Here is a 113,904-nt window from a genome sequence, read left to right on the forward strand (position 1 = left end):
GACACAAGAAGCGCGTCTCTGGCGGGAGGCTAATGCATGTCGCCCAAAAGTGTGCGGCGGTTTTGGGACAACGACATGCATAGAAACAAAGTGCCAACGAGGATTATCCATCGATGAATGTGGCCCAGAACATTGTCGCCGGCCTCGACCGGATACTGACCATGGAATTGGTGCGCGTCACCGAACGCGCCGCGGTCGCGGCCGCCAGATTGCGCGGACGCGGCGACGAGAAAGCCGCCGATCAGGTCGCGGTCGACGCCATGCGCCAGGAGCTTAATCGTCTCGCCATCAACGGCACGGTGGTGATCGGCGAGGGCGAGCGCGACGAGGCGCCGATGCTCTATATCGGCGAGGAGGTCGGTACAGGCAAAGGCCCGGCTGTCGACATCGCGCTCGATCCGCTCGAAGGCACGACGATCTGCGCCAAGAACCTGCCCAATGCGTTGGCCGTCATCGCCATTGCCGAAAAAGGCAGCCTTCTGTTCGCGCCGGACGTCTATATGGACAAGATCGCCATCGGCCCGGGCTATGCCGATGGCATCATCGACATCGATGCCTCGCCGGCCGAAAATATTGCCAGCCTGGCCAGGGCCAAGGGCGTTCCGGTGGCAGAGATCACCGCCTGTATCCTCGACCGGCCGCGCCATGGCGCCTTGATCGAAGCCGTGCGGGCGACAGGCGCCGCGATCCGGCTGATCGGCGACGGTGATGTCGCCGGCGTCATCCACACCACCGACCCGGACGAAACCGGCATCGACATCTATCTCGGCACCGGCGGTGCGCCGGAGGGCGTGCTGGCGGCGGCGGCCTTGCGCTGCACCGGCGGCCAGATGCAGGGCAGGCTGATCCTTGACACGCCGGAAAAGCTGGCGCGCGCGGCGAAGATGGGGATCTCCAACCCGAAACGGATCTACCACACGCAAGACATGGCACGCGGCGACGTGCTGTTTGCCGCGACCGGCGTCACCGACGGCAATATGCTGGCCGGCGTCAAGTTCGGCCGCAATTTCATCACCACGCACACGATCGTGCTGCGCTCGTCGTCGCGAACCGTGCGCGAAATCAAGGCCAGGCACCAGGATCTGGAAAAGTTTTGATTTCGACTCAGTTAGCCGTTGCATATTGTGCGCAATGACAAATTGCAGACGGCGCGTCACGTGACGGGGGAAAGACGCTTTTTCCTAGATGTCAGGCAGTCGGCCACCGGCGTTTCCTGGGAACACCGACTGACCGAGCGTCAGGACATGGCTGCGCTCGCCATCGCGCAAGGTTATGGCGTGCCCGACATCGTGGCACGCGTGCTGGCCGGGCGCGGCGTCACTGCCGAGCAGACCGAGCGGTTCCTGGATCCGACCATCCGCAACCTGCTGCCCGACCCGGCATCGCTGACCGACATGGACAAGGCGGCCTCTCGCATCGCCCAGGCGGTGACGGCAAGGGAAAAGGTGGCGATCTTTGGCGACTACGATGTCGACGGCGCCGCCTCATCGGCGCTGCTCAAGCGCTTTTTCGCACATTTCTCGGTGCCGTCGGAGATCTACATACCGGACCGCATCTTCGAGGGTTACGGCCCCAATCCGGAAGCGATGCGCGAACTCGTCTCGCGCGGCGCGACGCTGATCGTCACCGTCGATTGCGGCACCAACAGTGCTGCTTCCATCGACGCGGCGAAGGCCGCCGGCGCCGACGTCGTGGTGCTCGATCACCATCAGGTCGGCGGGCCGTTGCCGGCGGCGGCTGCGGTCGTCAATCCTAATCGCGAGGACGATCTTTCCGGGCAAGGCCATCTTTGCGCCGCCGGCGTCGTCTTCCTATGCCTGGTACAGACGGCGAAGATCCTGCGCAGCCGGCTGCCGGATGCCGCAGCGCCCGACCTGCTTGGCCTGCTCGACCTGGTGGCGCTGGGCACCGTCTGCGACGTGGTGCCGCTCACCGGCATCAACCGGGCCTTCGTGGTCAAGGGGCTACAGGTGGCGCGGCAGCAGAGGAACGAAGGGCTGGCGGCACTGGCGCGGGTCTCGCGTATCGGCGAGCCGATCAGCACTTTCCATCTGGCCTTTCTGATCGGTCCGCGCATCAACGCCGGCGGGCGCATCGGCGACGCAGCACTTGGCAGCCGCCTGCTTGCAACCGACGACCCGGTCGAGGCCCGCACCATCGCCGAGACGCTCGACCGGCTCAACCAGGAGCGGCAGTCGATGGAGCAGGAGATGCTGGCCGCGGCGCGCTCAGAGGCCGACGCCGAGCTTGCCGGCGGCAATGGTCCGGCCATCGTGGTCACAGCCAGCAGCAACTGGCATCCGGGCATTGTCGGCCTGCTTGCCTCGCGGCTCAAGGACCATGCAAGACGGCCGGCTTTTGCCATCGCCTTCAACGCCAATGGCGTCGGTACGGGGTCAGGCCGTTCGGTGTCGGGCTTCGACCTCGGCCGGCTGGTGCGCGAGGCTGCCGATGCCGGGCTGATCGTCAAGGGCGGCGGCCACGGAATGGCGGCAGGCATCACCGTCGAGCGGGCGAAGCTCGGCGCGCTCCGGGCTTTTTTCGAAGAGCGCGCTGCGGTGGATGTGTTCCGGCTGCAAGGCGAGGAGAGCCTGGCGATCGACGGCGCGCTTGCCGCCGAGGGCGCGACGCTTGCGCTGCTCGATGCGCTTGAGCGGGCAGGGCCGTTCGGCGCCGGGCATGTCGCGCCGGTGTTCGCGCTGCCGCGTCACCGGCTGGTTGATGCGCGGGCGGTCGGCACCAACCATATCCGCGCCGACCTGCAGTCGGAAAGCGGCGGCCGCATCCAGGCGATCGCCTTTCGCGCCGTCGATACTGCGCTTGGCGAATTCCTGTTCAAGAACAGGGGCAAACCGGTGCACGTCGCCGGCTCATTGTCGGGCAATCACTGGAACGGCAACCGCACGGTGCAGTTTCGTATCGTCGACGCGGCGCTTGCCTGAGAGTTCGCTGACCGCTCGGCCTAAGCGAGGACGGTCTGCAGCCGGGTCAGTTCGCCGATTTGCGCCATCGTTGCCTGGTAGCCGATACGGATCGCTTCGTCGGCGCGGTGGAATTCGGTCAGGCCGATATGGCTGAGCTTCGGCTGCAGCGACATGTCCGGCGGGTCGCCGGCCAGCCTGGCGCGCGAAATGCGGTCCTGGATGATGTTGAAGGCTTCGACCATGACGCCGGTGATGCCGAGCCGCGTCTCGCGCGACTGACGTTCGGGATCGGCGTGGCCACCCCTTGGCGCGTCTCTCTCGACGATCAGCTCGCCTGCGCTGTGCTTGATCACTGCGGCGCGGCCGAACAGATCGTAGTGAAGGTTCACTGCAACCACGAGCGGCTGCTCGTAGGCACGGCAGACCGAGACCGGCACCGGATTGACCAGTGCGCCGTCGACCAGCACGCGCCCGTTGCAGGCGACCGGCTCGAACACGCCGGGCAGCGCGTAGGAGGCGCGCATGGCGGTACTCAACGAGCCGCTCGACAGCCAGATTTCATGGCCGGTGCGGATTTCGGCAGCGACGCAGACGAACGGTTTTGGCAGGTCCTCGAAGCGGATGCCGGCTATGTGCTCGCGCAGCCGTGCATCGAGCTTCATGCCACCGAACAGGCCGCTGCCGCGTAGATTGAGGTCGAGAAGGCCAAAAATGCGCCGCCTGGTCAGGCTGCGCGCGAATTCTTCCAGCTCGTCAAGTTTGCCGGCAACATAGCAGCCGCCGACCAGCGCGCCGATCGAGGTGCCGGCGATCATCGACACTTCGATGCCGGCTTCGTCAAGCGCGCGCAGCACGCCGATATGCGCCCAGCCGCGCGCACAGCCGCCGCCCAATGCCAGCGAGATCCCTGTTTTACCTGGAGATTTGGTTTCGGATGCGCCTGCGGCCGAGGAGAGGCCATTGGCCTCCCGAACGTCAGGTCTGTTGCGCAATGACGCCCAGTCGAGCATCACAATCTCCCTTGTCCCACGGTCATCCTACAGGCGGGCCGTATCGAAATCATGAATATACGTGGCTGAAGTGCTGCGAATGGTTCATACTGATGGTGTTTTGGGCTTTCGATACGTTTTTTCCGCATCGAACAGCGGCTTGCTGCCGTCGTTGGCAAGCGTCCCTTTGCCATCGCTCAGCCCCACCGTCCGATAAAAGCATGAACGTCGGCCGGTGTGACAAGTTGCTTCGTGACCCAGCACTTTGACGCGCAACCATATCGCGTCCTGGTCACAATCTGTGAGCATCTCGACGACCTGCTGGACATTGCCCGAGGTTTCGCCCTTCTTCCACAGCGCGTTGCGCGAACGCGACCAGTAGTGCGCGATGCCGGTCTCGAGTGTCAGCGCCAGCGCCTCGGCATTCATATGCGCGACCATCAGCAGCATGCCGTTTTCGGCATCGGTGACGACGACAGTGACGAGGCCGCCGGCATCGAAGCGCGGTGAAAGGACGGTGCCTTCCTCGAGTGCCTTCTTGTCAGATGGAGCTTTCGGGAATTCCAATGCCGACATTCGCCGGTCCCTATTTAGCGAGGGCGGCGCGGGTCTGATCAGTTCCGCCGCCGCGCACCATGGTGACGAAGCGGACCTGCTCTTCAGGTGTATCCTTGAAGACGCCGGTGAAGGTCGAGGTCAGCGTGGTGGAGCCCTGTTTGCGGATGCCGCGCATGGCCATGCACATATGCTCGGCCTCGAGCATGACGGCGACGCCGCGCGGATTGAGCACGTCCTGGATGACGCCGGCAATCTGCGCAGTCATCGCTTCCTGGGTCTGCAGGCGGTGGGCAAAGATGTCGACGACGCGCGCGATCTTGGACAGGCCGACAACCTTGCCGTCAGGCAGATAGCCGACATGCGCCTTGCCGATGATCGGCACCATGTGATGCTCGCAATGCGAGTGGAACGTGATGTCCTTGACTATGACGAGGTCGTCATAGCCGGCGACTTCCTCGAAGGTGCGGCCAAGCTCCTCGGCCGGGCACATATCGTAGCCGTTGAACATTTCGCGGAACGCCTTGGTGACGCGCTTCGGCGTGTCGATCAGGCCCTCGCGCTCAGGATTGTCGCCGGTCCAGCGCAACAAGGTGCGCACCGCGGCTTCGACTTCGGCCTCACTCGGCCGGTCGGTGACCGGCTTTTCCATATAGGCCGACTGCGGCATGAGTTTCTTGATAACGGCGTCCATAAAGGCGTCTCCCGTAGTTCCTCTCTCAGGAGGAACGAGTTGAACGGACCACGACCTTTCGGGTGTTAGAAACTCGCCCGGTTTCCAGCCCGTAAGTGGCGTGAACAGATTTGGGCAGGACGAGACTTGCGGTCGCCTTGTCGATACCCGACTACGACCATTATATATGTTCGTGCCGAGCGAAAGGAAGACGCCAGAGCGGCAATCGCTGTTCGCTGGGCGGCGACGGATTGGAAAAATATGATCGACGATGTCTACAATGCGAAAATTCTGGGTTTTGCCGGAAATATCGCACGGATCGGTCGGCTCGACCGGCCCGACGCAACCGCACGAGCACATTCCAAGCTGTGCGGCTCGACAGTGACCGTCGATCTGAAGATGGATGACGGCGTCGTCAGCGATTTCGCGCATGACGTGAAGGCCTGTGCGCTTGGCCAGGCGTCGTCTTCGATCATGGCGCAGCATGTCGTCGGCGCCAGCGCGGAAGAACTGCGCAGCGTGCGCGAGACGATGCTAAAAATGCTGAAGGAAAATGGCCCGCCGCCCGAAGGCCGCTTCGCCGACCTGAAATACCTGGAACCGGTGCGCGACTACAAGGCGCGCCACGCCTCGACCATGCTGACCTTCGACGCGGTGGTCGATGCGATCGGCCAGATCGAGAAGAAGCGGGCGGAACAGGCGGCCTAAACCTCGGCAAGAAAACGCCGGCTTTCGGCGAATTCCGCCCGGACCCAGTCGGCAAAAGCCCTGGCAGGCTCGGAAAGGTCATTCAGTCTTCTGGCCACCAGCCAATAGGCGCCGGACGCAACGTCGATGTCGAAAGGCTTGACCAGCGCGCCGGACGCAAGTTCTTCGCCGATCTGCAAAAGATCGCCCAGTGCGACACCATGTCCAAGCAAGGCTGCCTGTTTCGAAAGCGAGGCATCCGCCAGCATCGGTCCACGCGCAGGCACGGCTTCAGGGGTCACGCCGGCCGCTTCGAACCAGCGCGTCCAAGCCTGACGGTTTTCTTCGTGCAGCAATGTATAGCGACCAAGGTCGATCGGTTTTTCCAGAGCTGGCCCGGACGCAAGAAGCGCCGGCGACAGAACCGGTGAATCGACGACCGAGGCAAGCTGTTCGGCTTCGCTGCGTGGCCATGAAGTGGCGTGTGCACTGAAGCGTAGAGCAAGTTCAGGCTGATCGCTGCGGAACTCTATCAACCTCGGGTCGACCTCAAGGGAAACGTCGATATCGGGTCGCAACTGGCGAAATCGGTTGAGCCGCGGCACCAGCCATACGGATGCAAGCGACGGCTCGACGCTGACACGGACCACGGACTGCGTCGGGGCCGCCGTCAATTCCGAAAGCAGCCTGTCGATGCCCCCGAAACTTCTGACCAACTGGTCGAGCAGCCGCCGGCCGGTGTCGGTCAATTCGACGCGGCGATGATGGCGGAAGAACAAAGGTTGGCGCAGGAATGTTTCGAGCTCGCGGATCTGGCGGCTGATCGCCGCCTGCGAAACATAAAGCTCCTCGGCCGCACGGCTGAAGCTCAGGTGACGACCGGCTGCTTCGAAGCTTCTAAGAGCCGTCAGGGGGAGGCGTCCGCGCTTCATTCGCATAACTCAGAGTTATCTGACGTCGACGTTATACTCGTTTGAAGAGCAAGGCCAGCGGCGCTCTAATCGGTGCTCAAAGGAGTGCTGCCATGATCCAGTTTCTCAACATCCTGAGCGATGTCGTGCGGATCGCGACATTTCAATGGCATGACGAGAAACCGCATGGCGACTGGTGCGAGGGGAGGCCGCCGACCAGCGTCGCCGCATGTCGGAAGCCGACGCCCGACCGGTACCCGGTTCGCCGTTCGAGGCAGTGACGGGATTGCCGGAACGGCATTGCGTTCCCGGCCCGATGCGCACATCTATCCTGAAGGGAATCGCGACGCGGAGACTGTGGTGGTCGGCCAACATCGGCATGCGCACGGCGCCAGGCCGATTCGACAAGGACGCAACTGGCCCGGCCCGTGGCGCAAGACGCCGGGCCGCGTCTTCGGCACGTCGCTCGTCCGGCTCTACCAGCTGACGCTGTCCGGCTTTGTGGGCAATTCCTGCCGGCATCTGCCGACCTGTTCCGAATACGCGCACGAAGCGATCGCCCGGCATGGACTATGGGCCGGCGGCTGGATGGGATTCTTTCGCGTGCTGCGCTGCGGGCCGTTAGGGACGCATGGCATCGACCGCGTGCCCGAAACCCTGGCTGAGCGCTATGTCTGGTTTGCGCCGTGGCGGTACTGGCGGATCGGGAAAAAACGTGGCGACCTAGACAGTTGACCGCAACTGTTCGTTACACAACCGCACCGCTGTTTACGATCTGGTAGGGTTAACCGCAGCTTGCGCGGACATAGCGCATTTAAGACAAAATCGAGACAAGACGCCTCGCTAAGCCGCTCCTGATACCCTTCAGGAGAGATTGCCAAATGCGCCGGATAGATCGTCTTCCCTTCGTTTTCGCCGTGGTTCTCTATGTCCTGGCGTGGCTGTTGGGCTTTCCGATCCGTGCGCAATCGGCGCCTCTCGGGGACGTCGAATGCACGCTGATCGTCGACGCCGCGAGCGGCGAGACGCTGTACCGGCAAGGGGTTTGCGATCAGCGCGTCAGCCCCGCCTCGACATTCAAGATTCCGCTGGCGCTGATCGGCTATGACGCCGGAATCCTGGGCGACGAGCATACACCGAATTGGGAGTACAAAGCGGAGTTCAACGCGCCGAAACGGGACCGCAAGACCGTCGACCCGACGATCTGGGAAAGGGATTCGGTCCTTTGGTTCTCACGCGAGATCACGCGCCGGCTCGGCAGCAAACAGTTTGCCGGCTATGTGTCCAGATTGGACTATGGCAACACCGACGTCTCCGGCAATTCCGGCAAGAATGACGGCCTCACCCATTCCTGGGTGAATTCTTCGCTCGAGATATCGCCGGTCGAGCAGGTCGATTTCCTGCGCAAGCTGCTGGCGCGGAATCTGCCGGTCTCGGACAAGGCCCATGCGATGACCAATGCGATTGTCCCGACCTTCCGGGCGGGCGGCTGGACGGTGCAGGGCAAGACCGGGACGACCAGGCTTGGCGACGATGCCGACAAGCGCTCGCTTGGCTGGTTTGTTGGCTGGGCGCAGAAGCATGCTCGCAAGATCGTCTTTGCCTGCCTCGTAGTCGATACGAAACGTTCCGACACGCCGAAGGGGCTCAAGACGCGGGCGATGTTCCTGAAAGAGCTGTCGAATCTCCTCGGGTGACCTAAATCCGGCTTTACGGCGCCGAAAACTGCCCATAAAAGACCGCTCGCCGCCGGACGCATCCGGCTCTTACTTGATGTAAGTCGCAACCCCAAAATCGCTACGCAGTTTTGGGCGACGTGCATTTTACCACCCGCGCTCGTTTGCGGGACTGGATAGGAGAATTTAATGCTGAATTCCGTTTCCCTGACATTTCCCGATGGCTCCGTCCGCGACTACGACGCGGCGATGACCGGCGCCGGCCTGGCGGAATCGATCTCGAAGTCGCTGGCCAAGAAGGCCGTTGCCTACAGCATCGACGGCACGTTGCGCGACCTTTCCGACCCGATCGGCAAATCAGGCAAGCTCGAAATCATCACCCGCGAGGATCCGCGTGCGCTGGAGCTCATCCGCCATGATGCCGCGCACGTGCTGGCCGAAGCCGTGCAGGAACTTTGGCCGGGAACGCAGGTGACCATCGGGCCGGTGATCGAGAACGGATTCTACTACGACTTCGCCCGCAACGAGCCGTTCACGCCCGACGATTTCCCGGTGATCGAGAAGAAGATGCGCGAGATCATTGCGCGCAACAAGCCGTTCACCAAAGAGGTGTGGTCGCGTGAAAAGGCGAAAAGGATCTTTGCCGACAAGGGCGAGCGCTACAAGCTCGAGCTGATCGACGCCATCGCCGAGGATCAGGATCTCAAGATCTATGCGCAGGGCGACTGGTTCGACCTTTGCCGCGGTCCGCACATGGCCTCGACCGGCCAGATCGGCAACGCCTTCAAGCTGATGAAGGTCGCCGGCGCCTATTGGCGCGGCGATAGCAACAACCCGATGCTGACGCGCATCTACGGCACGGCCTGGGCCGACGAGGCGCAGCTCGAAGCCTATCAGACGATGCTGGAGGAAGCCGAGAAGCGCGACCACAGGAAGCTCGGCCGTGAGATGGACCTGTTCCATTTCCAGGAGGAGGGCCCCGGGGTCGTGTTCTGGCACGCCAAGGGCTGGAGGATGTTCCAGAACCTGGTCAATTACATGCGCCGCCGCCTGGACGAGCAGGGCTACCAGGAGGTCAACGCGCCGCAGGTGCTCGACAAGAGCCTGTGGGAGACCTCAGGCCACTGGGGCTGGTACCGGGACAACATGTTCAAGGTGACGGTCGCCGGCGACGACACCGACGACGACCGGGTGTTTGCGCTGAAGCCGATGAACTGCCCCGGCCACGTCCAAATCTTCAAACACGGGCTGAAGTCCTACCGCGATCTGCCGGTAAAACTTGCGGAATTCGGCAATGTGCATCGCTATGAGCCGTCCGGCGCACTGCACGGGCTGATGCGGGTGCGCGGCTTTACCCAGGACGATGCCCACATCTTCTGCACCGAGGAACAGCTCGCCGACGAGTGCATCAAGATCAACGACCTGATCCTGTCGACCTATGCCGATTTCGGCTTCGACGAAATCACGGTCAAGCTGGCGACCCGCCCCGAAAAACGGGTCGGCACCGACGCGATGTGGGATCACGCCGAGGGCGTGCTGCAGGACGTGCTCGACAAGATCGCGGCGCGGTCGGGCAACCGGATCAAGACGGGCGTAAATCCGGGCGAGGGCACGTTCTACGGGCCGAAGTTCGAATATGTGCTGAAGGACGCCATCGGCCGCGACTGGCAATGCGGCACCACGCAGGTCGACTTCAACCTGCCGGAACGGTTCGGCGCCTTCTACATCGGCTCCGATTCGGAAAAGAAGCAGCCGGTGATGGTGCATCGCGCCATCTGCGGTTCGATGGAGCGTTTTCTCGGCATCCTGATCGAGAATTATTCCGGCCATTTCCCGCTCTGGTTCGCGCCGCTGCAGGTGGTGGTGGCGACGATCACTTCCGATGCCGACGATTACGCGCGAAAAGTCGTTGCGCAGCTGAAGGCGGCCGGGCTGATCGCCGAAACCGACCTGCGCAACGAGAAGATCAACTACAAGGTCCGCGAGCACAGCCTTGCCAAGGTGCCGGTCATCGTCGTTTGCGGCAAGCGCGAGGCTGAGGAAGAAACGGTCAATGTCCGCCGTCTCGGGTCGCGCGACCAGGAATCGCTTGGCCTCGCGGCCGCCGTGAAACTGCTTTCCGACGAGGCGGTGACACCCGACCGCAAGCGCCGCGCGGCCTGAGCCGGCCAATCAGCAACGAAATGGCGGTGGATCGCTCCACCGCCATTTTCATATGCTTGTCACGCCAATTGTGTAGCGAGCCCCATGCTCAAGCTGAAGATGCGCGAAAGACCGTTTCCCGAGCTCTCCTATGCCGGTCCGCATCAGCCGGCGCTGACGCGCTGGTTCATCCACTCGGTCGAAGGCCTGTCGGGACGTGATCGCTTCGCCGCACTCTATGATTTCTGGCGCCGGCAAGTGGTGCCGAACGGAGAGCGCGTGTTCAGCCGCATGCTGGAGCTGATCGACGTCCGGGTGCGGACCGCCGGTCAATGGCCGCCGGCAAACCTGCCCGACACGCCGCTGGTGATTGTTGCCAACCATCCGTTCGGCATCGGCGACGGTATTGCCGTGCTGTCGCTGGCGGAGCAGCTCGGCCGACCGTTCCGCGTCATGATCCACAGGGATCTGCTCAAGATCCGCGAGATGGAGCCCTATTCGCTGCCGATCGACTTTTCCGAGACCAAGGACGCGCTGAAGAACAACATGGCGGTCCGCCATGAAGCGGTGCGGCTGCTCAAGGAGGGCGTCACCATCGTCGTCTTTCCGGCGGGAGGTGTCGCCACCGCGCCGAAGGGGTTTGGCCGGGCACGCGATCTGCCGTGGAAGGTGTTTCCGGCCCGTCTCGTTCAGGACGCAAAGGCGTCGGTCATCCCATTGCATTTTTCGGGCCAGAACGGCCGGCTGTTCCATCTGGTCAGCGGACCGATGAACATGGCCGAACGCTACGGGCGTGTGGCGAAATTCGTCGGCAAGGCCTCGCTGACACTGCGCACATCGCTGCTCATCCGTGAATTTGCGCGGCTCTCCGGCAAATCGATCGACGTGCGCGTCGGCGACGTGCTGGGGTGGGACGAACTGGAGCCGCTGCGAGACCGCAAGGCCTTGCTCGACCGCCTTCAGCGCGGCGTCTTCGATCTGGCGCCGGCCGAGACGACTGGCCGCGTGCCGTTGCTGGCGCGACGCATGCGCAAAGCAGCCTAGAGGGGGCGCGGCTTAGTCGGCGCCTTCCTCGGAATCGATGGCCGAAGCTTCGGTTGCCAGGACTTCGATGTCCTGATTGTGTCCGGCCACCACCGTAAAATCCTTCTGGTAGATGCGGTCGCGGTTTTTGGCGATGATGGTGTAGTCGCCCTCGGCCAGCACCATCGAGGCAAAGGCGCCGACGGTCTCCTTGATCGGGTCGCCGGACTCGTTCAGCAGCGACCAGGAGGTGTCGGCGATCGCCTCGCCGCCCGGCTCGCGCACCAGCTTCATGGTCATCTCGGCGGCACGATGCTCGACCGTCGCTTCGGTCAGCTTGCCGGCCTCGACGCGGATGTCGGAGCGGATGACCGCGTTCACAGCGCCATAGGTCGAAACAACGTGGTAGGTGCCGGCATTGAGCCGCACGACGCTGTTCGGCTCGACATCGGGTATGATCAGCGCGCGATCGCCATCGGCCGCGGCGTGGCTCTCATAAATCGAGAAGCGCAGCTTCTTCGGCGGTATGCGCACCCCTCCCGACAGCACGGCATCAAGCTTGAGGCCGCCGGCATCGAGCACGAGGCTCTCACGCTTGGCTTCCTTGCCGACGGTGATGCGCTTGGTGGCGCCGGCCCGCCCGTAGGAGGCATGGACCAGATAGGAACCCGGCTCGAGCTGGAATACGGCGGTGCCGCCATGAGCGGAGGCGACCATCGGCAGCTTGCCGTCGCTGGCCGATTCGGGCTTGAAGACGCGCCAGACGATGCCGCGCGTGATGTCGGCACCCTTGTCGGTCAATTGCGCCGACAGCGTGATCGCCCCGCTGCTGCCCAATGCCAGCGATGTCTCGCTTTTCGGAGGCGCATAGCCCGAAATTCCGGGAAGTTTCAGATCACTGAGGCCGTCTACATTCTGGGCGGCGGCAAGCGAAACCGGCACCATCAACAGTGCGGCAGCGAGCCATATCAGGAAAAGACGCAATGTCCCCTCAAACATGCCTTGCGTTGAAGCCCAATGCGGTGGCAATTTCAAGGCTTAAGAGTCCGGTCGGCTTCCTGCTAGAGGGCTCTTTGTCCGGCGCGTCGCGCCAATGCCCCGAGCCGCCCGATATCCCGATGGCGCGCTTCAGCTCAAATTCCAGGAGACTTGCGCCCATGGCGTCGCCGATCATCGATTTTCTGCTGACCCGAAATTCCGCGCCGATCCCGGATTTGAAAGAGCCGGCACCGGGCGATGCGGAGATCGCGACCATGATCGCCGCCGCCTCGCGGGTGCCGGATCATGGCCGGCTGGAGCCCTGGCGTTTCATCCTCTATCGCGGCGAGGCTCGCGTCGAGATCGGCAAGGAGTTGGCAGCACTTGCCGAACAGCGCGAAGGGCCGTTGCCGGAAGGCCGCCGCAACCAGGAATTGGCACGCTTTTCGCGGGCGCCTCTGGTCATCGGCGTGATCTCGATCCCCAGGGAAAATCCAAAGATCCCGCAATGGGAGATGTTCTTGTCCGGCGGCATGGCTGCGATGAACCTGCTGCTTGCCGCCAATGCGCTGGGCTACGGTACCAACATGATCAGCAACTGGTATTCCGACGTGCCAGAGGGCAGGGCGATCCTCGGTCTGGCGCCGCATGAGCGGGTCGTCGGTTTTGTCCATATCGGCTCCTATCAGGGGCCAGCGCCGGAGCGGCCACGGCCCGATCCGGCAAAGCTCTACGCCGACTATTCGGGGCCGTGGGTGGGATAATTTTCGACCCGGAACCAGACCCTAAGCGTCAAGCCCCGCTGCCCTGGCTCGCGCCAGGAGCCGCTCGGCGAGCTTGAGATGCGGCCGGTCGTACATCTTGCCGTCGATGCCGACGACGCCGGGGTTTCCCGCCGCCTTGAATGCCTCGACGATCGCCAGCGAATTTTTCACCGCTTGCGCCGAAGGCGTGAAGGCGGCGTTGATGACCGGCACCTGCGCCGGATGGATCGCCATCTTGCCGGTGAAGCCGTCGCTCTCGGCCTCGGCGCATTCGGCCTCGAAGCCGGCCATGTCGCGAAAATCCGGAAAGACGGTGTCGATCGCCGCGACTTCCGCGGCATTCGCCGCAAGCAGGGTCATGGTGCGGGCGAAGCGGAATACATCCGTGTAGCGGCCATTCGCGTCGCGCGTCGAGCGCGCGCCGATTGCCGCCGACAGATCTTCCGCGCCCCAGGTGACGCCGACAAGCCGCGCGCTTGCCTTGGCGTAGGTCACGGCGGCCAGAACGCCGGCGGCCGTTTCTGTGATGATCGGCAGGATCTTTATCGCGCCGTCCGGCAGGCCGCTTTCAGCTTCGTGCACCCTGAGCTTGGCCGAGAGATGCTGGACATCCAGTCCGCTGTTCGACTTAGGCAGCATGATGCCGTCGGGCTTCACTGGCACGAGCGCCGCCAGATCGTCGTCGGTCAGTCCGGTCGAAAGGTCATTGACGCGCACATAGATCGCGGAGTTGGTTCGGTGCCTGTGCCCGGCGAGGAAACGCGCCGCTGTGTCGCGCGCCAGCCCCTTGTTTTGCGAGGCAATCGAGTCCTCGAGATCGACGATGACCATGTCGGCGCCCGCGCCAAAGCCCTTCTCCAGCTTCTTTTCCGAATCGCCGGGAACGAAGAGCAGGGAACGCATCGGCTATGCCTTTTTCATCATCATGGCTTGCCTCGTGCATCTGGCAACCAGCACGTCGTTCTGGTTATAAGCGCGGTGCTCGAACTCGACGATACCGCGGTCCTGTTTCGACCTGGAATCGCGCACCGAAACCACCGTGGTCTCGACGCGAATCGTGTCGCCATGGAAGACGGGGTGCGGAAACACCGTCTCCTTCATGCCGAGATTAGCGATGGTGGTGCCGACGGTGATGTCGTTGACCGAGATGCCGATCATCAGGCCAAGCGTGAACAGCGAATTGACCAGGGGCTTGCCCCATTCGCTCTTGGCGGCGAAGTCGAAATCGATGTGCAGCGGTTGCGGGTTCAGCGTCATCACCGAAAACAGCATGTTGTCGCTTTCGGTCACGGTCTTGCGCAGCGTGTGCTTGAACACATGGCCGACAACGAACTCCTCAAGGTAAAGGCCGGCCATGGTCTGTCTCCTCCACTGCTTAAGGGTTGATAGGCGTTGCATACCGGGCCCGCAAGCCAGTTAACGAACATGGTGAACCGTTCGTAAACCATTTGTGCCTACGGTCTCGACAGGCGCCAGAAGCGTTCTGGCAAAGGGCGTAAGCAGGCGACATGGTCGTTTCGCATTTCCTGAAATGGATCCACACGGCAAAGGTGTCGGAGCGTGCTGCGGCGGCAAGCGCGCTGGCTCGCGCCTATGTCGACTCGGACCTGCCTTTCGAGGACCGCTGCGCTGCCGAGGCGGCGCTGACGTTGCTGCTCGATGACGCATCGTCGAAGGTGCGGCTGGCGATCGCCGACGCGCTTTCCATGAGCCATCATGCGCCGCCGCAGATCGTCAGCGCGCTGGCTTCGGACCAGCCCGAGGTGGCCGCTTTGGTACTGGCGCGCTCGCCGCTGCTTACCGATTCCGACCTGATTGATCGGGTTGCCGGCGGCCAGAAAGCGACGCAGAAGGTGATCGCCGACCGGCCGCGCGTCTCGATGTCGGTTGCGGCGGCGATCGCCGAGGTCGGTGAGCCGGAAGCCTGCACCACGCTGCTCGCCAATAGCGGCGCCGACATCGCATCCGTCAGCTTTCGCCGCATGGCCGAGCGTCACGGCCATCTGCCTCTGGTGCGCGAGGCGCTGATCGCCGACATCCGGCTGCCCGCCGACTGCCGGCATATGCTGCTGGTCAAGCTAGGGGAGATGCTCAAGGGGTCGCCATTGGTGCTGGCGCTGATGGGCGCCGCCAGGGCCGAGCGCATCACGCGCGATGCTTGCGTCAAGGCTTCGGTGACACTGATCGAAGGCACGCGGGCGGAGGAACATACCGCACTTGTCGAACATCTGCGCCTGCGCGGCGACCTGACCGCAAGCTTCGTCATCCGCACCATCGCGCACGGCAAGGTCGACTTCTTTGGTTCGGCGCTGGTCGCGCTCAGCCAGCAGCCCGAGCAACGGGTGAGGGCGCTGCTGGCCAGCGGGCATGACATAGCGTTGCAGGCACTGTTCCGCAGCGCCGGGCTTGCCGCCGCCACCCACGCCATCATCCTGCGCGCGCTGAAGGTCTGGCGTGAGGTCGCCAATGGCAAACGCCTCGCCGGCGTCCAGGAAGTCAGCTGGCTGATGCTGAAGGAATTGGGCGGACAGTCCGCCGAAGGCGATCTCGCCAGGCTGGTCAAATCGATCCATCTCGATGCGCTGCGCGAGAACGCACGCGGGCACGCGCTGGCGATCGCGGCTGCTTAAAGCAATTCCAGGAAAAGCGTGAAACGGTTTTCCGACTTGCGTCAAAAAATAAAAAACTGAGCGGTTCGGCGTTTCCGTGAAACGCTGAACCGTTCCAGGCGTCATCCTTCGCGAAAAATCCGGAAAAGTCTTGCGCACAGTGACAGCCGCCGTCCGCGGCTCGCCTAGCAGAAGACGCTCAGATATCCAGCACTTCCGTCGCGGCGAATTCCGCGCGTTCCTGGATGAAGCGGAAGCGGGCCTCGGGCTTGGTGCCCATCAATGCGTCGACCGCATCCTTGGTCGCCGCCTCGGCGTCGATGACGTCCACCCTGAGCAGCGTGCGCTTTCTCGGGTCCATGGTGGTTTCTTTGAGCTGGGCGGCCATCATTTCGCCCAGCCCCTTGAAGCGGCCGATTTCGACTTTGCCGCGCCCGGTGAATTCGGTGCGCAGAAGTTCGTCCTTGTGCGCATCGTCGCGGGCATAGGCGACCTTGCCGCCTTGCCGGATCGAGTAGAGCGGCGGCACCGCCAGATAGAGATGGCCGCCGCGGACCAGGCTCGGCATCTCCTGGTAGAAGAAGGTGATCAGCAGCGAAGCGATATGGGCGCCATCGACGTCGGCGTCGGTCATGATGATGACCCGGTCGTAACGCAGGTCCTCGTCGCGGTATCTCGAGCGCGTGCCGCAGCCCAAGGCCTGGATCAGGTCGGATATCTGCTGGTTGCCGGCCAGCTTGTCGTTACCGGCGCTGGCGACGTTGAGGATCTTGCCGCGGAGCGGCAGCACCGCCTGGCTGGCGCGGTCGCGCGCCTGCTTTGCCGAACCGCCAGCCGAATCGCCCTCGACGATGAACAGCTCGGCGCCGGCCGCTGCATTCTGCGTGCAATCGGCGAGCTTGCCGGGCAGGCGCAGCCTGCGCACGGCGCTCTTGCGCGACACTTCCTTTTCCTGGCGGCGGCGCACCCGCTCGTCGGCACGCGCGATCACCCATTCGAGCAGTTTCGAAGCTTCCTGCGGATTGTCGGCCAGCCAATGGTCGAACGGGTCGCGGATGGCGCTTTCGACGATGCGGATCGCCTCGATCGTCGCCAGCCTGTCCTTGGTCTGGCCGACGAATTCCGGTTCGCGGATGAACACCGACAGCATGCCCACCGCCGAGATCATCACATCCTCGGATGTGACGATCGAAGCGCGCTTGTTGCCGACCAGGTCGGCATAAGCGCGCAAGCCGCGCGTCAGAACGTTGCGGAAGCCGGCCTCGTGCGTGCCGCCTTCAGCTGTCGGAATGGTGTTGCAATAGGAATTTATAAAACCGTCGCCGCCGAACCAGGTCACCGCCCATTCGAGCGAGCCGTGACCGCCCTGCTTCTCGCTCTTGCCGGCGAACATTTCACGGGTCACCTGGAATTCGTCGCCGAGCGAGGCTTTCAGATAGTCCTTGAGGCCGCCCGGAAAATGGAATTCTGCCTTGGCCGGCGTCGTGTCCTTTTCCTTGATCAGCGAGGGATCGCAGGTCCAGCGGATTTCGACACCGCCGAACAGATAGGCTTTTGACCGCGCCATGCGGTAGAGCCGCGCCGGCTCGAACGCAGCACCCTTGCCGAAAATCTGCTCGTCTGGATGGAAGCGGATCTTCGTGCCGCGCCGGTTGTGCACCTCGCCGAGCTGCTCCAGGCCGGTCACCGGAACGCCTCGCGAGAAGCGCTGGCGATAGAGCTTGCGCCCAATCGCAACCTCGACCTCGAGATGGTCGGACAGCGCGTTGACCACGGAAACGCCGACACCGTGCAGGCCTCCCGAGGTCTCGTAGACCTTGCTGTCGAACTTGCCGCCTGAATGCAGCGTGGTCATGATGAGTTCGAGCGCCGGCTTCTTGAATTTCGGGTGCGGATCGACCGGAATGCCGCGGCCGTTGTCGGTTACAGACAGGTATCCGTCGGCGGAAAGCTCGACATCGATGAAGGTAGCATGGCCGGCGACCGCCTCGTCCATCGAATTGTCGATGACCTCGGCGAACAGATGGTGCATCGCCTTGTCGTCGGTGCCGCCAATGTACATGCCCGGGCGGCGGCGCACCGGCTCCAGCCCCTCCAGCACCTCGATATCGGCGGCACTATAGCTCTCGCTGGCATCGCGGGGCGCCGGCCGCTTCGCCGCCTGCACCAGCGGGTCGGCCGGGCGCGCGGCGCGAGCCGGTTGCGGCTGCTTGCCCAAATTGCCGAAAAGATCGTTATTGTCGTCCATGCCGGTCCTGGATTCCGATGCTGCGAATCACCACCCGATACTGCCACGCTTTTTGCGGGCAGGCGACGGAGGTTCCTGTTACGTTCGAGGATAGAGCCTCTTACTGCAAAACCATTCGACAACCAAGCGGCGGAAATGGGGTCGAAGCTTGGAGCATCGACGCTTTGTAAACCTTGTCCGAAGGTTACGCCGCAAGATTGGCTGAAAAACGATATCCGCGGACTGTCGCTGACCTAGAATGCAGCGAAACCCTCAAGAGGCTGTCGCTTAAGCATGTTGGATTACAGTTCGCTCCTGCTCGCAGCGGCGCTGTCGGGCACGTGCCTCAGCATCACCATGTTTGCGATCTGGTTCACCGCGCCACAGGCACGCTTTGTGCTGACGGTGGCGTGCGGCATTCTCGTGCTCGTCGCCCATGTGGTCTTGTTTTGGCATTACACAAGAGATCCAAGCCCCTGGCTTTGCCAGATCGTGCTTGCTCTTCTCAGCCTCGGCTTCCTGATTATCTGCCTGTCGGCCATGCAATATCTCAGCATGCGCGACTATAGGCGCGCCATCTTGCCGACCTTGGCTGCGATGGCTGTTTGCGCGGGCGCGACGTATCTCGGGTTTGATGGTGTCGGCTTCATTGTCACCTACGCGACGGTAACGGCGCTACTCTCGCTTATCGGGGCGATGTTCTGGATTGAGGGTGGTCATGATCGCCGGATATTGCTGGTCGTATCGTTCCTGAGCGGCGTCTGTGCGCTGTCGTTCGGACTTTGCGGCGCGGTCCTGCTGGTCAAGGGCCAGTGGGTGCTCGGCGTAGCACCGGACAATTGGGCCGAGCGGGTGAATTCCGTCGTAGCCGTCGCCTGCATGACCGGGCTTGGCGCATTAACGCTCTCCCTGCACCATTTGCAGGCGCAGATCGAATTGAAGGCCGAGACGATGACCGATCCATTGACCGGGCTGATGAACCGGCGGGCGTTAACGGCACTCTACGGCGAGCGGGTCTTCGGTCCGTTTATGTCCGTCGCCATGTTCGACCTCGACCATTTCAAAAGGACGAACGACGTATTCGGTCATCCGGTCGGCGACCAGGTCCTGCGCCGCTTTGCCGCCGTCATCAGGAAATACGCCAGAACCGGCGTCGACGCCTTCCGGCTGGGCGGCGAGGAATTCGTGCTCGTCATGTCGCGGATGACGGAAGAAAAGGCCTATGACATTGCGAGCAAGATCAGCGTCGCCTTCGGTACGGAAGTCGTGGCCACCCAGCTTGGTCCGTTGCGAAGCACAGTCAGCGGCGGCATCGGCTTTGGTGGGACGAGCGGCACCGGTCTCGATGATGTGCTGGCCGAAGCCGACGCCGCGCTCTATGCGGCAAAGCGCGCCGGGCGAAATCGCGTCATCGCCCGGGACAGGGCGAGCAAGGCCGACGGGCCGGCCTTGCGTTCTGCCTGATTGAGGCTTCTATCTTCTTGTTAGACCATGATCTTGTCCGAAAACCGGATTCCACTCTTCGGGATCATGGTCTACTCCGCCGCACCCAGATATTCCGACAGCGGCGGGCAGGAGCAGACCAGGTTGCGGTCGCCAGCGACGTTGTCGATGCGTGACACCGGTGGCCAGTATTTTGCCGCCGTATCGGCATCGCCGGCGGGGTAGGCCGCTTCCAGGCGCGAATAGGGATGGGTCCACTGGCCGGCCAACGCCTCGGCGGCGGTATGTGGCGCATTGACCAGAGGATTGTCGGCCAAGGGCCATTCGCCCTTCGCCACCTTGGCTGCCTCGCCGGCTATGGCGATCATGGCTTCGCAGAAACGATCCAGCTCGCGCTTGGGCTCGGATTCGGTCGGCTCGACCATCAGCGTGCCGGCCACCGGGAACGACATGGTCGGCGCGTGGAAGCCATAGTCGATCAGCCGCTTGGCGATATCGTCGACGCTGATGCCGGCGCTGTCCTTGAGCACGCGGGTGTCGAGGATGCATTCATGCGCAACGCGTCCGTTGCGCCCCTTGTAAAGCAGGGGGAAATGCTCGCCAAGCCGCGTCGCCACGTAGTTGGCGGAGATGATCGCCGTCTCGGTCGCCTGCTTCAGGCCGGAAGCGCCCATCATGCGGATATACATCCAGGTGATCGGCAGGATCGAGGCGCTGCCGAACGGTGCCGCCGCCACGGCATGGGCCGAGCCTTCGGTGACGTGTCCGGGCAGATATGGCTTCAGATGCGCCTTGACGCCGATCGGGCCGACGCCGGGGCCGCCGCCGCCATGTGGAATGCAGAAGGTCTTGTGCAGGTTCATGTGGCAGACATCGGCACCGATATCGCCGGGACGGGCGAGGCCGACCAGAGCGTTGAGATTGGCGCCGTCGAAATAGACCTGGCCGCCATGGCTGTGGACGAGCGCACAGAGGTCGCGGGCGCCTTCCTCGAAAACACCATGCGTCGAAGGATAGGTGAACATCAGCGCCGCGAGGTCTTTTGCATGCTCGGCCGCCTTGGCCTGCAAGTCTTCCATGTCGATATTGCCGTCCTCGGTGCAGCGCACGACGACGACACTCATGCCGGCCATGGCCGCACTTGCCGGATTGGTGCCATGCGCCGAGGACGGGATCAGGCAGACGGTGCGATGGCCTTCGCCACGCGACAAATGATAGCCGCGAATGGCGAGCAGCCCTGCATATTCGCCCTGGCTGCCGGCATTGGGCTGCAGGGTCACCGCGTCGAAGCCGGTGATCTCCGCCAGCCAGCCTTCCAGCTCGTCGATCATGGCGCGATAGCCTACCGAATGGCTCGCCGGGGCAAAGGGATGCAGGTTGGCGACATCGGGCCAGCTTACCGGCATCATTTCGGCGGCGGCGTTGAGCTTCATGGTGCAGGAGCCGAGCGGGATCATGGCGCGGTCGAGCGCCAGGTCCTTGTCGGACAGCCGGCGCAAGAAGCGCATCATGTCGGTTTCCGAGTGGTTTTCGCGGAAGACGGGCTGGGTGAGGAACTCCTTGCCGCGCGGTTTTCCTGGCATGGAACTGCCGGCGGCAACGCCGGCCTTGGCGCCGAAAAGTGCTGCGATCGCCTCCAGATCGGCCTCGGTGGAGGTCTCGTCAAAGCTGATGCCGACATGGTCGGCGTCGATGACACGCAGCAGCCGGCCGGTCTTCTCGGCGGCGGCGGCAAGTGCGGCGGCTCTGCCCTTCAGTTCCACGGTCACCGTGTCGAAGCGGCTTCCGCCGAGCACCGAAACGCCTGCTGCCTTGAGGCCGGCAGCCAGGCGGTTGGCCAGCGTGTGGACGCGGCCGGCAATCGCCTGCAGCCCGGCAGGGCCATGCCAGATCGCATAGGCCGTCGCCATGTTGGCGAGCAGCGCCTGTGCGGTGCAGATGTTGGAGGTCGCCTTGTCGCGGCGGATATGCTGCTCGCGTGTCTGCAAGGCCAGGCGATATCCGGGACGGCCCTTGCTGTCCGTCGACTGGCCAACGAGCCGGCCGGGCATCAGCCGCGTCAGCCTGTCGGACACGGCGCAATAGGCGGCGTGCGGCCCGCCAAAGCCCATCGGCACGCCAAAACGCTGCATCGGGCCGACGGCGATGTCGGCGCCAAGCCTGGCTGGCGCGTCGGTCAGCGTCAGGCCCAACGGATCGGCAATGAAGACGACCAGCGCGCCGGCAGCGCGGGCCTTGTCGATCGCTGCCTTGTGATTGCCATAGACGCCGAATGTATCGGGCCAGGAGACCAGCAGGGCGGCGGTGTTGTCGTCGATCACCTCGCCGTCGACCTCGATGCCGAGCGGTTCGGCGCGGGTGCGAACGACGTCCAGCGTCTGCGGGTGCGGCGTGCCGGCCAGTGCCACCTTGGTGCGCTTGTCGCGATGATGGCGCAGCCCAATGCCGACCGCTTCGGCCACCGCCGTCGCCTCGTCGAGCAGCGAGGCCGACGCCACCGGCAAGCCGGTCAGCTCGGTGACCAGCGTCTGGAAGTTGAACAGCATTTCCAGCCGGCCCTGGCTGATCTCGGCTTGGTAAGGCGTGTAAGCCGTATACCAGGCCGGGTTCTCGAACAGGTTGCGCTGGATCACCGGCGGCACGTGGACGCCATGATAGCCGGTACCGATGAAGCTCTTCAGCACCGTGTTCTTTGCCATCGTCGCCGCGAGCTCGGTCAGCGCTTCCGCTTCGCTTGCAGCGGCGGGCAAGGCCAATGGACGGTCGAGCCGGATCGACTTCGGCACTGCCTGGCTGATCAGCGTCTCGACCGAGGGAACGCCGATCGTGGCCAGCATGGCTCTGACGTCTTGGAGGCCCGGGCCGATATGGCGAGCCGAGAAGGGGTAGGGTGCTGCGGTCATCTTGCTGGTCCTGCTATCAACCAATATGGGCTTTGTAAGCGGCTTCATCGAGGAGGCCGTCGAGCTGGCTCTCATTGGCCAGCTTCATCTTCCACAGCCAGCCGTCGCCGGTTGCCGCCGAATTGACGAGCGAAGGATCGGCCGACAGCGCGGTGTTGGCTTCGGTGATCTCGCCGTCGACCGGTGCGTAGACGTCCGATGCCGCCTTGACCGATTCGACCACCACGGCCGTATCGCCCTTGGCCAGCTTTTTCCCTGGCTCAGGCAGTTCGACGAAGACGAGGTCACCGAGCTGCTGCTGCGCGTAATCGGTGATGCCGACGGTGGCGATGCCGCCCTCGACGCGAAGCCATTCGTGATCTTCGGTGAAATAGGTCTTTGCCATTGAAATCATCCTTTGCGGTAGCGATGGGGCGTGAAGGGCAAGGGGTGGATGTCGACCGGGATTTTCGTCCCGCGGACATCGGCGAACAGTCTTGTGCCGGGCTTGGCAAGCGGCGTCCGGACGTAGCCCATTGCCACCGGATGACCGGCCGAGGGGCCGAAGCCGCCTGAGGTGACATGGCCGGCAGGGTTGCCGTCGGCGTCGAAAAGGGCAGCACCGGCGCGCACCGGCTGGCGGCCGTCCGGCTTCAGGCCGACGCGTTTTTGCGCCGGGCCGCGCTCCAGGATGGCGCGCAATGCATCGGCGCCGATGAACGCGCCAGAGGCGCGAACCTCCTTGGGGATGGCCCACATCAGCCCGGCGCTGGCCGGATCGATCTCCGGCGTGATGTCCAGCCCGTGCAGGCACAGTCCTGCTTCGAGCCGCAGGCTGTCGCGGGCGGCAAGGCCGATCCACATCACTCGCTCGTCCTCGAGCAACCTGGTGACGAGGGTTCGCGCGTCCGCTTCCGGCAGGCCGATCTCGAAACCGTCTTCGCCGGTATAGCCCGACCGGCTCATGAACCAGTTTTCGCGCGGCTCGATGCCGTGCATGAACACCAGCGAACCGGTCTCGATGCCGGCGCGGGAAAGGGCAGCCCATGCCTCGGGGCCCTGGATGGCCAGGAAGACGCGGTCGAGTGCGTCCACCTTCACGTCGAAATCCTCGGCAAGTTCACGCAGATGCTTTTCGTCGGCGGCGGCGTTGCCGGCATTGGCGACCATCATGAAGCGCTCGACGCCGAGCCTGGTGACGATCAGATCGTCGAGTATTCCGGCGGCCTCATTGAGGAAGAACGTGTATTTGGAGTGGGAAACCTGAAGCGCGCCGGCATCGAACGGGCAGGCGCGGTTCAGAAGCGCTGCTGCGCCCGGGCCGCTGATTTCGAACAGCTTCATGTGCGAGATGTCGAACAGGCCGGCATGCTCGCGGCTGTGAAGATGCTCCTTCATCACGCCGGCCGGATAGGTCAGCGGCATCGACCAGCCGGCGAAGGCGCCGAAGCGCGCACCGGCTGCCATGTGCAGATCTTCGAGGGGAAGGTGTTTGGTGTCGTCGCCCGTCATGTCATCTCCAGAGTCGCACGCAAGCGGTCGCGAATGGCGACCAGTCCGTGCCCCTCTGTCTGAAGCCTGAGAGACTCGCGCCCCGTAACTCTGTCGGCAGCGCTTACACCTTCGGCGCGGGGGCAAGCCCCGACTTTCCAGAGTGTCTTTCCCGTCTACGGTTCTTTTGCCTGAGAGATTTCGGGCGATTTCCCCTTCGGCGGCAGCTCTCGCTGCTCTCTCCCGCAAACAGGTAGGACTCGGTTAAGAGCCCTCGACTCGTCATCCATAGCCCGTGGACGACACCTTGTCACCTGCCAGCGACATTTTTACTGGCAGTCTTCTGCTGGCCTTCTTTACAGGCAAGCCTTCGCTAACCACGCCGCTTGCCGGTTTCTCAAGACCTTGCTGATATGCCGGATAAGGGCCGGCAATTGCCGGCGGCGGGCGGGGAACAAAATGGGCGAATTGATCATGAGCGCGCCAGTGGCCGGGCTGACCTCGAAAAATCGGATCACGGCGGAAGACGTGGTCATGCTGCGCGGCGAAGTGTTCGGCGACGGCGTGGTAACGCGCGGCGAGGCCGAGGCGCTGTTTGCGCTCGACGCGACGGCGAGGGACAAATGCGCGGAATGGCTCGAGTTTTTCGTCGAGGCCGTCACCGACTTCATCGTCCACCAGGAACAGCCGGCCGGCTATGTTTCCCAGGACAATGCCGACTGGCTGATCCGGGCGATTTCGCGCGACGGCATGGTTGACAGCCGAACCGAACTCGAGCTGCTAGTGCACGTGCTGGAAGTTGCCAAATCATCGCCGAGCACGCTTTCCGGCTATGCGCTGGAGCAGGTCGCTCATGCGGTCGTGGATGGCAAGGGGCCGCTGACGACCGGCGGCAGGCTTATCCCTGGGTCGATAGCCAAGGCTGAGGTCGAGCTGTTGCGCCGCATCCTTTACGCCTATGGCGGCGATGGCAACATCGCCATCAGCCGCGCCGAGGCCGAGGTGCTGTTCAAGATCAACGAGCGGACAGTGGCGGGCGACAATGATCCGTCGTGGAACGATCTGTTCGTCAAGGCGATCGCCAATTTCGTCATGTGTTCGGCCGGCTACGAAGCGCCGGTGCGCGATGTGGCGCTGCGCCGGGATGCTTTTTTCGAGCAGGCCGATCCGGAGATCGGCGGTTTCTTCAGCCGCATGGTGTCGGGTGGCCTGTCCGGCATTATGGAGGCCTATCGTTCACCGGGCGACGTCGAGGCCGAATGGGAATCGAGGAACAACGCAGCCGAGGCTCTGGCCCGCCGCGCCGAGACGGTCGATGCCGGCGAGGCGAAATGGCTAGCTGAACACATCGGCGACCGGCCGCTGCAGGAGAACGAGCGTGCGTTGCTGACGCTGATCAAGCACGCCTCGCCGGAAATCCACCCGGCGCTCAAGCCGCTGATCGACAAGGTCGCATAACAGGTCGCCAACCTATTGCTTGGCAGGTTCCGGCTTGGCGCCGGTGTCGAACCGCGACATCCATTTGAAGCTGCCGAACCAGTAGCGGCGCACGCCGCCTATGGTGCCGTCAGCGGTACGCGCGCCGATCCAGTTGTTGACGTATTGGATGAGGCGGACATCGTCCGGCCGCATGGCAAACGCCTCCGGCGTCCGCAACAGCGGACCGCCCACCATTTTCAATTTCGCGTCATAGAGCCTGGCGGCCATTTGCGGCGTTGGCGATGTGGCGACCATCGCCTGTGCGTCGCCGCCGATGATCGCGGCGAAAACATCTGAGGTATTGTCGAAAGACAGGATGGTCGCCTTAGGAAAAGCTTCCTTCGCGGCGGCTTCATCGGTGGAATTGGACAACACGGCGATCTTGTATCCCGGCGCCGCTACTGCCTTTCCCGGCCTTTTCCCAAGGCTGGCGATCGTCGCAACCATGCGGATATCGGCGGTACCGGTCTGGTTGGAGAACACCACCTCGCGTGCGCGTTCCGGCGTGCTGGCGTAGCCCGCCGCGATCATGTCGAAATCACCCTTGAGCAGTCGTGTCTTGAGGTCGTTCCAATGCACCTCGACCAGCTTCAGGTCGACGCCGAGATCAGACGCCAGCGCATTGGTCAGGTCGACATCATAGCCGGCGAACTTCCCGTCGGCCTTCTTGAGGATCCATGGCGGGTTGAGCGCCACGCCGACCGTCAGTGTCTTCTGGTCGATGATGCGCTTGAGGCTGTCATCCGCCCGGGCTGGCAGCAGCGACAAAGCCAACCAGGCAGAAAGGGCAAGTATAGTTGTGGCGATCATCTTAGCGCGCATTAATATAACCTCGCTGAGCCCGTCCGGTTGTCAGATTTACACAGAGGTGCCATTCTGTCGATAGCGGACCCTGATGGAGAGTTGCGATGTCGGCACGGATGGCGGTTAGCAGTTCGATGATGTTCCTGGTTTGCATCCTGGGCAACCCGGCGAAGCTTTCGTTGCTGCCGGCGGCAGCGCAGGCTGCGGGGGCAAAACGCATGGTCTGCTCCAGCGCCGATTACCGCTATTCCTATTGCGGGATCGATACGCGACGTGGCGTGCAGTTGACCTCCAGGCTTTCGAAGGCGCGTTGCGTATATGGTAGAAGCTGGGGCTATGACGGCGGCGGCATCTGGGTCGACAATGGTTGCTCGGCCGAATTCGCAGTCGCCGGCCCCAACCGCAATCCCTCTGCTGGCGACGTCGCTGCAGCCATTATCGTCGGCGGCGTGGTAGGCGCCATTCTCGACAACGGCAATTCGCACCGCCATCATTCCGACAATTACTATCCGAAGCCGCGCCCGCGCCGTTACGACCAATCGATCGATCCGACGCCGCAATTCGACAATCAGGGCAATCCCAACTTCGATACCCACGGCAACTACCAAGGACCGCACGGGCTGGGGAAGCTTGTTACCCCTGACGACAATCCTGATCTGAATCCGGCCCTGCGCAGCGACGGCGACGACAGCGACGACGACAGTTAGCTGAGGCTTAGGTCAGGTTTCGGTCAGATGCCGCCGTACCAGTCGTAGCCATTGTCCTCCCAATAGCCGCCTCTGCCGCCGCCGAGATTGGCAAAGCCGTCGACCAGCTCGATCTTGGTGAGATATTTCGGCATTTTGTAGCCGAGCTGGCGCTCGACGCGGACGCGTAGCGGCGCGCCGTTCTCGACCGGCAACGGCTTGCCGTTGACCCCATAGGCAAGGATCGTTTGCGGATGACGGGCATCGATCAGGTCGATCGAGCCGTAATATTTGATATCGCCGGCAAGGCTGCGGTCGATCGTATCGAGGCAGTGGAACATGACGTAGCGCGCCTGCGGCTTGACCACCGCCTGGTCGAGCACCAGCGACAGTGGCGTGCCGGTCCATTTGGCAATGCAGCTCCAGCCCTCGACGCAGTCGTGGCGGGTGATCTGGGTGCGGCTCGGCATGTTCATCAGCTGCTCGCGGCTCAGCGACAGCGGTTTTTCGACGAGGCCGGAAACCTCCAGCCGCCAGTCGGCGAAATCGTTGGCGAGCAGGCCCTTGTAGAAATCGTCGTCGGGCGCGGTGACGCCGTTCGGCCGCTGCGGCTGGCGAATGTCGGCCTCGGTGAACTCCGGCGCCAGCGCGTCACGGCCGGCAAGCAGCCGCTGCGCCCGCCAGGTCAGGCCATTGGCGCTTTCGAGGAAGCTGCGCAGGCCGTCGCCGACGCCAAGCTGGCTGTCGAAGGCGTCGCAGCCCGAAAGCATGATGCCGGAAAGGCCGAGGCTGGCCGAGGTCAGGAATTTTCTTCGGCTTGTCTGTAGCTTGGGGCTGATCTCGAATTTCGCCATGTCAGGCGCTCCTCTCGGGTGCTTTGTCGCCATGCGCCGGCGGGTCGGTTCGGTACCAGCCGGTGATGATCGAACGCAGCTCGTTGATCGGGCCGGCGGCGAGGATCATCAGGATGTGGATGATGAAGAAGGCGACGAGCAGCAGCATCACCGTGAAATGAATGGTGCGCGCCGTCTGCCGGCCGCCGAGCAGGTCGTTCAGGAATGGCAGTACCGAGTTCATGCTCGGCGACATGGCCAGGCCGGTGACGATCATCAGCGGCAGCAGCACGAACAGCACGCCGCCATAAGCCATCTTCTGCAGCGTGTTGTATTCGCGCCTGTGGTGGAACCGGAACCTGGCGTGGTCGACAATGTCTCGCGGCAGCCGCCTGATATCATCGAGGCGCGGGGCAAGATCGCGCCGCAAATGGCCGTTGATCAGACTGGCGACCAGCCAGACCAGCAGCGTGGTGGTCAGCACCCAGGCGAAAAAGAAATGAACGACGCGCGCGGTGCCGAGATCGTAGTAGGAAGGGATCGTCGCCCAGGACGGGAAGGCGCGGGAGGTCTGCTGGCCGGCCGGACCCGACCAGCCGAGCACGCCGGTGGTATCGAAGCGCTTGCCGAAGATGTCGGTGTAGCCGCGCGGGCCAGTCACCGTGTTTTCGGCGCCAATGGCGAAGATGGTGTTGTTGTAGCCAAAGCCCGACTCCTTGCCGATGTAGAGCTGTGGGCGGGCGTTAAATATTTGCAGACCGGAAAGCAGCATGAAGAACAGCGCGATCGCCCACAGCCAATGCGTCAGCCGCGTCCAGCGCGACTGCCGATAGATCAGCGTCGCATCGCTCGGCGCGGCGGTATCTGCTTCGGCGGCTTGGTTTCTGGCAAGCGATTCCATCTGTTGTTCCCTCCGGCCGCACGTTCGCCGCGGCCTGTCAGATCTCTTCTCCTCCCAATACGTCGCCAGCTTAAGCGATGTTTCACCCGATCCCGGATTTATTACGGACTGCCGAGGCTGACTGCGAGGTTGACCGCGGCTGCCACGATCACCGTGTTGAAGAAGAACGACAGGATCGAATGCACAAGCACGACACGGCGCATTTGCGAGGTTGTGATGTTGGTGTCGGCAGTTTGCGCCGTCATGCCGATCACTGTCGCAAAATAGAGGAAATCCGAGCCTTCCGGCCGTTTGCCGCCCGGGAAGTCGAGGCCGCCGACCGGAATTTTCTTTTTGGTGTCGCCATCCATCGCGTCGCCGTCCAACCAATAGAGATGTGCGTAGTGAAGTGCCGCCATCGCATGGATGGTCAACCAGCCAAGCGGGATAGACAACAACGCCACCGTAAGCTCGACGGGATCCGCGCTCTTCTCCCTGTTGATCAATTGAAACAACGAGATGATGGCAATTGCGACCACAACCAGCGTGACCGCGAAGATGGCCAGCACCGGCAGGTCCGTGTCGCCTGCATTCTTGCGCAGATAGCTGCCAGTAAGCCGCGGCATGTGAGCGACGACAAGACAGAGATAGGCGGCAAAGAACACATTGGCGCCGATCGAATAGGCAAGCGGCGCACGCCAGATCAGCGCTGCGGCGAAGGCTGCCACGCCGATGCAGGCCGACAGCGCGAACGGCGTGTGGCGTTGCATGGGCATCTTGGTGGGGGTACCGGTCGTCATGGTTTCAGTCCGCTGAGGCGGATTTCAGCGCTCGCCGCAAGATGCGGTCAAGTTCGCCGAGAAACCGCGAGCGATCCTGCGGCGCGAAGCTCGAATTGTAGCCCTTGCTTTCGCCGGTCTCGCGCAGGTGCTGCTTGAGGTCGCGCATCGCCACCGCCATGCCGATCGTCTCCGGCGTAAACGGGCGCCCGGTCGGGCCGAGTACATGGGCGCCAAGTGCCACCGCGCGCGCGGCAAGCGGGATGTCGGCGGTCACCACGATGTCGTTGGGCCGGGCATTTTCGACGATCCAGTCGTCGGCGGCGTCGGCGCTCTTGGAGACGACGACATTGCGGATCATCGGATCGCGCGATGGACGCAAGCCGCCATTGGAGACGAAGGTGACGACGATGCCGTGCCGCTCGGCAACCTTTTCGACCTCGGCCTTCACCGGGCAGGCATCGGCATCGACGAGAATAGCGGGTGTGGGCATCGTTGTTCCAAATGTGAAAGAGCCGGGCGACGTCGCCCGGCTCGATCGATGATAGTCGAGCGGCTACTAGGCCGGCAACGCGCCAGATCTCTTCGCCGTCCAGGTGGCGATATAGTCCATCAAACCTGGATTGAGGCAGTCATAAGGCTCGAGCCCGATCGACTTCAGCTGTGACCTTATGCCGTCCATACGGCTCGGATCGACACCGGATTCGATGATCGACGAGACGAAGGCGGTGAAGCCCGGAGGCGACCAGCCGTCCTCCTGGAAGCGCTCCGGATGGATGAAGGACAGCCCCTTGAAAGCGTGGTCGCGCTCGACCGGGCCGTGCATGTGGACGCCGCAGCCCGTGCAGGCATGGCGCAGGATCAGCGCGCCCGGATCGACCACCTTCAGCTTGTCGCCGTTTTCGGTGACCGTCACGTCGGTTGTACCGGCCACCGCCACGACCGAGAACAATGCGCCTTCCGGCTTCCAGCATTTGGTGCAGCCGCAGGCATGGTTGTGGGCGATCTGGCCCTTGACCTTCACCTTGACCGGATTGCTGGTGCAGGCGCAGACCAGCGTCCCGCCGGCAAAGTCGGCCTTTTCCCTGGGCAGTCCATTGTCGATTTTCGGATGCAGTTTTTCCGGCATTTTTGTCTCCTCCCTTGTTGAACATGTGCATTTTCGGCCGCTGGCTGATTGGCCGGCGGCTTTCTCCTCCTCCTCAGTAAACTACCACGCTCCTGATCGACTTGCCTTCGTGCATGAGGTCGAACCCCTTGTTGATGTCCTCGAGCTTCAGCGTATGGGTGATCATCGGATCGATCTCGATCTTGCCGTCCATGTACCAGTCGACGATTTTTGGCACATCGGTGCGGCCGCGCGCGCCGCCGAAGGCGGTGCCCATCCAGGTGCGGCCGGTAACCAGCTGGAACGGCCGCGTCGAGATCTCCTGGCCGGCGCCGGCAACGCCGATGATGACCGACTTGCCCCAGCCACGGTGGGACGATTCAAGCGCCTGCCGCATGACTTTCGTATTGCCGGTGCAGTCGAACGTGTAGTCGGCGCCGCCGATCTGGTCGGCGCCGCGCTTGGTCATGTTAACGAGATGAGCCGCGATATCGCCGTCGACCTCCTTCGGATTGACGAAATGCGTCATGCCGAATTTCTCGCCCCAGGCCTTCTTGTCGTTGTTCAGGTCGACGCCGATGATCATGTCGGCGCCGGCAAGGCGCAGGCCCTGGATGACGTTGAGGCCAATGCCGCCGAGGCCGAAGACGACAGCGGTCGCGCCTTGCTCGACCTTGGCCGTGTTGATCACCGCGCCGATGCCGGTGGTGACGCCGCAGCCGATGTAGCAGATCTTGTCGAAGGGGGCGTCGGCATTGACCTTGGCCACCGCGATCTCGGGCAGCACGGTGAAGTTGGAGAAGGTCGAGCAGCCCATGTAGTGGAACAGCTTGTCCTTGCCGATCGAGAAGCGCGACGTGCCGTCAGGCATCAAGCCTTGACCCTGCGTGGCACGGATGGCGGTGCAGAGGTTGGTCTTGCGCGACAGGCAGGACGGGCACTGCCGGCATTCCGGCGTATAAAGCGGGATGACATGGTCGCCCTTCTTGACCGAGGTGACGCCCTTGCCGACGTCGACGACGATGCCGGCGCCCTCATGGCCGAGGATCGCCGGAAACAGGCCTTCCGGGTCGGCGCCCGACAGTGTGAACTCGTCGGTGTGGCAGATGCCGGTTGCCTTGATCTCGACCAGCACCTCGCCATCACGGGGACCTTCGAGGTCGACCTCCATGATCTCCAGCGGCTTTCCGGCGGCGACGGCGACAGCGGCGCGCGTTTTCATCAGGCAATCCTCCCATGGCAGTCTGCAATCCAGGTTAGATTTAACTTACCACTCAGCTCTGCGCTATGCACGAAGCGACGTTCTGATCCCGGATTTTCGTCAGAGCTCGCCGATTTGCGTCCGGGATAGGCTCCGACTTTGCCTTGACCGGCCCCCTGAAGCCCATAAAACGGGAAGCCCGGAAAAGAAGGGCAGCCGAGGGACGAGGCCTGCATGTTCACAAAGATCCTGATCGCCAACCGTGGCGAGATCGCCTGCCGTGTGATCAAGACGGCGCGCAAGATGGGCATCGCCACCGTCGCGGTCTATTCCGACGCCGACCGCGATGCCGTGCATGCCGAAATGGCTGACGAGGCGGTGCATATCGGCCCTTCTCCCGCCGCGCAAAGCTATCTGGCCCCGGAAAAGATCATCGCCGCCTGCAAGGCGACAGGGGCCGAGGCCGTGCATCCCGGCTACGGTTTCCTGTCCGAGCGGGCATCCTTCTGCGAGGCGCTGGAGCAGGAAGGCATCGTCTTCATCGGCCCGAAGCCCAAGGCCATCAAGGCAATGGGCGACAAGATCGAATCGAAGAAGTTCGCCAACGCGGCCAAGGTTTCGACGGTGCCCGGCTGGCTTGGCGTCATCGAAAACGTCGCCCATGCCGAAAAGATCGCCGGCGAAATCGGCTATCCCGTGATGATCAAGGCCTCGGCCGGCGGCGGCGGCAAGGGCATGCGCATCGCCTGGAGCAAGGCCGAGGTGCGCGACGGCTTCGACCGGGCGCGCTCGGAAGCCAAAAGCTCGTTCGGCGATGACCGCGTCTTCATCGAGAAGTTCATCGTCGATCCGCGCCATATCGAAATCCAGGTGCTTGCCGACGCGCATGGCAACACGCTCTATCTCGGCGAGCGCGAATGCTCGATCCAGCGCCGCAACCAGAAGGTCGTAGAGGAGGCGCCGTCGCCGTTCCTCGATCCCAAGACCCGCAAAGCCATGGGCGAGCAGTCTGTGGCGCTGGCCAAGGCGGTCGACTACCAGAGCGCCGGCACGGTCGAATTCATCGTCGATAGCGACAAGAACTTCTATTTCCTGGAAATGAATACGCGCTTGCAGGTCGAGCATCCGGTGACGGAACTGGTCACCGGCATCGACCTGGTCGAGCAGATGATCCGCGTGGCGGCCGGCGAAAAGCTCGCCATCAAACAGGGCGACATCAAGCTGAACGGCTGGGCGGTGGAAAGCCGCCTCTATGCCGAAGACCCGTATCGCAACTTTCTGCCGTCGATTGGCCGGTTGACGAGATACCGGCCGCCGGAAGAGGGGCAATTTGGCGAAATAGTCATCCGCAACGATACTGGCGTCACCGAAGGCTCGGAAATCTCGATGTTCTATGATCCGATGGTCGCCAAGCTGTGCACCTGGGCGCCGACACGGCTTGCGGCAATAGATGCGATGTCGGAAGCGCTGGACAGGTTCGTTGTCGACGGCATCGAGCACAACATACCGTTCCTGGCGGCGCTGATGCAGCATCCGCGCTGGCGGGAAGGGCTGATATCGACCGCTTTCATCGCCGAGGAATACCCAGACGGCTTCGCGCCGATCGTGCCAGACGCCGAGGAGAAAGCGGTGCTGGCCGCGATCGCCACCGCGGTCGAACTGCTGCGCCGCGACCGGCTCGACCGGCTGGGCGGGCGGCTGGCGCCGCATTCCGGCGCCTTGAAACGCGATTGGGCGGTGAAGATCGGCCGGGATTATCTTTCGGTCGCCATCGTCGAAGGCATGATTTCCATTCCGATGGAGCTCGACCTCACAATCGACGGCGACAAGGCACTGAGGGTGACCTCCGACTGGCGGCCGGGCGATCCCATCTGGCGCGGCAAGGTCGGCGGCCGCAAAGTCGCGGCGCAGGTCAGGCCGGTGCTGAACGGGTTCCGCATCGCCTGGAAAGGCATGTCGGTGACAGTCCGCGCCATGCTGCCGCGCACCGCCGAGCTCGAAAGGCTGATGCCGGAAAAAGTGGCGCCGGATACCTCGAAGATGCTGCTTTGCCCGATGCCCGGCCTCGTCGTATCGATCGCCGTTGCCGAGGGGCAGGAGGTCAAGGTCGGCGAGACGCTGGCCGTGGTCGAGGCGATGAAGATGGAAAACGTGCTGCGCGCCGAGCGCGATCTCATCGTCTCGAAGCTCAACGCCAAGCCCGGCGACAGCCTTGCCGTCGACGCGGTGATCATGGAATTCGCGTGAGGCTGAAACCCGCCCTCGACGCCCTTCAGAAGTTGGCGGGACAGCGCCCCCCTCTGTCCTGCCGGACATCTCCCCCTCCAGGGGGGAGATTGGCAGCCTCGGCGCCTCGCTCGCTCCTGCAACGTTGGAAATTGGCGAAAGCCGAGATGATGGCCAATCTCCCCCCTCGTGGGGGAGATGTCCGGCAGGACAGAGGGGGGCGCGAAGGAACGCGACCTTGCAATTGGTTGGGCACGCTCAGTGGAGGAGGGACAAGGCGAGGCCGCGAGGAATTCGCATTTTCCCCGTCGCGCCGTATTTTGTTCTTGCTTTGTGCCGGCAGCTATGCTACTAATTTGGGTATGGTGCTAATTGGCTCCAACCCGCCCGCCAAGGCGGGTTTTTGTTTTCGGGCTTCGACTGACGTGGTGGTTGCTGCGGATTTAGCTCGGCTCCTCGTGCCACGGCTCAACCTCGCAAAAGGCGTCAATCCAGGCATGAAAACTTGGCGCAACCTCATCAACGGTTCCAAAGTCGTGATCGAAGAACCAAATTGCCCGCATATCGGCGCTTTCACCGCCAAGCTGGTCTGCATTGAAGCAGAACTTGTTTCCTAACGAATCGCTCGCGATAGCTACAAGCTGGTCAGGCATCCCGATTTCACGCCAGCCAAGCGTTTCCTCGACTATCTCCTTCGGAGAATAGAAGTTAGCAAGATCATGCAGATCCAGTTTACGCTCGACGATCGCGTTTAAAAGCGCGATCGTGGGCCGAGGCAACCCGACGTCAAGTACTGCCTTTCGATAGTCTTCGGGAAAGTGGGCGCCTAGCTGCTGCTCAGCAGCACCCAAATCCTCCTCGGAGACTGAGTCAGGGGGATATGCAGGGGTGGTCCACTTCTCAACGAATCGCGAAAGTGACATGCGCGCTACCTTACAACACGGAATAGGCTAAGCAGCTTGGGAACGCATGGCAACGCCAGCTTTCCCCAAGCCATCTCGGTGGACTCCGGTTTATCGGTTCTCGGCCTGATCACTACCGCTGGACTCGTGTTACCCGGTGCCGGACAATATATCTTCATCGACTGAGTCCTTGTGAGGCGGCGCGAAAAAACCATGGCGGATGAGAGACTTCCACGCGATCCCTTGCTGCGCGAGGCCTATGCAAAGGCGTCGCGGGCGGAGCAGGCGGCGCGTCGGTTCATTCATCTGCGCGTGCATTCGGCCTATTCGCTGCTCGAAGGTGCCTTGCAACTCGGCAAGATCGTCGGCCATGCCGTGCAGGATGAATGCCCGGCAATAGCCGTCACCGATACCAACAATCTGTTCGGCGCGCTGGAATTCGCCCAGAAAGCCGGGAAGGACGGCATCCAGCCGATCATCGGCTGCCAGATCGACCTCGCCTTTTCCGGCGAGGCGAGCGACAGCCAGCGCGACCGCAGGCGGCAAGGACCGGAGATGCGGCCCGTCGTACTGATCGCCGCAACCGAGGCCGGTTACAGCAATCTGGTCAGGCTGGTCAGCCGCGTCTACCTCGAGACACCGCCCGGCGAAGCGGTGCATCTGACGACCGAGATGCTGCAGGGCCACTCCGACGGTCTGATCTGCCTTACGGGCGGGCCGCGAGGCCCGATCGGCAATGCCTTGAAAGAGGACCGCCGCGAACTCGCCGAGACCCGGCTCCTGGCGCTCAAGGGCCTGTTCGGCGACCGGCTCTATGTCGAGCTGGAGCGCGTGTCCGGCTACGACCGCACGATCGAGCAGTCGTCGGTCGACCTCGCCTACCGCCACGATCTGCCGCTGGTTGCCACCAACGAGGCGTTTTTCTTTTCTCGTGAAGACTATGAGGCGCATGACGCGCTGATCGCCATCGCCGAAGGCTCCGTGGTTGCGGCCGACAATCGCCGCCGCCTTTCACCCGACCACTTCCTGCGAAGCCAGGCCGATATGGCGAGGCTGTTCGCCGACCTGCCGGAAGCAATCGACAACACCGTCGAGATCGCGCTGCGCTGCTCCTACTATCCGAAGACCCGCAACCCGATCCTGCCGCGCTTTGCCGGCCGCGATGTCGCCGACGCCGACGCAGCGGTTAAAGCGGAGGCGCAGGAGCTTGCCCGGCAGGCGCATGAAGGGCTGGACGCGCGGCTGGCGGCGCATGGGCTCACACCCGGCTACACGGCCGACCAGTATCGCGAGAGGCTGGATTTCGAGCTCGGGGTCATCGAGAAGATGAAATATCCCGGCTATTTCCTGATCGTTGCCGACTTCATCAAATGGGCCAAGGCGCAAGGCATTCCGGTCGGGCCGGGCCGCGGTTCGGGCGCCGGCTCGCTGGTTGCGTATTCGACGACTATCACCGACATCGATCCGCTGCGCTTTTCGCTGCTGTTCGAGCGCTTTCTCAATCCCGACCGCGTGTCGATGCCCGACTTCGACATCGACTTCTGCCAGGACAGGCGCGAGGAGGTCATCCGCTACGTCCAGCAGAAATACGGCCGCGACCAGGTCGGCCAGATCATCACCTTCGGCACGCTGCAGGCGCGCGCGGTGCTGCGCGACGTAGGCCGTGTGCTGCAGATGCCTTATGGTCAGGTCGATAAACTGAGCAAGATGGTGCCGTCGAACCCGGCCAATCCAGTCAAGCTCGCCGACGCCATCGCCAACGAGCCGCGCTTTGCCGAAGAGGCCGAGCGGGAGCCGATCGTGCAAACGCTGCTCGACACGGCGCAGAAACTGGAAGGTCTCTACCGCCACGCCTCGACGCACGCCGCCGGTATCGTCATCGGCGACCGGCCGCTGTGGGAACTGGTGCCGATGTACCGCGATCCGCGCTCGGACATGCCGGTCACACAGTTCAACATGAAGTATGTCGAGCAGGCCGGGCTGGTGAAATTCGACTTCCTTGGGCTGAAGACGCTGACCGTGCTGGACAGGGCGGTCAAGCTGATCCGCCGCCGCGGCATCGAGATCGATCTCGCCCACATTCCGCTCGACGACCCGGAAACCTACGCCATGCTGTCGCGCGGCGAGGTGGTCGGCGTGTTCCAAGTGGAAAGTGCCGGCATGCGCAAGGCGCTGATCGGCATGCGGCCCGACTGTATCGAGGACATCATCGCGCTGGTCGCGCTCTACCGGCCGGGGCCGATGGAGAACATCCCGACCTACAACGCCAGAAAGCACGGCGAGGAGGAGATGGCGTCGATCCACCCGAAGATCGACCATCTCGTCAAGGAGACGCAAGGCGTCATCGTCTACCAGGAACAGGTGATGCAGATCGCGCAGGAGCTTTCCGGCTATTCGCTAGGCGAAGCCGATCTGCTGCGCCGCGCCATGGGCAAGAAAATCCGCGCCGAGATGGACAAGCAGCGCGAGCGCTTTGTTTCCGGTGCGGTCGAGCGTGGCGTCGGCAAGCCGCAAGCCGACTTCATTTTCGACCTGCTGGCAAAGTTCGCCGACTATGGTTTCAACAAATCGCATGCTGCCGCCTATGCCGTCGTGTCGTACCAGACCGCCTATCTGAAGGCGCATTACCCGGTCGAATTCCTGGCCGCATCGATGACGCTCGACATGGGCAATACGGACAAGCTCGCCGATTTCCGCCAGGATGCGCTGCGTCTCGGCATCGAAGTGGTGGCGCCATCGGTGATGACGTCGTTCCGGGATTTCGAGGTCGGCGAGAACCGCATCTTCTATTCGCTGGCCGCGCTCAAGGGCGTCGGCGACGCGGCGGTCGAGCACATCGTCGCCACGCGCGGCGAAAAGCCGTTCAAGAGCCTCGCCGATTTCTGCGAAAGGGTAGATCCGAAGATCGTCGGCAAGCGCGTCTTCGAAAGCCTGATCATGGCTGGCGCGCTCGACTGCTTCGGCCACGACCGCGCGGCGATGATGGCCGGCGTCGAGCGGATGATGGGGCTGGCATCGCTGGCGCAGCAGAATGCCGTCACCGGCCAGCATGACATTTTTGGCGCTTCGCTTGGCGCACAGTCGCGGGCACTCAACCTGCCGGCGACCGACCCCTGGCTCGCCGCCGATCGCCTGCATCGCGAATTCCAGGTGGTTGGATTCTATCTCTCGGCGCATCCGCTCGACGAATACAAGGCGGCGCTGCAGAAAATGCGGGTGCAGACCTGGGGCGAGTTTTCGGCCGCCGTCAAACGCGGTGCTGCCGCCGGCCGGCTCGCCGGTACCGTCACCACCAAGCAGGAACGCAAGACGCGCACCGGCAACAAGATGGGCGTCGTGCAGTTTTCCGACACGTCGGGCCAGTATGAAGCGGTGCTGTTTTCGGAGGGGCTGGCACAATACCGCGACCTGCTCGAACCCGGCCGCTCGGTGGTGATCACCGTTTCGGCCGAGGACAGGCCGGAAGGCGTCAATCTGCGCATCCAGACCGTGCAGTCGCTGGAGGACGAGGCAAGCCGCATCCAGAAAGCGCTGCGCATCTTCGTCAGAAATGACGCACCGGCATCGACAATCCAATCGCAACTTGGGCAGCGTGGCGACAGTCAGGTGAGCATCATCGTCATCAAGGAAGGCGGCGAGGGCGAGGTCGAGATTGAGTTGCCCAACCGCTACCGCGTCTCGCCGCAGATCGCGTCGGCGATGCGCGCTGTGCCAGGCGTGGTGGAAGTGGAGCTGGTGTAGCCGGCTGCCCGGCTGGCAACACTGGACGGCTGGTGGCCCAAACGTTATCGCAGTCGCCATGAATGCAATAGACAAGAGTGGAGCGCAGGATTCTTCAGCCTTGGCGCGGCTCCGCGACATGCTGCGCAAGCTATATCACGGGCGCACAGCGGCGGCGTTCCGGTTTCAGCTTGCGGCTGTTGTCATCGACCTCGCCATCATTGCCTTTTTTATTGCCACGCCGGTGATACAGAAGTCGTCCTCGTTCCTCTGGCTGGACTACTCCGTGGCAGCACTCGTCGCCGCCGACATGATTGCCCGGCTGCTTGCCTCCAACGACATGCTGCGCCTGATGAAACAGCCGGCGTCGTGGATCGATGCCTTCATCCTGCTGACTCTGCTGATGCCTACGGCGCTGGCCAATCTCGGTTTTTTGCGCATCCTGCGGCTGTGGTCGCTGTCGCGTAGCGGCGCGCTGTGGCGATTTCTCGAGATGCGCGGCTTCAGGCGATGGCGCGAGGCGAGCCGCGCGGTCATCAATTTCCTGACGTTCCTCTTTGTCATCACCGGCTTCGTCTACACCTTCTTCTTCCGCACCGTGGGCGGTCTCGAGGGCTATGTCGATGCGCTGTATTTCACCGTCGCCACAGTTACCACGACCGGCTTCGGTGACATCGTCCTGCCCGGCGTGGCCGGCAAGCTCACCGCGATCGCCACCATGATCATCGGCATATCGCTGTTCGTCAGGCTTGCGCAGGCGCTCTTCCGTCCCACCAAGGTGTTCTTTCCTTGCCCGCAATGCGGGCTGCAGCGGCACGAGCCCGACGCCGTCCATTGCAAGGCCTGTGGGCACGTTCTGAACATACCCGACGATGGCGATTGAATTGCAGGGCTACGATGCTGCCACCTCAGCCGGTTTGGCGGCTTTTTTCTGCAGATTGAGCAGATTGCCGAGCAGGATCAGCAGGGCGCCGCCGGCGGTGAAGGCGTCGATCTGCTCGTGATAAAGCAGCCATCCGATCACCGCCGACAGCGGTACGCGCAAAAAGTCCATTGGCGAGATGACCGTCGCATCGGCATAGACAAGTGCGCGGGCCATGCAGAAATGCGACGACATGCCGGTAAACGCGATCAGCAGGATCCACGGCCAGAGCTCGAGCGGCGGGTTGCGCCATTCGTACAGCGCCGGGACGAGGCCAAGCACCGACTGGATGATCAGCATCCAGAAGATGATGCGCACGACGCTGTCCGTCCGCGTCAGCGACTTGACGAGGACCACCGAGACGCCGAAGCAGACCGCGGCTCCCAGCACGATAACCTGCCCCGGATTGACCGCGCCGACGCCCGGACGCACGATGATCACCACGCCGATCAGCCCCAGCACGATTGCCGCAAGCCGTGGCCGGGAGAGCCTTTCGCCGAGGAAAACGACCGCCAGCAGGGCGGTCCAGATCGGCGTGGTGAATTCGATCGAGATCAGCACCGCAAGCGGGATCAGCGTCAGGGCGTAAAGCCAGGCAGCCTGGCCGGTATAGTGGACGACGTTGCGGGCGATATGGGCCAGCGGACGCCCGGTGCGCATCGCCGCAAAACCGCCTGACATCATGACCAGCGGCAGCAGGATGAAAAAGCCGATCACCGAGCGCAGCTCGAGCACCTGGAAGACGTTGAGCTCTGCCGTCGTGGCCCGGCCGGCGACCGACATCGCCAGGAACGAGGCGATCGACAGCGCCATCCAGAACGCGGCCTTGGGGATCGAGGGTGCGGGTACCATGCGCGCTATGTCGCAAGCCGGCGCTTTCATCGCAACCGCTAGCCGATGCATTTGACTGGGCCAGCCGTGAAGCGTTGCAAACAGTGATGTTGAAGTCGGAACCCGCCGCTGAGGGAAGCGTTGGTCCCTCAGTGTTTGCGTGCTGTGCTTGGATACCAACGAGGAGCGGTCCGATGAAATCACTCGCACGATTTGTACTTGCCGGCTGCCTGGCGGCCGGGGCCGGCGCAGCGCATGCCGACGATCCGGATTTTCTTCGCTCATTCCAGGGGAGTTTCGCCGGCAAAGGCATCGTCAAGGTCACCACCGATGCGCCGACGGTGAATGTCTCCTGTCACTTCAATTCCGACGCGACGTCGAACTCATTGTCGCTCGACGGCAGCTGCCGCGGTCTTATTTTGGTAACGCGCGACATCAGCGCGGACCTCAGGTCCAGCGGGACGAAATACAGCGGCACCTATGTCGGATCGCGCACCGGGCCGGCGCAATTGAGCGGCAGCCGAAAAGGCAACGCAATCAATCTCGGCATCCGCTGGGCCAAGGAGGTCAATGGCGATCGCAAGGCGCAAATGACGGTCGAGAAGAATGGCGAGGACGGCATGCGGCTGACCGTTATCGACGTCGACCCGAAAACCGGCGAGCGCGTGATTACCAGCCGGATCGATCTGCGGCGCACTTAGCACTATCACTCCTCGATCGGTTCGGGCGGGTGCGCATCACGGCCCTTGCCGAAGGTATAGCCGGTTTCCACCGCCCTGCGGCCGAACTTGCCGCGCAGCGTGTCGATGGCGCCTTCGGCCATGGCGCGCTTGCGTGACTTGACGTCGACCAGGTCGGGCGGGTCCGCCCGGTCATCGTCGGAGAGATCGCTGACGCCAATGCCGAGCAGCCGGTATTTCGTGCCATCCGCTTCCTTGTGTAGCAGCTCGAGCCCGGTCTGAAAGATGCGGTCGGCCAGCCGGGTCGGATCGCCGAGCTGGCGATTGCGCGTGCGGATCTTGAAATCCTGGGTCTTCAGCTTGAGGACGACGGTGCGTCCGGCAATGCCGGATTTTTTCAGCCGGGCCGAGACTTTCTCCGCCAGCGCCCTCAGCACCGAAACCAGTTCCTCGACGGAGGCGATGTCGGTGTCGAAAGTGGTTTCCGCCGAGACGCTTTTCGCGTCCTGGTCGGGAACGACGCGGCGGTCGTCCTCGCCGCGCGAAAGCCGGTAGAGCCGGTCGCCCATGACGCCATAGCGGCGCATCAGGTCGCCGCGTTCCATGCGCTGCAGCTGGCCGATGGTGCGGATGCCGTCGCGCTCGAGCGTGGCGGCAAAGGCCTTGCCGACGCCCCAGATCAGCGTCACCGGCTGCTCGGCCAGGAAGCCGATAGCCTCGGCCTCGCCGATCACCGAAAAGCCGCGCGGCTTGCGGAAGTCCGAGGCCACCTTGGCCAGGAACTTGCAATAGGACAGGCCTGCCGAAACGGTGATGCCGATCTCCTTTTCGACGCTGAGAGCGAAGCGCGCCAGCACCACCGCAGGCGGCAGGCCATGCAGGCGCTCGGTGCCGGCGAGGTCGAGGAAGGCCTCATCGATCGAGAGCGGCTCGACCAGCGGCGTCAGCGCCTGCATCATGGCGCGCACCTCGCGGCCGACGCGGACGTATTTTTCCATGTCCGGCGGGAGGACCACCGCGTCCGGGCAGGCTTCGAGCGCCTTGAACATCGGCATTGCCGAGCGCACGCCATGGATGCGGGCGATATAGCAGGCGGTGGAGACGACGCCGCGCTTGCCGCCGCCGATGATCAACGGCCGGTCCTTCAATGCCGGGTTGTCGCGCTTTTCGACCGCCGCGTAGAACGCGTCGCAATCGATATGGGCAAGGCGCAGCCGGTAAAGCTCGGGATGGCGCGCAAGCCGCGGACTGCCGCAGCGCTCGCAACGGCGTGCCTCGCTGCGCTGAAAATTCAGGCAGTCGCGGCAAAAACCGTGTTCGGGATTGTTGACAGGGGCCGCCATCGCTGCGAACATAAAGAGAACAAATGCAATGGTACGTCAGGACGGACGCCACGACAAGGCGGTGGGCCGGGAGAGAGCTCATGAATACGACCATAGCGCCGCTAGTGCCCGAGCTTTGGGCGGATTTCGAAGATCTTTTCGGTAAGCAAGGCGCCTGCTACGGCTGCTGGTGCACACATTTCCGGCTGTCGCCGGCAGCGCGCCGCGCGAGCGACCGGGAGCGCAACAAGGATCATATCAAGGCGCGGATCGAGGCCGGGCCGCCGCCCGGCCTGCTGGCCTTCGAGGACGGCCGGGCAGTCGGCTGGATGCAGATCGGCCCGCGCGCCGACGTGCCCGAATGGAACAACCAGGGCAGGGGGTCGGCGCCGCTCGACCCCGCCGATGCCACCGATCCCGGCGTCTGGGCGATCTCCTGCTTTTTCATCCGCGCCAAGGCACGCGGCAGGGGCCTGTCGCACCGCCTGGTCACAGGCGGCATCGACTTCGCACGGGAAAATGGTGCCCGGCTGATCGAGGCCTGCCCGATCGATCTATCGAAGGATTCGCGCTCGATCGGGCTGTTCGTCGGCTCGTCGCGGGTCTTCGAAAAGGCCGGGTTCCAGCGATTGGTCGAGCGCAAGCCGGGCCGGCCGCTGGTGCGGCTGGTGCTTTAGGCAATGCCGCGGGCGACATCGATCCGTCCGGCTCGCCTTGCGGTTGTGATGGTAATTCCCTACCAGTGATAGAAACGGTTTGACGGCCGCGAATAAGTGAGGATCGACATGAAGCGCGTTTTGCCACTTGTTTTACTGCTTGCCTGCAGCGGACCGGCCTTCGGCCAAGCGGTCGACAGGCAAGGGGCGAAGCAGCTTTCCGACGATCTGGCGCGCTATATCGGAAAGAAGCTGTTCGATATCGGGTTCGTGAAAATTTCAGTCGACGGCGATGCCTACAAGCTCGCATTCGACTTCAAGCCAGTCACGGATTTGATGGCAAAGCCGCAAGCCTTCAAGTTCGACATCACGCCTTACTTCATCTTGGTCAAGCCGCGCAAAGATGGACACTGGGACGTTTCGGCGGACGTGTCCCCGAAGGGGTCTATCGATTTCGTTGGCCCTGAGGGGGCGCAGCACATCGACTTCTCCGTGTCGGACAACAAGTTCACCGGAGTTTATGACCCCGACCTGGCCGCTTTCGCGAGCGCAACCGGTTCGATGGCTGGCATGACGATGACCACCCGAGAGCCCAAGCAGCAGGCGGATGTCACGGTCGGTCCTGGCACTGCCGTAATAGTTTCGACCAAATCCGCAAACGGCGGCGTCGATTTCACGGTGACGGAAAAAATAACGAACTTCGCCGAAACGATCAAAGTCAACGATCCCAAAAGTGGGTTGAGTTTTCCGGCTGCTGTAAAAGCGCCTGAACTTTCTGTGGATGCGGCCGGCAAGGGTTTGCGGACAAAGCCGCTGCTCGACCTGCTTGCTTTCATCGTGGCGACTGATGATGCAGCCAAATTCAAGGCGGATGGGGCGGAGTTCAAATCGCTTCTGACGGCAGCACTGCCGTTGTGGGAGCGGATCGACGGCACCTACGGCTTCAAGGACCTTGTGGTGGAGAGTCCGGTCGGCAAGTTCGGTGCGACGCAACTGAATACCGCTGTCGGCATGGACGGCATCGCCAAGGAAGGCAAGATCAACTACGCGTTCAAGGTTTCCGGCCTGACAATACCGCAGCAGGTGCTGCCCAGCTGGAGCGTTGCGTTGCTGCCGACGGATATCGACCTCAACTTCGGCGGCGCCAACATCGATCTGGACAGCATGGCGAAGAAAACCATCGAAACCCTTGATTTCAGCAAGGATCCACCGCTGCCGGCAGATTTCGGCAACCAGATCTCCGCCGATTTCCTGGCCAAGACGCCAAAGGCCATTCTCGGACACAGCACGATCAAGAACGGCAACATCGAGATTGCGATGGAAGGCGAGATGACCTTCCCCGGCAAGAAGCCGCGTGCGGACGTGACAATCGACATCACCGGCTACGACAAGATCGTGGAGACCTTGCAGACGGCGGCGAAGACGGACCCGCAGGCCGCGCAGTATTTTACCGGCGCGCTGGCGATCAAAGGGTTTGGCAAGACGCTGCCGGACGGCCGGCTTGAATGGGTGATCAACACCAAAGCCGACGGTTCGGTGACGGTCAACGGCGCCATGCTGAAGCCGGCCGACCCCGTTGGGACGGACAACAGTGGGGAAGAGGCAACGCCATAAAGCACCAGCAGTGGCCCATCGTCTGCGGAAGGCTCTTCGATCTGCCCGCAGTCTCGGCATCGTGGCTTATGTCGAATGCTCATGATTGTCGTCGCCGAGCGGCAGTGCCCGCAACGCCTTGCCCACTGCGGCCGGCGGCGTGCCGGTTTCCTCCGAAAAACGCATCAGCGTCGGCTCGTGGGCGAGGATGAACTGCAGCACGCCGGCCAGGAAACCCGGCTCGCCGGCCGCCCGGCGGATGGAATGGGCCTCGATGCCGGTGATCGCCAGGAAGCGGGGCAGAAGTTCCGGATCGGCGGCGACGAAGCCCAACGCCTTTACGGCAATGGTTTCGGCTTCCTCGCGCATTGACGCTGCGTTTGCCATCGCTACTTTTCCTTCGTGGGCGGAATCGTTCTGTTTTCGCAGTAGTGGCAAGTGTTTCCGGCAGCAAGCTCGCCGACCTGGAATCCGACCGCTTTTCCGGCGGCCGGTTTCCGTTTCGTCAATCATATTGCCGTATAGTGGGAACAGGTTTGGTGCGTGCCGACAAGGGGCGCATGACGGCACCCTTCGAGTGGAAGGCCAGCCGGGACGGGAAATCGATGCCTAAAAAGGTTATGATCGTCGAGGACAACGAGCTCAACATGAAGCTCTTTCGCGACCTGATCGAAGCGAGCGGCTACGAGACGGTGCGTACACGCAACGGCCTGGAAGCGCTGGATCTGGCGCGGCAGCACAGGCCGGACCTCATCCTGATGGACATCCAGCTGCCCGAAGTGTCCGGCCTCGAGGTGACCAAATGGTTGAAGGAGGACGATGATCTCCACGTCATCCCGGTCATCGCCGTCACCGCCTTCGCGATGAAGGGCGACGAGGAGCGCATTCGCCAGGGCGGCTGCGAGGCATATATTTCCAAGCCGATCTCGGTGCCGCGTTTCATCGAAACCATCAAATCCTACCTGGGCGATGCCTGATGTATCTTTCCAGCCGAGCCGGAGCTTTGTGAAATGACCGCGCGGATCCTCGTCGTCGACGACATCCCAGCAAATGTCAGGCTGCTGGAGGTTCGGCTGCTCGCCGAATATTTCGAGGTTCTGACCGCCACCAACGGGCCGGATGCGATCGAGATCTGCGAGAACGGCAAGGTCGACGTCGTGCTGCTCGACGTGATGATGCCCGATATGGACGGGTTCGAGGTTTGCCGGCGGCTGAAGGGTGACCCGGCGACATCGCACATCCCGGTCGTGATGATCACCGCGCTCGATCAGGTTTCGGACCGGGTGCGAGGCCTCGAGGCCGGCGCCGACGATTTTTTGACCAAGCCGGTCAACGATCTGCAGCTGATGACGCGCGTCAAGAGCCTGGTCAGGCTGAAGTCGCTGACCGACGAGCTGCGGCTGCGTGCCTCGACGACGCGCAATATCGGCATCGAGGAGCTTTTGAGCCGCAACTTCGCGGCCGACGATGCGGTGCCAAAGGTGCTGCTGGTCGACGAGCGCAAATCCTCCTTCGAGCGCATCCAGAAGATGCTGCGCGGCAGTGCCGATCTCGACGTCGCCACCGATCCGCATGCCGGTTTCTTTCAGGCTGCCGAGTTGCCCTACGAATGCGTGATGATTTCGACGGCCTTCGCCGATTTCGACCCGCTGAGGCTCTGCTCGCAATTGCGCTCGCTCGATCGCACCCGTTTCCTGCCAATCATCCTTCTGGCGGACGAGGGCGAGGAGGGGCGCATCATCCGCGGCCTCGAACTCGGCATCAACGACTATCTGATGCGGCCGATCGACCAGCAGGAGCTGACCGCGCGGCTGCGCACGCAGGTGCGCCGCAAGCGCTACAACGACCAGCTTCGCGCCAGCGTCACCCAGACCATCGAGATGGCGGTGACCGATGCCCTGACCGGCCTGCACAACCGCCGCTATCTCGACAGCCATCTGCAGACGCTGTTCGACCGCGCCGTGGCACGGCGCCGGCCGCTGTCGGTGATGATCACCGATCTGGACCGCTTCAAGACCATCAACGATACGCATGGCCATGACGGCGGCGACGACGTGCTGCGCGAATTCGCGCGGCGGCTGCGCAAGAATGTGCGCGGCATCGACCTGGCCTGCCGCTTCGGTGGCGAGGAGTTCGTGGTGGTGATGCCGGACACGGACGGCGCGGTAGCCGAAAAGGTAGCCGAGCGCATTCGCGCCGAAATCGCCCAACTGCCGTTTGCCGTTGGCAGCGAGGGCAAAGCGATCGAAGTCACCGTCAGCGTCGGCGTGTCGTCGGTGCTGAAAGGGGTGGATACGGTCGCTGCGCTGATGAAACGCGCCGACCTCGCGCTCTACGAGGCCAAGAGCGGCGGCCGCAATCGCGTCGTCGCCAAGGCGGCATAGCCCGGACACCAATTAGCCAGTCAACGCGACAAGGTTACGAATTTACCTTAATCCAAGCGATTTGCGAGGCTTGGTTAAGAAACTGTTGATTTTCATAAGTTGGTGCGCAAATGTGCAGCCCTTAGACGTAACCGGCACGAGGCTAGATCGCCGGTTCGACCCGAAGAATACCCCATGATGCTCAGGTCCGCCGCATCTCCTGGGTCCGTGGGGTCGGCCGGCCGGCGCTGGCACATAGTGGCCTCCTCGTACCGCTGCCAAACGCCGGCCGGCCCCCAATTTCAAAACACATCAGGACTCTGTGTCAGCATCCAGAAAATGCTGGCTTTTTGCCGTGACAGGTAGGCCGCCTTTTGATCAGCACGCTGGGGGCGGTACGCATGTGCCTGCAGCCGATTGACAGAGCCTGTCTTCTATGCAGAATTGGTTGGACCATTGAGCCATTTTTGGTGACCCGTTGGCATGACCGAATTCGGCCTTTCGCCCATACAGGCAACTGCTCGCGACGACGCGGTGCTCAAGGCCCTGGCCGGCTTTGTGATGCGGGAAGCCCTCGGGCCCGGCCAGAGACTGCCGACCGAACGCATCCTTGCCGAGCGCCTCAAGGTGAGCCGCAACACCGTGCGCGAGGCGCTGACGCGCTGGGAAGGGCTCGGCCTGGTCGAGCGGCGGCAAGGCAGCGGCACTTATCTCAAGGGAGTGGTGTCGCTGGACATGCTGCACATGCCGCTGACGCTGGCCGGCGGCAATGATTTCACCAGCCTGATGCAGACGCTGGAAATCCGCCGCGCGCTGGAGGCGGAAGCAGCCGCCCTTTGCGCCGTTCGCGCCGGCCAGGCAAATCTCGTCGAGATCGGGCGCAAGCTCGACATTATGGAGCAGGCCTTCCACACGCGCGCCGGCATGTCGGCGGAGGAGGACTGGGAATTCCACCAGTCGATCTACCGCGCTTCCGGCAATCCGCTGTTCGAGCAGATCATCGCCGCCATGCACGAGCTGTTCCACCGTTTCTGGGAACATCCGCTCGGCGTGCGCGACTTCGGCCACGCCAGCTTCCCTTATCACCGCACCATCTTCGAACGCATCGCCGCGCACGATCCGGAGGGAGCCCGGGCCGAGGCGCTGAAGCTGATCGCCACCGTCGAGGACGATCTGAAACGCGGTGCGGCCAAACTCAAACTCTCAGGCCAGAAATGAACGACCATCCCGCCGGTTTCGAAAACGACTATCTCGCCGAGGCTGCGACGCTTCTCGCCCATGATGAGCCTTTTCCCGGCGGTGCGGTGGTCCCGCCGATCTACCAGACTTCGCTCTTCACCTTCGCCAATTATGCCGAGATGGCCGACACATTCGCCGGCAGGCGACGCCAGCCGATCTATTCGCGCGGTGACAACCCGACGGTGATGGAGTTCGAGGCGCGTGTCGCCGCCCTCGAAGGCGCGCAAGCCGCGCGCGGCTTTTCCAGCGGCATGGCAGCGATCAGCGCCACGGTGCTTGCTTTCGTCAGTGCCGGCGAGCGAATGGTCGTCGTGCGCAACTGCTACGGCGATGCCTACCGGCTGTTCGAACGGCTGTTGCCTCGGCTCAACATCAAGGTCGACTATGTCGACGGTTCCGATCCGGACGCGGTCGCCGCAGCACTTCCCGGCGCCAAGCTGCTCTACCTGGAAAGCCCGACGTCGATGATGTTCGAGCTCCAGGACATAACGCAGCTGGCACGGCTGGCCAAAGAGCAGGGCATCGTCACCTCGATCGACAATTCCTGGGCGACGCCAGTGTTCCAGAAGCCGATTTCACATGGCGTCGACCTGGTGCTGCATTCCGCCTCGAAATATCTTGGCGGCCACAGCGACACAGTCGCCGGCGTGGTGGCCGGTTCGGCTGCCCATATCCGACACATCAACGAGCAGACCTATTCCTATCTCGGCGGCAAGCTTTCGCCTTTCGAGGCGTGGCTGTTGCTGCGCGGGCTGCGCACATTACCGTTGCGGTTGCCGCATCACATGAAGAGCGGGCTGACCATCGCCGAGCGACTGAAGGCGCATGGCCATGTCGAGCGGGTCAACCACCCGGCCTATTCCAACCATCCAGGCAAGGCGACGCTTGCCGGCTATGCCGGGCTGTTCTCATTCGAAGTGACGGAAGACGTCGACATCCCGGCTTTCGTCGATGCGCTGAAACTCTTTCGCATCGGCGTCAGCTGGGGCGGCCATGAGAGCCTGGTCGTTCCGGCAAAGGCCTCGCTCGAGCAGACGCCGGGCCTGAATTCGATGGCGCGCTTCGGCGTCAGCCCGCGAACCATCCGCTTCAGTGTCGGATTGGAAAGTGTCGAAGACCTGTGGGCCGACGTTGCCCAGGCCTTCGACCGAGCAAAAAGATAAAAGGAGCCGTTCAAAATGGGAGTGCTGAACATGAAAAAACTGAGCATCCTTCTTGGTGCCGTCGCGGGTCTGGCGATTTCCGCCGGCAGCGTGCTGGCCGATTCCACCGTCAAGATGGTCGAGGTCATTACCAGCCCGCCGCGTACCGAATTCCTCAAGAAGCAGATCGCCGAGTTCGAGACGGCCAATCCGGGCGTCAAGGTCGAGCTCGTATCGCTGCCTTGGGGCCAGGCGTTCGAGAAGTTCCTCACCATGGTGCAGGCCGGCGACACGCCCGACATCGTCGAGATGCCGGAACGCTGGATGGGCCTCTACGCGACCAACGGCCAGCTCGAGGACCTCGGGCCATACATGGCCAAATGGGACGATGCCAAAACGCTGGGCGAGCGCGCCAAGCAGTTCGGCTCGACGGTCGACAACAAGCAGTACATGATCCCTTACGGCTATTACCTGAACGCGCTGTTCTGGAACAAGAAGCTGTTCAAGGAGGCCGGCCTGGACGGTCCGCCGTCGACGCTCGACGAATTCGTCGAGGACTCCAAGAAGATCTCGGCGATACCGGGCAAATACGGCTACTGCCTGCGCGGTGGCCCGGGCGCCTTCAACGGCATGCACATGTTCATGAACATTGCCGCTGGTAAGGGCGGCTATTTCAACGAGGACGGCACCTCGACCATCAACGAGGAAGGCTCGGTCAAGGGCCTGCAGATGCTCGCCGACATGTACAAGAATGGCCTGGCGCCGAAAGATGCGGTGAGCTGGGGTTTTAACGAGACCGTCACCGGCTTCTATAGTGGCACCTGCGCCATGCTGAACCAGGATCCCGACGCGCTGCTCGGCATCGCCGACAAGATGAGCGCCGACGACTTCGCCGTGGCGCCGATGCCGGTCGGGCCGAGCGGCAAATCCTATCCGACGCTCGGTTATGCCGGCTGGGCGATGTTCGCCAATTCCCAGCACAAGGACGATGCCTGGAAGCTGATGGCGACGCTGTTGTCGCCCAAGGACAATCTGGAATGGGCAAAGGAAGTCGGCGTCATTCCGATCCACAACGGCGCCGACCAGGACGCTCACTTCAGGACCGAGCAGTTCAAGGGCTGGTTCGAAGAACTGAACAACGGCGACAAATACGAGATGGTGACGCCGCCGACGCATCTGGAAAACCTCGGCAATTTCGTCGACCAGGTGGCGATCAAGAATTTTCAGGAAGTGCTGCTTGGCCAGAAGGCGGCCAAGGACGTGGCCGACGAATGGGCCAAGTTCCTGACCAAGGAACAGCAGGACTGGCTGGCCAAGAACAAGAAATAGCTTTTCTTCCTTCTCCCCGTTCACGGGGAGAAGGTGTCACAAAGTGACGGATGAGGGGCGGCGCCAACCCGTCGTGGCTCGTGCTGGCTCTCATCTGCCTGCCCGTCCTCCGCAGCAGCTGCGCTGCAGCTGCGGAGGGTGGACCGGCATCTTTTCCCGTAAACTGGGAGAAGGGCGCTGTCCTCGACGCTGCTTCAGGAGACAATCCAGCACCAATGACCTATGCCGTGTCCGAAATACGCTCCGCCGGCAGACCGCGAAAGAAGCGGCTATCCCATGCCGCGATCGAGCCCTGGCTCTATCTCAGCCCGGCTATCGTGCTGCTGGTCGTCGTGCTCCTGGTGCCGCTGGTCATCGGTATCGGCTACTCGTTCCGCAAGTTCTCGGCATTCAAATCCGAATATGTCGGGCTTGGGCAGTATCAGGCGATGCTGTCGGATCCCGTGCTCGCGCAGGCGCTCGTCAACACGCTGTGGTGGACGGCAGCCAGCCTGTTCTTCCAGTTCTTCCTCGGCCTTGGCCTGGCGCTGCTGCTCGACACGCCGTTCCGGGGCAGAAAGATCGTGCAGGCGGTGGTGTTCCTGCCCTGGGCGGTGCCGTCCTTCCTGTCAGGCCTGACCTGGGCCTGGCTGTTCAATCCGATCATCGGGCCGCTGCCCCACTGGCTCTATGCATTGGGGCTGAAAGCCGAGCCGACCAACGTGCTCTCCGATCCCTCGACAGCCATGTGGGGGCCGATCGTCGCCAATGTCTGGTTCGGCATTCCCTTTTTTGCCATCACGCTTTTGGCGGCGTTGAAGTCGATACCCTCGGAATTGCATGAGGCGGCGGCGATCGACGGCGCCTCGCCGTGGCAGCGCTTCACCAAGGTGACGCTGCCGTTCCTGGCGCCGACCATCGTCATCACCGTCATGCTGCGCACGATATGGATCGCCACCTTCGCCGACCTGATCTTCGTCATGACCGAAGGCGGGCCTGCCGGTTCGACCGCCACAGTGCCGGTCTATATCTACGTCAGCGCGTTCAAGTCGCTGGACAAGGGCTATGCCTCCGCAGTGGCGGTGCTGCTGCTTGTGCTGCTCATCGTCTATGCGATTGCACTGATCGGCATCCGCCGCTCGCTGGTGAGGCACGTCTGATGATTGCAGGACGCTCCGTCTCCTCGCGCGTTCTCGGCGGCATCGGCCTTTACGGCGCCATCGGCGCCTATATGGCCTTCGCGCTGTTCCCGATCTTCTGGACGTTGAAGATCTCGGTCACGCCGGAGCGGCTGCTCTACTCCGAAGGCATCACTTTCTGGCCGTCGCAAACGACGCTGCAGAACTTCGTCACCGTGCTCGAAGCCACCGATTTCCCGCGCTACTTCCTGAACAGCGTTATCGTTTCGGTGTCGACGGCGGCCTTCGTAACGGTCATTGCCACGCTGGCCGGCTACGCCATGTCGCGATTTTCCTTCCGCGGCAAGGCGACCCTGGCCATCCTGCTTCTGCTCACCCAGACTTTTCCGCTGGTGATGGTCATTCCGCCGATCTATCGCATCATGGGGCAGATCGGTCTCATCAACAGCCTGACCGGGCTCGTCATCATCTACACCGCCTTCAATACGGCCTTTGCGACGTTCCTGATGCAGTCCTTCTTCGATGGCATTCCGCGGGACCTGGAAGAGGCGGCCATGATCGACGGCTGCACGCGCCTGCAGGCGATGCGCAAGGTGATCGTGCCGCTGACGCTGCCCGGCATGGGCGCGACGCTCGGCTTCGTCTTTACCGCCGCCTGGAGCGAGTTGCTGTTTGCGCTGATGCTGATTTCCAGCGACGACCAGAAGACCTTCGCGGTCGGCCTGCTCACCTATATAGGGAAATTCGCGGTCGACTGGGGGCAGATGATGGCCGCTTCCATCCTGGCGCTGATCCCGGTCTGCATGTTCTTTGCCTTCCTGCAACGCTACCTCGTCACCGGTCTTACGGCCGGTGCCGTCAAGGGATAGATCGATGGCCTCCGTCACACTCGACAAAGTCCGCAAAGACTATGGAGCCGTGCGCGTCCTGCACGCGGTCGATCTCGAAATCGCCGACGGCGAGTTCGTGGTCCTGGTCGGCCCGTCCGGCTGCGGGAAATCGACCCTGCTGCGCATGATCGCCGGGCTGGAGGAGGTCTCCGACGGCGAAATCCATATTGGCGAGCGCCTGGTCAACGACATCGCGCCAAAGGACCGCGACATTGCCATGGTATTCCAGTCCTACGCGCTCTATCCGCATATGGACGTGTCGAAGAACATGGGTTTCAGCCTGATGCTGAGGAAGGCCGGCAAGCCGGCGATCGATGCAAGGGTGGACGGTGCCGCCAAGCGGCTCGGGCTCGATGCGCTTCTGCAACGCTTGCCGCGGCAATTGTCCGGCGGCCAGCGTCAGCGCGTCGCCATGGGCCGGGCCATCGTCCGCGACCCGAAAGTCTTTCTCTTCGACGAGCCGCTTTCGAACCTCGATGCCAAGCTGCGCGTCCATATGCGTGCCGAGATCAAGGCGCTGCACCAGCAATTGAAGACCACTTCGGTCTATGTCACCCATGACCAGATCGAAGCAATGACAATGGCCGACCGTATCGTCGTCATGCATGACGGCCTCGTCCAGCAAGTCGGTGCGCCGCTCGATCTGTATGACCGGCCGGTCAACATGTTCGTCGCCGGGTTCATCGGCTCGCCCGGCATGAATTTCCTGCCTGCCGTGGTTGAAAAGACCGCCAAGTCGGATGCCGTACTGGCCGACGGCCAGAAGCTGCGGCTGCCGGACGGGTTGCCGCTCAGGGATGGCGATGCGATCACCGTCGGCTTACGGCCGGAGCATATCCGGCTTGCCGACAATGGCGCGCTGAAAGGCGAGGTGGGCGTAGTGGAGCCGCTCGGCCTGTCGACCCAGTTCTACACCAAGCTTGCCGGCCAGCAGGTGTGCGTCTTCGCCATGGGTCGGGCCAGTGTGAAACCGGGTGAGGCCGTGCGCCTGTCGGCCGACCCGGCGTCGCTGCATCTGTTCGATCCGGCAAGCGGTGATCGCATCGGCTAGTCCTGCATCCCCGAAACGAAAAACGCCGCCCGGAAGGCGGCGTTTCGGTACTGCGAGAGAAAACCGGATTACTTGATCTTGGTTTCCTTGAACTCGACGTGCTTCTTGGCGACCGGGTCGTATTTGCGGAACGACAGCTTGTCCGTCTTGGTGCGGCTGTTCTTGCTGGTCACGTAGAAGAAACCGGTGTCGGCGGTCGACAGAAGCTTGATCTTGATGTTTGCGGCTTTGGCCATGATGTTCGTCCGTTAAATGTTCGTGGAGTTTTGGCCGCTGGAGCACGGGGAAACACCCGGACGCGGGAAACTTGCCGCGACACATAAAGAACGCGCCCGGAAAGTCAACCCTTGTCCAGGTTCTGTGTCGTAAGCAGGCGAGTTGTCCGGATTAGGTAGCACGTGAGTTGTCCGGGTTTATTGCCGGCCGAGTGAGGCTGGGGATGAGGCTCCTGTGTGGCTTCGGCCGTCGTAAGCAGGCTCCGGGCGGCGTCTCAGTTTGAATGCTGGCTATGAGTATCGAGCGATGGACGGCTGATCGATCACCCAAAGCCAGTTCCCGTCACTTTGCCGGCGAGCGATTTCCGCAGTCACGGTGCCATCGGCAAGGCGCGTGGACGTAAGCCCCAAATCCCCGTTGATGATAGCCGGACGCTGATCTCCGAGATCAAACTTTCGTCCCGCTGCCACCAACTTGGCGTAAAATCGGCTGATGGCGTCTCTGCCGCAGGCCAACTGTCCGTTGCCGGTATCGAGGATGGCACCGGGTTCGTAAAGAGCAGCCATTCCTTCGGCGTCTCCCGCTTGCTCGCGAGAGACCAATAGCCGCGCCAGATCCTGGGGATCGCTTGCTGGTTTGCGATTTGCTTCATCATTCATTGGCAGGCTTCCTGACAGCCAAATTCAAACCGAGATACGACCGGGTTCCGCTCACTCCGCCGCGACGGTTTCCGGCTGCAACGCCTTCTTCCAATCTCCCGTCGTGTTCCACCAACGGTTCGGGTTGGCGCGGTCGTCGAGACCCTTGGAGCGGCTGGCAAGCAGTGGCTGAATACGGATCACCGGCTCCTGATAGCTGTGAACCTGGTAAATCGCTTCGACGACGCGAGCGGCGAGCTTCTGGTCGTCGGGCAGTTCGAACGACACCTCGACAGTCCCCGGCCGCCTGCGCAATTCCGTCTCGGCGCCGGCGGCGGCACCTTCCAGCGGCCGATAGCGCTCGATGCCGTCTGCCGACTGAAAGGCATTGCTGTCATATTTGCCCATTCTGAGCGGCGCGATCGCGACCACGGCCTCCATGATGCGGTCGACATCGGCGGCCGGTGCCTGAAAGGTCACCAGCAGCAGCAATTCCATCCGCAGCGATTTCGTCTCAAAGCCACTGTCGATCATCCGAGGTCTCCCTGCTTATGCACTTTGAGGGAGCATATACGCGAGCGCTCCTGACATGGTGGTGTCAGTAGTTAGTCAGCAGTGGGAGCAATGTCGGCAGCGGGCCCACTCAGAGGATTTTGCGGAGCAGCCTGGTGCCAACCAGCACGATATAGCAGGCGAAGAACAGGCCGAGCGCCCAACCGAAGCCCGACGGCCCGAAAGCATCCATGCCGATGCCGATTGCCTGCGGGCCAAGCACCATGCCGACACCGTAGCAAAGCACGAAGGCGGCGTTGGCGGAGGCCAGTTCGTGGCCGGAAAGCTGGGAACCGAGATGCGCCAGACCGATCGTGTACATGGCGGCGACCACGCCGCCCCAGACGAACAGAAGCGCTGCCATCAAGTGCCAATTCTGCGCGAAGAACGGCATAAAGACGGTGCCGACAAGCCCGACCGTGGCACAGGCCATCAGCAGATAGCGGCGGTCGCTGACGCGGTCGCTGATCATGCCGATCGGGATCTGCAACAGCACGTTGCCGAGCCCGATCATAGTGAGCAAAAGAGCTGCGTCGGCCTCGGAGTAGCCGATGCGGTTGCCGTAGACCGGGAACAGCGCAAAGCCGCCGGTCTCGACCGCACCGAACACCAGCACGGCCGCGGTCGCCGTCGGCACCAGCCAGATATAACGCAGGAAATTGCTGGTTTCGCCGTCGGCGACGATCGTCGGGCTCTCGTTGCGTGCTGCCAGAACCGGTATGGCAGCGAGCGTCACCAAAGCGATGGTGACGCCGAAGGGCAGGAAGCCGCTGCTGCCGAGATGAGCGAACAGCCATGGCCCGGCGGCAAAGCCGAGAGACAGCACGGTGGCATAGATGCCGAGGACCAGTCCGCGCCGGTGTGGCGGCGCCGAGGTGCTGATCCAGAATTCTGAGAGGATGAACAGCACCGTCAGCGCGACGTGCAGCAGGACGCGCAGCGGAAACCACATCCAGAAAGCTGGCGCGAAATGGAAACCGACAAAGGCCAGCGCCCCGGCGACGATCATGGCAAGCATCGTCCAGGCGACCCCGAACCGCATGGCAAGCGGGGTGGCGAGCGGCGCGCCGGCGATCGAGGCGAGGCCGGCGACCGCGGTATTGAGACCGATCATCGACGCCGAATGACCACGCGTTTCCAGGATGACGCTGAGCAGCGGCATGCCGAGGCCGATGGCGATGCCGACGACGCTGATCGAAGAGATCGCCGCGACCATCGGCAGCCAGTGTACGCGTTCCTCGCTCTGCGGCTGGGTATCGACTGTCATGGAATGCCTGGCTGCTCTAGAGAATTTCGCGGACGAAGCGATTGCGGACAAGCCGATAGAACGGCACGGGACCGCCGGGCCTCAGCAGCGGATCCTGGGCGAGCCGCGTTTCCAGCTCCTCCAGGACCGTGCGCGTGATGTCTGGAACGTCGGCTTGACTGGCCTTGGCCAGCGGCAGCCAAACGACGTCTTCCAACTCGTTGGTCGGACCGCCACCCGGCAGTTCCACGGCGACGTCGTCGCGCCATGCGGCGAGAAAGCGCGTATCGAAGCGGCGCACCCGGTTGGGCGGCGTGATGGCGCGTGCGACGAAGCGCAGCGCTTGCAGTGATGGAATAACACTGTGTTCGACAAAGCCCTGCCAGTCGCGCTTGGCGGTCGCGAAGGCGCCTTTTTGGCCAATCAGCAGCCCGGCCTCCTCATAGGTTTCGCGGATCGCCGACAAAGCAATGGCACGGGCGCGGGCAGCGCTGGTGCGGCCGATGCCCGCGGTCAATCTCGCTTCTTCGTCAGGGTGCAATGCAGTGGCTACGGGGATACGGCTGTCGGCCGGATCGGTGCGGCCACCGGGAAACACGAATTTTCCAGGCATGAAGGCGTGGCGGGCATGGCGACGGCCCATCAGCACCAGCAACTCACCGTCCTTGCGGTCGAGCAGGATCAGCGTCGCGGCGTCACGGGGGCGTATTGGCTGGCTGTCGAGCGCGATTGCGCTTCGCTCAACCTTGTCGACTTCCGCCTTGGTCATGCCGTCCATGCGCTCGACCTAGCGGAATCTTCTCTCATGCGAAAGTGGGCTTCATCCATAGCCGATTGCGCCAGTGATGGCTTCAAGCCTCGGGATGCGACTCGATCAGGTCTTCTTCGCCACCAAAGCCGTGCATATAAAATGCCCATTGCAGGCCGATGACAGCGCCCTTGACCGGCTGCAGCAGGACGACGGCTAGAATGATGGTCAATGGCACCCAGATTGCGATGTGCTGCCAGGTGGAGAGGGTCGAGGTCGCCTCGACACCCATGAAAGCGCCGAGCACGATGTGGCCGACGATGACCACCACAAGATAGGCCGGCAGATCGTCGGCGCGATGGTGATGGAGCTCGTCGTCGCAATGATCGCATTTGTCGACGGTCTTGACGAAGGCGCGAAACAGCTTTCCCTCGCCGCAATGCGGGCAGCGGCCAAGCATGCCGCGCTTCATTGCCGTCCATAGCGGCCGGGCGGTCCGGCCGGAGTGATGCTCGCCGCCGAAAACCAGTTCTTCCACCTGCAGTTCTTTTGGCATCACCGTCTCCTGCCGCGCGAGCCGGTACGCGATTGCGACGCCCGGGCGCGGCCTTTGGCCTTGTGGAACGACCGTTTGGAGCCGGGCAGCGGCTTTGGTTCGGTCAGCATCTCGAAACGCATCGCGCCGGCCATCGGCGCCACCTCGATCAGGCGAACCTCGACGCGGTCGGCAAGCTGATAGCCCTTGCCGGTGCGTTCTCCGAAAAGCGATCGGGCAGTTTCGTCGTATATATAGTAGTCGCCGCCCAGCGTTGAAACCGGAATGAAGCCATCCGCGCCGTACTGCGGCAATTGGACAAACAGTCCCGATTTGGTGACGCCCGAGATGCGGGCGTCGAAACGGTCGTCGATGCGCTCGGCGAGATAGGCGGCGATCAGCCGGTCGACCGTGTCTCTCTCGGCGGCCATCGCGCGGCGCTCGGTCGCCGAGATCAGTGCTGAGACCTCTTCCAGCCGTTCCGCCTCGTCCTGCGTCAGGCCGCCCGGACCAAGGCCGAGTGCGGCAATCAGCCCACGATGCACGATCAGGTCGGCATACCGGCGGATCGGCGAGGTGAAATGCGCGTAGCGCTTCAGGTTGAGGCCGAAATGGCCGATATTGGCAGGCGAATATTCGGCCTGGCTCTGCGAGCGCAGCACCACTTCGTTGACCAGTCCCTCATTGTCGGCGCCGCGCACGCGAGCGAGGATGCCGTTGAACTGGTTCGGCCGCATCTGCGCACCGCGCGCCAGCGACAGGCCGAGCGTCTGCAGGAATTCGCGCAGCGATTCCTGCTTGGCGAGCGAGGGCGCATCGTGGATGCGGTAGACCAGCGCCTGCCGCTTCGCCTCCAGCGTCTCGGCGGCGGCGACATTGGCCTGGATCATGAACTCTTCGATCAGCTTGTGCGCGTCGAGCCGCTCCGGCACGACGACCTTGTCGACGGTGCCGTCCTGCTTGAGCAGGATCTTGCGCTCCGGCAGATCGAGCTCGAGCGGCTGGCGCGTGTCGCGGCCGCGCTTCAGGATCGCGTAAGCGTCCCATAGCGGCCTCAGCACCGCATCGAGGATCGGGCCAGTCGTGTCGTCCGGTGCGCCGTCGATCGCCGCTTGCGCCTGCTGATACGCGAGTTTCGCCGCCGACTTCATCATGATGCGATGGAAGGAGTGCCTGAGTTTGTGGCCATCAGCCGAGAAAGTCATGCGCACCGCTATCGCCGGACGATCCTGGGCCTCGCGCAGCGAACAGAGGTCGTTCGAGATGCGCTCCGGCAGCATCGGCACGACACGATCGGGGAAATAGACCGAATTGCCGCGCTTCAGCGCTTCGCGGTCGAGCGCCGTGCCATAGCGCACATAGGCGGCGACATCGGCAATGGCGACGGTGACGATCACGCCGCCGGCGTTCGTCTCGTCGGTGTCGGGCATGGCGAACACCGCGTCGTCATGATCCTTGGCGTCGGCCGGATCGATGGTGAGCAGCGGCAGCTCGCGCCAATCCTCGCGGCCGGCAAGCGTCGCCGGCTTGACCGCCTCTGCCTCGGCGATGACGTCGGCGGGCAAAATATGCGGAATGTCGTGCGCGTGGATGGCGATCATCGAGACCGCCTTTTCGCTGGTCAAGGAGCCCAATACCGCCAGCACCTTGGCTCTCGGCAGCCCGTAACGGGAGGCCCGCGCCGGCTCGACCTCGACCAGGTCGCCATTCTTGGCGCCGTTCTGGAATTCCTTGTCGACGACCAGCTCCGGCTGGCGCCTTTCCACCGGCTCGATGCGGAACGTGCCGTCCTTCAGCACACGGAAAACGCCGAGAACCGCATCGGTGCGCTTCTCGAAGATCTTCATCACCCGGCCCGTATAGGCCGGGCCTGCCGGATCGTCGGTTGGAAAGGTCTTGGCCAAAACCCGGTCGCCGATGCCAGGCGTCGGGCCATTGCCGCCGCGCGACACGCGGATCGCTATGACCGGAGGTTCGCCATTGCCGATCGCTTCGGTCGGGTGCGCCAGCAGCACGCCGTCGGCGTCGCGGCTAAAGATGTCGAGCACCGCGACGTGGGGCAGGGCCCCGACGCGGGCAAGCCGCTTGCGCTCCTTGGTCAGCAGGCCTTCGTCCTGCAAATCGCGCAACATGTCCTTCAGCCAGATACGGTCTTCGCCGCGCAGCGCGAACGCCTTGGCGATGTCGCGTTTTCCGGCGCGGTCCGGATTTTCTGCGATGTAACGCAGTATCTCGTCACGCGAAGGCCGGTAATTGTCCCTGACCTTGGCACGGGTATCGGCGGTGCGCAGATCGCCGTGGCTTCTTCCGGAGACTTTGCGCGCCAACCCGTCCTATCCCTTTTTCCTGGCCGCCGGTTTTTTGGCCGCTGCCGCTTTCTTCACAGGCGCGGCCGCTTTGCGGAACGGCTTTCTGCCGCCATTGCCGCCCTTGGCTTCCTTTTCCGCAATCAGCGCCACCGCATCCTCGACCGTCACCGATTGCGGATCCTTGCCCTTCGGCAGCGTCGCGTTGACCTTGCCGAAATTCACATAAGGCCCGTATTTGCCGTCACGCACGACGATCTTGCCGCCGCCGGCAGGATGCTCGCCAAGCTCCTTCAGAGCAGCGGGCGTGCCCCCATTGCGGCCGCCCTTGCCTTTCAATTGCTTCTCGGCGATCACCGAGACGGCGCGATTGAGGCCGATCGAGAACACGTCCTCGATGCTGTCGAGATTGGCGTAGGTGCCGTCATGCAGCACGAACGGCCCGTAGCGCCCCAGCCCGGCCGAAATCATCTTGCCGGATTCCGGATGCTTGCCGACGTCGCGCGGCAGCGACAGCAGGGCGAGCGCCTTTTCGTGATCGATCGAATCGACAGTCCAGCCCTTGGGCAGGCTGGAGCGCTTGGCATCCTTGCCGTCGCCGCGCTGGATATAGGGGCCGAACCGGCCATTGCGCAGCGTGATCTCCTCGGCGGTATAGGGATCCTTGCCGAGCACCTTGGTGCCGTCTTCGCCGCTGCCGTTCTCGCCATTGGGATTGGCTGCGTCGCCGAGCTGGCGGGTGAAGGAGCATTCGGGATAGTTCGAGCAGCCGACGAAGGCGCCGAATTTGCCGAGCTTGAGCGACAGGTTGCCGGTGCCGCATTTCGGACATATGCGGGGGTTGGAGCCATCCTCGCGCGTGGGAAACACCAGCGGCGCCAGTTCCTCGTTCAACGCATCGAGGACGTCGGTGACGCGCAACTCCTTGATGTCGGCGACGGCGCCGGAAAAATCCTTCCAGAAATCGCGCAGCACATCCTTCCAGGCTAGCTTGCCGTCGGAGATTTCGTCGAGTTTCTCCTCGAGCGAAGCGGTGAAGTCGTACTCGACATAACGCTCGAAGAAGCTTTCGAGGAAAGCCGACAATAGCCGGCCCTTGGCCTGCGGCACCAGCTTGCGCTTGTCGATGGTGACGTAATCGCGATCCTCGAGCGTCTTCAGGATCGCCGTATAGGTCGACGGCCGGCCAATGCCCAGTTCTTCCAGCTTCTTGATCAGCGACGCCTCGGAATAGCGCGGCGGAGGCTCAGTGGTGTGCTGGGTGGCGTTGATCGCCTCGCGGGTGAGCTGCTCGCCGGCACGGATCTCGGGCAGGCGGCGGCTTTCCTCGTCTTCCGAATCTTCTTCCTTCTGCTCGATGTAAGCGGCTAGGAAGCCGTCGAAGCGAATGACCGAGCCGACAGCACGAAGCTCGGCGGTACGCGAACCGTTGATCGCCTCAATCTCGACCGTGGTGCGCTCGATCTCGGCCGGCTGCATCTGGCTGGCGATGGCGCGTTTCCAGATCATCTCGTAAAGCCGCGCCTGGTCGGCGTCGAGATACTGCCTGACGGAAGCCGGCGTGCGCATGAAATCGGTCGGACGGATCGCTTCGTGCGCCTCCTGGGCATTCTTGGCCTTGGCGGAATAGACGCGCGGCTTTTCAGGCAGGTATTTAGGGCCGAATTCCTTGGCAATCGCATCGCGTGCGGCAGAGATCGCCTCCGGCGCCATCTGCACGCCGTCGGTTCGCATATAGGTGATCAGGCCGGTGGTCTCGCCGCCGATCTCCATGCCCTCATAAAGCCGCTGCGCCACCTGCATGGTGCGGTTGGCCGAAAAGCCGAGACCCGATGAGGCTGCCTGCTGCAGCGTCGAGGTGGTGAAGGGCGGGCCGGGATTGCGCCTGGTCGGCTTGGCTTCGACCGACACTGCCTTGAAGCTGGCGCCTTCGAGCATCGCTTTGATGTCGTCGGCCTGCGCCTTGTTGGAAATGTCGAGCTTTTGCAGCTTCTTGCGCTCGAAGGCGGTCAGCCGCGCCTCGAAATTTTCCTTGCGCGGCGTGCCGAGGATGGCGGCGACCTGCCAGTATTCCTCGCGAATGAAGCGCTCGATCTCGGATTCGCGGTCGCAGACCAGACGCAGTGCCACCGACTGGACGCGGCCGGCCGAGCGGGCGCCGGGCAGCTTGCGCCACAGCACCGGCGACAGCGTGAAGCCGACCAGATAGTCGAGCGCGCGGCGGGCGAGATAGGCATCGACCAGCGGCGCATCGATCTGGCGCGGATTGGCCATCGCCTCCAGCACCGACGCCTTGGTGATGGCATTGAAGACGACGCGGCTGACCGGCTTGTCCTTCAACGCGCGCTTCTGTTTCAGCACTTCCAGGACATGCCAGGAGATCGCTTCGCCCTCACGGTCCGGATCGGTGGCGAGGATCAGCCCGTCGGCGTCCTTGACTGCCTTGGCGATATCGGCGAGACGCTTTCCAGACGCGGTGTCGACGGCCCAGGACATGGCAAAGTCCTCATCCGGGCGCACCGAGCCATCCTTGGCCGGTAGATCGCGGACATGGCCGAACGAGGCCAGAACCTTGTAGTTCTTGCCCAGGTACTTGTTAATTGTCTTCGCCTTGGCCGGCGATTCGACGACGACGACGTCCATACGGTCTCATATCAGTTGTGATGCGGCAGAAGAATTCCGCTGCGCGCGACGAAATCTCATTCAATGTGTCGCTCACATGGCCGCGCTTTTGCATCCGGTCAAGGCCAAGCAGTCAAAATGCGGCCCTGCACCGAATGCGCAACCCAACGGCGCGCCTTGCGATTTCCGCAATCCTGGACAAGGGAAATGGGCAGCCTATCGCTGGACAAACCCGGCAATTGATCCTGGAGAACGGGACAAACTCTCCCGCGGATATAAGAGAAACATCGAGCACGCGCCAGCCCTGCTTGAACAGACGCTGTGAACTGCGCAATATGCAGCCCGGCATTTGCTCAGACAGTCGCACGGAATTGCTGTGCTGAAAAGCTGGCCGCCGGGGTGGTTGGGTCAACGTCCCGGCGACCAGCCGTATTACCGCCTGTTACAGCGGGTCAGAGGCTCAAGGCTCAGTCGGCTTTGGCGATATGCCAGACGCCGCCGACGCCCTCGCCGGTGACATCGCCGGCCTTCTTGTCCTTGATGAACGTGTAGAGCGGCTTGCCTTCATAGGCCCACATCCTGGTGCCGTCGGTGCGGTCGACGATCGTCCATTCGCCCTCGGCCTTGGCGTTGGCGTCAGCTTTCAGTGGCGGCCAATTGGCGGCGCATTTGTCGTAGCAATTCGACTTGCCGGCCTCGTCCTTGTCATAGGTGTAGAGCGTCATGCCGCCGGCGTCGGTGTAGATCTTGGTGCCGCCGACTTCTGCTTCCTTCCACGCCTCGGCGGCGTAGGACACGACGGTGCCGAGCAAAAGCGCGGCCATGCCGATTGCGATCGTTTTCATGGACTTCTCCTTGGATGATTCGAAAAAGCGCGCGGAACAACGCGCTTCGTTTGATCAACGCTGCCTGGCGGCCCTTTCTTCCCGGGCTGTTTTCCATAGATCCAGGCGAGGGCGACGACTTGCTGGGGCCACGCGATGGTGATTGGCGGATGGCCGTTGTCGCGGCTATATGGCTGCGCAGTCATCGGGAGACGGAAATGGCATTGGACGTCGGCTATGTCAGCGCGATCGGGGCGGGAGCGATTTCGTTCCTGTCACCTTGCGTGCTGCCGTTGGTACCGCCCTATCTGTGCTACATGGCCGGCGTGTCGGTCGACGATTTCCGCGGCGAAGCCGGCATTGCGGCAAAGGCTGGCGCGCGAGGCGCGCTGGTTAATTCCTCCATCGCCTTCGTGCTCGGCTTCTCGACCGTCTTCGTCGCGCTGGGCGCCGGCGCCTCCACTATCGGCCATCTGCTACGGGTCTGGCAGGAGCCGCTGGCAATGGCGGCCGGAGTGCTGATCATCCTGATGGGGCTGAATTTCCTCGGCGTATTGCGCATCCCTTTGCTTTCACGCGAGGCGCGCTTCCAGTCACAAGGCAAGCCGGCCAGCCTGATCGCCGCTTACGTCATGGGCTTGGCCTTTGCCTTTGGCTGGACGCCCTGCATCGGCCCGGTGCTGGGGCCGATCCTGACGCTTGCCGGCGGCCGCGAGACGGTGGGCGAGGGCGCGCTGCTGCTTGCCGCCTACTCGCTCGGCCTCGGCATACCGTTCCTGGTCGCGGCGCTGTTTTCCGGCGCCTTCATGCGCTTTCTCGGGAAATTCCGCGTCCATCTCGGCCGCGTCGAAAAAGCCATTGGCGCGCTGCTGGTCGTGGCCGGCGTGTTTTTCCTGACCGGCGGCGTGCAGGCGGCGTCCTATTGGTTGCTCGAGAATTTTCCGGTGCTGGGGCAATTGGGATAGGTTTGCCGCCCGGCCGAGGCGCGAGGCCGTAACTGCGGCACAAGGTACCACAGCTACGTGGTCCGTTCAGCCTCCGAAATAGCTTGGCTGGTCGATATCGACGATGAGCCCGGGTCCGCTCGGCGCCCAGCCCAGCAGCGCGCGGGTTCGCTCGCTTGAAGTCGGGACATCCATCGCCGCGAACATCGTGAACCAGCCAAAATGATCGCCGGCCTCTTCGGCGGACTTGGCGACGACCGGCACGTTCAGGCGCCGGCCGATCACGCCAGCGATGTCCTTGAACGGCACGCCTTCTTCGGCGATCGCGTGATAGCGCCCGCCACCGGCGCCATGCTCGAGCGCAAGCCGGTAGATGCGGGCGGCATCGAACCGATGCACGGCGGGCCAGCGATTGAGCCCTTCGCCGACATAGGCCGACACGCCCTTCTTGCGAGCAAGGTCGATGAGGATCGGAACAAAGGCGTGGTCGCCCTGGCCATGGACCGACGGCGGAAGGCGGACAACCGACGCGCACACCCCGCGTGCCGCCAGCGCGGCGGCTGTCGCTTCGGAGGCGCGGGGATACGAAGCGGAAGCGGGGACAGGCGCATCTTCCTCCGTCGCGATACGGCCCCGCGCCTGGAGCGCGGTTCCGGAGGTGACGAGCAGGGGGCGCTCGGAGCCTTCGAGTGCACCGCCCATCGCCTCGATGGCGCGCCGGTCCATTTCGCAGTTTTGCGCGAACTTCGAAAAGTCATGGTTGAACCCGGTGTGGATCACCGCATCGGCGGCTGCCGCACCCCTGCGCAGGTTCTCCAGGTCTTCGAGGTCGCCTCGATGCACCTCGGCTCCAGTCGCGGCAAGCGACTTGGCCGACGCCTCCGAGCGGGCGAGGCCGAGCACCTGATGGCCGGCACCGATGAGTTCTTGAACGACGGCAGAACCGACGAATCCGGTCGCTCCGGTAAGGAAAACACGCATCACGACTTCTCCTTGTTCATTTCTGACCACGACCATGTTCGCGGCCCGGTGGCGTCGTGATAGGCGCTTGAGAAAATACGATCTATGCGGTAAAGTCCGTATTATCTTCGCAATCGTCCGGAATGACCCATGGATCCCCTTTCAGATGTGCTCTCGCTGCTGAAGCCGCGAAACTATATGTCGGCCGGCTTCGATGCAGGTGGTGAATGGTCGATCCAGTTCCCCGACCAGCAGCAAAGCATCAAGACGGGAGCGGTGGTCTCGGGCCGGTGCTGGCTTTCGGTGGAGGGCGTTGCCGACGCAGTGCACCTTGAGACGGGGGACTGTTTCCTGCTGCCGAGCGGACGGCCTTTCCGCCTTGCAAGCGACATGGGCCTGGCGCCTGTTGAAGCCGTCAAGATTTTTCCGCCAGCGCGAGCCGGCGGTGTCGTGACCCACAATGGCGGCGGTGATTTCTTTCTGGTCAGCAGCCGCTTCGCGCTTGGCGGCAATCATGCCGGCATCCTGTTGCGGATGCTGCCAGCCATTGTGCATATCCGCAAAGAGTCGGACCAGTCTGCGCTGCGCTGGTCGGTGGAGCGGATGATGCAGGAGCTGCGCGAGCCACAACCGGGCGGCTTTCTGGTGATCCGGCACCTCGCCCACATGATGCTGGTTCAGGCGCTGCGGCTGCATCTTTCGGAAGGATTGAAAGGTGGCATCGGCTGGCTCTTTGCCCTGGCGGACAAACAGATGGGCGCGGCGATCAGCGCCATGCACGACGATCCGGCGCATGGCTGGACGTTACAGGAGCTGGCGGAACGGGCCGGCATGTCGCGATCGACCTTTGCGCTTAGATTCAAGGAGACGGTCGGCGCATCGCCCATGGACTATTTGACGCGCTGGCGAATGCTGCTGGCCGGCGACCGGCTGACGAATTCCAGCGATCCCGTCGCCGTCATCGCGCTGTCGCTCGGTTACGAATCCGAAAGCGCCTTCAGCACAGCCTTCAAGCGGGTCATGAACTGTTCGCCACGGCAATACGGTCGTGGCCGAGCCCCCGGCTTCGCATCACGCAACGAGGCGGAAGCCGCCTGAGCCGATCGGCTTGAGCGTCTCGCGGGTTGGAGGTTCCACCGTCTCACCGGAATTTAACCGCATTGGTGCAGCATGGCGCCGGTGCTACCAACGCTTCGATTCCAGACTCCTTTCAACGGTTGCTGTCCCCATGAGCCAGAGATCCTGCCTGTCCATCATCCTCGCTGCCGGTGAAGGCACGCGCATGAAGAGTGCGGTGCCGAAAGTGCTGCACACAATCGCCGGCCTGCCGATGGTTGCCCACGTCGTCAAGGCGGCTGAAGCCGCCGGCAGCGGTGATCTGGCGCTGGTGATCGGCCATGGCGCCGACGAGATGCGCAAGGCGGCACTCAAGTTCGCGCCGAAGGTCGAGACTTTTGTTCAGGAAAAGCGCCTCGGCACCGCGCACGCCGTGCTTGCCGCGCGGGCAGCGATATCAAGGGGTTATGATGACATCCTGGTGATGTTTGGCGACACGCCGTTAATCGATCCGGAAGCACTGGCGGCGGCGCGGCTGAAGCTGGCCGAAGGTGCGGCTGTCGTCGTGGTCGGCTTCCGTACGGAAAATCCTTCGGGCTACGGCCGGCTTATCGAAAAGGCCGGCAAGCTCGTCGCCATCCGCGAGGAGAAGGACTGTTCGGACGAGGAGAAGAAAATCACCTTCTGCAATGGCGGGCTGATGGCGGTCGCCGGCAGGCATGCGCTGAAGCTGCTCGATCAAGTCGGCAGCAAGAACGCCAAGGGCGAGTATTATCTCACCGACATCGTCGAGATCGCCGCTGCGCAAGGACTTGATGTCGTCGCCATCGAAGCCAGTTTCGAAAATGCCCTCGGCATCAACAACCGCGCCGAGCTTGCCCAGGCGGAAGGCATCTGGCAGGCGCGCCGGCGGCATGAAGCGATGCTTTCCGGCGTGACGCTGATTGCGCCAGAAACCGTGTTCTTCTCGCACGACACCGATATCGGCGCCGATACGATCATCGAGCCCAATGTCTGGTTCGGGCCGGGCGTGAAAATCGCCACGGGCGCCAAGATCCATGCCTTCAGCCATATCGAAGGCGCAACCATCGCGTCGAATTGCGATGTCGGGCCGTTCGCGCGGCTGCGGCCCGGGGCCGATCTGAGAAACAAAGCCAAGGTCGGCAATTTCTGCGAGGTAAAGCAAGCGATCGTCGAGGAGGGCGCCAAGGTCAACCACCTGACCTATATCGGCGATGCCCGCATCGGCGCAGGCGCCAATATCGGCGCCGGCACCATCACCTGCAATTATGACGGTTATTCGAAATTCTTCACCGATATCGGCGAGGGCGCCTTCATCGGCTCGAATTCCTCGCTGGTGGCGCCGGTGTCGATCGGCAAGGGCGGCTACATCGCCTCGGGCAGCGTCATCACCGAAAGCGTGCCCGACGATGCACTGGCCTTCGGCCGTGCCCGCCAGCGGACTCTGCCCGGCAAGGGCAAGGAGTTGCGCGAACGGTTCGCTTCGGCCGCGGCTGCCCACAAAAAAGGATAGCCTAACGGAACTCAGCGACAAGCTGGATTTCCCCAACGATTGCATCGTTGAAGGCGGACAGGTCTTCGGCCGGGATCCAGTATTCCAGATGTGCCCGGCTGCCGGCATGCTGGACGCTGTAACGGTCCAGAAAGCTGCGGCGCACCTCGAAACGGGTCACGAAACCTGATCCGCTCGCGGGCACATTCCAGTCTCGGGCGATCTGGGTGGCATAGGCCTCGCTCGTTACCGGATAGAAGATCGGCTGATCGGCAAGTCGAGGAGGAAAGGCGCGCATCCCTGAACTCTGGATCAACTCCAGTTCGCGTGGCCCAACCGGACGCCAAAGTGTCACCGTGTCAATTCGTTCGTTCATGGCCGCATCATGTCTTTGACTGATTTCAGGAGCCTTTGAGGCGAGATAGGATATATGAGCGGAGAAACTGAGCAATTGCAGTAACCGGATTGCAAGAGCGCTCTGTGATGGTGCATCTGTGCAGGATAGTCCGGCTGATACCGGACGAAATGGAATGTGATTTTTCGCGGTAGCCAGGCAGTCTCTAAATAGTGCCGGGTTTGAAGTCAGAGTCGGGGGAAGCGCCATGTGCGGTATCGTTGGAATAGTCGGTAACTCGCCGGTCGCGCCGCTTATCGTCGATGCGCTGAAAAGGCTCGAATATCGCGGCTATGATTCGGCCGGCGTCGCGACCATCGATCATGGCCATCTCGCCCGTCGCCGTGCCGAAGGCAAGCTGATCAATCTCGAGCGCCGGCTGAAGGACGAACCGCTCGGTGGCACGATCGGCATCGGCCACACGCGCTGGGCAACGCATGGCGTGCCGAACGAGACCAATGCGCATCCGCATTTTTCCGACGGGCTCGCCATCGTCCATAACGGCATTATCGAGAATTTCGCCGAATTGCGCGATGAGTTGATCCGCGACGGCTATACGTTTTCCTCGCAGACCGACACCGAGGTCGTCGCCCATCTGGTGGCGCGCGAACTGGCCAGGGGCCTGAAGCCGGTCGAGGCCGCGCATCAGGCGCTGAAGCGGCTGGAAGGCGCCTTTGCGCTGGCCATCATGTTTAAGGGCGACGAGGATCTGATCGTCGGCGCCCGCAATGGCCCGCCGCTGGCCGTCGGACATGGCGATGGCGAGATGTTCCTGGGCTCCGACGCCATCGCGCTTGCCCCGTTCACCAACTCGATCACCTATCTGGAAGACGGCGACTGGGCGGTAGTGCGCCGCAACGACGTTGCCATCTTCGACATGGACGGCAACAAGGTCGACCGCAAACGCCAGCAGTCGCTCAGCACGAGCTTCATGGTCGACAAGGGCAACCGGCGCCATTTCATGGAAAAGGAAATCCACGAACAGCCGGAAGTGATCTCGCACACGCTGGCACATTATGTGGATTTCGTCGGTGGCGTCTCGAAGCCGCTCGACCTGCCATTCGATTTCGCCAAGATCGACCGGCTGGCGATTTCGGCCTGTGGCACCGCTTATCTCGCCGGGTTGATCAGCAAATACTGGTTCGAGCGCTATGCGCGGCTGCCGGTCGACATCGATGTCGCCTCGGAGTTCCGCTACCGCGAGATGCCGCTGTCGAAGACCGATGCCGCCTTCTTTATCTCGCAATCGGGCGAGACGGCGGACACACTGGCGTCGCTGCGCTACTGCCGCAAGGCCGGCATGAAGATCGGTGTTGTGGTCAATGTGCGCGAATCGACCATGGCGCGCGAATCCGACGTCATCCTGCCGACACTGGCCGGCCCGGAGATCGGCGTCGCCTCGACCAAGGCGTTCACCTGCCAGCTCTCCGTGCTGGCTTCGCTGGCGGTGCGAGCTGGTATGGCGCGTGGAACCATTTCGCCCGAGCAGGAGAAGACACTGGTGCGCGCGCTATCCGAAGCGCCGCGTTACGCCAACCAGGTGCTGAAGCTCGATGGGCAGATCGAAAAGATCGCTCGCGACCTCTCGCACTACAAGAATGTACTTTACCTCGGCCGCGACACCAATTTTCCGCTGGCCATGGAAGGCGCGCTGAAGCTCAAGGAAATTTCCTATATCCACGCCGAAGGCTATGCCGCCGGCGAGCTGAAGCACGGGCCGATCGCACTGATCGATGAGAACATGCCTGTCATCGTCATCGCCCCGCACGACCGCATCTTCGAAAAGACGGTGTCGAACATGCAAGAGGTGGCGGCGCGCGGCGGCAAGATCATCCTGATCACCGACAGCAAGGGCGCTGCACACGCTACGGTGAAGACGATGGAGACGATCGTTTTGCCGGACGTGCCGGAAATCATCTCGCCGATCATCTACGCGCTGCCGATCCAGATGCTCGCCTATTTCACCGCCGTGTTCATGGGCACGGACGTCGACCAGCCTCGGAACCTGGCGAAATCGGTAACGGTGGAATAGGTCTCGTTTAAAAACTTCGCAATTCCAAAGCGCCTTCGGGTTCAGTAGTGTCGCGTTGCAAACACACGCTGCGGTGAACCATGTCGGATGCTCTCAAGACCTCAGGCATGACCCGGCTGAGAAACTATTTCCTGACCGGCTTCGTCGTTTGCGCGCCATTGGCGATCACCGCCTACATTGCCTGGTCGCTTATCGGCTGGGTCGATTCCTGGGTGAAACCCTACATCCCGGTACGCTACAATCCGGACACCTACCTGCCGTTTCCAGTGCCGGGTTTTGGGCTGATCGTTGCCCTGATCCTCATCACCTTTATCGGTTTCCTGACAGCCAATATCGTCGGTCGCGCCATCGTCAACTTCGGCGAGCGCCTGCTTGGCCGCATGCCGCTGGTGCGCGGCATCTACGGCTCGCTGAAGCAGATTTTCGAGACCGTGCTGTCGAACAAGGGCGACATGTTCCGCCAGGTCGGGTTGGTCGAATATCCGCGCAAGGGGGTCTGGTCGCTGGTCTTCGTCGCCAGCGAGAAGGAAACCGAGATCAACCAGAAGCTCGACCAGCAAGGCGATCCGCTGATTGCGGTGTTCATGCCGTGTACGCCTAACCCGACTACGGGCTTTCTGATGTATGTACCGAAATCCGACATCGTGCTGCTCGACATGACGATCGAGGACGGAGCCAAGCTGATCGTTTCGGCCGGCCTGGTGGCGCCGGCGGTCAAAATGGTGACGGTGAACGGCGAGCAGATCCACGGCGCGCTCGCCAATCCGCCGCTCGACGCGATGCCTCAGCCGGCGCGCAGGAGCCGCACGGCCTCGTCGCGGCCGAATAGATAGAGCAGCAGGCGCAGCGCCGTGCCGCGTTCGGACTGCAGTTCCGGATCACGCGACAGGATCAGCCGCGCATCGTCGCGGGCGGCCTCGAGCAGGTCGGCATGCGCCTCGATGCGCGCCACCTGGAAGCCCGGCGTGCCGGATTGGCGGGTGCCGAGCAACTCGCCTTCGCCGCGCAGCTTCAGATCCTCTTCGGCGATGCGGAAGCCGTCCTCGGTCTCGCGCATCACCGACAGCCGGCGTTTGGCCGTCTCGCCAATCGGGTCCTTGTAGAGCAGCACGCAGGACGACGGCTTGTCGCCGCGCCCGACCCGGCCGCGCAATTGGTGCAACTGGGCAAGGCCAAAACGCTCGGCATGCTCGATGACCATGATTGTTGCGTCAGGCACATCGACGCCGACCTCGATCACCGTGGTGGCGATCAGGATGCGCGTTTCACCCTGCTTGAAGGCGCGCATCGCCTCGTCCTTGTCGGCGCCCTTCATGCGGCCATGCACCAGGCCAATCCGATCACCGAACAGCGGCTTCAGCGAGGCAAAACGGTCCTCGGCCGACATCAGCTTGATCTCCTCGGATTCCTCAACCAGCGGACAGATCCAGTAGATTTTCTGGCCATCGGCGACAGCGTCGAGCATGCGGCCGATCAGCTCGTCGAGCCGTTCAAGCGGCAAGGTGACGGTGCGGATCGGCTGGCGGCCGGCCGGCTTTTCCGTCAGCTTCGACACGTCCATGTCGCCGAAGGCAGTCAGCACCAGCGTCCGCGGTATCGGCGTTGCCGTCATCACCAGCATGTCGGGCGCATCGCCCTTGGCAGTGATGGCAAGGCGCTGGTGGACGCCGAAACGGTGCTGCTCGTCGACGACGGCGAACACGAGGTCATGGAACGTCACCGTTTGCTGGAACAGCGCATGGGTGCCGACGACGATGTCGATGTCGCCATTGGCCAGCCCGGTCAGCGTGTCGGCGCGCTCGCGGCCGTTTTCGCGGCCGGTGAGGATGGCGACGCGCAAGCCGGACCGTTCCGCCAACGGCGCAATCGTTGCCAGATGCTGGCGCGCCAGGATTTCGGTCGGCGCCATCAATGCCGCCTGGCCGCCGGCCTCGACGGCACGCGCCATGGCAAGCAGCGCGACCACCGTCTTGCCGGAGCCGACATCGCCCTGCAAAAGGCGCAGCATGCGTTCGGGGTCGCCGAGATCGGCGTTGATTTCGGCAAGCGCCATTTCCTGCGACATGGTCAGCGAATAAGGGAGTGCCGCGCGCAATTGTTCGACTATGCGGCCGTCGCCAACGAGTGGCCGGCCCGATAATCGGCGGACCTTGGCCCGGACCAGCGCCAGCGATACCTGGCCGGCCAAGAACTCGTCATAGGCAAGGCGCCGCCACGCCGCGCCGTCGACGGAGACGTCGATCGGGTCGGCAGGATTGTGGACCCGGGTGAGCGCATCGCCGAAAGCAGGAAAGGCGTGGCGGCGCCGGAACTCGCCGTCCTGCCATTCGGGCAGCACCGGCAGGCGGGCCAGCGCTTGGCCAATCGCCCGGCGCAGCACCTTGCCCGAGAGCCCGGCGGTCAGCGGATAGACCGGCTCGACCAATGGGAGGTTTTCTGCGTCGCCGGCAAGTGCGATATGGTCGGGATGAACCATGGTCGGGCGGCCGTTGAACCATTCCATGCGGCCCGAGACGACGACATGCTCGCCTACGGGCATCGCTTTTTCGAGATAGGCGGCATGGGCATGGAAGAAGGTCAGCGCGATCTCGCCAGTGTCGTCATGGGCGTAGACCCGGTAGGGTACCGACCTGTTGCCACGCGGCGGCGGCTGGTGGCGGTCGATGCGCACATCGAGCGTGACGATTGCGCCCTCGGCCGAACCGGCGATGCCCGGCCGGTTGCGGCGATCGATGACAGTATGCGGCAGCACGAACAAGAGGTCGCCGGCGCGCGCTGCCCGGTCGCCGAGATCCGCCGCCACGACTTTCTCGATCAATACGCCAACCTTCGACCCGACGCCGGCAAGCGAGGTGATCGGGACAAACAGCGGATCGAGGAGGGAGGGACGCATGATGTCAGCTTATGTTGCGCCGGCCGGAGCGCAAGGCTGACACCGCCTTCTATCCACGCTATATGCGCCGCCTGGGCAAGGATGTTGCACGATGACCGGAACGACTCGATCAAGCGAGGGGCTCGATACCCGCCGCCGCAAGCTTCTGTTTCGTTCGTGGCACCGCGGCATGCGCGAGATGGACCTGATACTCGGCAGCTTCGCCGATGCCGAGATCGGCGCCTTGACCGGCGACGAAATCGACCAATATGAGAGGCTTCTCGACATTCCCGACACCGAATTCCTGCCTATCGTCACCGGCGAGCGCCCGGTTCCGACGGATATAGATTGTGCCGTCCTGCAAAAAATCCTGGCTTCGCGCCGGGACATGACCTTCTGAACAACGTGTAGCCATGAGCCTTATCCCTACGATCGGTCTGCCGAAAGGCCGCGCCGGCCAGTTCATTGTCGATGGCGTCGCCGACGGCTACGAAGCCTTTGCGCTGGTGCAGGCTGCGCACGAGATCGCCCCTGACAAGCCGGTGCTTTTCGTGGCACGCGACGGCCAGCGTCTGCCGGCGATCGTCGGGGCGCTTGCCTTTGCCGCGCCGGGCCTGCCGGTGCTGGAACTGCCGGCCTGGGATTGCCTGCCTTACGACCGCGTCTCGCCCGGCGCCGATGCCGCCGCAAGGCGGCTCGATGCGCTGGCAGCAATGATTGCGCTGGCGAAGAGGCCGCACCGCGCCGTCATTCTCACCACCGCGAATGCGTTGCTTCAGCGCATTCCGCCGGCGGAACTCGTCGAGGCGCAGACCTTTCACGCCAAGCCCGGTAACCAGATCGACATGAACGTACTGGTGTCGCGGCTGGAGACTTCCGGCTTCGAGCGGGTACCGACGGTGCGCGGCATCGGCGAATTTGCAGTGCGGGGCGGCATCCTCGATCTCTTCGCGCCCGGATGGGCGGAGGCGCTGCGCCTCGATTTCTTCGGCGATACGCTGGAATCGATCCGCGTCTTCGACACCGCAACACAGAGAACCACCGGCCAGCGCAAGTCGATGGCGTTGCAGGCGATGAGCGAGGTGGCGCTGACGCCGGAAACCATCAGCCGCTTCCGCCGTGCCTATATCGAAGCCTTTGGCGCACCCTCGCGCGACGATGGGCTCTATGCGGCGGTCAGCGAGGGCAGGCGGTTTGCCGGCATGGAGCACTGGCTGCCGTTCTTCTATGAGCGGCTGGAAACCGTCTTCGACTATCTACCCGACGCGCCTGTGGTTTTCGACCATCTGGCGCATGAGGCACTGGCCGAGCGCCACACTCTGATCCTCGACCACTACGAAGCGCGCAAGAAGCAGGCCGACGGCGCCTTGAAGGACGCGGTGCCCTACAAGCCGGTGCCGCCGGATCTGCTCTATCTGTCGCCAGAGAACCTGATTGCCTCGCTTGGCCCGCGCGAAGCAATAGACTTCACGTCGTTCGATGCGCCCGATGCCGGTGCGAAAAAGGTGTTCCATGCCCGCTCGCGCCACGGCCGCAGCTTCGTCGAGGAACGCGCCGACCCTAGCGCCAACGTTTTCGACGTCGTCGTAAAACACATTTCCGACGAGCGCGCTGCACGCCGCCGCGTCATCGTCGCCGGCTGGACCGAGGGTTCGCTCGACCGGCTTGGTCAGATCCTGGCCGAGCATCATCTTGGCAATCTGAAGCCGGTGGCGACGCTTGCCGAAGCCGAAAGGCTTGAGCCGGGGCAGGCGGGACTGGCCGTGCTACCGCTCGAATCCGGCTTCGAGACGGAGAAACTGGTCGTTGTCGCCGAGCAGGACATTCTCGGCGACCGGCTGATCCGACGCTCGAAGCGCAAGAAGCGCGCGTCCGACTTCATCGCCGAGGCTTCGGCGTTGTCCTCGGGCGATATTGTCGTCCATTCCGATCATGGCATTGGCCGTTTCATCGGGTTGCGTACCATCGAGGCGGTTGGTGCGCCTCACGATTGCCTCGAAATCCACTATGCCGGCGATGATCGGCTGTTCCTGCCTGTGGAAAACATCGAGCTGCTGTCGCGCTATGGCTCGGATTCGGCCGAGGCGACGCTCGACAAGCTTGGCGGCGGCGCCTGGCAATCGCGCAAGGCGCGGCTGAAGAAGCGCCTGCTCGACATGGCCGGGCAGCTGATCCGCATCGCCGCCGAGCGGCAGATGCGGGCCGCACCGGCGCTGGTGCCGGCGGAAGGCCTCTATGGCGAGTTTGCAGCGCGTTTTCCCTATGAGGAGACCGATGACCAGCAGACGGCGATCGATTCGGTCATGGATGATCTAGGCGCCGGAAAGCCGATGGACCGGCTGATCTGCGGCGATGTCGGCTTCGGCAAGACCGAAGTTGCACTTCGCGCCGCCTTCATCGCGGCGATGGAAGGCGTTCAGGTGGCGGTGGTGGTGCCGACGACATTGTTGTCGCGCCAGCATTTCAAGACCTTCTCGCAGCGCTTCTCGGGCCTGCCGATCCGTGTCGCCCAGGCCTCGCGGCTGGTCGGCGCCAAGGAACTGGCCGAGGCCAAGAAGGGCATCGCCGAAGGTCAGGTTGACATTGTCGTCGGCACGCACGCGCTGCTCGGCTCCTCGATCTCGTTCAAGAATCTCGGCCTGCTGATCATCGACGAGGAGCAGCATTTCGGCGTCAAGCACAAGGAACGGCTGAAAGACCTGAAGACCGACGTCCACGTCCTGACTTTGTCGGCGACGCCGATCCCGCGAACGTTGCAGCTTGCCTTGACCGGCGTGCGCGAGCTGTCGCTGATCGCTACGCCGCCGGTCGACCGCATGGCAGTGCGCACCTTCATCTCGCCCTTCGATCCGCTGGTCATCCGCGAAACGTTGCTGCGCGAGCGCTACCGTGGCGGCCATTCCTTCTATGTCGTGCCACGCATCAGCGATCTGGCGGAAATCCGTGATTTTCTGCGCGAATCCGTGCCTGAGCTGAAAGTGGCGGTGGCGCATGGCCAGATGCCGCCCGGTGAACTCGACGACATCATGAATGCTTTTTATGATGGTCAGTACGATGTGCTTTTGTCGACCACCATCGTCGAATCCGGCCTCGATATCCCGACCGCCAACACGCTGATCGTGCACCGCGCCGATATGTTCGGACTGTCGCAGCTCTATCAGCTGCGCGGCCGTGTCGGCCGTTCGAAGGTGCGCGCCTACGCGCTGTTCACGCTGCCCGCCAACCGCAAGCTCACTGACACCGCCGAGCGTCGGCTGAAAGTGCTGCAGTCGCTCGATACGCTGGGCGCCGGTTTCCAGCTGGCCAGCCACGACCTGGATATTCGCGGCGCCGGCAATCTGCTCGGCGAAGAGCAGTCGGGCCACATCAAGGAGGTTGGTTTTGAACTCTACCAGCAGATGCTGGAAGAGGCGGTGGCCGAAGTGAAGGATTCCGGCGAGGTGCAGGACGGCGGCTGGTCGCCGCAGATCGCCGTCGGCACAGCGGTGATGATCCCGGAAAGCTATGTCCCGGATCTGCAGCTCAGGCTGGCGCTCTATCGCCGTCTTGGCGATCTCGAAAATACGGAAGAGATCGATGCTTTCGGCGCCGAGCTGATCGACCGGTTCGGGACGCTGCCGGAAGAGGTAAAACATCTGTTGAAGATCGTCTTCATCAAGGCGCTTTGCCGCAAGGCCAACGTCGAGAAGCTCGACGCCGGGCCGAAAGGCGTCGTCATCCATTTCCGCAAGCGGGAATTCCCCAATCCGGTCGGGCTGGTCAAGCTCATCGGCGAACAGGGCTCGCTGGCCAAGATCCGGCCCGACCAGAGCGTCGTCTTCAGCCGCGACTGGCCGACCCCCGAAAAGCGGCTGGCAGGCTCGGCGGTTGTCATGACGCAGTTGGCACGGCTGGTGGAGAAGGCGGCGGCGTAGCAGGGTGTCGCTGGTGCTCTGGGCACAGCCGCACCGGCACTTTCACCGTGCCGTGCCCATTCGCCACGCGGCCAATTCCGGTCTAGAATAGGAAATCGGCTTCGTGTATGGAGCCGCGACCCCATATTGGGCGGATTGGCGGGCGATGGCGTCCGTGCGAAAGAGCGTTGGGTGCTTCGATGACGAAATGGTCGCCGAATTCGTGGAGAGCTAAGCCGATCCAGCAGGTTCCTGCCTATCCGGACCTTGTCGCGCTGAGGAACACGGAAGCCCAGCTCGCCACCTTTCCGCCGTTGGTTTTTGCAGGTGAGGCGCGCAAGCTGAAGAAGCAGCTTGCAGCCGTCGCTGCCGGGGACGCATTCCTTCTGCAGGGTGGCGATTGCGCCGAGAGCTTCGCCGAGCATGGCGCCGACAATATCCGCGACTTCTTCCGCGTCTTTTTGCAGATGTCGGTGGTACTGACCTTCGCCGGCGCGCAGCCGGTGGTGAAGGTCGGCCGTGTCGCCGGCCAGTTCGCCAAGCCGCGCTCGTCCGACAATGAGACCAAGGGCGGTGTGACGCTGCCCAGCTATCGCGGCGACATCATCAATGGCATCGAGTTCGATGCCAAGTCGCGCATTCCCGATCCTGCGCGGCAGGAGATGGCGTACCGCCAGTCGGCGGCGACGCTCAACCTGTTGCGCGCCTTCGCCCAGGGCGGCTACGCCAGCCTGGAGAACGTGCATCAATGGATGCTCGGCTTCGTGTCCGACAGCCCGCAGGGCGAGAAATACGAGTCGCTCGCCAACCGCATCACCGAGACGATGGACTTCATGAAGGCCGTCGGCATCACCTCGGAGACCAATTACGCGCTACGCGAGACCGATTTCTACACCAGCCACGAAGCGCTGCTGCTCGGTTATGAAGAGGCGCTGACCCGCGTCGATTCGACTTCGGGCGACTGGTACGCCACCTCCGGCCACATGATCTGGATCGGCGATCGCACGCGCCAACCCGACCACGCGCATGTCGAATACTGCCGTGGCATCAAGAACCCGCTCGGCCTGAAATGTGGCCCGTCGCTGACGCCGGACGGCCTGTTGCAGCTCATCGACCTGCTCAATCCGGAGAACGAGCCTGGCCGGCTGACGCTGATTGCCCGCTTCGGTTCCGATAAGGTCGCCGAACATCTGCCCAAACTGGTGCGCGCGGTGCAGAAGGAAGGCCGCAGCGTGGTGTGGTCGTCGGATCCGATGCATGGCAATACCATCGAGGCCGCCGGCTACAAGACACGGCCGTTCGACCGCATCCTGAAGGAGGTGCAGACCTTCTTCGAGGTGCATCGCGTCGAAGGCACGCATCCCGGCGGCATCCACATCGAGATGACCGGCAAGAACGTCACCGAGTGCACCGGTGGTGCCCGCGCCATCACCGCCGAAGAGCTGCAGGATCGCTACCACACCCATTGCGACCCGCGCCTCAATGCCGACCAGGCGATCGAGCTGGCCTTCCTGGTGTCCGATCTGCTCAAGAAGAGCCATCCGGTCCAGCACAAGCAGGCCGTCAACGGCTGATGCGATCTGAACTTTGATATATTGAAAAAGCGCCGGAGAAATCCGGCGCTTTTTGTATTCAATCCGGCGGGTGTCGCATTTGCTCGTGCGTAACGCGCGCAAAACTGGAATCCTGCCAAGCGATGGCAATTGCATTGGGAGGCCGAGATGGCTGACAGTCACAGCGGATCATGCTTGTGCGGGGCAGTGCGGTTGCAGACGCGAGGACCGCTACGCGGCGTTATCTACTGCCATTGCTCGCAGTGCCGAAAGCAGAGCGGGCATTTTTATGCCGCGACCAATGTCGCCGATCGCGACATCACAATCGCCGGCGCAGAGAACGTCACCTGGTACGAGGCATCTTCGTTTGCCAGGCGCGGTTTTTGCAAGACATGCGGATCGCTGCTGTTCTGGAAACCGATGGAGGGTGGCTACGTTTCGGTCATGGCCGGCCTGTTCGACGCGCCAACCGGACTTCAAGGGGAATGTCATATCTTCGTCGGCGACAAGGGCGATTACTACGCGATCGACGATGGGCTGCCGCAGTTCGAGAAGTCGACGCCGTCGATCAAGGTAGCAGACGGCTGATTTTTGAAGAGGCCGCCTTATTCCCTTGATCCAGCCATTGCGCTATCCCCTGCCGGTGATTCCGAAGGGTTTTGGCATGCAGCGGCTGATCGACGCTTTTTACAATTCGGTGCGGGCGTTTCGCAAACTGGCCGCCGGCGAGGAGGCCTTCCAGCTGGAACTGGTCCTGCTTGTGCTTGCGCTGCCGCTCGGCTGGTTCCTTTCAGAATCGTGGCGCGGCTATGCCCTGCTGATCGGTGCGGTGCTGCTCATGATCATGATCGAAGTGCTGAACACCGGCATTGAGGCGGCATGCGACGCGTTCAGCCGCGAATTCAACATCGACATCCAGCTAGCCAAGGATTGCGGTTCGCTGGCGGTGCTGATTTCGGTGGTGATCGTCGCCGGCGTCTGGGGCGTCGCAGTCATCGAGCGCATCGTTGGGGTACCGATCTGAGGTTTCAGGCACCACATGCCGGTTAATCGAGGAGACCGATATGGCCGATACCGCCGGATTTCTGCTGCTTGAACGTGAGGGCCTGCCGGACGATCTGCGCTGGCTGGTGGAAAAATATCCGCGCGAGGACTGGCAGGCGCATGCCAACATCCACGGCATGGCCAATATGTGGCTGCAGCGGCACGACATGTTCCGCGACCTTGGCGGCATGCTCACCAACGGCATTGGCGATTATCGTGAGGGCAGGCTGAACGCGCCGGAATTCGCACGCTGGTTCGCGCCGCGCCTCAATCATTTCCTCGGCAATCTCGATGGCCACCACAATGTCGAGGACCATCACTATTTCCCGGTCTTCGCCAGGGCCGAGACTCGTCTGAAGCGCGGCTTCGAAATCCTGGATGCCGATCACCACACAATCCATGAGGGACTGGAGCGCAATGCCGAGGCGGCAAATGCCTTCATCGGCACGCTTCAGGAGAGCGAGGACAAACAGCGCTTCGCCGCCGATGCCTATGCCGACGAGAACAGCCGGCTGATCGCCATGTTGACCCGGCATCTTGCCGACGAGGAAGACCTGATCATTCCGCTGATCCTCGAGAAGGGCGACCGCGCGCTCGGCATTGATTGACGATCAGCTTCCCTTGCGAAGCTCCTTCTTGGCGAGGACGTGCGACGCCAGCCAGCCGAGGATGGCCACAACGAGACCGATGACCAGGGCGATCAGCAACCGCTCGTGGCGGGCCAGCGCCTGGCCGACGATGCGCTCCGCGCCCAGCCCGAAGACATAACCGACAGTGCAGAACAGTGCCGCCCAGACTACCGACGAGATGGCGTTGAGGATGACGAAGCGCGCTGCGGCGATGCCCGACAGCCCGGCTGCGATACCACCGACCAGGCGCAGGCCATAGATGTAGCGGTTCGACAGCACGAAAATGTTGGGATGAGAGGTGACAAGGCGGTAGGCGTGGCTGAACCCTGGCCGGGCTCGGAGTCCGATCACGAATTTATGGTCGGCGAAGCTCCGTCCCAGGATGAAAAAGAACGTGTCGCCACCGAAGGCGCCGAGCGCCGCCGCGAGGAAGGCCTGCCACGGGACGAAGACATGCTGATGCGCAAAGAAACCGCCAAGGATGGCGGCGCTTTCGCCCTCGGCGACGCAGCCCAGAAAAACCGCGACCAGCCCATATTGCTCAATGAGACGATGAATGGCTTCCGTCATGAAGACGTCCGCTGCTTCGACAGAATCTCGTCGATGCGCTTCACCTGCTCGGCCAGCCGGGCGATCTCGTCTCGCATGCCGATGATCTGGCTGTGGCGCAGTTCGTCGAGCTTTTCATGCAACGCCATGATCTCGATCTCGGCCTTGAGATTAACCTCATAGTCGTGGGCGGCGTCGATACGATCGCGCTCGGTCTGGCGGTTCTGCGCCATCATGATCACTGGCGCCTGCAGGGCAGCAACCATGGAAAGCACGAGATTGAGGAAGATGAAAGGATAGGGATCGAAGGCGGCGCGCGACAAGAGCCAGACATTGCCTGCCGTCCACAGGATCAGGAAGCCAATGAATGTCAGGATGAAGGACCACGAACCGCCGATCCGGGCGATGGTGTCAGCCAGGCGGTCGCCAAACGTCTGGTGAAAGGCGACGGCCTTGTTGGTGTCCTTGGAGATCGTGGTGCGCTCGAGCGTTGATTGCAGCACCCGGCTTTCGAGCGCGCTGAGGCCGTCCGGCTTTCGCTTCAGCCAGCGGTTTGCCAGGTCCTCGATCGTTTTGTTCATCGTCGCCTCCGTCGTCAGCGATAGAGGTAGAAGCTGCCGGTTCATACGGGAAGTGGTAGATTGACGCGATGGGGTCAGGAAACAATGGTGGATTTTCAGAAGATTCGCGCCCGTGCGGCGAAACGCAAAGGCGGTGAGGCAGCGCTGACGTCGCTGCTGGGCCCTACGCCCGACAATGCCGCGCTGGCAAAGATTGCGGATGACCGGATCCTGTCGACCATGGCCGAACGGGTCTTTGCCGCCGGCTTCGTCTGGCGCGTCATCGAGCAGAAATGGCCAGGTTTCGAGGAAGCATTTCTTGGCTTCGAGCCGAAGCGGCTGCTGTTCCAGCCTGACGATTTCTGGCACGATCTCACCGCCGACAAGCGCATCGTGCGCAATCCGCAGAAGATCAAGTCGGTACGCGACAACGCAGCCTTCGTCGAGCGCGTGTCGAAGGAGCATGGCAGCTTCGGCAAGTTCCTCGCCGACTGGCCGGCCGGCGATCAGGTCGGGCTGATGGCTTATCTCGGCAAGCACGGGAGCCGGCTCGGCGGCAATACCGGCCAGTATTTTCTGCGCTGGCTGGAGTGGGACGCCTTCATCGTCTCGGCCGACATGGCGGCAGCGCTGCGCGACGCCGGGCTCGACATCGCGCAGAGCCCGACATCGAAGAAGGACCTAGACAAGATCCAGGTGCAGATCAACGCCTGGGCGGCGGAGACCGAGCTGCCGCGCCGACACATTTCGCGCATTCTGGCAATGTCGATCGGCGAGAACCATCCGCCGGAGGCGCTACGCGAATATATGGGCGAATAGGACCGATTGTTTGGTCCAAACGAACGCCATTGCCCGACGAATTTTGCCGCGCTAAACCCACAGGCATGATCGACAAGACCGCTCCAGACATATTGCGCATCGCCGTCGCCCAGCTCAATCCGACGGTCGGCGACGTCGCCGGCAATCTTGCCAAGGCGCGCGAGGCGAGGGCGGATGCCGCCCGCCAGGGCGCCGATCTCGTGCTGTTCACCGAGCTTTTCCTGGCCGGCTATCCGCCTGAGGATCTGGTGCTGAAGCCCGCCTTCCTGAAGGCCTGCGAGCGGGCTGCCGAGGACTTCGCCGGCGATACCGCCGATGGCGGCCCGGGCGTCATCATCGGCACGCCGCTGAAGCGCAAGACCGGCACGCACAATTCGATCATCTTTGCCGATGGCGGCAAGATCCTTGCCGAACGCTACAAGCTCGATCTGCCGAATTACGGTGAGTTCGACGAGAAGCGCGTCTTCCAGGCCGGACCCGAGATCCAAGGGCCGGTCAATTTCCGCGGCGTGCGGGTGGGAGTGCCGGTCTGTGAAGATATCTGGGGCGAGATTGCCGTCTGCGAGACGCTGGCCGAAAGCGGCGCGGAAATCCTGCTGGTCCCGAACGGCTCGCCCTATTACCGCGGCAAGGTCGACGTCCGCCACCAGATCGTCATCCGCCAGGTCATCGAATGCGGACTGCCGATTATCTATGCCAACCAGCTTGGCGGCCAGGACGAGCTGATCTTCGACGGCGCGTCGTTTGCCATAGGCTCTGACAAGACGCTGGCCTTCCAGATGAGCCAGTTCGAGGAGACGGTCAACGTCACCACCTGGAAGCGAAAGAATGACGTCTGGGTCTGCTCTGACGGACCGATGTCGAAAATCCCGGAGAAGGAGGAGGCCGACTATCGCGCCTGCATGTTGGGCCTGCGCGACTACGTCAACAAGAACGGCTTCAAGAATGTCGTGCTCGGCCTTTCCGGCGGCATCGATTCGGCGATCTGCGCGGCACTTGCCGTCGATGCGCTCGGCGAGGAACGGCTGCGCGCCGTGATGATGCCTTACCGCTACACTTCGACGGACTCGCTCAAGGACGCCGAGGACTGCGCCCGCGCGCTCGGCTGCCGCTACGATATCGTGCCGATCTTCGAGCCGGTCGAGGGCTTCCTGCACACACTGACGCAGCTTTTCGAGGGCACCAAGGAAGGCATCACCGAGGAAAACCTGCAGAGCCGGGCCCGTGGCACCATCCTGATGGCGATTTCCAACAAGTTCGGCTCGATGGTGGTCACTACCGGCAACAAGAGCGAGATGTCGGTAGGCTACGCCACGCTCTATGGCGACATGAATGGCGGCTTCAACCCGATAAAGGACCTCTACAAGATGCAGGTCTATGCGTTGTCGCGCTGGCGCAACAAGCATGTGCCGCCGGGCGCGCTAGGCCCGTCCGGCGAGGTGATCCCGAACAATATCATCGACAAGGCGCCCTCGGCGGAACTGCGCGAGAACCAGACCGACCAGGATTCGCTGCCGCCCTATCCAGTGCTCGACGACATATTGGAGTGTCTGGTCGAGAACGAGATGGGTGTCGACGAGATCGTTGCGCGCGGCCATGACCGGGCGACGGTGACGCGCGTCGAGCACCTGCTTTACGTCGCCGAATACAAGCGCCGGCAGGCAGCGCCCGGCGTGAAGATCACCAGGAAGAATTTTGGCCGCGACCGCCGCTATCCTATTACCAACCGGTTCAGGGATGGCGGGTAGGCGATTGGCTGCATAACGGTTTAGCCATGGCCAACTTTGAAATCAGCTTCGACCTGTCGCAGATCGACTTCCGGGCGACGTCCGACATTTTGAAGGAGAGCTATTGGGGCAGCGGCCGCAGCGATGAACTGCACCGCCGCGCCTTTGCCAACTCACTGTGCGTCGGCGCCTATGTCGGCGGCAATCAGGTCGGCTTTGGCCGGGCGATCACCGACCGTACGGTATTTGCCTATCTCGCCGACATCATTGTCTGGCCCGGGTATCGCGGGCAAGGCATCGGGACCCGGCTTGTCCAGGCGCTTATCGACCACCCGGATTGCAAGACTGTCACCCACTGGAGCCTGTCTACCAACGATGCCCACGCGGTCTACGAGAAGCTCGGCTTCAGGCCTTCCACCGACGGCCGCTATATGCGCTTCGACCGTATCCCGGCAACCTGAACAGAGGCAGCGCACAACCCGCGATTGTTGCAAAATCGTCTCACTGGTTGGACCAGATGCGCTTTCGACCATCTACTGACTTGGCGCGGCGTTGAGGCGTCTCTATAAACGTCTTTCCGCGATCCCCTAGGGGAGGACCGAAATGCCAGGATTTGACATCGTTATGCGAGGCCGCGAAGCCTAGGTCCCAATCGGTGAGCCCGAAGGTTCTTACCTTTGCGGCGAAGCCGAGCTGAGAACAGGCGTTCGTCGATGCCGGTCGCCGCCCGTATTCGGGCGAGCCGCCAAATGTGCCGAACCTCCGCTTTCCTTGGGTGCTAATTCGCCCGACGCGGTTTTTTCAATTTCGACCTTTCCGGGATCGGGCTCGTTTGCGCCCGAATGACATCATGGCTCGTTTTCGAATAGATTTGCGCGCGGGCGCCTTTCGCAGCGTTCTTGGTTTTACGCTCAGTCATTGGCGGCGCCAGCCGTGGCGGCTTTCGCTGATCATGGCCACATTCCTGCTGTCGACCCTGGCCGACGTGCTGACGCCGCTCTATTCCGGCCGGCTGGTCGACGCCGTTGCCAGCAGTGCCACTGCCGACGATGTCGCATGGAATGCCGCGACGGCTGCCTTTTCGATGCTGGTGGCCCTGGCGCTCACCGGTGTCGTGCTGCGCAATCTCGCCTTCATGGCCATCGTCGAACTGACCCTGAAGATGATGGCCGACATCGCCGCCGATGCCTTCCACCGCGTCCAGCGCTTCTCCACCGACTGGCACGCAAACAGCTTCGCCGGATCGACGGTGCGCAAGATAACGCGCGGCATGTGGGCGCTCGACCTGCTCAACGACACGATCCTGATCGCGCTGCTGCCGTCGGTCGTCATGCTTGTCGGCTCGACGCTGTTGCTCGGCTGGTTCTGGCCGCTGATGGGCGCGGTCGTCGCGACGGGCTCGGTGCTGTTCATCGGCGTAACGACGATGCTGTCGCTCGGCTATGTCGCCCCCGCGGCAAGGCTTGCCAATGCGTGGGATACGCGGCTTGGCGGCTCGCTGGCCGATGCGGTGAGCTGCAACGCCGTGGTCAAGGGTTTTGGCGCTGAGGAGCGCGAGGAGACACGGCTTGCCGACGTCGTCGCCAAATGGCGCGCACGCACGCGGCGCACCTGGGTGCGCGGCACCGTCAACGGCACCACGCAAGGCACGATGCTGCTGCTTTTGAGGGCAGCGGTCATCGGCTTTTCCTTGCTTTTGTGGTCGTGGGGGCAGGCGAGCGCCGGCGACGTCGCCTTCGTGCTGACCTCATTCTTCGTGCTGCAAGGCTATCTGCGTGACATCGGCACGCATATCCGCAATCTGCAGCGCTCGATCAATGACATGGAGGAACTGGTCGACTTCCAGTCCGAACCACTCGGCATCGAGGATCGGCCCGGAGCCAAGCTGATCCGGATCACCGATGGCCGTATCACCTTCGACAATGTCACGTTCCACTACGGTAGCCACCGCTTGCCGCTTTATCGGGACTTTTCGGTGGATATCGCTCCGGGCGAGCGGGTCGGGCTGGTTGGCCATTCGGGCTCCGGCAAGACCACGTTCGTCAAGCTGATCCAGCGCCTCTATGACGTGACTGCGGGCAATATCCTGATCGACGGCCAGGATATTGCCAATGTCGCGCAGGCGTCGCTGCGCGCACAGATCGCGATTGTCCAGCAGGAGCCGATCCTGTTCCACCGGTCGCTGGCTGAAAACATCGCCTATGCCCGGCCGAGCGCCACGCAGGCCGAGATCGAGCACGCGGCGCGCTTGGCCAGCGCGCATGACTTCATCGCCGATTTGCCGAAAGGCTATGGCACGTTGGTCGGCGAGCGTGGCGTAAAGCTGTCGGGCGGCGAGCGTCAGCGTGTTGCAATCGCACGCGCCTTCCTCGCCGATGCGCGCATCCTCATCCTGGACGAGGCAACGTCGAGCCTCGATTCGGAATCGGAGGTGCTGATCCAGCAGGCGATGGAGCGCTTGATGGTCGGCCGCACGACGCTGGTCATCGCCCACCGGCTGTCGACCGTGCGCGCGCTGGACAGGCTTCTGGTGTTCGATCGCGGCCGCATTGTCGAGGAGGGATCGCATGACCAACTGATCCGGCTGCAAGGCGGCATCTACCGCCGGCTGTTCGAACGTCAGGCGCTTGAGCTGACCAAAGGCCTGGTGATCTGACGGTTACGGCGCGGCGCGTCTTAATGGACGCGCGGCGCTGCCGTCTTTTCTTCGTCTTCGTCATGTTCTATGTCTGCCGCAGAGCGCGGGGGCGCGTCTTGTCAACAGCAAAACCATCCGGTACGCCCCGCTCATGACAGTTACCGTCCGTTTCGCCCCGTCACCGACCGGCCGCATCCATATCGGCAATGCGCGCACCGCTTTGTTCAACTGGCTGTTCGCCATCAAGAACAAGGGCCGCTTCATCCAGCGCTTCGACGATACCGACGTTGCCCGTTCGACGCAGGAATTTTCCGACGCCATCCTTTATGATCTGCATTGGCTGGGCATCTTCCCCGATGCCACGGAGTATCAGTCGCGGCGGGTCGAAATCTATGATGCCGCACTGGAAAGGCTGAAGGAGGCCCGCCTCGTCTATGCCTGCTATGAGACGCCTGAAGAGCTCGACCTGAGGCGCAAGGTGCGCCGCACGCGTGGCCTGCCGCCAGTCTATGGCCGCGAGGCGCTGACGCTGGCACCCGAGCAGGTCGCGGAATATGAGGCCGATGGCCGGCGGCCGCACTGGCGCTTTCTGCTGCCCAACTTCAGCAGCGATCCGCTGCAGCCGGAGCGCACCGAAATCCACTGGAACGACCTGGTGCGCGGCGAGGAGACCGTCGACCTCGCCTCGCTTTCAGATCCCGTTCTGCGGCGCGAGGACGGCACCTATCTCTACACACTGCCTTCGGTGATCGACGACATCGACATGGGCGTCAGCCATGTCATTCGTGGCGACGACCACGTCACCAATACCGGCGTCCAGATAGCCCTGTTCCGGGCGCTCAGCGCCGAGCCGCCGGTGTTCGGCCACCACAATCTTCTGACAACAGCATCAGGCGAGGGGCTTTCCAAGCGCACCGGCGCGCTGTCCATACAGAGCCTGCGTGAGAGCGGCATAGAGCCAATGGCGGTCGCTTCGCTGGCGGTACTCGTCGGTACCTCGGAAAACGTCGTGGCGGTGCCGACGATGGCTGAACTTGCCGAGCGCTTCGATCCGGCGGCAACATCGAAATCCGCCGCCAAATTCGATCCGGACGAGCTCTTCGTGCTCAACCGCACGCTGCTGCACCACATGCCCTTTTCCGAGGCGCGCGACCGGCTGATCGTGCTCGGCATCTCTGGCGAACAGGCCGAGCCTTTCTGGCTGGCGGTGCGCGGCAATCTCGACAGGCTGGCCGATGCGGCGATCTGGTGGCGCACACTTCGCGACGGTCCAGAGGAGCCGGCGGAGTTTTCCGACGATGACCGCGACTTTCTTCGCCAGGCGTTCGAACTGCTGCCGGAGGAGCCTTGGAACGGCACCGTCTGGAAAGACTGGACCGGCAAAATCCGAGCGGCGAGCGGCCGTAAGGGCAAGGCGCTGTTCATGCCGCTGAGGCTGGCGCTTACGGGACAGCCTTCGGGTCCGGAGCTTGCAGATCTGTTGCCGCTGCTGGGTCGGGAAGGAACGTTGGCCCGACGACCCTGACCTTGCGCTGTTCGGGCGGCGGCAGGGACGTCAGCGAAGGCACGGGTTTGACGGCAAGGCGTCTGATCGCCTCACGGTCGAGGCCGCCTTCCGCGTTGGCCAAGGTCTCCGGGTCGGCGCCCGGATCAGGCCTGGCAACCGGCACCGGAATGAACGGAGTGGTCTCCACGTTCGCTTCGGATCGTTCCGGGCTGGGCGGGTTGCCGGCGATGATTTCGAAATTCTGCGCGGCATTGCAGCCGCATGCCGGCGGCCGTGGCATGTCGGACTGCTTGTAGAGGTAGGCCGTCGGCAGTTCGATATAAGGCCTGCCGGTCACCGAAGACGTCATGGACGCCGAATCGCTGTTCATGCCGCGCGTGTAGAAAACCTGCATCTCGGTGCCGGGGCAGCTCGATTCGCAATTCTTCTGGTCGCGCTCGAAATCGCCGAGCGAGGCAGCATTCGACATCGGGAAGAAATAACCGTCGCAGGTCCGCACACACATGGTGCGGAATTCTCCTCGCGGCTGGCCCATGTCGGCGTTGTTGAGCAGGGTGCGGATGTTGCCCGGCTGACTTAGCTCTTCAGCCTGGCTGGGCTCTTCACGCTGGTCGGGCGCATCGGATTCACTGCCCAAAAGCTGCTCGAGCAGGTTTCCGTTGCCGTTTTCATCGCTGGCTTCGCGAACCGGTGCGGGCTTTGATGGCGCCGCTTCGTCGCGGCAGCCATTGGCGTCAAGCGAGGTCAATATGCGCGCGCGATCGCGTCGCGAACCACCGCTGTCAAGCTCAGCGCGCTTGGCCTGCAAGTCGTCGAGATTGGCAGCCATGCGATCGATGGTGGCGTCGAGTGCCGCGCATACGTTGGCGTTGCGGCGAGACAGCGAAAAGCCGCAGCCGGCGCTGCTGGATTGGCTGACGGCCTTTGAAATCTGCTGGCGCTGCCGGGCGATCGCGTCGTCATATTTCCTGAGCAAGGCCGGTTTGCCGCCGCCACCACGAGAAGCGGCAGCAAGATCGGCTTCAAGCTGGCGGCAGAGGCGGGAGGCGGCCTGCGCCTGAGTGACGGCGATGTCGCACAGTAGCAGGGCACCGAGCAGCGCGGCGGCCCGCGTCAGCTTCCAACGTGCGCCCGTCATCGCTCCGGAACTCCGCCTGTCTGCCGTTCTGAAAGCTACCGCGCTTGCGGTTAAGCGTTTGTTTAGCATATCGCTGATTCCGGCTTCAGCCCAAATCGGCGATGGCTTGCGCCTTGTGCGCGGCTTCGACCACAACCAGCGCGTCATATCGACCACGCCGCACGGCATACTCGGACATTGTCAGGACCGCGACACCCTGGCGTTGCACGAAAAAGGCGTATTCGCCCAGAAGAATGCCTGGATCCAGCAATGCCCGGAGGCTTGGCATGACCGCGATTACCCGTCGAGCCGCAGTGCAATTTGGTCTTTTGTGCCTGGCGATGCCGGTTGCCATGGCGCAGGAAAAGCCCATCACGCCGGATTGGGGCACCAAATTGGTCGAAGCCGCCCGTGAGCAGATCGGCGTCACCACGCTCTACGATCCGACCTATACACGCCTGGCCTATCCGGGCGGGGACGTTGAGCCCGAGCGGGGTGTGTGCACGGATGTCGTGATCCGTGCCTATCGCCGCGCCTTCGATCTCGATCTGCAAGAATTGGTGCATGAGGATATGCGGGCCAATTTTGCCGCCTATCCGAAGGCTTGGGGCCTGAAAGCGCCCGACCGCAACATCGACCACCGCCGTGTGCCCAATCTTGCGGTCTATTTTGAGCGGCGCGGTGCTGCCTTGCCCGTCAGCCAAGACCCCGCCGACTATCGGCCTGGGGATCTCGTCGCCCAGATGCTGCCCGGCAATCTGTCGCATATTGCCATCGTGTCGTCCAATCGCTCCACTGTGGTGCCGACAAGAGGGCTGGTCATTCACAATATCGGTGGCGGCGCCAGGGAAGAGGACACTTTGTTTGCCTTCAGGCAGACAGGGCATTTCCGGTTCGGGCCAATCTGAGAAAGCCCACGGCTAGCCCAGATCGACGATGGCTTGCGCCTTATGCGCGGCTTCGACCACGGCCAGTGCCGTCATATTGACGACGCCGCGCGAGGTGACCGACGGCGTCAATATGTGCGCCGGGCTGTCGGTGCCGAGCAGGATCGGGCCGACATGCAGCGCGTCCATCATCGTGCGCAGCGCGGTCAGCGTGATGTTCGCCGAATCGAGATTGGGGAACACCAGCAGATTGGCTTCGCCCTTCAGCCGCGAATGCGGATAGACGCGCTGGCGCAGCTGCTCCGATAGCGCCGAGTCGGCATGCATCTCGCCGTCGCATTGCAGGTCGGGCGCGATGCGCGCCAAGATCGCCGCCGCCTGCCGCATCTTCATGGCGCTTGGCGAATCGCGGGAGCCAAAATCCGAATGCGACAGCAGCGCTGCCTTGGGCTCGATGCCGAAACGCTGAATCTCCTCGGCCGCCAAAACGGTCATCTCAGCAATCTCCTCGGCGGTCGGATCGACGGAGACATGGGTGTCGGTGAGGAAAATGATGCCGCGCTGCGAAATCAGCATGGAAAGCGTCGACAGGTCGCGATCCTTGATGCCGGCGCGCGGCCCGATGATCAGCGTCACGTTGCGCAAATGACGCTCGAAACGGCCCTCAAGGCCGCAGACCATGGCGTCGGCGTCGCCGCGCTTCAGGGCAAGGGCGGCGATCACCGTATTGTCGGTGCGCACCATGGTGCGCGCCGCTTCCGTCGTCACCCCACGCCGGCCGGCAAGCTCGATCAAAAGGTCGACATAGTGGCGGTAACGCGGATCGTCTTCCGGGTTGATCAAGCCGAAATCGACGCCCGGCTTGATGCGCAGCCCGTAGCGCTTCAGCCGCACCTCGATGACATGCGGGCGGCCGATCAGGATCGGTTCGGCAATGCCTTCCTCGAGCACGACTTGCGCGGCGCGAAGTACGCGCTCGTCCTCGCCATCGGCATAGATGACGCGCTTGGCGCTCGACGTCTTGGCCATCGAGAATACCGGCTTCATGACCAGGCCGGAGCGGAAGACGAAGCGGTTCAGCTTGTCGACATAGGCGGCGAAATCGGTGATCGGCCGGGTCGCGACGCCGCTCTCGCAGGCTGCCTTGGCGACGGCAGGGGCAATGCGCAGGATCAGTCGCGGGTCGAAAGGTGAGGGGATCAGGAACTCCGGGCCGAAGATCGGCGTCTCGCCGGAATAGGCGCGCGCGGCAACGTCGGACGGCTCTTCGCGGGCAAGCGCTGCAATCGCTCGCACCGCGGCCATCTTCATCTCTTCGTTGATGGCGCTTGCGCCGCAATCCAGCGCGCCACGGAAGATGTAAGGAAAACAGAGTACGTTATTGACTTGATTGGGGAAATCGGAGCGGCCCGTGCAGATCATCGCGTCGGGCCGTGCTGCCCGTGCCGCTTCCGGCATGATCTCGGGATTGGGGTTGGCCAGCGCCAGGATCAGCGGCTTGGGCGCCATGTGGTGAAGCAATTCCGGCTTCAGCACGCCGGCGGCAGACAGGCCGAGAAACACGTCGGCGCCGGGCAGAACGTCGGCCAGCGTGCGCGCTTCGGTATCCTTCACATAAGGATCTTTCCAGCGGTCCATCTCCTCGACGCGGCCCTTATGGGCGACGCCGAACCGGTCGGTGACCCAGATGTTTTCGACCCGCGCGCCGAGCGAGACCAGAAGGTTGAGGCACGCAAGCGCCGCAGCACCTGCCCCCGACGTGACGATCTTGATGTCGGAGATGGACTTGCCGGCGAATTCCAGCCCATTGAGCACGGCGGCGGCGACGATGATGGCGGTGCCGTGCTGATCGTCATGGAAGACCGGTATGCCCATGCGCGCTTTCAACTGCTCCTCGACCTCGAAGCACTCGGGCGCCTTGATGTCCTCAAGGTTGATGCCGCCGAAGGTCGGTTCCAGCGCCGAGATCGTCTCGACCATGCGCTCGATGCCCGGTGCATCGATCTCGATGTCGAAGACATCGATGCCGGCGAACTTCTTGAACAGCACCGCCTTGCCTTCCATCACCGGCTTGGAGGCGAGCGGTCCGATATTGCCGAGGCCCAGCACCGCCGAACCGTTGGTGACGACGCCAACAAGATTGGCGCGGGCTGTATAGTCTGCGGCAGTTGCCGGATCGTCGCGGATTTCAAGGCAGGGGGCGGCGACCCCGGGCGAATAGGCAAGCGCCAGGTCGCGCTGATTGCCGAGCGGCTTCGTCGCCTGGATTTCAAGCTTTCCGGGCCGGGGGTGCTTGTGGAAGTAGAGCGCTGCTTCGTCCAGGTCGGATCGCGCCGCCTTCTTGCTTTCGCCTGTCATGACGGCCGCCTCCCTGCGATCCTGCCTTGAAGCCTTTTAACATGCAGAATTGGTTTTTCACGATGCCAAATGACGCAACCGCCATTTTGCCTTGCGAAACGAGTAAAATCGATTTGTTTCAGTTAGTTGTGCTAAAATCCTGCCGCGCTATTCAGGTCTTTTCCTCTCCGCTGTTCAGAACGCGCTGACGTAGAGGCCGCCGTCGACCGGTATGTTCTGTCCGGTCAGGTAACCGGCGTGAACCGAGCACAGGAAGGCGCAGATCTGGCCGAATTCCTCCGGCGTGCCGAGTCGCTTGGCCGGAACGTTGGCCGCGGCCTTGGCTTTGCGCGCGGCGGCGGCGGCCGGGTCTTCGGGTGTGCCGGCCTCATGCGGGCCGCGCAGCCGGTCGGTATCGAGTTTTCCCGGCAGCATGTTGTTGATCGTCACATTGCGGTCGATCACCGTCCGCGCGACGCCTGCCAGGAACGACGTGAGGCCAGCGCGGGCTCCGGACGACAGGTCGAGGCCGGGGATAGGAACATAGACCGACAGCGAGGTGATGTTGACGATGCGGCCGAAGCCGCGCGCCGCCATGCCGTCGATCACGGCCTGAACCAGCTCGACAGGGGTCACCATGTTCTGGGTGACGCCTTCGAGGATCTTTTCCCGATCGAGCGCACGGAAATCGCGAAGCGGCGGACCGCCATTGTTGTTGACGAGGATGTCGGGATCGGGGCAGGCGGCAAGCAGCGCCTTCTGGACGTCGGGTTTGGATACGTCGCCGACGATCTCGGTCACGCTGACGCCGAATTTCTCGCGCAGTTCGGCGGCGGTTTTGGCCAGCACGTCGGCGTTGCGGCCGTTGACGACCAGATCGCAGCCTGCCTCTGCCAGCGCCATGGCGCAACCGCGTCCCAGCCCCTTGCTCGAGGCGCAGACGATGGCCTTCTTGCCGCGAATGCCGAGATCCATGGTGATTTTCTCCTCTGATTGCCGCGGCAACCTACCCGTATGGCTGGACCAATCGCAACCGTCATACGGTTGTTGCATGAATCGGGGCATAGCCTCACGCGAAAGCAACGGTGACAAATGATGTCTGGCGCAGAGCCCCGCACTTTCCGCAGCATGTTCATCTCCGACGTCCATCTCGGATCGAAGGCGGCGAAGGCCGAGTTCCTGATCGATTTCCTGCGCCATCACGATGCCGATATCATCTATCTCGTCGGCGATATCGTCGACGGCTGGCGCTTGAGACGGAGCTGGCACTGGCCGCAGAGCCACAATGACGTGGTCCAGAAATTGCTGCGCAAGGCGCGCAAGGGCGCCAGCATCACCTACATCGCCGGCAACCATGACGAGTTCGCGCGGCAGTTTCAAGGTGTGCATTTCGGCGGCATTGTCGTCGCCGATCGCGCCGTCCACGAGACCGCCGATGGCAAACGCCTTCTTGTCATCCATGGCGACCAGTTCGACACCGTCGTCCACAATGCGCGCTGGCTGGCCTATCTAGGCGACTATGCCTATGACGCGGCGATGCTGGTCAATCGCGTCATCACGCGCCTGCGCCAAGTGCTCGGCCTGCCTTACTGGTCGTTCTCGTCCTGGGCCAAGGTCAAGGTCAAGAAGGCGGTGAATTTCATCGGCTCGTTCCAGACCGTGCTGAGCGAGGAGGCGCGCCGCTCGCATGTCGACGGCGTGATCTGCGGGCACATCCACCATGCGGCGATCGAAAGCTACGAGGACGTGCAGTACATCAACACCGGCGATTGGGTGGAGAGCTGCACGGCGGTGGTCGAGCATTTTGACGGCCGGATGGAGATACTGCATTGGGCGCATGTCCTGCCGGAGACTCCGGTCGGCAGCGAGGTGCTCGTGCCGATCGACATCAAGGGCAGGGCAGTCCAGGCGGCTTGACCAAACCCGGCCTCACCTCGCTTTAATCGGTTAGTCCAGCGGTTTCATCCACTTTTTCGCCGTGTTATGCAGCGGCTGGTGTGGTGGGCCGACCCGGCTGAATGCCGTGCCGACGGATCGCCTGTTAATGTCCTCGCTGCCGCCGCTTTCGCCCGAACAGCTCGTCAAGCCACGCCATTTCGAACTGCGCATGAGCTTGATCTTCTTCACGCTCTTCGTTCCGCTCGGAACGCATGTGCCCTATTTCCCGCTGTGGCTGCAGGCGAAGGGGTTCCATGCCGAGCAGATAGCCGTGATCCTCGCTGCGCCGATGTTCCTGCGCGTGGCGACGACGCCTTTTCTTACCGCTCTGGCAGACAAAGCGAGCGACCGCGCCAATGTCTATGTCGCGCTGGTCGCCGCATCGCTGATCCTGTCGGCCGGTTACTTCCTGCCGCCGACCTACGCAATGGTACTTGCCGTGTCATTGGCGCTGACGGTCGTCTGGACGCCGCATTCGCCGATTGCCGATTCGCTCGCCCTTTCAGGTGTTCGCCGCTTCGGCTCGAACTACGCCGGCATGCGCAAATGGGGCTCGATCTCCTATCTCTGCGCCAATCTCGCCGGCGGTTTCATCCTGTCGGCGAGCGGTGCCCAGGCTGTCCCAGTGATCATCTTCGTGTCGTTATGCGCCGCGCTAGCCGCCGGACTGATTGCGCCGCGCCTCGGCCGTCCGCGCCGCGCCTCGCCGCTTTCAGCCGCCGACATCCAGCAATCGGCACCGAAACTCCTCAACCGGTACTTCCTCTACTTTTCGACCGGCGTCGGCATCATCACCGCCAGCCACGCATTTCTCTACGGCTTCGTGTCGATATACTGGAAGTCGATCGGCATCAGCGATTCGGTTGTCGGGCTGCTGTGGGGGTGGGGCGTCGTCGCCGAGATATGCATGTTCGTCGTCTTCACCCGGGCTTTCGCCTCCTTCTCGGTCGTCTCGATCATGCTGATTGCCGGGATAGGCGCGATCGTGCGCTGGATTGCCTTCCCCCTGATCTGGCCGCTCGGGCTTGGCGTTGGCGGGTTCTTCGCGATCCAGACACTGCACGCCGTCTCGGTGGCGCTGGTGCTGATCGGCCTGCAAAAGATGATCGGTGAGACAATCGCGGAAGAACGCACCGGGGCGGCGCAAGGCATCGCCTATTTCTCCAACGGCTTCTTCATGGCGGTGGCAACGCTGATTTCAGGTCCTCTTTACGATCGCTTCGGCGCGAATGGCTTCTTTGCGATGATCCCCATCGCCCTGACGGGCCTGGCGCTGATCGGGCTTGCCGCGCGTTCAGCCCCACAGCGCTGGCTCGGGCGGTGACACCAGCGAACCTTGGTAGACGAGACCTGGAACGCGGTCGCAGGCTAGCAGCAACGGACCGTCGAGATCGACGAAATCGGCATCCTGCGCCAACAGCACGGCCGGCGCCATCGCAAGCGATGTGCCGACCATGCAGCCGACCATGACGCCAAGACCCAGTTCGCGGGCGCGGTCGCGAAGCACGAGTGCTGCGGTCAGGCCACCCGATTTGTCGAGCTTGATGTTGATGGCGTCGTAGAGGCCGACAAGCGCGTCGAGGTCCTTCGCCTCGTGCACGCTTTCGTCGGCGCAGATCGGCACCGGATGCGCGATGTGGCGAAGAATACCGTCATGTCCCGCCCGCAGCGGCTGTTCGATCAAGGCGATACCGTGCTCGGCGGCAAAGGCGAGGTTTGCGACGATATTGTCGTCATTCCAGCCCTCATTGGCGTCGAGAATGATTCGGCTGTCGGGTGCCGCCGCCGTCACTGCACGGATGCGGGCGATGTCGTTGTCGCCGCCGATCTTGACCTTGAGCAGCGGGCGCTGGGCGTTGGCGCGGGCTTGCGCCGCCATCGCCTCGGGCTCGGCGAGCGACAGTGTGTACGCCGTCTCAAGCGCCCGTAACGGAACGGTTCGTATCATATGCGCCACCGGTGTTCCGCTGATCTTCGATTCCAGGTCCCAGAGCGCGCAATCGATGGCATTGCGTGCCGCACCCGCAGGCATGGCACCGAGCAGGGCGGTGCGGCTGATGCCGCCCGCGATCTCACCGCGCATCGCCTCGATCGCGTCGCGCACATCCTCCACGGTCTCGCCATAGCGCTTGTAAGGGACACATTCGCCGCGCCCGGTATGGCCGTCTTCGCTGATGGCGCAGGAAATCACCTCAGCCTCGGTCTTCGAGCCGCGCGAAATGGTGAAGGTCCCGGCAATAGGAAAGCGCTCGGCCTCGACCGAAATGACACGCGCCATATTTTTCTGCTCCGGCTGTGCAACAAGGAGGATATCGGCAAATCGACAGGTCGGCCCCGTCAGGCTAAACAGGACGCCATGTTGACCATCCGCAAACGCGACGCAAGCGGCCCTGCCAAGGAGCCCGACCACCAGCCGCGCATCGCGATCGGCGAGGAGGGCGGCGTTCTCGGCTGCGCTTTCTCGGGAAGCTGGACGACACGCACCGTGGGGCTGGTCGATGCCGAGATGCGCAAGATCGAGCAGCGCAGCGGCTTCAAGACGCTGGCGCTCGACCTCTCACAAATCGAGAAGATGGACACTGCCGGAGCATGGCTGATCGACCGCCTGGTCAGCAGCTTCGAAAAGAAGGGCGTCGAGATCACGATGCAGGGGCAGAGCGAGATCGCCTCGATCCTGCTTGGCGCCGTCGGGGACGCCGTTCGACGCGAGCCCGAATCAGGTCCGGCAAAGCCGCCCAACTTCATCATTCGCGGGCTCGAGGCGGTTGGCCGGCGCGTTTATGAGATGCGCGACGATTTCCTGGCCGCAATGAACATCCTCGGCGCCACGATACGCGGCTCGCAGATGAAGCTTGGCCGCGGCCATGCCGTCAACATGGCGGCGATCTTCAACCAGATCGATCGCATGGGCGTTGGCGCCATACCGGTGGTTGTGCTGATGTCGGCCATTGTCGGTGCGATCGTCGCCCAGCAAGGCGCCTATCAGCTCAGCTATTTCGGCGCCGATATCTTCGTCGTCGACCTGGTCGGCGTGCTGATCCTGCGCGAGCTCGGCGTGCTGATGACGGCGATCATGATCGCCGGCCGCTCCGGTAGCGCGATCACCGCCGAGATCGGCTCGATGAAGATGCGCGAGGAGGTCGATGCGCTGAAAGTGATCGGCCTCAATCCAATCGGCGTGCTGGTGTTTCCGCGGCTGGTCGCGCTGGTCGTCGCGCTACCTTGCCTGACGATCATCGCCAACTTTGCCGCGCTGGGCGGCGGCATTTTGGCTGCATGGCTCTACTCCGATATTGCACCGGCAGCGTTCATTGACCGGCTGCGTGTCGCAATCGACCTCAGCACCATCTTTGCCGGCCTGATCAAGGCGCCTTTCATGGCCATGATCATCGGCATAATTGCCTCGGTCGAGGGCATGAAGGTTGGCGGCAGCGCCGAATCGCTTGGCCAGCATGTGACCGCCTCAGTGGTGAAGTCGATCTTCGTGGTCATTATCCTCGATGGGCTTTTCGCCATGTTCTATGCAGCGATCGAGTTCTGACATGGCGCTGCCGGGCACAAACACGACCAAGGTGGCGGAGAAAGCCAAAGAGGACGAGATCGTGCTGTCGGCGCACGACGTCACGGTGTCGTTCGCCGACCAAGTCGTTCTCGACAAATTGTCGCTCGACATCTGGCGCGGGGAGATTCTCGGCTTCGTCGGTGCCTCCGGTGCCGGCAAATCTGTTCTCTTGCGCACCATCCTTGGCCTGACGCGCAAGCAATCGGGAACAATCAAACTGTTCGGCGTCGACGTCGAGAAGGCAAGCGAAAGGGAGCGCCTTCGCATCGACATGCGGCTTGGCGTGCTGTTCCAGCACGGCGCGCTTTTTTCGGCGCTGACCGTCCTCGAAAACGTCCAGGTGCCGATGCGCGAATATCTCGATTTGCCGAAGAAGCTGATGGACGAACTGGCCATGCTCAAGGTCGAGCTGGTCGGACTGCCGCCGGACGCGGCGCAGAAATTCCCTTCCGAGCTTTCCGGCGGCATGATCAAGCGTGCTGCGCTGGCGCGCGCTCTGGCGCTCGACCCGGATATCGTCTTCCTCGACGAACCGACTTCCGGCCTTGACCCGATCAGCGCGGCTGAGTTCGACGAATTGGTCGTCAAGCTGCGCGATACGATGGATTTGACCGTGTATATGGTCACGCATGATCTCGACACGCTGTTTACCGCGTGCGACCGCGTGGCGGTGCTTGGCAAAAAGAAAGTGCTGGTCGAGGGCACGATCGACGACATGCTCAGGAGCGAGGAACCCTGGGTAAAATCCTATTTCCGCGGAAAACGCGCCCGGCAACTTGATCTTGCGGCGCGCGCATAGCCATAAGTGAGCAATGGAAACCAGGGCCAACTACGTCATTGTCGGCATTTTCACGCTGGCCGCCATCCTCGCGGCTTTCGCTTTCGTCTATTGGACGGCGGCGATCGGCGACAAGGGTGAGACGACCATATTGCGCGTGCGCATTCCAGGGTCGGCTTCGGGACTCGGCCGTGGCAGCTTCGTACTGTTCAACGGCGTCAAGGTCGGCGACGTGCGCCGTGTCTATATCGACGTCGACAATCCGACCGCTGCCATCGCCGACACCGAAATAGACCGCAATACGCCGATCACCAAGTCGACGCAGGCCGATATCGGGCTTGCCGGCCTCACCGGGCAGGCCAATATCGAGCTCAAGGGCGCCGACCCCAAGGAGCCAAAACTCCTCGACGAGGCGGAAAAGGAAGGCCGTGTCGCTGAGATCGTTGCCAACCCGTCGGCGGTCACCAATCTGCTGCAGACGGCGCAGAACATCTTCACCCGCGCCGACAAGGTCCTTTCGGAGCTCGAAGGCTTCACCAAGGACGTTCGCGGGCCGCTGACGCAGACGGTCAACAATGTCCAGACCTTCTCCGATGCACTGGCCAGGAATTCGGACGGGGTCGACAAGTTCCTGGCCAGCGTCAGCTCGCTGGCGGACGAATTGAAGGGTGTTTCGGGCAAGCTCGACGGCACTCTGAAGGCGGCGGAAGGGCTACTCAACGCCGTCGACAAGGACCAGATCAAGAGCATCGTCGCCAATGTCGACACGGTCACTTCCAACCTCAAGGAAACCAGCAAGCAGTTCGACACGGTCATCAAGAACGTCGACACTGCGGTCGGCTCGATCAACGACTTCGCCCAGAAGACGCAAGGCACGCTGGCCAAGGTCGACGGCGTTCTCGACGGCATCGATCCGGCTGAGGTTCGCACCGCGCTGGCCAACATCCAGAAGGCCAGCGAAAACGCCAACGAGGCTGCCGCCGACATCGCCAAGGTGACCAACAAGTTCGCCAACCGAGCCGACGACATCGATGAAACCATCAAAGACGCGCACCAGCTCGCAGGACGCCTCAACGATGCCTCGGTGCGAGTCGACGGTATTCTTGCCAAGGTCGACAAACTGCTCGGCTCCGGCCAGGCCGACGGCGTCATGGCCGACGCGAGAGCGACGCTGAAATCGTTCAAGCAGGTCGCCGACACGCTGAACGCCCGTCTCGGTACCATCACCGACAATCTGGCGCGATTCTCGGGACAGGGGCTGCAAAACGTCGAAGCGCTGGTCCAGGACAGCCGTCGTTCGATCACCCGCATCGAGGAGGCGGTAACCGATCTGAGCCGCAACCCGCAGCGGATCCTGTCCGGCGGCGAGGGCGAGGTCCGGCAGTTCGACGGCAGGGTGCGCCGTTGACTTCGGCCTCCGCCCACAGCAAGAACATAGCTTGCAGATACGCGTTGTTTCCACGATCCGGGGGGGATCGCGTTTGAAGTCGATCAGTTCAGGCAGCATCAGATCGAGTGGGTTGAAGAGCGGGGCGGTGTTGCTGGCGCTTGCGCTTGCAAGCTGCGCGGCCTTGCCTGGCGGCGGACCGGCACCGCTGGACACGTTCGAGCTTTCGGCGCCGTCGCTGGAAGCGCGTGCCCACAGCCGTCGCCAGATCCTCATCGCCCAGCCGTCGGCGCTCAAGGCGCTGGACAGCCAGAACATCGTCATCAAGCCATCGCCGCGATCGATCCAGTATCTCAAGGGCGCGCAATGGGCCGACCGGCTGCCGATGATCGTACAAGCGCGGCTGGCAGAGACGTTCCAGCGCTCGGGCAGCTTCACCGGCGTCGGTAAGCCGGGCGAGGGGCTGGCAATCGACTATCAGGTGATCGTCGAGATCCGCTCGTTCGAGGTGCGTGTCGATGGCGGCCAACATGCCGAGGTCGAGCTGTTCGTGCGCCTGTTGAACGACCGCAACGGCGAAGTGCGCGCTTCGAAGACGTTTAGCGCCATCGCGCCCGTTTCGGGCAGCGGCAACCAGGCCTATGTCGGCGCGCTCGACGCGGCGTTCGGTGATGCGGCCGGGCAAATCGTCCGCTGGACGGACACTGTGATCTGACGCGGCCGGAACTGCCGGGCGCAGCTAGGATCAAACTCAATCATCTGACTGCCCCAATGGCCGAGATGGGTGGTAGGTTGCCGTTCGGCTCATCTGCCAGGACGAGCACGTTGCGCCAAAGAAGGCGAAGGCGTTGTGCGTCGGCTAGCGAGCTTCGTAACAGTTGCTCAACCGGACACGACAAGTGCCGACGGTCCAATTGATCGCTGATGGTAATCCGTCCTGGCCTTGCTAAAATTTAACGTCCCCGACGTCGCCAAATCGGGGAATTGCGACCAGTTGACGACGCGGGAGGTCGACGGACAAACCACGAACAGACCACCGGGAGGAAGCAATGTTTCGGACACTAATTCATCTTGCATTCTTGACAGCGTCAATTGTTGCCCTGCCATCTTACGCGGCCATGGCCGACGACACACAGATTGCGCGCGGCGAATATCTGGCTACGATTGCCGGCTGCAGCGACTGCCACACACCCGGTTACTTCTTCGGGAAGCCCGACATGTCGCGCTTTCTTGGCGGTTCAGATGTGGGCTTCGAGATTCCTGGTCTTGGTGTCTTTGTCGCCCGCAATATCACGCCTGACAAGGAGACCGGTATCGGAAGCTGGACCCCGGAGCAGATCGTCACCGCGATCCAGACCGGCGAACGGCCGGACGGCCGTATGCTGGCGCCGATCATGCCTTGGCGCGATTTTGCGCATCTCACCGCGGATGACGCCATGGCTATCGCGGCATTCCTCCAAAGTGTGAAGCCGGTCAGCCATCAGGTTCCCGGCCCGTTCAAACCCGGGGAAACGGTGTCGGCTTTCATGATGCGGATTATGCCGCCGGGGGAAGCCGCAGCCGCTGCAACGAAGTAGGGCGGCTTTGATCGGAACGAGATTTTTCTCGCCGAATAGTGGGTGAATGTACCGCCTTGGAGATAGTGAGGCCCGATATCGGAACGGCAAAAATGGGTCGAATTCGGTCGTTCAGAGTGTTTGGTTTTTGACCCTAGAGCATTCTGCCCAATGGTGTTAGTTGGCACCGCAGAAATGCGGCTAAACAACAGATAGAGCAGGATGCCTCGTCATTTGAACGCATCCTGGGGTGTCGCTTCATGCGTTGATAGGATCAAGATCAGCACGGCGCGAAAAAGGCGGGAATTTCCCGCCTTTTTCATGTTCCATTGTCGTCTGATCAATGCAAGCGGCCGCTGGCGTGGGCCAGCATGGTGTAGACCTTGCCGGTATCCGACGTCAGGTAGGTCTGCGCCATGATGTTGTCGCGGTCGTTGCGCGACACGTCTTTGAGCAGCTTTTCGAAATCGTCGCAGTAACGATCGACAGCAGCGCGGAACTCCGCCTCCGACTGATATTTGCGGCGGATCTCGTCGAACGTCTGCTGGCCCTTCAGCGTGTAAAGACGGCGCGTGAAGACGTCGCGCTCGCCGCGCCGGTATCGGTTCCACAGCTCGATCGAGGCATCGTGATCGATGGCTCGGGCGATATCGACGGAGAGCGAGTTCAGCGATTCCACGACATGAAGCGGCGAACGCGGAGCGGGAGCCGGGCGCGGCGCTTCGGCAGGCGCCGCCGGCTTGGCGTCGTCTTCGCGCGATGCACCGGTCAGGAGGTCGCGCACCCAGCCGCCTTGCGGCGTGCGGCCGTTGGGGTCGCGCTGGCGCAGCGCTGTGTCTGCGGGACGTTCGAGGTCGAGCGTGCCGCGCAGCGCCGTCTCGCCCGAAGGCGCCTGCGGTGCATGGCGCTGTTCCGGAGCCGGAGCCGGGCGGCGTGGCGGCTCGGCGGCGCGTGCGGCAGGCGCTTGCGGCGCCGGACGCAGGTTGCGCTGTTCCGAACTGTCGGCGCTGCGGCCAGATTTGGCAACGATTTCAGAAAGTTCCTTCAGCGCGTTGATCTGCTCGGAAACGGCACGGCGGATAGCCGTGGTTGATTCCTTTGCCTCTTCCGGCATCTCGATGACGCCTTTCTTGAGCTCGGCTCGGGTGAGGTCGAGCTCGCTCTTGATCGAGCCGGCGGTGCGCCGCATTTCCTCGGTCGCATCGGCAAAGCGCTTGGTAGCCGAATCGACCACTTCGGAAATCGCGGCACGGATCTTGTCGGCGGATTCCAGCGTCTTGCCTTCGGCGTTCTGCAGCGTCTGGCCGACCAGATTCTCGAACGAGCGCATGACCCGTTCGAGATCTTCCGACTTCTTAACAAGGCCGACGGCGAGGTCCTCCAGCGACGATTGCCTTTCGAGCGTGTGCTCGAGGTTGCTCTGGGCCGAGCTCAGCAGATCCGAGGCGCTGGACAGCAACCGGCTGTGCTCGTCGAACTTGGTGGCGATAGAGGCAACCTCGCGCAAGGTCGAGGACGACAGCTCGGTGAGCCGCGTCGTGTTCGAATCGACAAGGCGCGCCGAGCTGGCGAAAGTCTGGGCGGTCTTTTCCGTGGTCGCCGCGAAGCTTTGCGTGCTCCCAGTCAGGCGTTCGTCGACCTGGCCGAGATTGGTCGCCGCCTGCTCGATCAATTGACCGAGCTGCGAGCTGGAGGCGGTCATGCGGCCGATGAGGTCGGCAACGCTGTCGGCAAGCGTCGAGCGCGCGCCTTCGACGGCCGACAGAGTTTCGGCCGTGCGGCTGGCGAGGGCGTCGACGAGGGCGGCGTTTTGAGTGCGCAGCTTCTCTGTCGCACGTTCGGTGACCTCTTCCATGCTCTTTTGCAGCTCGGAGCCGCCCTGGGCGAAGCGCTCGACCAGAGGCCGTGCCGTCTCGTCCAGGATTTTCGATATTTCGGCCGAACGTGCCGCAAGCATCGTACTGAGCTCGCGAGTATTGGCACCGATGGTCTTTGCAGCGTCGTTGGTGCTCTGGCCGATATGCTGGCCGACCGCGGTGAAGGTTTCGGCGATCGTGTTGGCACGCGAGACTAACTGCGCCTCGGCGTTCGAGACCTGTTCGTTGAGCTTTTGGCCCATTGTCTCGGCAGTGTAGGCGAGGCGGTTCTCGACGCTGGCGACCTGCTCCTCGACGCGGGCCGCTGTGGCGGCAGCACTCGAGGCCAGGCGTTCGTCGGCACCGGCAAGCAGCTGCTCGATTTCACGGGCATGGACGGCGAGTTCCTGGCCAGTCTGCCTGGCGCGTTCGGCAACCCGCTGCTCGGTGCTGGTGAAGGCACCGACAATGTTGTCGGCATGTTCGCCGATTGCGGTGCTGCTGTCGGCGATACGGGACACCAGGCGATGATCGGCCTCCTCGAAGATGCGGCCGATCTCGGACGCACGTGCCGAAAGTGCTTCGGAGCCTTCGGCAATGCGCGAAATAAGTTGCTGGTCGGCGGCATCGAAAATGCGGCCGAGATCCGACGCACGTGCCGCGAGAGCTTCGGCGGATTCGCCGATGCGCACGCCCAGCCGCTCGTCAGCTGTTTCGAAATTGCGCAAGATGTCGCCGGCACGTGCAGCCAGCGACTGGGCCGTTTCGATGGCGCGAGAGACCAGCCTGTGGTCCGCCGCGTCGAAGGTACCGGCAATCTCACTTGCTCGGGTTGCCAGCTGATCGGCCGTCTCCTGGGCGCGCGCGAGCAAGGTGTTCGACGTGTCGTCGGCGCGGGCAATCAGTGCGCTCGACGTATCCTCGGCGCGGGCGGCGAGGCGACGATCCGCCTCCTCGAAGGTGCGGGCGATGTCCTCCGCCCTGGCGAGCAGAGCGGCCGAGGTCTGCTCGGCGCGCTCGGCGATCTTGCGGTCGGCATCGCTGAATGCAGCGCCCGCCTGCTCATGCAGAGCGCTGGTGACTTCCATGACCTTCTCGCGCAGCGCCCCGGCGACGAAGACCGCGCTTCTTTCGAGCACACTGCGAACGTTGTCGACACCCGTCGACAGCGCCCGCTCCATGGTGCTGGCGCGCTCCTCGATGATGCCTGTCTGCCGGCTGAACGCCTGCTCGATCTTTTCCACGTCGGCAGCGATGGCATCGGAGATGTCGGTGCTCCTGGCGGCGATCTGGTCGATATGGCCGGACAGCGAACGGTCGACATCCTTGCGCGTGTCGGCGAGCCTGGAGAGATCGTCCTGCAATGCGCGGGTCAGCATGTCGCGGCCCTCGGTCAGCTTGCCGACATGACCGGCGACAATCTCGTCGACCTCGCTGCGGCTCAATGCAAGCCTCTCCAGATCGGCTTCCAGAGCGCGCCTGAGGATGTCGCGGCCTTCGGCAAGCTTCTCGACCTGGCCGGCAACCAGCCCATCGATGCTCGAGCGGCTTTCGGCCAGCTTGGCGAGATCGTCCTCGAGCGCCTTCGACAGGGTCGAGCGGTCCTGGACGAGCTTCTCCGCGTGGGTAGCGACAAGGCTGTTGACGTTGCCGAGATCGGCCTCTAGGGCGCGCGAAAACTGTGCGCGATTGTCGGTTAATAGCTGCGACTGGTCGGCGATGGCGCCCCTGATCGTGTTGAGATCGGCCTCCAAAGCGCGTTTGAGGATGTCGCGGCCTTCGGCCAGTTTCTCGACCTGGCCGGAAACCAGCCCGTCGATGCTCGAGCGGCTTTCGGCCAGCTTGGCGAGATCGTCTTCCAGCGCGCGCTTGAGGATGTCGCGGCCCTCGGCCAGCTTCTCGACCTGACCGGAAACCAGCCCGTCGATGCTCGACCGGCTTTCTGCCAGCCTGGCGAGATCGTCCTCGAGCGCCTTCGACAGGGCCGAACGGTCCTCGGCGAGCTTGTTCATATGTTCGGAGACGACGCCCCGCACGGTCTCGAGATCGGTCTCCAGTGCGCGCGACAGCTGACCGCGATCCTCCGCCAGCTTCTCGGATTGACTGGCAATGACGCCCTTGACGGTGCTCAGATCGGCTTCCAGAGCGCGTTTGAGGATGTCGCGGCCCTCTGCCAGTTTTTCGACCTGGCCGGCAACCATCACATCGATGCTCGAGCGGCTTTCGGCCAACTTGGCGAGATCGTCTTCGAGCGCCTTCGACAGCGTCGAACGGTCTTCCGCGAGCTTGTTCATGTGATCGGAGACAACGCCGCGCACAGCCTCCAAGTCGCTCTCCAGTGCCCGTGACAGCTGGCCACGGTCTTCCGCCAGCTTTTCGGACTGGCCAGCGATGACGCCCTTGATCGCGTTCAGGTCCGATTCCAGCGCGCGCTTGAGGATATCGCGGCCTTCGGCAAGCTTCTCGACCTGGCCGGCAACCAGCCCGTCGATGCTCGACCGGCTTTCGGCCAGCTTGGCAAGATCGTCTTCAAGCGTCTTCGAAAGCAGGCTGCGATCATCGGCGAGCCTGCCCGAATGATCGGCGATCAGACCTCTGATGTCGGACAGGTCGTTCTCGAGCGACTGGGAAAGACCGCTGCGGTCTTGCGCCAATTTCGCCGAATGGGCCTCGATGAGGCCATTGATGCCGGCGATGTCGGATTCCAGCGCACTGGCGAGTATGGCGCGACCCTCGGCGATCTTTTCGACTTGACCGGCGACAAGGCCGTCGATGCTGGCGCGACTGTCTGCCAGCTTGCCGAGGTCGGCCTCGAGCGCGCGCGAAAGAATGCTGCGGCCTTCGGCGAGCTTTCCGACGTGCCCGGCAACCATTTCATCAATGATCGTGCGGGCTTGTACGAGTTTTCCAGAGTCTTCGTTCAAGGCCTGGGCGAGCCGGTTGCGGCCCTCTTCAAGGCTTTCTAGATGGCTGCCCAGCGAAGCGTCGATCGCTGCACGCGATTCGTTGACCTTGCGCAGATCCTCTTCAAGGGCGCGCGAGATCAGGCCGCGGCCTTCGGCAAGCTTCTGCACCTGGTTGGTCACCGCCGCATCGATTTCGGCGCGGCCCTCGGCGAACTTCGCCAGATCGGCCTGCATTGCCGCCGCCATCCGGTCGCGGCTTTCGGAAAGTTTGCGGCTGTGGTTTTCGACGGCTTCCTCGATGCCGGCGCGAGCATCCGCAAGCCGCTGGATGTCCGTATCGAACGATCGCGATACGACATGGCGCGCCGCTTCCATGCGCCCGGCGAAATCGCCGGCGCGGGCTTCGAGCATGGTCGAGGTCGATGAGATGATGTCGGCCATGTCGGCGCCGATCTGGGTCTTGCCCTGATCGATCATCGCCGACAGCGTCTCCTTGCTATCCTGGAAGGTGTGGGCGATTTCGCGCGCGCGCTCGACCAGCGTCTCGTTGATCTGGCGTGCGCGAGCCTCCAGCGCGGCGTTGAGCTTCTGCGTACCGGTGTCGAGCGCCTCGGCGCGGGTCTGGAACTCGCTGATCAGCGCCTGGCCACGTTCGGCAAGCGTCCGCTCGATGCCGTTGAGGCTGGCTTCGAATTCGGAATTGAGTGTGCGCGCGGCACCGCCGAGCAGCGACACCATGCCGGTCGTGCGGTCGTCGAGCAGGTCGGTCAGCGACCGCGTCAGGCCATCGGTGGTGTCCGTCAGCTTGGCGATGCGGGTGTCGAGCAGGCTGGCGAAGGCCTCGCCCGACGTCGACAGCCGGTCGGTGATCGATTCGAGCCGGCCTTCCACCGAATCGAAGATCGACATCGAGCTCCCGTTGATCCTGTCGATCAGCGTGTCGCCGGATTCGTTGATCGTCATCGACAGCTTGGTCGAGGCGTTGAGAATGCTGTCGCGAATGATATCGCTGGCGGCGTTGATCTCGTCCTTCAGCGTCTCGTGGGCACCGGTGATCGAGGCGCGCACACGCTCGGCATGGGTGACGACCGCTTCGCGCTCGCTGCCCAGCCCGTCGACCAGCGAGCGGATGCGGGACTCGTTCTCCGAATAGGAGCGCTCGATCTGGTTCACCTCGCTGTGAACCAGCGTTTCGAGCTCGACGGCGCGCGCAAGCGTGCGTTCGATGCCTTCGCCCATGGCCGCCACCTCGCGGCGAACCGCTTGGCCGATCATCATGACGCGATCCTGGGCAAGATTTTCCGGCTCGGCCAGACGGAAGGCCACCTCGGTCATCGACTGCGCGGCAAGGCGCATCTCCTGAGCGCGGCGAATCATCACTGCGAATGCCCAGAACAGGATGACGGGCACGATTGCCGCGACCGCCAGGCCGATCAGCTCGGGACGGGCGAAAAACTGATCGAAGGTGCGGATGTTCCAGATGCCAGGTCCGAACAACAGGTTCGCGAGGCCACCGGCGCCGGCGATCCAGGCCAGCGAAACAAAAGCCACGACCCAATAGATCGTGTTCGAGGCGCGCCGGTTGAGGGTGTGCAGGAGCGTCTTATAGTCTTTTTGACGATCGTCGTTGGCCGGCGAGAAAGCTGGCGGCTGCGAGCCATTGCGCGTTGCGACAGGACGCAACTCAGCCGGCTTGGCTTTTGGCGCGGGATTTAGGTTCTGGCTTTGATTGGCGGCGGGTGCTGCATTCTGGGCCTGGTCGGGGGCAGGCGCCTCGTTCTGGCTGCGGCCTTCGCGCGCCAGTTCGTCGGCGGCTTGCGATATCTGCGCTTCCAGATCTTCCATGGATGCCGCGATGTCGAAGTCGCCGCCGGCATCGCCGCTCAGATCGATTTCAAGTGCCTTTTCGAGTTCCCTGGCTACGTCGCTGTCGAGCGTTTTTGTCGTCGTTGGTTTCTTCGCCATGCCTTCGCTACCCTGTACAAGCTGCCGCGGGACTTATGGTTGTGCTTATTGATTCTGCCTAGCGTGTCCCGCGCAGGAGGCTGAAAATGGACCTGTCGTATCGTAATGACACAGCGGGGTAAAGAAAACATGCATTCCGTCCGATACGTAAAACTTTAAATATAAGGTTAACACAGCCGTGATTCCGGCGCCGTTATCGCGACATTTTTCCGGGTCAATCATTAACCCGTTGTCCACCGGATACGCCTATTTTTTGCGGCGGTCGAAGAACGGAGTCTCAAAGTGATACGTGGCGAAAACGGCATTGCCTTCTCGATGCCCGGCGGTGACGTGTCAGGGACAGCTGGGGCGCGGCCGATCGATCTGGCGCATCTTGCGCGCCAGACGATGGGCGATCGGAGCCTCGAGCAAGAGGTGCTGGCACTGTTCGTGCAGCAGGCGCTATCGGTGCGCGACAAGATCGTCGATGCGGATGTCAGGCAGCGGCTGCTACTGGCGCACGGGCTCAAAGGCTCGGCGCGCGGGGTCGGCGCCTTCGCCATTGCCGATTGCGCCAGTGCGATCGAATGCCGGCCCGACGACGCCAGCACGCTGAAGCGCCTTGGCTCACTGATCGAAGAAGTGCGCGACTTCGTCGCCGCCATCAGCCGATAGAACTTATTCCCAAAACGCCACGCAGCGGCGCTTTCGCGCCGCAGTTGACTTGTCTGGCAGAGTGATTATGTCGGCTCAGACTCCCTTCAGGTGACAAATGACCAAGCTGACCTTCATCGCCCATGACGGCACGCATTTTGACGTGGATGCCGAAAACGGCTCGACCGTCATGGAAAATGCGATCCGCAATGCGGTGCCGGGAATAGAAGCGGAATGCGGCGGCGCCTGCGCCTGCGCGACCTGCCATGTCTATGTCGACGAAGCCTGGACGGCGGAGGTCGGCGAGCCGGAAGCCATGGAAGAAGACATGCTGGACTTCGCCTACGACGTCCAGCCGAATTCGCGGCTGTCATGCCAGATCAAGGTGCGCGACGCCCTCGATGGGCTGGTCGTGCGCGTGCCGGCCCGCCAAGGCTGAAGCCGATTTTTGCGGCTGCCGCTTGGCAGCGGACCAATGGTCATGCAGTGTCGCGCCGTTTTCCCATAAAGGCGCATGCTTCATGACCGCTATCACCAAGACGGACGTACTCATTGTCGGGGCAGGGCCTGTCGGCCTGTTTGCCGTATTCGAGCTCGGCCTCTTCGACATGAAGTGCCATCTGATCGACATACTCGACCGGCCCGGCGGGCAGTGCGCCGAACTCTACCCGGAAAAGCCGATCTACGACATTCCGGGTTGGCCCTCGATCTCGGCGCAAGGTCTGGTCGACAAGCTGCTTGAGCAGATCGCGCCGTTCAAGCCCGAATTCACCTATAACCGCATGGTTTCGAGCCTGGAAAGGCTGGAGGACGGCAGCTTCCGCGTCACTACCGACGAAAACGAGGTGTTCGAAGCCAAAATTGTGGTGATTGCCGCCGGCGGCGGCTCTTTCCAGCCGAAGCGGCCGCCGATTCCAGGCATCGAACCCTATGAAGGCAAGAGCGTGTTCTACTCGGTGCGCCGGATGGAGGACTTTCGCGGCCATGACCTCGTCATCGTCGGCGGCGGCGATTCGGCGCTTGACTGGACGCTGAACCTGCAGCCGGTGGCCAAGAGCGTGACGCTGGTGCATCGGCGGCCCGAATTCCGGGCAGCGCCCGACAGCGTCAACAAGATGTATGCCATGCAAGAGATGAAGCAGCTGGAATTCCAAGTCGGACAGGTGACGGGCCTGACCGGCAGCGACGGCCAGCTAGCCTCCGCCACGATCAAGGGGCCGGAGGGCGATGTCGAAGTGCCGTGCACGCGGATGCTGCCATTTTTCGGCCTGACGATGAAGCTCGGCCCAATCGCCGAATGGGGCCTCAATCTCCACGAAAACCTGATCCCGGTCGACACCGAAAAATTCCAGACGTCGGTGCCCGGCATCTTCGCCGTCGGCGACATCAACTGGTACCCCGGCAAGCTGAAGCTGATCCTGTCGGGCTTCCATGAGGTCGCTCTAATGGCACAGGCAGCCAAGCGCATCATCAGCCCCGGCGAGCGCATCGTGTTCCAGTATACGACTTCGTCGACCAGCCTGCAGAAGAAGCTCGGCGTGGTCGACTGAAGCTCGCCGGATTTCACCAGGCCGGTCTACTCCGCCAGGGCTGGGGCCGAAGCCTCGGCATGGCCGCGAAGCGTTTTCTCCGGCATCAGCCAGAGCGTGATGAACGACAGCAGCAAGGTCGCGGCGGCGGCAAGAAAGATCATCACGAACGGCGTGGCTGAGGCGATATGGCCGGCCGTCTGCGTGCCTTCGCTGGCCAGCGGCAGCCCGTAACCAAGGGCGACGGCACCAAGCATGGCGACGCCAAGCGCACTACCCAGCGAGCGGAGGAAGGTGAGAACGCCGGTCGCCACGCCAAGGTGCATGCGATCGACGGCGTTCTGGACCGAGACAGTGGCAACCGGAAAGGTCGTGCCTGTGCCCAGGCCTATGCAGGTCGTCAACACCTCGACAAGCAATAGCGAGGCATGCCCGGCGACCAGGCTGAGCACGCCGAGGCACAGGATCGAGAAAACAGTTCCGACCATGGCAATGCGCTTGTAGTGGAAAAAGCGTGGGATCATTCGCGCGCTGAATGTCGCACCGGCCACCGTGCCGAGCATCAGCCCAAGCAACGCGGTGCCAGATTCGCTGACTGACAGGCCGACGACCGATTGCAGGTAGACCGGCAGATAGACCGACAAGCCGACATTGGCGGCCTGCAGCAGGAACATCGACAACGTGCCGGCGAGAACGATCGGATTGCCGAGCACTTCCAGCGAGATCAGCGGTTCGGCCGCGCGCATCAGCCGCAGCGCGAACGCGCTCCAGAACACCGCTGAGCAGGCGAGCAGTCCAAGGATTTCACGCGACAGCCACGGATACTCGCTGCCGCCCCAGTTCAAGGCAAGCAGCAGCAGCGAGGTGGCCGCGACCAGAAGCAGCGCGCCGAGGCCGTCGATGCGGTGATGTTTTGCGGCGATCGGCAGCTTCTTGAGCGGATTGTTAATGATCGCCATCGCCAGCAGGCCGAGCGGAATGTTGATCCAGAAGATCAGCGACCAATGCAGATGTTCGGCGAAGGTGCCGCCGAGCAGCGGCCCGGCGATGCTGGCGACGGCCCAGGTGCCCGAAATCCAGGCGGCGTAGCGAGCCCGCTCGCGCGGCGGCACGAGGTCGCCGATCACGGTCTGCGTCAGGGCGAAGAGCCCGCCGCCGCCGGCGCCCTGGATCGCCCGGCCGACAACCAGGACCAGCATGTTGGGGGCCGTGGCGCTGACCAGCGACCCGGCGAGAAAGATCAGGATTGCCGCATAGACGGTCGGCCGGCGGCCATAGATATCGGAGATCTTGCCGTAGAGCGGCGCCACTGCGGTCGCGGTCAGAAGATAGCCGGTTACGATCCACGGCAGATATTCGGCATGCCCGAGCAGACGTGCCATCGTCGGCATCGCCGGCGCGACGATGGTCTGGTCGAGCGCCGCCAGCAGCATTGACAAAAGCACGCCGCCGATGATGGCGTTTTTCTCGGTTTCGGTCAGCGGCGTGCTGGTTTCCACCATCGCTTGCTTGTCGATAGCCTGGTCCATATCCGTTCATCCATTATGCCTGCGTGCACTTCCGCGACGGGCTGGGAAGCATCTAGTACGCCGATTGGCGTTTGCCGGAGGCTGATCCCTGCGAACCTGGCATATGTCGTTCGCTATAGGCCGATTTCGACAGCGGCTCGAAAGTTTTTCGAAGCTGGCACTATGCTTCGCCAAATTGGCTTTGTTCCAAATTTGGCTTTGTCCGACGCGGAGTTCAGCCGGGAGCGAGCCGTCCATTCTCAATGCGCTCGATGCGATAGTGCAAAAGCCGCAGGATGCGGCTTTGGAAATTGACGCTTTCCACACGATCGAAGCGCATCTGGTCCTGGTCGTGCTTGGCAAGCATGGCCGCTGTAATTTTCGCGGCCTTGGCCTTGGCCAATTCGCAGGTCTTTTCAGGGTAGCTCGCCTTCAAGGCGTCTTCTAGTTCGCGGCCATGGTTCTTGGCAATCTCGACGTGGCGTTCCTCATGGCGCTTGATGTCGGCGGACAAAGTCTCCCAGAACAGCTTGACGCCTGCATCGGCTTTGCGCGGGCGGCGCCACTCGGGAAGGATAACCTTGACCTTGACGGTAACGGCAGCGTCGGCAATCCAGCACGAGCCCGGCTTTTGCGCATAACTGACGCGGGTGGTGAACGCCATCTGGGTGGCGCCGGGATGCCGCGACCCGGTGCTTTTCACCTGAGGCCCGAGTTTCGACAGCTGGGTCCCGATGTCGTCGAGCGTCCTGCCGCCGATCGGGAAATAACTATATGTCTTGACGAGAGTCGTAGCGCCGGCCGGGAATGCGGTCAGAGCGAGCATCAGGGCGCAGAGGAGGGATCGTTTCATCGTGTTGCCTCTTTGCCCACCTTGCTTTACCGCCGTCTCCGGCGCAACGGAATTGATCCCCGGTCATGACGTGGGATCGAACATGGTTGATGGGCAATGATGACAGGGCGATGGCAGCTGGCGCATGGGCGCCATCTTGACCTTGGCGGCAAGGCCATCGTCGTCGGCATCCTCAACGTCACGCCGGACAGTTTTTCCGACGGCGGGCTGTTCGATGCCCCGGAAAAAGCGGTGGACCAGGCGCGCCGTATGGTGGAGGAGGGAGCCTCCGTCATCGACATCGGCGGAGAATCGACGCGTCCCGGTGCCTCTCCGGTGTCTGCAAAGGAAGAGCAGGCCCGCATAGTGCCCATCATCGAGGCGCTCGCGACGTCTGGCGGAACGCTGATCTCGGTCGATACCTATCGCCAGGATACGGCGCGGCTTGCCGTCCAAGCCGGTGCACATATCGTCAACGACGTCTGGGGCCTGCAGCGCGAGCCGGGCATTGCCAGCGTCGCTGCCGAAACCGGCGCCGGCCTTGTCATCATGCACACGGGACGGGACCGGCAGAAACTGCCCGACGTGATTGCCGATCAGCTCTTCTTCCTCAGGAAGTCGCTGGAAATCGCGCAACGGAGCGGTGTTGCCGACGACCACATCGTGCTCGATCCGGGCTTCGGCTTCGCCAAGGAGACAGCCGCGGAAAACCTTGACCTGATGGCACGGTTTTCCGAGCTTCGTGCGCTGGGCTTTCCGCTGATGGCCGGCACATCGCGAAAGCGCTTTATCGGCACCGTCACCGGCCGCGACGCAGCGGCAAGGGGCGCCGGAACCGCCGCCACAAGCGTCATCCTGAGGCTCAAAGGCGCGCATCTTTTTCGCGTCCACGATGTCGCAATCAACGTGGATGCGTTGGCTATTGCCGATGCTATGCTCGCACGTGAGATCGGGGAAAGCTGAGCCATGTATGTCATCCGCATGAAGAACTGCGCCTTCTTCGCCCGG

At 62.8% G+C, this 113,904-nt stretch carries 102 protein-coding genes and 1 riboswitch (1 of these 103 only partly in view); of the genes, 57 read left to right on the top strand and 45 right to left on the bottom strand.

Translation table 11 applies throughout. The features are described from left to right. Positions 1-113: 113 nt before the first annotated feature. Complete coding sequence (gene glpX / locus NKH89_RS01345) at positions 114-1,097, top strand: class II fructose-bisphosphatase (RefSeq protein WP_023720150.1); 984 nt, start codon at positions 114-116, stop codon at positions 1,095-1,097. Positions 1,098-1,157: 60 nt separating this feature from the next. Beyond that, positions 1,158-2,942: a single-stranded-DNA-specific exonuclease RecJ gene (gene recJ, locus NKH89_RS01350; RefSeq protein ID WP_352482157.1), complete on the top strand. Its 1,785-nt coding sequence runs from the start codon at positions 1,158-1,160 to the stop codon at positions 2,940-2,942. A gap of 20 nt (positions 2,943-2,962) precedes the next feature. Here the strand turns inward: recJ and NKH89_RS01355 are convergent, their stop codons facing one another. The 3 genes from NKH89_RS01355 to folE form a co-directional block, all read right to left on the bottom strand. Beyond that, positions 2,963-3,934, bottom strand: coding sequence for a patatin family protein (locus tag NKH89_RS01355; protein WP_352482159.1), 972 nt, complete (start codon positions 3,932-3,934; stop codon positions 2,963-2,965). 84 nt (positions 3,935-4,018) lie between these two features. Further along, positions 4,019-4,489 carry a phosphoribosyl-AMP cyclohydrolase gene (gene hisI, locus NKH89_RS01360; RefSeq protein WP_352482161.1) on the bottom strand — a complete coding sequence of 157 codons (471 nt, stop codon included), beginning with the start codon at positions 4,487-4,489 and terminating at the stop codon, positions 4,019-4,021. Between the two features lie 10 nt (positions 4,490-4,499). Beyond that, positions 4,500-5,162: a GTP cyclohydrolase I FolE gene (gene folE / locus NKH89_RS01365; RefSeq protein WP_352482163.1), complete on the bottom strand. Its 663-nt coding sequence runs from the start codon at positions 5,160-5,162 to the stop codon at positions 4,500-4,502. 240 nt (positions 5,163-5,402) lie between these two features. On the opposite strand from folE, the gene NKH89_RS01370 reads away from it, so the two are divergent. Then, positions 5,403-5,849 carry an iron-sulfur cluster assembly scaffold protein gene (locus tag NKH89_RS01370; RefSeq protein WP_023720146.1) on the top strand — a complete coding sequence of 149 codons (447 nt, stop codon included), beginning with the start codon at positions 5,403-5,405 and terminating at the stop codon, positions 5,847-5,849. Here NKH89_RS01370 and NKH89_RS01375 read toward each other — a convergent pair. Further along, entirely contained in the window at positions 5,846-6,760 is a 915-nt protein-coding gene (locus NKH89_RS01375; RefSeq protein WP_023720145.1) for a LysR substrate-binding domain-containing protein, read from the bottom strand. The genes NKH89_RS01370 and NKH89_RS01375 overlap by 4 nt on opposite strands. Positions 6,761-6,852: 92 nt before the next feature. Here NKH89_RS01375 and NKH89_RS01380 point away from each other — a divergent pair, with 92 nt between their 5' ends. From NKH89_RS01380 to NKH89_RS01400, 5 genes are all read left to right on the top strand, one after another. Next, on the top strand, positions 6,853-7,020 hold the full coding sequence (locus tag NKH89_RS01380) for a hypothetical protein (protein WP_352482166.1): 168 nt from the start codon (positions 6,853-6,855) through the stop codon (positions 7,018-7,020). Between the two features lie 79 nt (positions 7,021-7,099). After that, on the top strand, positions 7,100-7,474 hold the full coding sequence (gene yidD, locus NKH89_RS01385) for a membrane protein insertion efficiency factor YidD (RefSeq protein ID WP_031194332.1): 375 nt from the start codon (positions 7,100-7,102) through the stop codon (positions 7,472-7,474). 146 nt (positions 7,475-7,620) lie between these two features. Further along, positions 7,621-8,436 (top strand): class D beta-lactamase, encoded by an 816-nt coding sequence (gene blaOXA / locus NKH89_RS01390; RefSeq protein ID WP_352640621.1) that lies wholly within the window; start codon positions 7,621-7,623, stop codon positions 8,434-8,436. Between the two features lie 168 nt (positions 8,437-8,604). Next, positions 8,605-10,578, top strand: a complete 1,974-nt coding sequence (gene thrS, locus NKH89_RS01395; RefSeq protein WP_352908334.1) for a threonine--tRNA ligase — start codon at positions 8,605-8,607, stop codon at positions 10,576-10,578. Between the two features lie 84 nt (positions 10,579-10,662). Continuing rightward, positions 10,663-11,601 carry a lysophospholipid acyltransferase family protein gene (locus NKH89_RS01400; RefSeq protein ID WP_352908335.1) on the top strand — a complete coding sequence of 313 codons (939 nt, stop codon included), beginning with the start codon at positions 10,663-10,665 and terminating at the stop codon, positions 11,599-11,601. A gap of 12 nt (positions 11,602-11,613) precedes the next feature. Here the strand turns inward: NKH89_RS01400 and NKH89_RS01405 are convergent, their stop codons facing one another. Then, positions 11,614-12,579, bottom strand: a complete 966-nt coding sequence (locus tag NKH89_RS01405; protein WP_023720140.1) for an RgsD C-terminal domain-containing protein — start codon at positions 12,577-12,579, stop codon at positions 11,614-11,616. Then, complete coding sequence (locus NKH89_RS01410) at positions 12,572-12,754, bottom strand: hypothetical protein (RefSeq protein ID WP_352495373.1); 183 nt, start codon at positions 12,752-12,754, stop codon at positions 12,572-12,574. The genes NKH89_RS01405 and NKH89_RS01410 overlap by 8 nt, the downstream gene beginning before the upstream one ends. Here NKH89_RS01410 and NKH89_RS01415 point away from each other — a divergent pair. After that, entirely contained in the window at positions 12,738-13,322 is a 585-nt protein-coding gene (locus tag NKH89_RS01415) for a nitroreductase family protein (protein WP_352495372.1), read from the top strand. The genes NKH89_RS01410 and NKH89_RS01415 overlap by 17 nt on opposite strands. Positions 13,323-13,343: 21 nt before the next feature. Here NKH89_RS01415 and NKH89_RS01420 read toward each other — a convergent pair whose 3' ends face one another. Next, positions 13,344-14,225 carry an HpcH/HpaI aldolase/citrate lyase family protein gene (locus NKH89_RS01420; RefSeq protein ID WP_352855410.1) on the bottom strand — a complete coding sequence of 294 codons (882 nt, stop codon included), beginning with the start codon at positions 14,223-14,225 and terminating at the stop codon, positions 13,344-13,346. 3 nt (positions 14,226-14,228) lie between these two features. After that, positions 14,229-14,678 carry a MaoC family dehydratase gene (locus NKH89_RS01425; protein WP_352482171.1) on the bottom strand — a complete coding sequence of 150 codons (450 nt, stop codon included), beginning with the start codon at positions 14,676-14,678 and terminating at the stop codon, positions 14,229-14,231. Between the two features lie 152 nt (positions 14,679-14,830). On the opposite strand from NKH89_RS01425, the gene NKH89_RS01430 reads away from it, so the two are divergent. Continuing rightward, on the top strand, positions 14,831-15,952 hold the full coding sequence (locus NKH89_RS01430) for a DUF2336 domain-containing protein (RefSeq protein ID WP_352844210.1): 1,122 nt from the start codon (positions 14,831-14,833) through the stop codon (positions 15,950-15,952). Positions 15,953-16,130: 178 nt separating this feature from the next. Here NKH89_RS01430 and parE read toward each other — a convergent pair whose 3' ends face one another. Further along, the gene (parE, locus tag NKH89_RS01435; RefSeq protein WP_352908336.1) at positions 16,131-18,179 is read right to left on the bottom strand and encodes a DNA topoisomerase IV subunit B; all 2,049 of its coding nucleotides are present in this window, start codon (positions 18,177-18,179) and stop codon (positions 16,131-16,133) included. A 273-nt stretch (positions 18,180-18,452) separates the two neighbouring features. Here parE and NKH89_RS01440 point away from each other — a divergent pair, with 273 nt between their 5' ends. Then, positions 18,453-19,622, top strand: coding sequence for a GGDEF domain-containing protein (locus NKH89_RS01440; protein WP_023720133.1), 1,170 nt, complete (start codon positions 18,453-18,455; stop codon positions 19,620-19,622). A gap of 71 nt (positions 19,623-19,693) precedes the next feature. Here the strand turns inward: NKH89_RS01440 and gcvP are convergent, their stop codons facing one another. From gcvP to gcvT, 3 genes are read right to left on the bottom strand one after another with little or no spacing between them, the layout of a single operon-like run. Beyond that, positions 19,694-22,504, bottom strand: a complete 2,811-nt coding sequence (gcvP, locus tag NKH89_RS01445; protein WP_352908337.1) for an aminomethyl-transferring glycine dehydrogenase — start codon at positions 22,502-22,504, stop codon at positions 19,694-19,696. A gap of 16 nt (positions 22,505-22,520) precedes the next feature. Beyond that, a complete protein-coding gene (gene gcvH / locus NKH89_RS01450) occupies positions 22,521-22,889 on the bottom strand; it encodes a glycine cleavage system protein GcvH (protein ID WP_352482176.1) in 369 nt (122 codons plus the stop codon). A gap of 5 nt (positions 22,890-22,894) precedes the next feature. Next, positions 22,895-23,995 carry a glycine cleavage system aminomethyltransferase GcvT gene (gene gcvT, locus NKH89_RS01455; RefSeq protein ID WP_352908338.1) on the bottom strand — a complete coding sequence of 367 codons (1,101 nt, stop codon included), beginning with the start codon at positions 23,993-23,995 and terminating at the stop codon, positions 22,895-22,897. A gap of 148 nt (positions 23,996-24,143) precedes the next feature. Then, a riboswitch (glycine riboswitch) is annotated at positions 24,144-24,230 on the bottom strand. A gap of 203 nt (positions 24,231-24,433) precedes the next feature. Between gcvT and NKH89_RS01460 the strand changes: the two genes are divergently transcribed. Next, a complete protein-coding gene (locus NKH89_RS01460; RefSeq protein ID WP_352547341.1) occupies positions 24,434-25,432 on the top strand; it encodes a hypothetical protein in 999 nt (332 codons plus the stop codon). 12 nt (positions 25,433-25,444) lie between these two features. Here NKH89_RS01460 and NKH89_RS01465 read toward each other — a convergent pair whose 3' ends face one another. After that, complete coding sequence (locus tag NKH89_RS01465; protein WP_352640640.1) at positions 25,445-26,275, bottom strand: transporter substrate-binding domain-containing protein; 831 nt, start codon at positions 26,273-26,275, stop codon at positions 25,445-25,447. A gap of 86 nt (positions 26,276-26,361) precedes the next feature. Here NKH89_RS01465 and NKH89_RS01470 point away from each other — a divergent pair, with 86 nt between their 5' ends. Then, positions 26,362-26,964, top strand: a complete 603-nt coding sequence (locus NKH89_RS01470) for a DUF3011 domain-containing protein (RefSeq protein ID WP_352495364.1) — start codon at positions 26,362-26,364, stop codon at positions 26,962-26,964. A gap of 23 nt (positions 26,965-26,987) precedes the next feature. Here NKH89_RS01470 and NKH89_RS01475 read toward each other — a convergent pair whose 3' ends face one another. From NKH89_RS01475 to NKH89_RS01500, 6 genes are all read right to left on the bottom strand, one after another. After that, on the bottom strand, positions 26,988-27,797 hold the full coding sequence (locus tag NKH89_RS01475; protein WP_352908339.1) for a molybdopterin-binding protein: 810 nt from the start codon (positions 27,795-27,797) through the stop codon (positions 26,988-26,990). A gap of 1 nt (position 27,798) precedes the next feature. Continuing rightward, on the bottom strand, positions 27,799-28,677 hold the full coding sequence (locus NKH89_RS01480) for a cytochrome b/b6 domain-containing protein (RefSeq protein ID WP_352908340.1): 879 nt from the start codon (positions 28,675-28,677) through the stop codon (positions 27,799-27,801). Positions 28,678-28,778: 101 nt separating this feature from the next. Next, positions 28,779-29,456 carry a DUF1345 domain-containing protein gene (locus NKH89_RS01485; protein ID WP_352640646.1) on the bottom strand — a complete coding sequence of 226 codons (678 nt, stop codon included), beginning with the start codon at positions 29,454-29,456 and terminating at the stop codon, positions 28,779-28,781. Positions 29,457-29,460: 4 nt separating this feature from the next. Continuing rightward, a complete protein-coding gene (locus tag NKH89_RS01490; RefSeq protein WP_352908341.1) occupies positions 29,461-29,928 on the bottom strand; it encodes a YaiI/YqxD family protein in 468 nt (155 codons plus the stop codon). A 66-nt stretch (positions 29,929-29,994) separates the two neighbouring features. Further along, positions 29,995-30,564, bottom strand: a complete 570-nt coding sequence (gene gfa / locus NKH89_RS01495; protein ID WP_352908342.1) for an S-(hydroxymethyl)glutathione synthase — start codon at positions 30,562-30,564, stop codon at positions 29,995-29,997. Positions 30,565-30,637: 73 nt separating this feature from the next. Next, on the bottom strand, positions 30,638-31,765 hold the full coding sequence (locus NKH89_RS01500; protein WP_352908343.1) for an S-(hydroxymethyl)glutathione dehydrogenase/class III alcohol dehydrogenase: 1,128 nt from the start codon (positions 31,763-31,765) through the stop codon (positions 30,638-30,640). 213 nt (positions 31,766-31,978) lie between these two features. Here NKH89_RS01500 and NKH89_RS01505 point away from each other — a divergent pair, with 213 nt between their 5' ends. Beyond that, on the top strand, positions 31,979-33,991 hold the full coding sequence (locus NKH89_RS01505) for an acetyl-CoA carboxylase biotin carboxylase subunit (protein ID WP_352908344.1): 2,013 nt from the start codon (positions 31,979-31,981) through the stop codon (positions 33,989-33,991). Between the two features lie 422 nt (positions 33,992-34,413). Here the strand turns inward: NKH89_RS01505 and NKH89_RS01510 are convergent, their stop codons facing one another. Further along, positions 34,414-34,893 carry an SMI1/KNR4 family protein gene (locus tag NKH89_RS01510; RefSeq protein WP_352908345.1) on the bottom strand — a complete coding sequence of 160 codons (480 nt, stop codon included), beginning with the start codon at positions 34,891-34,893 and terminating at the stop codon, positions 34,414-34,416. Between the two features lie 192 nt (positions 34,894-35,085). Here NKH89_RS01510 and dnaE point away from each other — a divergent pair, with 192 nt between their 5' ends. Further along, entirely contained in the window at positions 35,086-38,613 is a 3,528-nt protein-coding gene (gene dnaE, locus NKH89_RS01515; RefSeq protein WP_352908346.1) for a DNA polymerase III subunit alpha, read from the top strand. Positions 38,614-38,671: 58 nt separating this feature from the next. After that, positions 38,672-39,475 carry an ion channel gene (locus tag NKH89_RS01520; RefSeq protein ID WP_352908347.1) on the top strand — a complete coding sequence of 268 codons (804 nt, stop codon included), beginning with the start codon at positions 38,672-38,674 and terminating at the stop codon, positions 39,473-39,475. Between the two features lie 9 nt (positions 39,476-39,484). Here NKH89_RS01520 and NKH89_RS01525 read toward each other — a convergent pair whose 3' ends face one another. Next, the gene (locus NKH89_RS01525) at positions 39,485-40,366 is read right to left on the bottom strand and encodes a DMT family transporter (protein ID WP_352547349.1); all 882 of its coding nucleotides are present in this window, start codon (positions 40,364-40,366) and stop codon (positions 39,485-39,487) included. A gap of 173 nt (positions 40,367-40,539) precedes the next feature. Between NKH89_RS01525 and NKH89_RS01530 the strand changes: the two genes are divergently transcribed. After that, the gene (locus tag NKH89_RS01530; RefSeq protein ID WP_352908348.1) at positions 40,540-41,046 is read left to right on the top strand and encodes a hypothetical protein; all 507 of its coding nucleotides are present in this window, start codon (positions 40,540-40,542) and stop codon (positions 41,044-41,046) included. A gap of 5 nt (positions 41,047-41,051) precedes the next feature. Here the strand turns inward: NKH89_RS01530 and NKH89_RS01535 are convergent, their stop codons facing one another. Continuing rightward, positions 41,052-42,380, bottom strand: a complete 1,329-nt coding sequence (locus NKH89_RS01535; RefSeq protein ID WP_352482192.1) for a DNA polymerase IV — start codon at positions 42,378-42,380, stop codon at positions 41,052-41,054. 68 nt (positions 42,381-42,448) lie between these two features. Here NKH89_RS01535 and NKH89_RS01540 point away from each other — a divergent pair, with 68 nt between their 5' ends. Both NKH89_RS01540 and NKH89_RS01545 read left to right on the top strand, forming a co-directional pair. Then, positions 42,449-43,024 (top strand): GNAT family N-acetyltransferase, encoded by a 576-nt coding sequence (locus NKH89_RS01540; RefSeq protein ID WP_352855391.1) that lies wholly within the window; start codon positions 42,449-42,451, stop codon positions 43,022-43,024. Between the two features lie 108 nt (positions 43,025-43,132). Further along, positions 43,133-44,617 carry a hypothetical protein gene (locus NKH89_RS01545; RefSeq protein WP_352547351.1) on the top strand — a complete coding sequence of 495 codons (1,485 nt, stop codon included), beginning with the start codon at positions 43,133-43,135 and terminating at the stop codon, positions 44,615-44,617. Between the two features lie 66 nt (positions 44,618-44,683). Here the strand turns inward: NKH89_RS01545 and NKH89_RS01550 are convergent, their stop codons facing one another. Further along, positions 44,684-44,983 (bottom strand): DUF3572 domain-containing protein, encoded by a 300-nt coding sequence (locus NKH89_RS01550; protein WP_023720115.1) that lies wholly within the window; start codon positions 44,981-44,983, stop codon positions 44,684-44,686. A 173-nt stretch (positions 44,984-45,156) separates the two neighbouring features. On the opposite strand from NKH89_RS01550, the gene NKH89_RS01555 reads away from it, so the two are divergent. From NKH89_RS01555 to NKH89_RS01590, 8 genes are all read left to right on the top strand, one after another. Then, positions 45,157-45,573: a response regulator gene (locus NKH89_RS01555; protein WP_348625950.1), complete on the top strand. Its 417-nt coding sequence runs from the start codon at positions 45,157-45,159 to the stop codon at positions 45,571-45,573. A 33-nt stretch (positions 45,574-45,606) separates the two neighbouring features. Continuing rightward, positions 45,607-46,980, top strand: coding sequence for a PleD family two-component system response regulator (locus NKH89_RS01560; RefSeq protein ID WP_023720114.1), 1,374 nt, complete (start codon positions 45,607-45,609; stop codon positions 46,978-46,980). 462 nt (positions 46,981-47,442) lie between these two features. Then, positions 47,443-48,177 (top strand): FadR/GntR family transcriptional regulator, encoded by a 735-nt coding sequence (locus NKH89_RS01565; RefSeq protein WP_352908349.1) that lies wholly within the window; start codon positions 47,443-47,445, stop codon positions 48,175-48,177. Then, positions 48,174-49,361, top strand: a complete 1,188-nt coding sequence (locus NKH89_RS01570; protein ID WP_352844184.1) for a PLP-dependent transferase — start codon at positions 48,174-48,176, stop codon at positions 49,359-49,361. Before NKH89_RS01565 ends, NKH89_RS01570 begins: the two co-directional genes overlap by 4 nt. Positions 49,362-49,391: 30 nt before the next feature. After that, positions 49,392-50,669, top strand: a complete 1,278-nt coding sequence (locus NKH89_RS01575) for an ABC transporter substrate-binding protein (RefSeq protein WP_352844182.1) — start codon at positions 49,392-49,394, stop codon at positions 50,667-50,669. A 215-nt stretch (positions 50,670-50,884) separates the two neighbouring features. Beyond that, positions 50,885-51,808, top strand: coding sequence for a carbohydrate ABC transporter permease (locus tag NKH89_RS01580; protein ID WP_352814544.1), 924 nt, complete (start codon positions 50,885-50,887; stop codon positions 51,806-51,808). Then, positions 51,808-52,656 carry a carbohydrate ABC transporter permease gene (locus tag NKH89_RS01585; protein WP_023720109.1) on the top strand — a complete coding sequence of 283 codons (849 nt, stop codon included), beginning with the start codon at positions 51,808-51,810 and terminating at the stop codon, positions 52,654-52,656. The genes NKH89_RS01580 and NKH89_RS01585 overlap by 1 nt, the downstream gene beginning before the upstream one ends. A 4-nt stretch (positions 52,657-52,660) precedes the next feature. After that, positions 52,661-53,728, top strand: coding sequence for an ABC transporter ATP-binding protein (locus tag NKH89_RS01590; RefSeq protein WP_352587004.1), 1,068 nt, complete (start codon positions 52,661-52,663; stop codon positions 53,726-53,728). Positions 53,729-53,796: 68 nt separating this feature from the next. On the opposite strand, the gene rpmG is transcribed toward NKH89_RS01590, so the two are convergent. From rpmG to topA, 8 genes are all read right to left on the bottom strand, one after another. After that, positions 53,797-53,964, bottom strand: coding sequence for a 50S ribosomal protein L33 (gene rpmG / locus NKH89_RS01595; protein WP_006201775.1), 168 nt, complete (start codon positions 53,962-53,964; stop codon positions 53,797-53,799). 270 nt (positions 53,965-54,234) lie between these two features. Then, positions 54,235-54,603: a YybH family protein gene (locus tag NKH89_RS01600; protein ID WP_352844179.1), complete on the bottom strand. Its 369-nt coding sequence runs from the start codon at positions 54,601-54,603 to the stop codon at positions 54,235-54,237. A 51-nt stretch (positions 54,604-54,654) separates the two neighbouring features. Further along, positions 54,655-55,116 (bottom strand): YqfO family protein, encoded by a 462-nt coding sequence (locus NKH89_RS01605; protein WP_352530866.1) that lies wholly within the window; start codon positions 55,114-55,116, stop codon positions 54,655-54,657. A 109-nt stretch (positions 55,117-55,225) separates the two neighbouring features. Continuing rightward, positions 55,226-56,401 carry an MFS transporter gene (locus NKH89_RS01610; RefSeq protein ID WP_023720106.1) on the bottom strand — a complete coding sequence of 392 codons (1,176 nt, stop codon included), beginning with the start codon at positions 56,399-56,401 and terminating at the stop codon, positions 55,226-55,228. Positions 56,402-56,417: 16 nt separating this feature from the next. Continuing rightward, on the bottom strand, positions 56,418-57,158 hold the full coding sequence (locus NKH89_RS01615) for an NUDIX hydrolase (protein WP_023720105.1): 741 nt from the start codon (positions 57,156-57,158) through the stop codon (positions 56,418-56,420). Between the two features lie 73 nt (positions 57,159-57,231). Further along, on the bottom strand, positions 57,232-57,684 hold the full coding sequence (locus NKH89_RS01620; protein WP_031194322.1) for a DUF983 domain-containing protein: 453 nt from the start codon (positions 57,682-57,684) through the stop codon (positions 57,232-57,234). Beyond that, entirely contained in the window at positions 57,684-59,990 is a 2,307-nt protein-coding gene (gene rnr / locus NKH89_RS01625; protein WP_023720103.1) for a ribonuclease R, read from the bottom strand. The genes NKH89_RS01620 and rnr overlap by 1 nt, the downstream gene beginning before the upstream one ends. Before the next feature lie 6 nt (positions 59,991-59,996). Next, positions 59,997-62,612 carry a type I DNA topoisomerase gene (gene topA / locus NKH89_RS01630; RefSeq protein WP_352642684.1) on the bottom strand — a complete coding sequence of 872 codons (2,616 nt, stop codon included), beginning with the start codon at positions 62,610-62,612 and terminating at the stop codon, positions 59,997-59,999. Between the two features lie 76 nt (positions 62,613-62,688). Between topA and NKH89_RS01635 the strand changes: the two genes are divergently transcribed. Beyond that, positions 62,689-62,916, top strand: coding sequence for a hypothetical protein (locus NKH89_RS01635; RefSeq protein ID WP_023720101.1), 228 nt, complete (start codon positions 62,689-62,691; stop codon positions 62,914-62,916). A gap of 142 nt (positions 62,917-63,058) precedes the next feature. On the opposite strand, the gene NKH89_RS01640 is transcribed toward NKH89_RS01635, so the two are convergent. Then, entirely contained in the window at positions 63,059-63,436 is a 378-nt protein-coding gene (locus tag NKH89_RS01640) for a COG4315 family predicted lipoprotein (RefSeq protein ID WP_352482202.1), read from the bottom strand. Between the two features lie 197 nt (positions 63,437-63,633). Between NKH89_RS01640 and NKH89_RS01645 the strand changes: the two genes are divergently transcribed. Then, on the top strand, positions 63,634-64,380 hold the full coding sequence (locus NKH89_RS01645; protein ID WP_023720100.1) for a cytochrome c biogenesis CcdA family protein: 747 nt from the start codon (positions 63,634-63,636) through the stop codon (positions 64,378-64,380). Between the two features lie 66 nt (positions 64,381-64,446). On the opposite strand, the gene NKH89_RS01650 is transcribed toward NKH89_RS01645, so the two are convergent. Next, the gene (locus NKH89_RS01650; RefSeq protein WP_023720099.1) at positions 64,447-65,340 is read right to left on the bottom strand and encodes an SDR family oxidoreductase; all 894 of its coding nucleotides are present in this window, start codon (positions 65,338-65,340) and stop codon (positions 64,447-64,449) included. Between the two features lie 129 nt (positions 65,341-65,469). Here NKH89_RS01650 and NKH89_RS01655 point away from each other — a divergent pair, with 129 nt between their 5' ends. Beyond that, a complete protein-coding gene (locus NKH89_RS01655; protein WP_352482204.1) occupies positions 65,470-66,417 on the top strand; it encodes an AraC family transcriptional regulator in 948 nt (315 codons plus the stop codon). 130 nt (positions 66,418-66,547) lie between these two features. Further along, positions 66,548-67,909 (top strand): bifunctional UDP-N-acetylglucosamine diphosphorylase/glucosamine-1-phosphate N-acetyltransferase GlmU, encoded by a 1,362-nt coding sequence (gene glmU / locus NKH89_RS01660; protein ID WP_352482206.1) that lies wholly within the window; start codon positions 66,548-66,550, stop codon positions 67,907-67,909. Position 67,910: 1 nt separating this feature from the next. Here the strand turns inward: glmU and NKH89_RS01665 are convergent, their stop codons facing one another. Next, positions 67,911-68,264 (bottom strand): hypothetical protein, encoded by a 354-nt coding sequence (locus tag NKH89_RS01665; RefSeq protein WP_031194321.1) that lies wholly within the window; start codon positions 68,262-68,264, stop codon positions 67,911-67,913. Between the two features lie 226 nt (positions 68,265-68,490). Between NKH89_RS01665 and glmS the strand changes: the two genes are divergently transcribed. After that, the gene (gene glmS / locus NKH89_RS01670; protein ID WP_023720095.1) at positions 68,491-70,314 is read left to right on the top strand and encodes a glutamine--fructose-6-phosphate transaminase (isomerizing); all 1,824 of its coding nucleotides are present in this window, start codon (positions 68,491-68,493) and stop codon (positions 70,312-70,314) included. A gap of 80 nt (positions 70,315-70,394) precedes the next feature. Then, complete coding sequence (locus NKH89_RS01675; RefSeq protein WP_031194320.1) at positions 70,395-71,147, top strand: DUF502 domain-containing protein; 753 nt, start codon at positions 70,395-70,397, stop codon at positions 71,145-71,147. Here NKH89_RS01675 and recG read toward each other — a convergent pair. Next, the gene (gene recG / locus NKH89_RS01680) at positions 71,099-73,207 is read right to left on the bottom strand and encodes an ATP-dependent DNA helicase RecG (protein WP_352547358.1); all 2,109 of its coding nucleotides are present in this window, start codon (positions 73,205-73,207) and stop codon (positions 71,099-71,101) included. The genes NKH89_RS01675 and recG overlap by 49 nt on opposite strands. A gap of 91 nt (positions 73,208-73,298) precedes the next feature. On the opposite strand from recG, the gene NKH89_RS01685 reads away from it, so the two are divergent. The 6 genes from NKH89_RS01685 (at position 73,299) to NKH89_RS01710 (ending at position 80,284) form a co-directional block, all read left to right on the top strand. Then, entirely contained in the window at positions 73,299-73,586 is a 288-nt protein-coding gene (locus NKH89_RS01685) for a succinate dehydrogenase assembly factor 2 (RefSeq protein ID WP_023720093.1), read from the top strand. Positions 73,587-73,599: 13 nt separating this feature from the next. After that, positions 73,600-77,100: a transcription-repair coupling factor gene (gene mfd / locus NKH89_RS01690; RefSeq protein WP_352908350.1), complete on the top strand. Its 3,501-nt coding sequence runs from the start codon at positions 73,600-73,602 to the stop codon at positions 77,098-77,100. Positions 77,101-77,279: 179 nt separating this feature from the next. Next, entirely contained in the window at positions 77,280-78,653 is a 1,374-nt protein-coding gene (locus NKH89_RS01695) for a class II 3-deoxy-7-phosphoheptulonate synthase (protein WP_352482211.1), read from the top strand. 147 nt (positions 78,654-78,800) lie between these two features. Next, the gene (locus NKH89_RS01700; protein ID WP_352482212.1) at positions 78,801-79,220 is read left to right on the top strand and encodes a GFA family protein; all 420 of its coding nucleotides are present in this window, start codon (positions 78,801-78,803) and stop codon (positions 79,218-79,220) included. Positions 79,221-79,296: 76 nt separating this feature from the next. After that, on the top strand, positions 79,297-79,656 hold the full coding sequence (locus NKH89_RS01705) for a diacylglycerol kinase (protein WP_023720089.1): 360 nt from the start codon (positions 79,297-79,299) through the stop codon (positions 79,654-79,656). A 40-nt stretch (positions 79,657-79,696) separates the two neighbouring features. Then, positions 79,697-80,284, top strand: a complete 588-nt coding sequence (locus NKH89_RS01710; RefSeq protein WP_023720088.1) for a hemerythrin domain-containing protein — start codon at positions 79,697-79,699, stop codon at positions 80,282-80,284. Between the two features lie 3 nt (positions 80,285-80,287). On the opposite strand, the gene NKH89_RS01715 is transcribed toward NKH89_RS01710, so the two are convergent. Together NKH89_RS01715 and NKH89_RS01720 are read right to left on the bottom strand one after the other, a co-directional pair. Continuing rightward, complete coding sequence (locus NKH89_RS01715; protein WP_023720087.1) at positions 80,288-80,875, bottom strand: DedA family protein; 588 nt, start codon at positions 80,873-80,875, stop codon at positions 80,288-80,290. Beyond that, a complete protein-coding gene (locus NKH89_RS01720) occupies positions 80,872-81,435 on the bottom strand; it encodes a DUF1003 domain-containing protein (protein WP_023720086.1) in 564 nt (187 codons plus the stop codon). Before NKH89_RS01720 ends, NKH89_RS01715 begins: the two co-directional genes overlap by 4 nt. A gap of 84 nt (positions 81,436-81,519) precedes the next feature. Between NKH89_RS01720 and NKH89_RS01725 the strand changes: the two genes are divergently transcribed. From NKH89_RS01725 to gltX, 5 genes are all read left to right on the top strand, one after another. Continuing rightward, the gene (locus NKH89_RS01725) at positions 81,520-82,233 is read left to right on the top strand and encodes a DNA-3-methyladenine glycosylase I (RefSeq protein WP_023720085.1); all 714 of its coding nucleotides are present in this window, start codon (positions 81,520-81,522) and stop codon (positions 82,231-82,233) included. A gap of 65 nt (positions 82,234-82,298) precedes the next feature. Further along, positions 82,299-83,981, top strand: coding sequence for an NAD+ synthase (locus tag NKH89_RS01730; RefSeq protein ID WP_352908351.1), 1,683 nt, complete (start codon positions 82,299-82,301; stop codon positions 83,979-83,981). Positions 83,982-84,007: 26 nt separating this feature from the next. Beyond that, on the top strand, positions 84,008-84,421 hold the full coding sequence (locus NKH89_RS01735) for a GNAT family N-acetyltransferase (RefSeq protein WP_023720083.1): 414 nt from the start codon (positions 84,008-84,010) through the stop codon (positions 84,419-84,421). 389 nt (positions 84,422-84,810) lie between these two features. Then, positions 84,811-86,616 carry an ABC transporter ATP-binding protein gene (locus NKH89_RS01740; protein WP_352855385.1) on the top strand — a complete coding sequence of 602 codons (1,806 nt, stop codon included), beginning with the start codon at positions 84,811-84,813 and terminating at the stop codon, positions 86,614-86,616. A 133-nt stretch (positions 86,617-86,749) separates the two neighbouring features. After that, positions 86,750-88,123, top strand: coding sequence for a glutamate--tRNA ligase (gltX, locus tag NKH89_RS01745; protein WP_352482218.1), 1,374 nt, complete (start codon positions 86,750-86,752; stop codon positions 88,121-88,123). Here the strand turns inward: gltX and NKH89_RS01750 are convergent. Together NKH89_RS01750 and NKH89_RS01755 are read right to left on the bottom strand one after the other, a co-directional pair. Further along, positions 88,041-89,243: a DUF2865 domain-containing protein gene (locus NKH89_RS01750; protein ID WP_023720080.1), complete on the bottom strand. Its 1,203-nt coding sequence runs from the start codon at positions 89,241-89,243 to the stop codon at positions 88,041-88,043. The genes gltX and NKH89_RS01750 overlap by 83 nt on opposite strands. A gap of 85 nt (positions 89,244-89,328) precedes the next feature. After that, a complete protein-coding gene (locus tag NKH89_RS01755; protein WP_023720079.1) occupies positions 89,329-89,511 on the bottom strand; it encodes a hypothetical protein in 183 nt (60 codons plus the stop codon). On the opposite strand from NKH89_RS01755, the gene NKH89_RS01760 reads away from it, so the two are divergent. After that, a complete protein-coding gene (locus tag NKH89_RS01760; protein WP_051409694.1) occupies positions 89,510-90,130 on the top strand; it encodes a DUF1287 domain-containing protein in 621 nt (206 codons plus the stop codon). The two genes, NKH89_RS01755 and NKH89_RS01760, sit on opposite strands and share 2 nt — an antisense overlap. A gap of 12 nt (positions 90,131-90,142) precedes the next feature. Here NKH89_RS01760 and NKH89_RS01765 read toward each other — a convergent pair whose 3' ends face one another. Together NKH89_RS01765 and NKH89_RS01770 are read right to left on the bottom strand one after the other, a co-directional pair. Beyond that, entirely contained in the window at positions 90,143-92,467 is a 2,325-nt protein-coding gene (locus NKH89_RS01765; protein WP_352482220.1) for an NADP-dependent malic enzyme, read from the bottom strand. Positions 92,468-92,641: 174 nt separating this feature from the next. Continuing rightward, positions 92,642-93,421, bottom strand: a complete 780-nt coding sequence (locus NKH89_RS01770) for an SDR family oxidoreductase (protein WP_023720073.1) — start codon at positions 93,419-93,421, stop codon at positions 92,642-92,644. A 153-nt stretch (positions 93,422-93,574) separates the two neighbouring features. On the opposite strand from NKH89_RS01770, the gene NKH89_RS01775 reads away from it, so the two are divergent. Further along, positions 93,575-94,363 carry a UDP-2,3-diacylglucosamine diphosphatase gene (locus tag NKH89_RS01775; RefSeq protein ID WP_502896861.1) on the top strand — a complete coding sequence of 263 codons (789 nt, stop codon included), beginning with the start codon at positions 93,575-93,577 and terminating at the stop codon, positions 94,361-94,363. Positions 94,364-94,490: 127 nt separating this feature from the next. Beyond that, positions 94,491-95,708: an MFS transporter gene (locus NKH89_RS01780; RefSeq protein ID WP_352494568.1), complete on the top strand. Its 1,218-nt coding sequence runs from the start codon at positions 94,491-94,493 to the stop codon at positions 95,706-95,708. Here NKH89_RS01780 and dgcA read toward each other — a convergent pair. Further along, positions 95,679-96,662, bottom strand: a complete 984-nt coding sequence (gene dgcA, locus NKH89_RS01785; protein WP_352855384.1) for an N-acetyl-D-Glu racemase DgcA — start codon at positions 96,660-96,662, stop codon at positions 95,679-95,681. The two genes, NKH89_RS01780 and dgcA, sit on opposite strands and share 30 nt — an antisense overlap. A 78-nt stretch (positions 96,663-96,740) precedes the next feature. On the opposite strand from dgcA, the gene NKH89_RS01790 reads away from it, so the two are divergent. The 5 genes from NKH89_RS01790 to NKH89_RS01810 all read left to right on the top strand — a co-directional run bounded on the left by NKH89_RS01790 (position 96,741) and on the right by NKH89_RS01810 (position 101,688). Beyond that, entirely contained in the window at positions 96,741-97,925 is a 1,185-nt protein-coding gene (locus NKH89_RS01790) for an ABC transporter permease (RefSeq protein WP_352814518.1), read from the top strand. A 1-nt stretch (position 97,926) separates the two neighbouring features. After that, positions 97,927-98,745, top strand: a complete 819-nt coding sequence (locus NKH89_RS01795) for an ABC transporter ATP-binding protein (RefSeq protein ID WP_023720068.1) — start codon at positions 97,927-97,929, stop codon at positions 98,743-98,745. Between the two features lie 13 nt (positions 98,746-98,758). Beyond that, positions 98,759-100,132 carry an MlaD family protein gene (locus NKH89_RS01800; RefSeq protein WP_023720067.1) on the top strand — a complete coding sequence of 458 codons (1,374 nt, stop codon included), beginning with the start codon at positions 98,759-98,761 and terminating at the stop codon, positions 100,130-100,132. A gap of 73 nt (positions 100,133-100,205) precedes the next feature. Beyond that, positions 100,206-100,826, top strand: a complete 621-nt coding sequence (locus tag NKH89_RS01805; RefSeq protein WP_502896293.1) for an ABC-type transport auxiliary lipoprotein family protein — start codon at positions 100,206-100,208, stop codon at positions 100,824-100,826. A 334-nt stretch (positions 100,827-101,160) separates the two neighbouring features. Further along, positions 101,161-101,688, top strand: coding sequence for a c-type cytochrome (locus NKH89_RS01810; protein ID WP_502895844.1), 528 nt, complete (start codon positions 101,161-101,163; stop codon positions 101,686-101,688). Positions 101,689-102,007: 319 nt separating this feature from the next. Here NKH89_RS01810 and NKH89_RS01815 read toward each other — a convergent pair whose 3' ends face one another. After that, positions 102,008-108,394 (bottom strand): apolipoprotein A-IV repeat region-like domain-containing protein, encoded by a 6,387-nt coding sequence (locus tag NKH89_RS01815; RefSeq protein ID WP_352908352.1) that lies wholly within the window; start codon positions 108,392-108,394, stop codon positions 102,008-102,010. A 285-nt stretch (positions 108,395-108,679) separates the two neighbouring features. On the opposite strand from NKH89_RS01815, the gene NKH89_RS01820 reads away from it, so the two are divergent. The 3 genes from NKH89_RS01820 (at position 108,680) to NKH89_RS01830 (ending at position 110,577) form a co-directional block, all read left to right on the top strand. Continuing rightward, positions 108,680-109,048: an Hpt domain-containing protein gene (locus tag NKH89_RS01820; RefSeq protein WP_023717831.1), complete on the top strand. Its 369-nt coding sequence runs from the start codon at positions 108,680-108,682 to the stop codon at positions 109,046-109,048. Between the two features lie 97 nt (positions 109,049-109,145). Then, positions 109,146-109,466, top strand: coding sequence for a 2Fe-2S iron-sulfur cluster-binding protein (locus tag NKH89_RS01825; protein WP_006334837.1), 321 nt, complete (start codon positions 109,146-109,148; stop codon positions 109,464-109,466). Positions 109,467-109,548: 82 nt separating this feature from the next. Further along, a complete protein-coding gene (locus tag NKH89_RS01830) occupies positions 109,549-110,577 on the top strand; it encodes an NAD(P)/FAD-dependent oxidoreductase (protein ID WP_023717829.1) in 1,029 nt (342 codons plus the stop codon). A 26-nt stretch (positions 110,578-110,603) separates the two neighbouring features. Here the strand turns inward: NKH89_RS01830 and NKH89_RS01835 are convergent, their stop codons facing one another. Then, the gene (locus NKH89_RS01835) at positions 110,604-112,085 is read right to left on the bottom strand and encodes an MDR family MFS transporter (RefSeq protein ID WP_023717828.1); all 1,482 of its coding nucleotides are present in this window, start codon (positions 112,083-112,085) and stop codon (positions 110,604-110,606) included. A 214-nt stretch (positions 112,086-112,299) separates the two neighbouring features. After that, a complete protein-coding gene (locus NKH89_RS01840; protein ID WP_023717827.1) occupies positions 112,300-112,917 on the bottom strand; it encodes a DUF922 domain-containing Zn-dependent protease in 618 nt (205 codons plus the stop codon). A gap of 96 nt (positions 112,918-113,013) precedes the next feature. Between NKH89_RS01840 and folP the strand changes: the two genes are divergently transcribed. After that, complete coding sequence (gene folP / locus NKH89_RS01845; RefSeq protein ID WP_023717826.1) at positions 113,014-113,859, top strand: dihydropteroate synthase; 846 nt, start codon at positions 113,014-113,016, stop codon at positions 113,857-113,859. 3 nt (positions 113,860-113,862) lie between these two features. Continuing rightward, positions 113,863-113,904, top strand: partial view of a dihydroneopterin aldolase gene (gene folB, locus NKH89_RS01850; protein WP_023717825.1) — the 5' portion only. Its footprint extends 318 nt past the window's final position; only the first 42 of its 360 coding nucleotides appear in the window; its start codon is at positions 113,863-113,865; its stop codon lies off the right edge, out of view.

Source organism: Mesorhizobium sp. M0923 (assembly GCF_040319365.1).
Classification (GTDB): domain Bacteria; phylum Pseudomonadota; class Alphaproteobacteria; order Rhizobiales; family Rhizobiaceae; genus Mesorhizobium.

Bases quoted from the DNA above. Each gene is read 5' to 3' on its own strand.
- NKH89_RS01585 (WP_023720109.1), top strand. From the start codon at position 51,808: ATGATTGCAGGACGCTCCGTCTCCTCGCGCGTTCTCGGCGGCATCGGC.
- topA (WP_352642684.1), bottom strand. From the start codon at position 62,612: ATGGACGTCGTCGTCGTCGAATCGCCGGCCAAGGCGAAGACAATTAAC.
- gcvT (WP_352908338.1), bottom strand. From the start codon at position 23,995: ATGACGGGCGACGACACCAAACACCTTCCCCTCGAAGATCTGCACATG.
- NKH89_RS01790 (WP_352814518.1), top strand. From the start codon at position 96,741: ATGTTGACCATCCGCAAACGCGACGCAAGCGGCCCTGCCAAGGAGCCC.
- folE (WP_352482163.1), bottom strand. From the start codon at position 5,162: ATGGACGCCGTTATCAAGAAACTCATGCCGCAGTCGGCCTATATGGAA.
- NKH89_RS01775 (WP_502896861.1), top strand. From the start codon at position 93,575: ATGTTCATCTCCGACGTCCATCTCGGATCGAAGGCGGCGAAGGCCGAG.
- NKH89_RS01485 (WP_352640646.1), bottom strand. From the start codon at position 29,456: ATGACGACCGGTACCCCCACCAAGATGCCCATGCAACGCCACACGCCG.
- NKH89_RS01730 (WP_352908351.1), top strand. From the start codon at position 82,299: ATGATCGACAAGACCGCTCCAGACATATTGCGCATCGCCGTCGCCCAG.
- NKH89_RS01830 (WP_023717829.1), top strand. From the start codon at position 109,549: ATGACCGCTATCACCAAGACGGACGTACTCATTGTCGGGGCAGGGCCT.
- glmU (WP_352482206.1), top strand. From the start codon at position 66,548: ATGAGCCAGAGATCCTGCCTGTCCATCATCCTCGCTGCCGGTGAAGGC.
- NKH89_RS01755 (WP_023720079.1), bottom strand. From the start codon at position 89,511: ATGCCAAGCCTCCGGGCATTGCTGGATCCAGGCATTCTTCTGGGCGAA.
- NKH89_RS01535 (WP_352482192.1), bottom strand. From the start codon at position 42,380: ATGTTCGCAGCGATGGCGGCCCCTGTCAACAATCCCGAACACGGTTTT.
- NKH89_RS01460 (WP_352547341.1), top strand. From the start codon at position 24,434: ATGGGCGAATTGATCATGAGCGCGCCAGTGGCCGGGCTGACCTCGAAA.
- NKH89_RS01740 (WP_352855385.1), top strand. From the start codon at position 84,811: ATGGCTCGTTTTCGAATAGATTTGCGCGCGGGCGCCTTTCGCAGCGTT.
- rpmG (WP_006201775.1), bottom strand. From the start codon at position 53,964: ATGGCCAAAGCCGCAAACATCAAGATCAAGCTTCTGTCGACCGCCGAC.
- NKH89_RS01735 (WP_023720083.1), top strand. From the start codon at position 84,008: ATGGCCAACTTTGAAATCAGCTTCGACCTGTCGCAGATCGACTTCCGG.
- NKH89_RS01465 (WP_352640640.1), bottom strand. From the start codon at position 26,275: ATGCGCGCTAAGATGATCGCCACAACTATACTTGCCCTTTCTGCCTGG.
- NKH89_RS01470 (WP_352495364.1), top strand. From the start codon at position 26,362: ATGTCGGCACGGATGGCGGTTAGCAGTTCGATGATGTTCCTGGTTTGC.
- NKH89_RS01665 (WP_031194321.1), bottom strand. From the start codon at position 68,264: ATGAACGAACGAATTGACACGGTGACACTTTGGCGTCCGGTTGGGCCA.
- glpX (WP_023720150.1), top strand. From the start codon at position 114: ATGAATGTGGCCCAGAACATTGTCGCCGGCCTCGACCGGATACTGACC.
- NKH89_RS01530 (WP_352908348.1), top strand. From the start codon at position 40,540: ATGAAATCACTCGCACGATTTGTACTTGCCGGCTGCCTGGCGGCCGGG.
- NKH89_RS01640 (WP_352482202.1), bottom strand. From the start codon at position 63,436: ATGAAAACGATCGCAATCGGCATGGCCGCGCTTTTGCTCGGCACCGTC.
- NKH89_RS01375 (WP_023720145.1), bottom strand. From the start codon at position 6,760: ATGAAGCGCGGACGCCTCCCCCTGACGGCTCTTAGAAGCTTCGAAGCA.
- NKH89_RS01765 (WP_352482220.1), bottom strand. From the start codon at position 92,467: ATGACAGGCGAAAGCAAGAAGGCGGCGCGATCCGACCTGGACGAAGCA.
- NKH89_RS01710 (WP_023720088.1), top strand. From the start codon at position 79,697: ATGGCCGATACCGCCGGATTTCTGCTGCTTGAACGTGAGGGCCTGCCG.
- NKH89_RS01615 (WP_023720105.1), bottom strand. From the start codon at position 57,158: ATGGACGGCATGACCAAGGCGGAAGTCGACAAGGTTGAGCGAAGCGCA.
- folP (WP_023717826.1), top strand. From the start codon at position 113,014: ATGATGACAGGGCGATGGCAGCTGGCGCATGGGCGCCATCTTGACCTT.
- dnaE (WP_352908346.1), top strand. From the start codon at position 35,086: ATGGCGGATGAGAGACTTCCACGCGATCCCTTGCTGCGCGAGGCCTAT.
- NKH89_RS01685 (WP_023720093.1), top strand. From the start codon at position 73,299: ATGACCGGAACGACTCGATCAAGCGAGGGGCTCGATACCCGCCGCCGC.
- NKH89_RS01540 (WP_352855391.1), top strand. From the start codon at position 42,449: ATGAATACGACCATAGCGCCGCTAGTGCCCGAGCTTTGGGCGGATTTC.
- mfd (WP_352908350.1), top strand. From the start codon at position 73,600: ATGAGCCTTATCCCTACGATCGGTCTGCCGAAAGGCCGCGCCGGCCAG.
- blaOXA (WP_352640621.1), top strand. From the start codon at position 7,621: ATGCGCCGGATAGATCGTCTTCCCTTCGTTTTCGCCGTGGTTCTCTAT.
- NKH89_RS01480 (WP_352908340.1), bottom strand. From the start codon at position 28,677: ATGGAATCGCTTGCCAGAAACCAAGCCGCCGAAGCAGATACCGCCGCG.
- NKH89_RS01570 (WP_352844184.1), top strand. From the start codon at position 48,174: ATGAACGACCATCCCGCCGGTTTCGAAAACGACTATCTCGCCGAGGCT.
- hisI (WP_352482161.1), bottom strand. From the start codon at position 4,489: ATGTCGGCATTGGAATTCCCGAAAGCTCCATCTGACAAGAAGGCACTC.
- NKH89_RS01795 (WP_023720068.1), top strand. From the start codon at position 97,927: ATGGCGCTGCCGGGCACAAACACGACCAAGGTGGCGGAGAAAGCCAAA.
- NKH89_RS01600 (WP_352844179.1), bottom strand. From the start codon at position 54,603: ATGAATGATGAAGCAAATCGCAAACCAGCAAGCGATCCCCAGGATCTG.
- NKH89_RS01370 (WP_023720146.1), top strand. From the start codon at position 5,403: ATGATCGACGATGTCTACAATGCGAAAATTCTGGGTTTTGCCGGAAAT.
- NKH89_RS01840 (WP_023717827.1), bottom strand. From the start codon at position 112,917: ATGAAACGATCCCTCCTCTGCGCCCTGATGCTCGCTCTGACCGCATTC.
- NKH89_RS01675 (WP_031194320.1), top strand. From the start codon at position 70,395: ATGTCGGATGCTCTCAAGACCTCAGGCATGACCCGGCTGAGAAACTAT.
- NKH89_RS01400 (WP_352908335.1), top strand. From the start codon at position 10,663: ATGCTCAAGCTGAAGATGCGCGAAAGACCGTTTCCCGAGCTCTCCTAT.
- NKH89_RS01355 (WP_352482159.1), bottom strand. From the start codon at position 3,934: ATGCTCGACTGGGCGTCATTGCGCAACAGACCTGACGTTCGGGAGGCC.
- NKH89_RS01590 (WP_352587004.1), top strand. From the start codon at position 52,661: ATGGCCTCCGTCACACTCGACAAAGTCCGCAAAGACTATGGAGCCGTG.
- NKH89_RS01505 (WP_352908344.1), top strand. From the start codon at position 31,979: ATGTTCACAAAGATCCTGATCGCCAACCGTGGCGAGATCGCCTGCCGT.
- NKH89_RS01705 (WP_023720089.1), top strand. From the start codon at position 79,297: ATGCAGCGGCTGATCGACGCTTTTTACAATTCGGTGCGGGCGTTTCGC.
- parE (WP_352908336.1), bottom strand. From the start codon at position 18,179: ATGGACGACAATAACGATCTTTTCGGCAATTTGGGCAAGCAGCCGCAA.
- NKH89_RS01645 (WP_023720100.1), top strand. From the start codon at position 63,634: ATGGCATTGGACGTCGGCTATGTCAGCGCGATCGGGGCGGGAGCGATT.
- NKH89_RS01750 (WP_023720080.1), bottom strand. From the start codon at position 89,243: ATGACGGGCGCACGTTGGAAGCTGACGCGGGCCGCCGCGCTGCTCGGT.
- NKH89_RS01605 (WP_352530866.1), bottom strand. From the start codon at position 55,116: ATGATCGACAGTGGCTTTGAGACGAAATCGCTGCGGATGGAATTGCTG.
- NKH89_RS01545 (WP_352547351.1), top strand. From the start codon at position 43,133: ATGAAGCGCGTTTTGCCACTTGTTTTACTGCTTGCCTGCAGCGGACCG.
- NKH89_RS01405 (WP_023720140.1), bottom strand. From the start codon at position 12,579: ATGTTTGAGGGGACATTGCGTCTTTTCCTGATATGGCTCGCTGCCGCA.
- dgcA (WP_352855384.1), bottom strand. From the start codon at position 96,662: ATGGCGCGTGTCATTTCGGTCGAGGCCGAGCGCTTTCCTATTGCCGGG.
- NKH89_RS01500 (WP_352908343.1), bottom strand. From the start codon at position 31,765: ATGAAAACGCGCGCCGCTGTCGCCGTCGCCGCCGGAAAGCCGCTGGAG.
- NKH89_RS01620 (WP_031194322.1), bottom strand. From the start codon at position 57,684: ATGCCAAAAGAACTGCAGGTGGAAGAACTGGTTTTCGGCGGCGAGCAT.
- NKH89_RS01700 (WP_352482212.1), top strand. From the start codon at position 78,801: ATGGCTGACAGTCACAGCGGATCATGCTTGTGCGGGGCAGTGCGGTTG.
- NKH89_RS01575 (WP_352844182.1), top strand. From the start codon at position 49,392: ATGAAAAAACTGAGCATCCTTCTTGGTGCCGTCGCGGGTCTGGCGATT.
- NKH89_RS01420 (WP_352855410.1), bottom strand. From the start codon at position 14,225: ATGCGTTCCCTGCTCTTCGTTCCCGGCGATTCGGAAAAGAAGCTGGAG.
- NKH89_RS01555 (WP_348625950.1), top strand. From the start codon at position 45,157: ATGACGGCACCCTTCGAGTGGAAGGCCAGCCGGGACGGGAAATCGATG.
- NKH89_RS01525 (WP_352547349.1), bottom strand. From the start codon at position 40,366: ATGGTACCCGCACCCTCGATCCCCAAGGCCGCGTTCTGGATGGCGCTG.
- NKH89_RS01815 (WP_352908352.1), bottom strand. From the start codon at position 108,394: ATGGCGAAGAAACCAACGACGACAAAAACGCTCGACAGCGACGTAGCC.
- recG (WP_352547358.1), bottom strand. From the start codon at position 73,207: ATGCGTCCCTCCCTCCTCGATCCGCTGTTTGTCCCGATCACCTCGCTT.
- NKH89_RS01770 (WP_023720073.1), bottom strand. From the start codon at position 93,421: ATGGATCTCGGCATTCGCGGCAAGAAGGCCATCGTCTGCGCCTCGAGC.
- NKH89_RS01720 (WP_023720086.1), bottom strand. From the start codon at position 81,435: ATGAACAAAACGATCGAGGACCTGGCAAACCGCTGGCTGAAGCGAAAG.
- NKH89_RS01430 (WP_352844210.1), top strand. From the start codon at position 14,831: ATGGTCGTTTCGCATTTCCTGAAATGGATCCACACGGCAAAGGTGTCG.
- NKH89_RS01510 (WP_352908345.1), bottom strand. From the start codon at position 34,893: ATGTCACTTTCGCGATTCGTTGAGAAGTGGACCACCCCTGCATATCCC.
- NKH89_RS01780 (WP_352494568.1), top strand. From the start codon at position 94,491: ATGTCCTCGCTGCCGCCGCTTTCGCCCGAACAGCTCGTCAAGCCACGC.
- NKH89_RS01415 (WP_352495372.1), top strand. From the start codon at position 12,738: ATGGCGTCGCCGATCATCGATTTTCTGCTGACCCGAAATTCCGCGCCG.
- NKH89_RS01800 (WP_023720067.1), top strand. From the start codon at position 98,759: ATGGAAACCAGGGCCAACTACGTCATTGTCGGCATTTTCACGCTGGCC.
- NKH89_RS01610 (WP_023720106.1), bottom strand. From the start codon at position 56,401: ATGACAGTCGATACCCAGCCGCAGAGCGAGGAACGCGTACACTGGCTG.
- NKH89_RS01560 (WP_023720114.1), top strand. From the start codon at position 45,607: ATGACCGCGCGGATCCTCGTCGTCGACGACATCCCAGCAAATGTCAGG.
- NKH89_RS01825 (WP_006334837.1), top strand. From the start codon at position 109,146: ATGACCAAGCTGACCTTCATCGCCCATGACGGCACGCATTTTGACGTG.
- thrS (WP_352908334.1), top strand. From the start codon at position 8,605: ATGCTGAATTCCGTTTCCCTGACATTTCCCGATGGCTCCGTCCGCGAC.
- gcvH (WP_352482176.1), bottom strand. From the start codon at position 22,889: ATGGCAAAGACCTATTTCACCGAAGATCACGAATGGCTTCGCGTCGAG.
- NKH89_RS01520 (WP_352908347.1), top strand. From the start codon at position 38,672: ATGAATGCAATAGACAAGAGTGGAGCGCAGGATTCTTCAGCCTTGGCG.
- NKH89_RS01835 (WP_023717828.1), bottom strand. From the start codon at position 112,085: ATGGACCAGGCTATCGACAAGCAAGCGATGGTGGAAACCAGCACGCCG.
- NKH89_RS01635 (WP_023720101.1), top strand. From the start codon at position 62,689: ATGGCCGCGCTTTTGCATCCGGTCAAGGCCAAGCAGTCAAAATGCGGC.
- NKH89_RS01695 (WP_352482211.1), top strand. From the start codon at position 77,280: ATGACGAAATGGTCGCCGAATTCGTGGAGAGCTAAGCCGATCCAGCAG.
- gcvP (WP_352908337.1), bottom strand. From the start codon at position 22,504: ATGACCGCAGCACCCTACCCCTTCTCGGCTCGCCATATCGGCCCGGGC.
- NKH89_RS01425 (WP_352482171.1), bottom strand. From the start codon at position 14,678: ATGGCCGGCCTTTACCTTGAGGAGTTCGTTGTCGGCCATGTGTTCAAG.
- NKH89_RS01475 (WP_352908339.1), bottom strand. From the start codon at position 27,797: ATGGCGAAATTCGAGATCAGCCCCAAGCTACAGACAAGCCGAAGAAAA.
- glmS (WP_023720095.1), top strand. From the start codon at position 68,491: ATGTGCGGTATCGTTGGAATAGTCGGTAACTCGCCGGTCGCGCCGCTT.
- NKH89_RS01550 (WP_023720115.1), bottom strand. From the start codon at position 44,983: ATGGCAAACGCAGCGTCAATGCGCGAGGAAGCCGAAACCATTGCCGTA.
- NKH89_RS01725 (WP_023720085.1), top strand. From the start codon at position 81,520: ATGGTGGATTTTCAGAAGATTCGCGCCCGTGCGGCGAAACGCAAAGGC.
- NKH89_RS01810 (WP_502895844.1), top strand. From the start codon at position 101,161: ATGTTTCGGACACTAATTCATCTTGCATTCTTGACAGCGTCAATTGTT.
- NKH89_RS01760 (WP_051409694.1), top strand. From the start codon at position 89,510: ATGACCGCGATTACCCGTCGAGCCGCAGTGCAATTTGGTCTTTTGTGC.
- NKH89_RS01490 (WP_352908341.1), bottom strand. From the start codon at position 29,928: ATGCCCACACCCGCTATTCTCGTCGATGCCGATGCCTGCCCGGTGAAG.
- NKH89_RS01580 (WP_352814544.1), top strand. From the start codon at position 50,885: ATGACCTATGCCGTGTCCGAAATACGCTCCGCCGGCAGACCGCGAAAG.
- gfa (WP_352908342.1), bottom strand. From the start codon at position 30,564: ATGCCGGAAAAACTGCATCCGAAAATCGACAATGGACTGCCCAGGGAA.
- NKH89_RS01440 (WP_023720133.1), top strand. From the start codon at position 18,453: ATGTTGGATTACAGTTCGCTCCTGCTCGCAGCGGCGCTGTCGGGCACG.
- NKH89_RS01655 (WP_352482204.1), top strand. From the start codon at position 65,470: ATGGATCCCCTTTCAGATGTGCTCTCGCTGCTGAAGCCGCGAAACTAT.
- NKH89_RS01565 (WP_352908349.1), top strand. From the start codon at position 47,443: ATGACCGAATTCGGCCTTTCGCCCATACAGGCAACTGCTCGCGACGAC.
- NKH89_RS01380 (WP_352482166.1), top strand. From the start codon at position 6,853: ATGATCCAGTTTCTCAACATCCTGAGCGATGTCGTGCGGATCGCGACA.
- NKH89_RS01715 (WP_023720087.1), bottom strand. From the start codon at position 80,875: ATGACGGAAGCCATTCATCGTCTCATTGAGCAATATGGGCTGGTCGCG.
- gltX (WP_352482218.1), top strand. From the start codon at position 86,750: ATGACAGTTACCGTCCGTTTCGCCCCGTCACCGACCGGCCGCATCCAT.
- NKH89_RS01650 (WP_023720099.1), bottom strand. From the start codon at position 65,340: ATGCGTGTTTTCCTTACCGGAGCGACCGGATTCGTCGGTTCTGCCGTC.
- NKH89_RS01410 (WP_352495373.1), bottom strand. From the start codon at position 12,754: ATGATCGGCGACGCCATGGGCGCAAGTCTCCTGGAATTTGAGCTGAAG.